102 protein-coding genes, 3 pseudogenes and 1 riboswitch are annotated in these 113,870 nt (G+C 44.9%); of the genes and pseudogenes, 56 read left to right on the top strand and 49 right to left on the bottom strand.

All coding sequences use genetic code 11. The annotated features are described in order from the left end of the window. From H6F63_RS19440 to H6F63_RS19420, 5 genes are all read left to right on the top strand, one after another. A partial coding sequence (locus H6F63_RS19440; RefSeq protein ID WP_206755842.1) for a leucine-rich repeat domain-containing protein occupies positions 1 to 1,468 on the top strand: 1,468 nt, incomplete at its 5' end. 561 nt (positions 1,469 to 2,029) lie between these two features. After that, a complete protein-coding gene (locus H6F63_RS19435) occupies positions 2,030 to 2,248 on the top strand; it encodes a hypothetical protein (protein WP_190639129.1) in 219 nt (72 codons plus the stop codon). Between the two features lie 214 nt (positions 2,249 to 2,462). Next, positions 2,463 to 3,461, top strand: coding sequence for a UDP-glucose 4-epimerase GalE (gene galE / locus H6F63_RS19430; protein WP_190639128.1), 999 nt, complete (start codon positions 2,463 to 2,465; stop codon positions 3,459 to 3,461). Then, positions 3,454 to 3,765: a hypothetical protein gene (locus H6F63_RS19425; RefSeq protein WP_190422387.1), complete on the top strand. Its 312-nt coding sequence runs from the start codon at positions 3,454 to 3,456 to the stop codon at positions 3,763 to 3,765. The genes galE and H6F63_RS19425 overlap by 8 nt, the downstream gene beginning before the upstream one ends. A gap of 90 nt (positions 3,766 to 3,855) precedes the next feature. After that, on the top strand, positions 3,856 to 4,296 hold the full coding sequence (locus H6F63_RS19420) for a hypothetical protein (RefSeq protein ID WP_190639127.1): 441 nt from the start codon (positions 3,856 to 3,858) through the stop codon (positions 4,294 to 4,296). Between the two features lie 457 nt (positions 4,297 to 4,753). On the opposite strand, the gene H6F63_RS19415 is transcribed toward H6F63_RS19420, so the two are convergent. Beyond that, a complete protein-coding gene (locus tag H6F63_RS19415) occupies positions 4,754 to 5,458 on the bottom strand; it encodes an actin-binding WH2 domain-containing protein (protein ID WP_190443886.1) in 705 nt (234 codons plus the stop codon). 110 nt (positions 5,459 to 5,568) lie between these two features. Next, positions 5,569 to 7,116, bottom strand: a complete 1,548-nt coding sequence (locus H6F63_RS19410; protein ID WP_190639126.1) for an FAD-dependent oxidoreductase — start codon at positions 7,114 to 7,116, stop codon at positions 5,569 to 5,571. Between the two features lie 173 nt (positions 7,117 to 7,289). Here H6F63_RS19410 and H6F63_RS31085 point away from each other — a divergent pair. Together H6F63_RS31085 and H6F63_RS19405 are read left to right on the top strand one after the other, a co-directional pair. Continuing rightward, positions 7,290 to 7,397: pseudogene (locus tag H6F63_RS31085) on the top strand (aspartyl protease); the annotation flags it as partial. Between the two features lie 109 nt (positions 7,398 to 7,506). Beyond that, positions 7,507 to 8,727: a damage-control phosphatase ARMT1 family protein gene (locus H6F63_RS19405; protein WP_190639125.1), complete on the top strand. Its 1,221-nt coding sequence runs from the start codon at positions 7,507 to 7,509 to the stop codon at positions 8,725 to 8,727. Positions 8,728 to 8,822: 95 nt separating this feature from the next. Here the strand turns inward: H6F63_RS19405 and bchD are convergent, their stop codons facing one another. Then, positions 8,823 to 10,877, bottom strand: a complete 2,055-nt coding sequence (gene bchD, locus H6F63_RS19400) for a magnesium chelatase ATPase subunit D (RefSeq protein ID WP_190639124.1) — start codon at positions 10,875 to 10,877, stop codon at positions 8,823 to 8,825. A 469-nt stretch (positions 10,878 to 11,346) separates the two neighbouring features. Between bchD and H6F63_RS19395 the strand changes: the two genes are divergently transcribed. The 7 genes from H6F63_RS19395 (at position 11,347) to H6F63_RS19365 (ending at position 18,472) form a co-directional block, all read left to right on the top strand. After that, on the top strand, positions 11,347 to 12,168 hold the full coding sequence (locus tag H6F63_RS19395) for an NYN domain-containing protein (RefSeq protein ID WP_199298152.1): 822 nt from the start codon (positions 11,347 to 11,349) through the stop codon (positions 12,166 to 12,168). Between the two features lie 191 nt (positions 12,169 to 12,359). Beyond that, entirely contained in the window at positions 12,360 to 13,046 is a 687-nt protein-coding gene (gene rnc / locus H6F63_RS19390) for a ribonuclease III (protein ID WP_242019933.1), read from the top strand. A 102-nt stretch (positions 13,047 to 13,148) separates the two neighbouring features. Beyond that, positions 13,149 to 14,255, top strand: coding sequence for a YihY/virulence factor BrkB family protein (locus H6F63_RS19385; RefSeq protein WP_190639122.1), 1,107 nt, complete (start codon positions 13,149 to 13,151; stop codon positions 14,253 to 14,255). A gap of 520 nt (positions 14,256 to 14,775) precedes the next feature. Next, on the top strand, positions 14,776 to 16,557 hold the full coding sequence (locus H6F63_RS19380; RefSeq protein ID WP_190639121.1) for an OmpA family protein: 1,782 nt from the start codon (positions 14,776 to 14,778) through the stop codon (positions 16,555 to 16,557). Between the two features lie 2 nt (positions 16,558 to 16,559). After that, positions 16,560 to 17,057: a Rab family GTPase gene (locus tag H6F63_RS19375; protein WP_190639120.1), complete on the top strand. Its 498-nt coding sequence runs from the start codon at positions 16,560 to 16,562 to the stop codon at positions 17,055 to 17,057. Beyond that, positions 17,058 to 17,339: a hypothetical protein gene (locus tag H6F63_RS19370; protein ID WP_190639119.1), complete on the top strand. Its 282-nt coding sequence runs from the start codon at positions 17,058 to 17,060 to the stop codon at positions 17,337 to 17,339. After that, a complete protein-coding gene (locus tag H6F63_RS19365) occupies positions 17,336 to 18,472 on the top strand; it encodes a sensor histidine kinase (protein WP_190639118.1) in 1,137 nt (378 codons plus the stop codon). The genes H6F63_RS19370 and H6F63_RS19365 overlap by 4 nt, the downstream gene beginning before the upstream one ends. A gap of 2 nt (positions 18,473 to 18,474) precedes the next feature. Here the strand turns inward: H6F63_RS19365 and H6F63_RS19360 are convergent, their stop codons facing one another. Both H6F63_RS19360 and H6F63_RS19355 read right to left on the bottom strand, forming a co-directional pair. Beyond that, positions 18,475 to 19,716, bottom strand: coding sequence for a sensor histidine kinase (locus H6F63_RS19360; protein WP_190639117.1), 1,242 nt, complete (start codon positions 19,714 to 19,716; stop codon positions 18,475 to 18,477). Between the two features lie 173 nt (positions 19,717 to 19,889). After that, on the bottom strand, positions 19,890 to 20,165 hold the full coding sequence (locus H6F63_RS19355; RefSeq protein ID WP_190639140.1) for a DUF1830 domain-containing protein: 276 nt from the start codon (positions 20,163 to 20,165) through the stop codon (positions 19,890 to 19,892). Positions 20,166 to 20,424: 259 nt separating this feature from the next. Then, positions 20,425 to 20,653, top strand: a riboswitch (cyclic di-AMP (ydaO/yuaA leader). Positions 20,654 to 20,754: 101 nt separating this feature from the next. Between H6F63_RS19355 and ntrB the strand changes: the two genes are divergently transcribed. The 5 genes from ntrB (at position 20,755) to H6F63_RS19330 (ending at position 26,635) form a co-directional block, all read left to right on the top strand. Beyond that, positions 20,755 to 21,603: a nitrate ABC transporter permease gene (ntrB, locus tag H6F63_RS19350; protein ID WP_190639116.1), complete on the top strand. Its 849-nt coding sequence runs from the start codon at positions 20,755 to 20,757 to the stop codon at positions 21,601 to 21,603. A 252-nt stretch (positions 21,604 to 21,855) separates the two neighbouring features. Continuing rightward, positions 21,856 to 23,310 (top strand): ABC transporter substrate-binding protein, encoded by a 1,455-nt coding sequence (locus tag H6F63_RS19345; RefSeq protein ID WP_190639115.1) that lies wholly within the window; start codon positions 21,856 to 21,858, stop codon positions 23,308 to 23,310. Between the two features lie 79 nt (positions 23,311 to 23,389). Next, positions 23,390 to 24,226 (top strand): nitrate ABC transporter ATP-binding protein, encoded by an 837-nt coding sequence (locus tag H6F63_RS19340; protein ID WP_190639114.1) that lies wholly within the window; start codon positions 23,390 to 23,392, stop codon positions 24,224 to 24,226. Positions 24,227 to 24,278: 52 nt separating this feature from the next. Next, positions 24,279 to 25,010, top strand: a complete 732-nt coding sequence (locus tag H6F63_RS19335; protein WP_190639113.1) for a universal stress protein — start codon at positions 24,279 to 24,281, stop codon at positions 25,008 to 25,010. A gap of 287 nt (positions 25,011 to 25,297) precedes the next feature. Continuing rightward, a complete protein-coding gene (locus tag H6F63_RS19330; RefSeq protein ID WP_190639112.1) occupies positions 25,298 to 26,635 on the top strand; it encodes an SLC13 family permease in 1,338 nt (445 codons plus the stop codon). Between the two features lie 82 nt (positions 26,636 to 26,717). Here H6F63_RS19330 and H6F63_RS19325 read toward each other — a convergent pair whose 3' ends face one another. From H6F63_RS19325 to H6F63_RS19315, 3 genes are read right to left on the bottom strand one after another with little or no spacing between them, the layout of a single operon-like run. Continuing rightward, on the bottom strand, positions 26,718 to 26,927 hold the full coding sequence (locus H6F63_RS19325; protein ID WP_190422339.1) for a chlorophyll a/b-binding protein: 210 nt from the start codon (positions 26,925 to 26,927) through the stop codon (positions 26,718 to 26,720). A 44-nt stretch (positions 26,928 to 26,971) separates the two neighbouring features. After that, entirely contained in the window at positions 26,972 to 27,169 is a 198-nt protein-coding gene (locus H6F63_RS19320) for a high light inducible protein (RefSeq protein ID WP_190422337.1), read from the bottom strand. 44 nt (positions 27,170 to 27,213) lie between these two features. Then, a complete protein-coding gene (locus H6F63_RS19315) occupies positions 27,214 to 27,414 on the bottom strand; it encodes a chlorophyll a/b-binding protein (protein WP_190422335.1) in 201 nt (66 codons plus the stop codon). 1,028 nt (positions 27,415 to 28,442) lie between these two features. Between H6F63_RS19315 and H6F63_RS19310 the strand changes: the two genes are divergently transcribed. The 3 genes from H6F63_RS19310 (at position 28,443) to H6F63_RS19300 (ending at position 34,928) form a co-directional block, all read left to right on the top strand. Beyond that, a complete protein-coding gene (locus tag H6F63_RS19310; protein WP_190639111.1) occupies positions 28,443 to 31,589 on the top strand; it encodes an MFS transporter in 3,147 nt (1,048 codons plus the stop codon). Positions 31,590 to 31,747: 158 nt separating this feature from the next. After that, the gene (locus tag H6F63_RS19305; protein ID WP_190639110.1) at positions 31,748 to 33,076 is read left to right on the top strand and encodes an arsenic transporter; all 1,329 of its coding nucleotides are present in this window, start codon (positions 31,748 to 31,750) and stop codon (positions 33,074 to 33,076) included. A gap of 193 nt (positions 33,077 to 33,269) precedes the next feature. After that, the gene (locus H6F63_RS19300) at positions 33,270 to 34,928 is read left to right on the top strand and encodes an ATP-binding protein (RefSeq protein ID WP_199298151.1); all 1,659 of its coding nucleotides are present in this window, start codon (positions 33,270 to 33,272) and stop codon (positions 34,926 to 34,928) included. A 68-nt stretch (positions 34,929 to 34,996) separates the two neighbouring features. Here H6F63_RS19300 and H6F63_RS19295 read toward each other — a convergent pair whose 3' ends face one another. Beyond that, the gene (locus H6F63_RS19295; RefSeq protein ID WP_190639109.1) at positions 34,997 to 35,362 is read right to left on the bottom strand and encodes a hypothetical protein; all 366 of its coding nucleotides are present in this window, start codon (positions 35,360 to 35,362) and stop codon (positions 34,997 to 34,999) included. A 128-nt stretch (positions 35,363 to 35,490) separates the two neighbouring features. Here H6F63_RS19295 and H6F63_RS19290 point away from each other — a divergent pair, with 128 nt between their 5' ends. The 3 genes from H6F63_RS19290 (at position 35,491) to H6F63_RS19280 (ending at position 40,151) form a co-directional block, all read left to right on the top strand. After that, on the top strand, positions 35,491 to 37,848 hold the full coding sequence (locus H6F63_RS19290) for a hypothetical protein (protein ID WP_190639108.1): 2,358 nt from the start codon (positions 35,491 to 35,493) through the stop codon (positions 37,846 to 37,848). A 92-nt stretch (positions 37,849 to 37,940) separates the two neighbouring features. Beyond that, positions 37,941 to 38,081: a hypothetical protein gene (locus H6F63_RS19285; protein ID WP_190639107.1), complete on the top strand. Its 141-nt coding sequence runs from the start codon at positions 37,941 to 37,943 to the stop codon at positions 38,079 to 38,081. 138 nt (positions 38,082 to 38,219) lie between these two features. Then, positions 38,220 to 40,151, top strand: coding sequence for a PAS domain S-box protein (locus tag H6F63_RS19280; RefSeq protein ID WP_190639106.1), 1,932 nt, complete (start codon positions 38,220 to 38,222; stop codon positions 40,149 to 40,151). Between the two features lie 51 nt (positions 40,152 to 40,202). Here H6F63_RS19280 and H6F63_RS19275 read toward each other — a convergent pair whose 3' ends face one another. The 8 genes and pseudogenes from H6F63_RS19275 to H6F63_RS19240 all read right to left on the bottom strand — a co-directional run bounded on the left by H6F63_RS19275 (position 40,203) and on the right by H6F63_RS19240 (position 47,476). Further along, positions 40,203 to 40,652 (bottom strand): hypothetical protein, encoded by a 450-nt coding sequence (locus H6F63_RS19275; protein WP_206755841.1) that lies wholly within the window; start codon positions 40,650 to 40,652, stop codon positions 40,203 to 40,205. Between the two features lie 18 nt (positions 40,653 to 40,670). Then, complete coding sequence (secF, locus tag H6F63_RS19270; RefSeq protein ID WP_190639105.1) at positions 40,671 to 41,648, bottom strand: protein translocase subunit SecF; 978 nt, start codon at positions 41,646 to 41,648, stop codon at positions 40,671 to 40,673. Further along, positions 41,645 to 43,072, bottom strand: a complete 1,428-nt coding sequence (gene secD, locus H6F63_RS19265) for a protein translocase subunit SecD (RefSeq protein WP_190639104.1) — start codon at positions 43,070 to 43,072, stop codon at positions 41,645 to 41,647. The genes secF and secD overlap by 4 nt, the downstream gene beginning before the upstream one ends. Positions 43,073 to 43,173: 101 nt before the next feature. After that, positions 43,174 to 44,157, bottom strand: coding sequence for an alpha-ketoacid dehydrogenase subunit beta (locus tag H6F63_RS19260; protein ID WP_190458132.1), 984 nt, complete (start codon positions 44,155 to 44,157; stop codon positions 43,174 to 43,176). A gap of 232 nt (positions 44,158 to 44,389) precedes the next feature. Further along, entirely contained in the window at positions 44,390 to 44,734 is a 345-nt protein-coding gene (locus H6F63_RS19255) for a DUF4870 domain-containing protein (protein WP_190639103.1), read from the bottom strand. A gap of 188 nt (positions 44,735 to 44,922) precedes the next feature. Further along, positions 44,923 to 45,973 (bottom strand): annotated as a pseudogene (locus tag H6F63_RS19245) (ATP-binding protein); the annotation flags it as partial. 21 nt (positions 45,974 to 45,994) lie between these two features. Beyond that, a pseudogene (locus tag H6F63_RS31080) lies at positions 45,995 to 46,177 on the bottom strand (hypothetical protein); the annotation flags it as partial. Positions 46,178 to 46,231: 54 nt separating this feature from the next. Further along, the gene (locus tag H6F63_RS19240; RefSeq protein ID WP_190639101.1) at positions 46,232 to 47,476 is read right to left on the bottom strand and encodes a PAS domain-containing protein; all 1,245 of its coding nucleotides are present in this window, start codon (positions 47,474 to 47,476) and stop codon (positions 46,232 to 46,234) included. Between the two features lie 405 nt (positions 47,477 to 47,881). Here H6F63_RS19240 and H6F63_RS19235 point away from each other — a divergent pair, with 405 nt between their 5' ends. From H6F63_RS19235 to H6F63_RS19195, 9 genes are all read left to right on the top strand, one after another. Further along, positions 47,882 to 49,531, top strand: a complete 1,650-nt coding sequence (locus H6F63_RS19235) for a peptide chain release factor 3 (RefSeq protein WP_190422314.1) — start codon at positions 47,882 to 47,884, stop codon at positions 49,529 to 49,531. A gap of 240 nt (positions 49,532 to 49,771) precedes the next feature. Continuing rightward, on the top strand, positions 49,772 to 52,453 hold the full coding sequence (locus H6F63_RS19230; protein ID WP_190639100.1) for a zinc metalloprotease HtpX: 2,682 nt from the start codon (positions 49,772 to 49,774) through the stop codon (positions 52,451 to 52,453). Positions 52,454 to 52,879: 426 nt separating this feature from the next. Then, a complete protein-coding gene (locus H6F63_RS19225; protein WP_190639136.1) occupies positions 52,880 to 54,487 on the top strand; it encodes a cyclic peptide export ABC transporter in 1,608 nt (535 codons plus the stop codon). Between the two features lie 267 nt (positions 54,488 to 54,754). Beyond that, entirely contained in the window at positions 54,755 to 54,964 is a 210-nt protein-coding gene (locus tag H6F63_RS19220) for a hypothetical protein (RefSeq protein WP_190639099.1), read from the top strand. Between the two features lie 16 nt (positions 54,965 to 54,980). Continuing rightward, positions 54,981 to 55,793, top strand: coding sequence for a lycopene cyclase domain-containing protein (locus tag H6F63_RS19215; protein WP_190639098.1), 813 nt, complete (start codon positions 54,981 to 54,983; stop codon positions 55,791 to 55,793). 47 nt (positions 55,794 to 55,840) lie between these two features. Then, positions 55,841 to 57,301: an RtcB family protein gene (locus H6F63_RS19210; RefSeq protein WP_190639097.1), complete on the top strand. Its 1,461-nt coding sequence runs from the start codon at positions 55,841 to 55,843 to the stop codon at positions 57,299 to 57,301. Between the two features lie 163 nt (positions 57,302 to 57,464). Continuing rightward, positions 57,465 to 58,349 (top strand): GTP-binding protein, encoded by an 885-nt coding sequence (locus H6F63_RS19205; protein ID WP_190639096.1) that lies wholly within the window; start codon positions 57,465 to 57,467, stop codon positions 58,347 to 58,349. A gap of 4 nt (positions 58,350 to 58,353) precedes the next feature. Further along, the gene (locus H6F63_RS19200; RefSeq protein WP_190639095.1) at positions 58,354 to 58,785 is read left to right on the top strand and encodes an archease; all 432 of its coding nucleotides are present in this window, start codon (positions 58,354 to 58,356) and stop codon (positions 58,783 to 58,785) included. 396 nt (positions 58,786 to 59,181) lie between these two features. After that, positions 59,182 to 60,900, top strand: coding sequence for a hypothetical protein (locus H6F63_RS19195; protein ID WP_199298150.1), 1,719 nt, complete (start codon positions 59,182 to 59,184; stop codon positions 60,898 to 60,900). 356 nt (positions 60,901 to 61,256) lie between these two features. Here H6F63_RS19195 and H6F63_RS19190 read toward each other — a convergent pair whose 3' ends face one another. Beyond that, positions 61,257 to 62,204, bottom strand: a complete 948-nt coding sequence (locus H6F63_RS19190; RefSeq protein WP_190639094.1) for a DUF4238 domain-containing protein — start codon at positions 62,202 to 62,204, stop codon at positions 61,257 to 61,259. A gap of 376 nt (positions 62,205 to 62,580) precedes the next feature. Here H6F63_RS19190 and H6F63_RS19185 point away from each other — a divergent pair, with 376 nt between their 5' ends. The 3 genes from H6F63_RS19185 (at position 62,581) to H6F63_RS19175 (ending at position 64,659) form a co-directional block, all read left to right on the top strand. Further along, entirely contained in the window at positions 62,581 to 63,291 is a 711-nt protein-coding gene (locus tag H6F63_RS19185) for a Uma2 family endonuclease (RefSeq protein ID WP_190639093.1), read from the top strand. A 771-nt stretch (positions 63,292 to 64,062) separates the two neighbouring features. Then, the gene (locus H6F63_RS19180) at positions 64,063 to 64,233 is read left to right on the top strand and encodes a hypothetical protein (RefSeq protein ID WP_190639092.1); all 171 of its coding nucleotides are present in this window, start codon (positions 64,063 to 64,065) and stop codon (positions 64,231 to 64,233) included. A 258-nt stretch (positions 64,234 to 64,491) separates the two neighbouring features. Next, positions 64,492 to 64,659, top strand: coding sequence for a hypothetical protein (locus H6F63_RS19175; RefSeq protein WP_190639091.1), 168 nt, complete (start codon positions 64,492 to 64,494; stop codon positions 64,657 to 64,659). On the opposite strand, the gene H6F63_RS19170 is transcribed toward H6F63_RS19175, so the two are convergent. The 7 genes from H6F63_RS19170 to H6F63_RS19140 form a co-directional block, all read right to left on the bottom strand. Beyond that, positions 64,631 to 65,599 carry a hypothetical protein gene (locus H6F63_RS19170; protein ID WP_190639090.1) on the bottom strand — a complete coding sequence of 323 codons (969 nt, stop codon included), beginning with the start codon at positions 65,597 to 65,599 and terminating at the stop codon, positions 64,631 to 64,633. The genes H6F63_RS19175 and H6F63_RS19170 overlap by 29 nt on opposite strands. 570 nt (positions 65,600 to 66,169) lie before the next feature. Then, entirely contained in the window at positions 66,170 to 66,736 is a 567-nt protein-coding gene (locus H6F63_RS19165) for a general stress protein (protein ID WP_199298149.1), read from the bottom strand. Between the two features lie 527 nt (positions 66,737 to 67,263). Further along, the gene (locus H6F63_RS19160; protein ID WP_190639089.1) at positions 67,264 to 67,758 is read right to left on the bottom strand and encodes a DUF2243 domain-containing protein; all 495 of its coding nucleotides are present in this window, start codon (positions 67,756 to 67,758) and stop codon (positions 67,264 to 67,266) included. Between the two features lie 631 nt (positions 67,759 to 68,389). Then, positions 68,390 to 69,385, bottom strand: a complete 996-nt coding sequence (locus H6F63_RS29490) for a PAS domain-containing protein (RefSeq protein WP_199298148.1) — start codon at positions 69,383 to 69,385, stop codon at positions 68,390 to 68,392. A 678-nt stretch (positions 69,386 to 70,063) separates the two neighbouring features. Then, positions 70,064 to 70,867, bottom strand: coding sequence for a phytanoyl-CoA dioxygenase family protein (locus tag H6F63_RS19150; RefSeq protein WP_190639088.1), 804 nt, complete (start codon positions 70,865 to 70,867; stop codon positions 70,064 to 70,066). 963 nt (positions 70,868 to 71,830) lie between these two features. Next, a complete protein-coding gene (locus tag H6F63_RS30145; RefSeq protein ID WP_190639087.1) occupies positions 71,831 to 72,652 on the bottom strand; it encodes a WGxxGxxG-CTERM domain-containing protein in 822 nt (273 codons plus the stop codon). A 455-nt stretch (positions 72,653 to 73,107) separates the two neighbouring features. Further along, positions 73,108 to 74,190: an iron-containing redox enzyme family protein gene (locus tag H6F63_RS19140; RefSeq protein ID WP_190639086.1), complete on the bottom strand. Its 1,083-nt coding sequence runs from the start codon at positions 74,188 to 74,190 to the stop codon at positions 73,108 to 73,110. Positions 74,191 to 74,440: 250 nt separating this feature from the next. Here H6F63_RS19140 and H6F63_RS19135 point away from each other — a divergent pair, with 250 nt between their 5' ends. After that, a complete protein-coding gene (locus tag H6F63_RS19135; RefSeq protein ID WP_190639085.1) occupies positions 74,441 to 75,028 on the top strand; it encodes a Uma2 family endonuclease in 588 nt (195 codons plus the stop codon). 137 nt (positions 75,029 to 75,165) lie between these two features. Further along, positions 75,166 to 75,522, top strand: coding sequence for a hypothetical protein (locus H6F63_RS19130; RefSeq protein ID WP_190639084.1), 357 nt, complete (start codon positions 75,166 to 75,168; stop codon positions 75,520 to 75,522). Here the strand turns inward: H6F63_RS19130 and purQ are convergent. Both purQ and purS read right to left on the bottom strand, forming a co-directional pair. Next, positions 75,486 to 76,160: a phosphoribosylformylglycinamidine synthase subunit PurQ gene (gene purQ, locus H6F63_RS19125; RefSeq protein WP_190639083.1), complete on the bottom strand. Its 675-nt coding sequence runs from the start codon at positions 76,158 to 76,160 to the stop codon at positions 75,486 to 75,488. The two genes, H6F63_RS19130 and purQ, sit on opposite strands and share 37 nt — an antisense overlap. An 80-nt stretch (positions 76,161 to 76,240) precedes the next feature. Then, on the bottom strand, positions 76,241 to 76,519 hold the full coding sequence (gene purS, locus H6F63_RS19120; protein ID WP_190421235.1) for a phosphoribosylformylglycinamidine synthase subunit PurS: 279 nt from the start codon (positions 76,517 to 76,519) through the stop codon (positions 76,241 to 76,243). Positions 76,520 to 76,676: 157 nt separating this feature from the next. On the opposite strand from purS, the gene H6F63_RS19115 reads away from it, so the two are divergent. Next, the gene (locus H6F63_RS19115; RefSeq protein WP_190443935.1) at positions 76,677 to 77,081 is read left to right on the top strand and encodes a Fur family transcriptional regulator; all 405 of its coding nucleotides are present in this window, start codon (positions 76,677 to 76,679) and stop codon (positions 77,079 to 77,081) included. Between the two features lie 50 nt (positions 77,082 to 77,131). Here the strand turns inward: H6F63_RS19115 and H6F63_RS19110 are convergent, their stop codons facing one another. Together H6F63_RS19110 and H6F63_RS19105 are read right to left on the bottom strand one after the other, a co-directional pair. After that, the gene (locus H6F63_RS19110; RefSeq protein WP_190639082.1) at positions 77,132 to 78,115 is read right to left on the bottom strand and encodes an SPFH domain-containing protein; all 984 of its coding nucleotides are present in this window, start codon (positions 78,113 to 78,115) and stop codon (positions 77,132 to 77,134) included. A 47-nt stretch (positions 78,116 to 78,162) separates the two neighbouring features. Beyond that, entirely contained in the window at positions 78,163 to 78,579 is a 417-nt protein-coding gene (locus H6F63_RS19105; RefSeq protein WP_190639132.1) for an NfeD family protein, read from the bottom strand. A 282-nt stretch (positions 78,580 to 78,861) separates the two neighbouring features. Here H6F63_RS19105 and H6F63_RS19100 point away from each other — a divergent pair, with 282 nt between their 5' ends. Together H6F63_RS19100 and H6F63_RS19095 are read left to right on the top strand one after the other, a co-directional pair. After that, a complete protein-coding gene (locus H6F63_RS19100; protein WP_190639081.1) occupies positions 78,862 to 80,931 on the top strand; it encodes a protein phosphatase 2C domain-containing protein in 2,070 nt (689 codons plus the stop codon). A 280-nt stretch (positions 80,932 to 81,211) separates the two neighbouring features. Further along, complete coding sequence (locus H6F63_RS19095) at positions 81,212 to 81,436, top strand: ferredoxin-thioredoxin reductase variable chain (RefSeq protein WP_190421300.1); 225 nt, start codon at positions 81,212 to 81,214, stop codon at positions 81,434 to 81,436. Positions 81,437 to 81,483: 47 nt separating this feature from the next. Here H6F63_RS19095 and H6F63_RS19090 read toward each other — a convergent pair whose 3' ends face one another. The 3 genes from H6F63_RS19090 to H6F63_RS19080 all read right to left on the bottom strand — a co-directional run bounded on the left by H6F63_RS19090 (position 81,484) and on the right by H6F63_RS19080 (position 83,724). Next, positions 81,484 to 81,708 (bottom strand): hypothetical protein, encoded by a 225-nt coding sequence (locus H6F63_RS19090; RefSeq protein WP_190639080.1) that lies wholly within the window; start codon positions 81,706 to 81,708, stop codon positions 81,484 to 81,486. A 63-nt stretch (positions 81,709 to 81,771) separates the two neighbouring features. After that, positions 81,772 to 82,563, bottom strand: a complete 792-nt coding sequence (locus H6F63_RS19085) for a YdcF family protein (protein ID WP_190639079.1) — start codon at positions 82,561 to 82,563, stop codon at positions 81,772 to 81,774. Positions 82,564 to 82,674: 111 nt separating this feature from the next. Then, positions 82,675 to 83,724 carry a saccharopine dehydrogenase NADP-binding domain-containing protein gene (locus tag H6F63_RS19080; RefSeq protein ID WP_190639078.1) on the bottom strand — a complete coding sequence of 350 codons (1,050 nt, stop codon included), beginning with the start codon at positions 83,722 to 83,724 and terminating at the stop codon, positions 82,675 to 82,677. Positions 83,725 to 83,838: 114 nt separating this feature from the next. On the opposite strand from H6F63_RS19080, the gene H6F63_RS19075 reads away from it, so the two are divergent. Next, positions 83,839 to 84,492, top strand: a complete 654-nt coding sequence (locus tag H6F63_RS19075; RefSeq protein WP_190639077.1) for an HAD-IA family hydrolase — start codon at positions 83,839 to 83,841, stop codon at positions 84,490 to 84,492. A 181-nt stretch (positions 84,493 to 84,673) separates the two neighbouring features. Here the strand turns inward: H6F63_RS19075 and H6F63_RS19070 are convergent, their stop codons facing one another. The 5 genes from H6F63_RS19070 to H6F63_RS19050 form a co-directional block, all read right to left on the bottom strand. Continuing rightward, complete coding sequence (locus tag H6F63_RS19070; protein ID WP_190639076.1) at positions 84,674 to 85,198, bottom strand: hypothetical protein; 525 nt, start codon at positions 85,196 to 85,198, stop codon at positions 84,674 to 84,676. A gap of 141 nt (positions 85,199 to 85,339) precedes the next feature. Next, the gene (locus H6F63_RS19065) at positions 85,340 to 89,518 is read right to left on the bottom strand and encodes a hypothetical protein (protein ID WP_190639075.1); all 4,179 of its coding nucleotides are present in this window, start codon (positions 89,516 to 89,518) and stop codon (positions 85,340 to 85,342) included. Positions 89,519 to 89,534: 16 nt separating this feature from the next. After that, on the bottom strand, positions 89,535 to 90,125 hold the full coding sequence (locus H6F63_RS19060) for a phage tail protein (RefSeq protein ID WP_190639074.1): 591 nt from the start codon (positions 90,123 to 90,125) through the stop codon (positions 89,535 to 89,537). A gap of 14 nt (positions 90,126 to 90,139) precedes the next feature. Then, a complete protein-coding gene (locus H6F63_RS19055; protein ID WP_190421257.1) occupies positions 90,140 to 90,334 on the bottom strand; it encodes a hypothetical protein in 195 nt (64 codons plus the stop codon). Positions 90,335 to 90,431: 97 nt separating this feature from the next. Continuing rightward, positions 90,432 to 92,789 (bottom strand): substrate-binding domain-containing protein, encoded by a 2,358-nt coding sequence (locus H6F63_RS19050; protein WP_199298147.1) that lies wholly within the window; start codon positions 92,787 to 92,789, stop codon positions 90,432 to 90,434. A 214-nt stretch (positions 92,790 to 93,003) separates the two neighbouring features. On the opposite strand from H6F63_RS19050, the gene H6F63_RS19045 reads away from it, so the two are divergent. Next, on the top strand, positions 93,004 to 93,213 hold the full coding sequence (locus H6F63_RS19045; protein WP_190421259.1) for a Nif11-like leader peptide family natural product precursor: 210 nt from the start codon (positions 93,004 to 93,006) through the stop codon (positions 93,211 to 93,213). Positions 93,214 to 93,497: 284 nt separating this feature from the next. Here H6F63_RS19045 and H6F63_RS19040 read toward each other — a convergent pair whose 3' ends face one another. The 4 genes from H6F63_RS19040 to H6F63_RS19025 form a co-directional block, all read right to left on the bottom strand. Beyond that, positions 93,498 to 95,483 carry an ATP-binding protein gene (locus tag H6F63_RS19040; protein WP_190639073.1) on the bottom strand — a complete coding sequence of 662 codons (1,986 nt, stop codon included), beginning with the start codon at positions 95,481 to 95,483 and terminating at the stop codon, positions 93,498 to 93,500. Continuing rightward, the gene (locus H6F63_RS19035) at positions 95,480 to 96,817 is read right to left on the bottom strand and encodes a DUF4255 domain-containing protein (protein ID WP_190639072.1); all 1,338 of its coding nucleotides are present in this window, start codon (positions 96,815 to 96,817) and stop codon (positions 95,480 to 95,482) included. Before H6F63_RS19035 ends, H6F63_RS19040 begins: the two co-directional genes overlap by 4 nt. A gap of 112 nt (positions 96,818 to 96,929) precedes the next feature. Beyond that, on the bottom strand, positions 96,930 to 97,604 hold the full coding sequence (locus H6F63_RS19030; protein ID WP_190639071.1) for a response regulator transcription factor: 675 nt from the start codon (positions 97,602 to 97,604) through the stop codon (positions 96,930 to 96,932). A 91-nt stretch (positions 97,605 to 97,695) separates the two neighbouring features. Beyond that, positions 97,696 to 98,841, bottom strand: coding sequence for a HAMP domain-containing sensor histidine kinase (locus H6F63_RS19025; RefSeq protein WP_190639070.1), 1,146 nt, complete (start codon positions 98,839 to 98,841; stop codon positions 97,696 to 97,698). A gap of 245 nt (positions 98,842 to 99,086) precedes the next feature. On the opposite strand from H6F63_RS19025, the gene H6F63_RS19020 reads away from it, so the two are divergent. The 8 genes from H6F63_RS19020 to H6F63_RS31075 all read left to right on the top strand — a co-directional run bounded on the left by H6F63_RS19020 (position 99,087) and on the right by H6F63_RS31075 (position 104,068). Next, complete coding sequence (locus tag H6F63_RS19020; RefSeq protein WP_190639069.1) at positions 99,087 to 99,644, top strand: DUF4255 domain-containing protein; 558 nt, start codon at positions 99,087 to 99,089, stop codon at positions 99,642 to 99,644. A gap of 45 nt (positions 99,645 to 99,689) precedes the next feature. Continuing rightward, positions 99,690 to 101,408: a phage tail sheath C-terminal domain-containing protein gene (locus H6F63_RS19015; RefSeq protein WP_190443951.1), complete on the top strand. Its 1,719-nt coding sequence runs from the start codon at positions 99,690 to 99,692 to the stop codon at positions 101,406 to 101,408. A gap of 83 nt (positions 101,409 to 101,491) precedes the next feature. After that, a complete protein-coding gene (locus H6F63_RS19010; RefSeq protein WP_190443952.1) occupies positions 101,492 to 101,962 on the top strand; it encodes a phage tail protein in 471 nt (156 codons plus the stop codon). 104 nt (positions 101,963 to 102,066) lie between these two features. Then, positions 102,067 to 102,567: a phage tail protein gene (locus tag H6F63_RS19005; RefSeq protein ID WP_190639068.1), complete on the top strand. Its 501-nt coding sequence runs from the start codon at positions 102,067 to 102,069 to the stop codon at positions 102,565 to 102,567. Positions 102,568 to 102,682: 115 nt separating this feature from the next. After that, positions 102,683 to 103,189: a phage tail protein gene (locus tag H6F63_RS19000; RefSeq protein ID WP_190443953.1), complete on the top strand. Its 507-nt coding sequence runs from the start codon at positions 102,683 to 102,685 to the stop codon at positions 103,187 to 103,189. Beyond that, positions 103,176 to 103,535 (top strand): hypothetical protein, encoded by a 360-nt coding sequence (locus tag H6F63_RS18995; RefSeq protein WP_190421281.1) that lies wholly within the window; start codon positions 103,176 to 103,178, stop codon positions 103,533 to 103,535. Before H6F63_RS19000 ends, H6F63_RS18995 begins: the two co-directional genes overlap by 14 nt. A 9-nt stretch (positions 103,536 to 103,544) precedes the next feature. Then, positions 103,545 to 103,925, top strand: a complete 381-nt coding sequence (locus H6F63_RS18990) for a phage tail assembly protein (protein ID WP_190421283.1) — start codon at positions 103,545 to 103,547, stop codon at positions 103,923 to 103,925. Further along, on the top strand, positions 103,919 to 104,068 hold the full coding sequence (locus H6F63_RS31075) for a DUF6760 family protein (RefSeq protein WP_347269536.1): 150 nt from the start codon (positions 103,919 to 103,921) through the stop codon (positions 104,066 to 104,068). The genes H6F63_RS18990 and H6F63_RS31075 overlap by 7 nt, the downstream gene beginning before the upstream one ends. On the opposite strand, the gene H6F63_RS18985 is transcribed toward H6F63_RS31075, so the two are convergent. Further along, positions 104,043 to 104,228 carry a hypothetical protein gene (locus tag H6F63_RS18985; protein ID WP_190639067.1) on the bottom strand — a complete coding sequence of 62 codons (186 nt, stop codon included), beginning with the start codon at positions 104,226 to 104,228 and terminating at the stop codon, positions 104,043 to 104,045. The two genes, H6F63_RS31075 and H6F63_RS18985, sit on opposite strands and share 26 nt — an antisense overlap. A 30-nt stretch (positions 104,229 to 104,258) precedes the next feature. Further along, the gene (locus H6F63_RS18980; RefSeq protein WP_190639066.1) at positions 104,259 to 105,056 is read right to left on the bottom strand and encodes a DUF928 domain-containing protein; all 798 of its coding nucleotides are present in this window, start codon (positions 105,054 to 105,056) and stop codon (positions 104,259 to 104,261) included. 508 nt (positions 105,057 to 105,564) lie between these two features. On the opposite strand from H6F63_RS18980, the gene H6F63_RS18975 reads away from it, so the two are divergent. The 3 genes from H6F63_RS18975 (at position 105,565) to H6F63_RS18965 (ending at position 109,101) form a co-directional block, all read left to right on the top strand. Further along, positions 105,565 to 107,883 (top strand): CHASE2 domain-containing protein, encoded by a 2,319-nt coding sequence (locus H6F63_RS18975; protein ID WP_190639065.1) that lies wholly within the window; start codon positions 105,565 to 105,567, stop codon positions 107,881 to 107,883. Between the two features lie 58 nt (positions 107,884 to 107,941). Further along, positions 107,942 to 108,271, top strand: coding sequence for an ArsR family transcriptional regulator (locus H6F63_RS18970; protein WP_190639064.1), 330 nt, complete (start codon positions 107,942 to 107,944; stop codon positions 108,269 to 108,271). Between the two features lie 68 nt (positions 108,272 to 108,339). Further along, a complete protein-coding gene (locus tag H6F63_RS18965) occupies positions 108,340 to 109,101 on the top strand; it encodes a MinD/ParA family protein (RefSeq protein WP_190639063.1) in 762 nt (253 codons plus the stop codon). Positions 109,102 to 109,131: 30 nt separating this feature from the next. Here H6F63_RS18965 and H6F63_RS18960 read toward each other — a convergent pair whose 3' ends face one another. The 6 genes from H6F63_RS18960 to dxr form a co-directional block, all read right to left on the bottom strand. Then, positions 109,132 to 109,350: a hypothetical protein gene (locus H6F63_RS18960; protein ID WP_190421293.1), complete on the bottom strand. Its 219-nt coding sequence runs from the start codon at positions 109,348 to 109,350 to the stop codon at positions 109,132 to 109,134. Between the two features lie 63 nt (positions 109,351 to 109,413). Next, positions 109,414 to 110,115: a tetratricopeptide repeat protein gene (locus tag H6F63_RS18955; RefSeq protein ID WP_190639062.1), complete on the bottom strand. Its 702-nt coding sequence runs from the start codon at positions 110,113 to 110,115 to the stop codon at positions 109,414 to 109,416. Positions 110,116 to 110,356: 241 nt separating this feature from the next. Next, on the bottom strand, positions 110,357 to 110,617 hold the full coding sequence (locus H6F63_RS18950; protein WP_190639061.1) for a hypothetical protein: 261 nt from the start codon (positions 110,615 to 110,617) through the stop codon (positions 110,357 to 110,359). 59 nt (positions 110,618 to 110,676) lie between these two features. Beyond that, positions 110,677 to 110,916: a hypothetical protein gene (locus H6F63_RS18945; protein ID WP_199298146.1), complete on the bottom strand. Its 240-nt coding sequence runs from the start codon at positions 110,914 to 110,916 to the stop codon at positions 110,677 to 110,679. A 78-nt stretch (positions 110,917 to 110,994) separates the two neighbouring features. Then, the gene (locus H6F63_RS18940; protein ID WP_190639060.1) at positions 110,995 to 111,969 is read right to left on the bottom strand and encodes an Rpn family recombination-promoting nuclease/putative transposase; all 975 of its coding nucleotides are present in this window, start codon (positions 111,967 to 111,969) and stop codon (positions 110,995 to 110,997) included. A gap of 76 nt (positions 111,970 to 112,045) precedes the next feature. Next, on the bottom strand, positions 112,046 to 113,239 hold the full coding sequence (gene dxr, locus H6F63_RS18935; protein WP_190639059.1) for a 1-deoxy-D-xylulose-5-phosphate reductoisomerase: 1,194 nt from the start codon (positions 113,237 to 113,239) through the stop codon (positions 112,046 to 112,048). A 232-nt stretch (positions 113,240 to 113,471) separates the two neighbouring features. Here dxr and H6F63_RS18930 point away from each other — a divergent pair, with 232 nt between their 5' ends. Continuing rightward, complete coding sequence (locus H6F63_RS18930; RefSeq protein WP_190639058.1) at positions 113,472 to 113,807, top strand: hypothetical protein; 336 nt, start codon at positions 113,472 to 113,474, stop codon at positions 113,805 to 113,807. The last annotated feature ends 63 nt before the right edge of the window (positions 113,808 to 113,870 follow it).

Raw genomic sequence — 113,870 nt, 5'->3', positions numbered from 1 at the left:
AGTAACTGGTTTAGCCTTTCTCTATCTTGTTCTCGTGGCAGGTTGTTGTTCATGGAAGCGATATTCTATCCTTTATGTCCCCTTTGTCAATACCCCTCTACCTGAATCCTTACGGTGTATGAATATCGAAAAGCATCTGAGACTAAACAAGAATTTGTCTAGGACTATACCAGGCATTCGGCCTCTGCGTACTCTAGCACTTTTCCTGTTCGTTTTATCTTTTTCTGCCGAAGCTATCGCCCTTCAGAAGACAACTACCCTTAGAACCTTTGCTGATTGGTGTTTAAATAAAGCCAATTTGAGCGAGGAGACAAAATACACTGTTGATGTGCTGTTGCAAGCGGCTAAAACTCAAGATTGTAATCAGGTTGACAAGTTTCTTTCGACTCTCACTCAGCTGGGTATCTACGACAAGCGAATAACCGACCTTAGACCTTTATCAACACTCACCAACCTGACTGGACTCTACCTCAGGGACAATCAAATAACTGATCTTAAACCCTTGTCATCGCTGACCAACCTGACTCGACTCGACCTCGGTAATAATCAAATAGCCGACCTTAAACCCTTGTCATCGCTGACCAACCTGACAGAACTATCCGTCAATAACAATCAAATAACTGATCTTAAACCCTTGTCATCGCTAACCAACCTGACAGGCCTTTACCTCTACAACAATCAAATAGCCGACCTTAAACCCTTGTCATCTCTGACCAACCTGACTGGACTCAACGTCAGTAACAATCAAATAGCCGACCTCAAGCCTTTGTCAACACTCACCAACCTGACTTTCCTCGCCGTCCACAACAATCAAATAGCCGACCTTAAACCCTTGTCATCACTCACAAGCCTGACTGAACTCAGGCTCAACAACAATCAAATAGCCGACCTTAAACCCTTGTCATCACTGACCAAGCTGGCTGCACTCGACCTCCATAACAATCAAATAGCTGACCTTAAACCCTTGTTATCACTAACCAACCTGAGTTCCCTCTTTCTTAACAGCAATCAAATAGCTGACTTTAATTCTTTGTCAACACTCACCAAGCTGACTTACCTCTCTCTCGGTAACAATCAAATGGCCGACCTTAAACCCTTGTCAACACTCACCAACCTGACTTTTCTTGCCGTCCATAAGAATCAAATAGCCGACCTCAAACCTTTGTCAGCACTTACCAAGCTGACTTACCTCTCTCTCGGTAACAATCAAATAGCCGACCTTAAACCCTTGTCAGCACTCACCCAGATGACCAGCCTCTCCATCCATAACAATCAAATAACCGACCTTAAACCCTTGTCAACACTCACCAAGCTGACTGACCTCTTTGCTTATAACAATCAAATAACCGACCTTAAACCCTTATCAAAACTCACTAACCTGGCTTACCTCTCTGTTTATAACAATCAAACACTCACTGATAAAACTTGCCCTGTCAAACCCGCATCTATCTGTAAATTCGTACCTTGATAAAGTGACTGAAACTCAGCTTTAATAAACTAAGACTTTCCCAACCTGCCCAACAATTGGGGATAGTATTGATAGCGTTGCAGCGGCTCCCAAGATTTGTTTGTCCCTAACTTTTAGGTAAGCTGACAGATGGGATAAGTTCCGGTGTTCTGGGTAATAACGTTAAAACAGTGCCTTAGAAAGAGCCGTTTGTGGGAATCTACCCTGGAAGCGATCGCTTTAATATTGCGGAAACTATCTGACGAGTCTCTTGAAGAAACAGAATGCAGGAGCAAGATTGATGAGAACTGGAAAGAAGGGTCTTTGGGTCATCTTTGCCCTAAAATTTCAGCGTTGGGCTGAAAAATTTCTCAAAAATATCTAGCTTGAGAACTATTAGTTTCCCAAACTAGGCCAATTGGATATATTACGAAACAAAACTTATTGATGCTCAGAGTATAGGTAGTGGTAAGGGTGGTAATTTCGATATTACTGCTGAGGGCTATTTTCGAGTTCCTAATGCTTTCATAGCTTTGAATTTTACCAACTTTAGCATTACTACTTCTGAAAGTGGTGGCGGTGGTGCAGTTACTAAGCATCAAGAGTGCGCCATCGCCGAATCCGAATCCGCTGACATGGCGATCGCCGAATCCTAGCAACAATTTCCAGTTAGATAAGGGAGCCGCAGACAGTCTCGCACAAGAAGAACGCCGGGTTTTACAATTGCCACGCTGCCAAAATCCTCCAGAATTTCTCCCTAAGCCAGCCAAACTCAATAATCAGAAGCAATTAACTCCATAGCTGATGGTAGGGAAACTCTGGTATTTTGTACAATTGTCAATAATAAGAGGCGATCGCCTCCGGGAGCATCCTTCCTTTGGTGTTGCAGGGAATACGTCCGGAGCTACTGCCAGGGAAGAAAACAACGGATAAAATTACTGAGAATGTGACTTGCTGCACACAGCTGGTTATTCTTTAAAAGCAAGCCATTCTAAATTGTGAGAAGGTATTGAACGTGTCGCAAGCCAAACAAACGATTTTAGTAACTGGTGGAGCTGGATATATCGGAACCCATGCCGTGCTAGCTCTGTTAAATGCAGGCTATGAGGTGGTAGTGCTGGATAACCTGGTGTACGGACATCGGGAACTGGTGGAAAATGTACTCAAGGTAGAGCTAGTGGTTGGAGATACAAGCGATCGCGCTCTCCTCGACAACCTGTTCGCCACTCGCAACATTGCCGCAGTCATGCACTTCGCCGCCTATATTGCCGTGGGAGAGTCTGTAACCAACCCAGCCATATACTACCGCAACAACGTCAACGGCACACTCACCCTGCTAGAAGCAATGGTGGCGGCAAACATCAACAAGTTTGTCTTTTCTTCAACTTGCGCCATCTACGGAATGCCGCAGGAAGTGCCGATGACCGAACATCATCCCCAAAATCCTCTCAGCCCCTATGCGACGAGTAAGTGGATGGTTGAGAAAATTCTCGCAGATTTTGATTTCGCCTACGGCTTAAAATCAGTCGCTTTTCGCTACTTCAATGCCAGCGGTGCTAACCCCGACGGGTTACTAGGTGAAGATCATAACCCGGAAACTCACCTGATCCCTCTCGTGTTACAGACAGCTTTAGGGAAACGGGAATCGATCTCAATTTTAGGCACCGATTACGATACACCCGATGGAACTTGTCTTCGAGACTACATCCACGTCAGCGATCTAGCAGATGCCCACGTTTTAGGCTTAAAGTATCTGCTGGAAGGGGGAAAAAGCGATGTGTTTAACTTAGGCAACGGCAACGGCTTCTCAGTCAGAGAAGTGATTAACACAGCCCAAACTGTAACTGGACGCGAGATCAAAGCGATAGAATGCGAGCGCCGTCCCGGAGACGCTCCTACTTTAGTTGGCAGCAGCGACAAAGCCAAAAGAATTCTCGGTTGGTGTCCTCAATACGCAGACTTGAGTAAAATCATTGCTGACGCTTGGCAATGGCATCAGCAGCGACATGGATAATTCTGGAGTAGAAGTCAGATTAAGGCGGTTAGAATCGATTGTTGAACAAATCGCGGAAGCGGTACTTGCCACAACCGAGACAATTGACCGTCTTACTGACCGGGTGGATGCTCTGACAATTCAAGTACAAGAACAAGGGCATCAAGTGCAACAACAGCACTATCAAATCTTTGCCTTGAGTGACGCAGTGCAAACTCTAGCAGAAACTCAGGATGATTCTCTAATGCGGCTAACGCAGCTTACAGTAGCTTTACAACGCCTTGTCGATGCAATCGTTGCATCCGAAGACCATACCGAACCATAAAATCGGTCAACTTCGTTACTGCGTCCCGATTGGCACTGGGGCAACGGGAAAAAAGTGGAAGTACCAATATACTCCAAATGGAGAGTTTTCATGCACTTTCTTCGCAGGTATGCTGTCATACTTCCTATAACTGCTGTCGTTAGTCTTTTGAGTGTTAGTTGTAGCGGCAACAAAATTACCCAGTGTCAAAAAATCTTCCAGATCACCAATGGGACGGTTAATGAAATAAAAACCGTCACCGATGGTGGTAGAAATAGCTCTTCGGAAGCTCTACTCAAAACAGCGGATATCTGGAACAAAGCGGCTCAAGGAATGGAAGCTGTCAAAGTCAACGACGAGCAGCTAAAAAAGTTTAAAGCTGATTTTACCAAGATGTATCGAGATAGTAGTAAATCCACCCGCGACTATGTTGCTGCTCTTAAAAAAAGAGATTTTACCGCAGTTGATGTCGGGTTTAAAAACTTGCAAAAATCCTATAATCCAGAAAAAGATTTGGTGAATAGGATTAACAACTACTGTTCTGGTAGCTGATAATAAACCGTCCCTTATCGCACCCGCTTCTGATACCCCAAGGTAAATATATAGCAATGTGAGCTTGATACGTGTCTCTAGAGACGAATCCCAGTCGGATGTTCTTGTACTTTAGGTAGCAAAGAGGGTTTCTCACCACTCAAAAACTGATAAATCTCTTGATCAGTTGATAAGTAGGTAGACATAATTAAACTAAACATCTGGTATAGGCTGGTTTGCTGAGGGGTCGCGTGTCCTCCCCTCAGCAATCTGCGAATATTCCCATTAGCATCTACAATAAATTAATTTCTCGTTCCCAGGCTCAGCCTGGAAGAATATAGCGTTTCTCAGTTGAGTGAAATATTGTATTACGGTTCTGACTTTCCCGCCACCTTAGTACGGACATGGCAATGCCATGTCCGTAGAAATGTATCGCACCTAACCCTTAAATTGCTATAAAACTACTAACTGTAAAAACTTAATAATTGAATCCCAGAATTTCTCCAATTGCTTTCACAATATCTAGATAAAAGTTTCCTTGCATTCCTCGAAATACTTCAAACTCTCCAGCAGAACCAAAAAATGGTCTAAGCGTCCAACCCAGTTGGCAGCCAACTAAGGCATAAAGTACCAACCAAAATTTCAAAATGTTTGTCCGGGTATCTTGCCCTTCTTTATCTGGTTCAGACATAGACTGCATACCTTGATACAGGAAAGCAATGCCAATAAATCCGGTAACGGCAAACATGAAAACATTTAATAATTTAAAAAATTGGTAGTTGTAGGCGGTAATCATAAAAAATAGCGTGACTGGTGCCAAACTAAATAAAAGAACGCTAATTACCGCTACACAGGTCATCAGTATGGCAAAATACTGTCCAATACTTTTGCTCGAACCGAAAATAATACTAAAAAAGTACAGTGTCGGCAAACAAAGTATCAGCGTCATCAAGTAAAGGCATGGGAGTTTCAAAGCTGAGGATAAGGCTTGTAAAACGCTATGGGATGAACCAATGATCGCGCCGTAGAAGGCAAAAAATATGGAGCTGCAAACGAGGAGGGAGATGATTTTGCTGGGAAGTCTTACGCCTTGGCGAATTTCTTCCATAAAACTGGAGCGATCGCGCAACAACTGCATTAACACACCAAAATATTGTGTTGCCTGGAATTTTCGCTGAATCATGTTCTTATCCCTTAAGCTCATAATTTTCCCTAGCCCTGTTATAACCGATAGACAAGAGGCGGCAACAATATATTCAACAGCAGCAAATAGGCTGATTCCGGTGATGACAACTATTTTCTGTAGTCGCTTCCGGAACCGTACTGCCAAGCTTGGCAGTAGCGATCGCAGTAATATCTGCCGAGGGGCGGCAACTTCTTCAGCAACGGTTCTAAGGCTGTTCCCAGCCGACCTAAGGCGGTATAGGCTCCCAGGTTAATGTAGTGAACCATCCAATCTAGCAGCATCACCAAGCCCACCTGGGGAATGATTTGAACCACTATTCCCGGCTTGGTGAATAAGGTTTTAATTAGCGTTTTGGTCAAGGCGGGAAACTGGACGACATCTTGCAAAAATGGGCGTAAAACGTCGTCCCCTAATTGTTCCATCGCCTGAAACACTCCCGAAAGCAGCTGATTTATTTGATTTGGATCGACTTTTTGATGGACACCTACGCCCATCGTTCGCTGAAACAGCCACGTTACGGCAATGTTTGGCTGATAAGGTTGCAAAAGTGCCAAAGCATTCTGCGAAAGTGCATCTGCTTGTAAAACTTCGTGAATGCCTTCTGTTAACCGTTTCAGGTGTCGCACCATCGCCCCAAACCCACCAAAGCTTACGGGAGATTGGTTTCCACTGCTATCTCCCACTGGCAAAATGCGATTCCAAGGCATTCTAATTGGGTTTTTGCGATAGGAGGGAAAGAAGCCAAACAGAACTCTTTCAAATTGCAGTTGGGAAAGTTCTACGCCTTGATATTGTGGCAACAAACGCAGGTATTCTTCAAAGAAAAATTCTAAACTGGGGCGGCTGTTGTCAGCATCCAGATAGGTAAATAAATACGTAGTTCTGCCGTCTCGTGCTGGAAAGGCTTCCCAAAAATACTGGCATTGGTTCTGAATTGGGGTGAAAGATGCGATCAGATCGCCTGTTTCATTCTGGGGATATCCTTTAGCGCAGCTACCTACAACTAAGCAAACACCATCCGGTTTTTCTCCTTGTCTTACTTGCTGGACAATGGGTGAAAAATTACCCATTGCATCTAGTAGTAAGCGCGTTCTTAAGCCACCAGCAGCCTCTACTATAACGCCATTTGGATGAACAACTGCTCCTGAGAATGGGGCGTTTTCAAAAAGTTTACCACCAGCAGTAAGAAATTTCGATTTGAGAGTGTCTAGGAGAAAAACGGGGTCAATGCCGATGTTTAAAACGTTGCGCACCCAAACTTCAGAACCACCCATGAAGCTGACGCGGGCGGGATTATATTGGGTAGCGATCGCTTTCTCTAATTCTGCCTCTGAAAGCAGACTCAATTCCAAAAATACTTCTAATTCTTGGCGCGAAATATTCCATTCTTGCTCTCTACCCCGCAATATTCCTCTTTCAATTAAGGCAACTCGCCAACCTAATTTTGCTAAGGCTGTACCAATTAAAATTCCCAAGGTGCCGCCGCAAATTACCACATCCCAGTCTACAGTTGTGAGAGGATCTTGGCTTTCTTTTACTACCATTGGAATTGGTAGTGTATCTTCTTTGATTGCTTGCCAGAAACTATCAGCTTTACGTAGTCCGTCCAGAGGATTTCCGGGTAGTTGAGATAATATTTGTTCTGTTAAGCTCATGGGTGTTTGTTTGCACAATATACTCCCATTCAATCGTACTCGGTAACAGTCTTTTAAGGAAACGAACCACTTTAGGCGCAGAGAAAGCAGAGGAAGAGAGGCGATCGCATCTTTTGAGAAGTGGACTGCTAGGCTAGATGCAAAGGTACTGGTATATTATTATGCAGTTAGCTTTGTTGGAAGTGATTCCACTGGAGGCTTTGGGAATTGAATTGGACTTACAAAATCAACAGTTAATCCTCTTGCTTATGAGTCCGACGGCAAGTTATTTAAGAATATAATTAGGACAAAATGGGAAAGCGATCGCATTCGGTATTTACCCGAACCGATCGCCGACGACAATTTGAGTAAAATGATTGGCGATAACTAACACTCGAACGCGATCGCATAATGCAAAAGCCATTTCAAGAGCCTAAACTACCGCTTCCACCACCACTAATGATGTCGGAGTCCGGCTCCTTTGCTCACTATACGCTTACCTCGCGGCTACCAGCGATCGCGCGGCGGGTAATTGCTGAAAATGACTTTACCCCAAAAATTGTCAATAATCTGGAAACGCTGATTCAGGAATTACCTGATGGGAGTGTGCGATCGCTTCAAGATGACAACTCACCAGATTTAACATCGTGGAATACATATTTAGAACCTTTTGTCGGGAAGCGATGGCTAGATATTTCCTGGTTTTTTGCGGAAGCATACTTTTTTCGTCGTATCCTTGAAGCAACGCATTACTTCTTACCAGGCTCTTCCCAGAGTATAGATCCGTATGCAGTGCAAAAATATAGAGGTTTGGAAACTGCGAATGATTCTATAAAAGCAATCAGCGCTAAAATTAACAATAGTGAAAAAGACACAACAAGTTTAATCGCACTGCTCTATTTTGTACTGTGGGGAAATCGAGCCGATCTCAGTCTTTGGCCTGTGGATGCGGTTGATTCTAACTATAATAGTCTGGAAAATCACCCCGAACAAACACACGTTTTAGTAAATGATACATCAGTAATCTCGGATAAAATTGCTAAATTTGATAAAGTACGGATTGACTTTATCGTGGACAATGCTGGTTTGGAACTTGTCAGCGATTTGTGCTTAGCAGACTATCTGTTAGATACAAATGCTGCACAGATTGTTTACCTGCACCTCAAGCCTTACCCTACTTTTGTTTCTGATGCGACAATTAAAGATGTCCGTAGCACTCTAAAAATTCTCGCTACTGATGAGAATAGGGAAGTGCGACACTTAAGCTTTCGCCTGCAAGATTACATCAATTCTAATCGTTTATGTCTTGTGGACGATTTATTTTGGACATCCCCTTTAGTCTTCTGGGAAATGCCAGAATCATTGCAAAAAGACTTAGCGCAATCAAGTTTAATTTTCGTCAAAGGAGATGCTAACTACCGCCGCTGTTTAGGCGATCGCCAATGGGATTTTACCACCTCTTTTGCAGATATCACCTGTTACTTCCCCGCCTCCTTTGCTGCTTTACGCACTCTGAAATCAGAAATAGTGGCGGGGCTACAACCAAGTCAATTAGAATCAGTATCGCGTCAAGATCCGCAGTGGTTGACAAATGGGCAGTGGGGGGTTATTCAGATTGGGAATTGGGGATAGGGAATATTAAATCCTGTTAATTATCCACAATTTCCCGGAACCCCATCCCGAACGCCTCCCCACTCTTCGTGGAGAGGGGCTAGGGGATGAGGTTTTTACCGCGATTTCATATCTGCGATCGCGCCCCTCGTAACTCCAGCGATCGCCGCATCCGTCGCCTTGGGTAAATGATAATATTTCCCTCCCGCCGACTTAGCTAATTCCTTGGCGAAACCAGTGGAAATAAATTTATTTTCCGTGTCAATTACTAACAGTTGAATCCTCAAACCTCGAATTCGGGCAGCAATTTCCAAAAGTTCCCCTTTAATATCTGGCTTTTCGCCAGCTTCAAGTGGTTCGCCCAAAGAACGAGCTAAAGGAATATTCCCGCGCCCATCGGTAATCGCTACAATTACCACCTGACCAATATCCCCAGACATCTGAGCATTCATCCCGACTCGCACCGCCTGAGTCAAACCATGCGCCAGAGGCGAACCGCCGCCGCAAGGCATTCTCTCCAAACGCCGCTTTGCAGAAGCGATAGAACGAGTCGGCGGTAACAGCACTTCTGCCTGTTCTCCCCGGAAAGGAATCAGCGACACTTGGTCGCGATTCTGATAAGCTTCCGTCAGCAGGCGCATCACCGCACCCTTAGCTGACTGCATCCGGTTCAGCGCCATTGAACCAGAAGCATCAACGACAAAAACCACCAAGGCTCCCGCTTTGCGTACCAAGCGTTTCGAGCGAATATCTGCTTGTTCGACAAATACCTGTTTTTGGAGAACTGGGGACTGGGGATTGCTCCGGCTCCTTTCCCGTCTTGCCTTTTGGTATGGTGCAGCTGCTCTGAGGGTGGCATCAACAGCAATTCGGCGCACCTTTCCTTTGGGCAACATCGGCTTAACGTAGCGCCCTCGATCTTCTGAGATGATCAAACTGCGACTTCCCGACTTACCGCGACGTTGCGCCATCTGAGCAAAGTAAAGCACAGTGGGGTCGAGAATTACACCTTCAGGATCGAAGACGAATTCTTCGGGAACACTCGCCTCTTCCTCTTGTGGTTCTTCGGGTTCTTCTTTCTCTTCCTCCTGCTCCTCCTGCTCTTGCTGAGATTCATCTTGGGGTGGTGGTGGCGGCGGTGGCGGTGGCGGCGTTTCCTCTGGAGGTGTCTGCACAACTGTCGCACGCGGCACAATTACCAATTCCACAGCACGACGCAAGTCATCAGCGATAACATTTGTGCGCCCTTCCAATGCAGCAGCAGCTTTGGCAACTCGCACGGCGAATAATTCGGCTCGATGTCCCTGTACGCCGCCGCGAATTGCTTCATCAACTAGATAAGCGATTTGTTCGCGGGTGATGCGAACATCTTTGAGCCATTCTCGCGCTAAGACAATCTGAGTTTTCAGGTTGTCGATGTCTTCGCGATACATTTGCAAGAATTCTTGAGGAGATTTGGCGTATTCGAGAGCTTGTTCTACCGCCTCCACTCGTTCATCTAAGCCTAGTACACTATCCGCCGAAAGCGCGATCGCAATTCTATCGAGCAAATGTTCTCGCAGGGGCCCTTCTTCCGGGTTGTAGGTGGCAATAAATAAAGACTTACAAGGATGCTGAAAACTAATCCCCTCTCGCTCAATCAAGTTACGACCCTCAGATATTACTGAGAGTAGTTGATTGCTAATTTGGTCATCTAGCAGATTAATCTCATCAACATACAAAACGCCCCGGTTTGCTGCCGCCAGCAACCCAGGCTGAAACACTGTTTCCCCCTGTTTCACCGACTTTTCCACATCCACCGAACCTAAAAGTCTGTCTTCTGTGATTCCTAGAGGAATTTGCACAAACGGGGCTGGAATTATCTCAGTTGTTACCTCTCCGTCCACAGTTAGGGAGGGGTTCTTACTGGCAATTTCTGCCAAAAGTGTGTCATCCCACTCGCTGGGCTGATTCGGATCGCAGTTACTAATGGAACCTTTGACAACTTCAATTGGAGGTAAGAGCGAGTGTAAGGCGCGTGCCATAACCGATTTAGCCGTCCCGCGACGACCAGCGATCGCTACCCCTCCCAGTCCGGGATCAATCGCTGCCAACAGCAGCGCCATTTTTATTGCTTCTTGCCCCACAACAGCAGCGAGGGGGAAGGCGGGGATAGCTACAGATGCAGGCATAGTTTTAAAGCGATGCAAGTCCAATTTTTCAGCATAGCGCAAAGTTTGCCGCCTTCAACTAAGCCCTCCGCTTAAAATCAACCCAATTACCCTTGACAACCAATTTTGCCAATGTTAAATTTTACGCAGACAGTACAAAAATCTCGCATTAAAAAGCGCGAAGTTTTGAATGCTGTCTCAGCTACAGAATTTTTTAGTTTCCTACTGAGCGTCTAGTCAATCAATTGGCTGAACATTCAGCCTGATGTTAGGTCAACTCACCGACAAGCATTGGGAAGGATGGCTAAAAATATCGCTAAATGTCCGGTCAACTGGTTGACTGCACGCTTAGTAGGAAACTAAAAAATTCTGTAGCTGAGACTACAAACTCAAAACTTCCCTGGCAAAAAAGTTGATTTAGGCTATTAATTTAGTCGGGGATTGTTATTATCTTTTTTAAATCCCTTGTGCAGCTTTTTGCTAAAGCTAAATGCACGATTTTTTGATGTCCATTAACTTAGTAGTTGGACGTATCAAAATGACAAGCATTATTGTACCTTCCCAAACAAAAACAAACAATCAAGAACCGTTAGTTTCGATTTATTGGGATTCTCAAAACGTCCCCTTCACAGAAAAAAATGCAAAGTTACTGGTAAGTTTTGCCAATTTTCAAGGACGTTTGATAAGTGTAAAGGTTTACTACAATTCAAAGTGCATAAACATGGCTTATGCTAAAGAAAATCTAGAAAAATTTGGTTTTGTTGGTGTTGATGTTCCTTGTCCTTTAAAAAACAGTGCTGATAATCAATTGATGGCTGACTATCTTGAAGATATTCACGGCAACCAACCTCCCGATGTGGCTATTCTTGTATCAGGAGATGGGGATTTCAAAAAGTTGGTTTTGAATCAGAAAAAATTGGGTAAAAAGGCGATAGTTGTCGCTCGAAGAGGCAATGTGAAGCTAGTCCTAAAAAGTGTTGCTGATAAATTTTACTTTTTAGACGAGTTACCTAACTTAGTTAGTGTTAAACCTTTAAGTAAGGAAGATAGAGTTTTGCCTTATATCAACTACGATGATGCTGTTGACTGCCTTATTGAAGCTATCAAAACTGCGCTCAGCAAAGGTAAGCGTACAACATATTCCATCATTGCCAGCCTGATGAGTCACAGTCAGCGTTTTCCCGACTATAAAGGGGGTTCCACTATTTGTAAACCTGACGGTACGAAATTTACACGCTTCAAGAAATTTGTTGCTGCTGTTGAAAAAGAGGGGAAAATCAAATTGCAAAATGAGGAAATGTTGTTAGTATAGTTAAGCCGATTGCTGAAAGCTAGATAATCAAGCGATCGCCACCTTATCAAAAACCCGGTTTCCCTCCAAACCGGGTTTATACAGACAACCGCTAGCGGGCGGTTTTTTCGTGTTTACCTAGTTAATAGCCATCAATTACTGGTACTGATTTTTCCATGCAATTAATTTACCCAAAAACCGGAGAAATTAAAATGAAATTGCCAACATTTCGAGATGAAAAACTCTTACTCCATGCGCTAACTCACCGTTCTTATGCTAATGAAAACCCTGGAGAGTGCGAAAACAACGAACGTCTAGAATTTTTGGGTGACGCTTTACTAACTTTTTTAAGTGGCGAATATCTCTATCGTCGTCACCCACAAATGAGAGAAGACCAAATGACTCGTAGGCGTTCCGCGCTGGTAGATGAAAAGCAGCTAGCAAAGTTCGCTACCGAGATTGATTTACACTTCAGAATGCGGTTAGGTGAAGGTGCCATTCGTGAGAAAGGTTACTATAATCCAAATTTACTCAGCAGCACCTTTGAAGCCGTTGTCGGGGCTTATTATCTGGATAACAATTTTGATGTTGAGAAAGTCCGTGGTTTTGTAGAACCGCTGTTTGATTCCGTTCCGGAGGATATTGTAGCGTCTCTCTCCAATGTGGACTCGAAAAATCGGTTTCAGCAATGGGTACAAGCAAACCCTGAGCTTGGCTCAACGCCACCTAAGTATGTCACACAACAAGCAGGCGGAACACCCCACGCCCCAGAGTTTATCGCCACAGTGTTTGTGGGCGATAAAGCCTATGGGGAAGGTAAAGGTCGCAGCAAAAAAGATGCTGAGAAAGCTGCTGCTGAAGATGCACTCTTCAAACTGAAAAAACGAGGGCTGATCTAAGCTGGAATTTTGGAGAAAGTCTAACTTTCGGGTCTTTTGACTTCTAGGTAAAGCATTGCAAACTCAAAGAAGAGTGGTAACGCAGGCTAGAAGTTAAAAGTTATGAAGCCAAAAGATATAGTAGGACTGCTTAAAGAAACGTTTACTGAATGGCAAGAAGATAAAGCGTCGAGGCTGGCGGCAGCTTTAGCATACTACACCGTTTTCTCACTTGCGCCACTGGTAATTATAGCGATCGCGATCGCGGCTTTGGTATTTGGGCAAGAAGCTGCCCAAGGTGGAATAGAAGAGCAACTTCGAGGTTTACTCGGTAGCCAGGGTGCCGAAGCTGTCGAAGAAATGATCGCAAATTCTCGCAAGGCAGAGCAAGGCACAATTGCTACCCTGATTAGCGTTGGTCTCCTCATGTTCGGTGCTTCCGGCGTTTTTGGTCAACTGCAAGATTCACTCAACACCATCTGGGAAGTTGCGCCCAAGCCTGGACGCGGCATCATAGGCTTTATCAAAGACCGATTTTTGTCCTTCTCGATGGTACTGGGAATTGGCTTTTTGCTCTTGGTTTCGCTGATCTTGAGTGCTGGGTTGTCAGCAGTAGGCAATTATTTCGGTCATTTGATGCCCGGTTTGCCATTCCTGCAAGTTTTAAACTTTCTCCTTTCCTTCGGTGTCGTAACGGTGCTGTTCGCGTTTATTTTTAGAATTTTGCCAGATGCGAAAATCGCCTGGGGTGACGTTTGGATCGGTGCCGCGATCACCTCGTTGCTGTTTACCATTGGTAAGTATTTACTAGGGCTGTATCTAGGCAATGGCAGCGTCGGGTCAACTTACGGCGCAGCTGGCTCCTTTGTAGTGCTGCTGCTGTGGGTGAATTATTCCGCCCAGATTCTATTTTTCGGTGCCGAATTTACCCAAGTCTACGCCAACAAGTATGGCTCCCGAATTCTCCCTGCTAAAAATGCCGTACCCCTTACCGAAGAAGCAAGGGCCCAGCAGGGGATACCCCGGACTCAGGACATAAAAAAGGCAGCAGGTGAGCAAGAACAGGGAAGCGATCGCATATCCAGCTCCTCTACTGGCACAATAGAACGAACGGATCGCTCAAAATCCAGACACCCAATGGTTAACATCCTCGCCTTAATCATGGGTGTCACCCAAGGCTTTGCCCACTTGGTGGGAGGCAAACGGAGGCGGAACAACCGACCCAAATAAGGGCATCTGTAGCCTTTTACATCTAGTTCTCAGACAAGCATTAATGGCGATCGCCATTAATGCTTTATATAACTTTTTGTAAACTTAGTAATTCCTAAGAGTTAATAAATTTCAACCACAAAATCGTATTAATACCATTTACCTTTACACTGGCAATATTGGAGTTTTTGTCAATAGCTGCTTATAAACTTCCACAATTTAAACTCATTGCAATCTTGTGAAGTCAAACCAGCTACCGAAAAAAGATTTTTTAGATTTCCGGTATAAGTAGCGCTAAGATTGGCAACTTCGATAAAGTTAGAGGCCTTATTTTCCGCAACCAGATGGCGGAAACCGAAAAAAGTGTTAACCCCTTGCAGGAGCATCTGGATAAAAAATGCCCCAAATTGCCAGATTGCACATACAACACTTCAATCTTGGGTTATTTTAGGCTTAAAATCTCAGTAAATAGCTGAATGGCTCCCACCCCCTCACCTGACGTAGCCAATTAATCTCAATAGTGAAACGGGGGATTTGAATAATGACTGACTCTTACACCCAAAATGACTCCAGCGAGACTCCAAACAATAATAATTCTGCATCGCATGAGGAGCTTGCTCAACTCCGCAGTCTGCTCCTTGGTCTTGATAAAAGCGAACTTGACAAACTGTATGACCGATTAAACAACCCCAACATTCAACCAGAGGATTTAAGCAAAATGCTTCCGGAAGCAATTATCCTGCGCTCAATGCAAGATAAGCAGCTATCCGAAGCAATAGTTCCCACCATAGAAGAAGCCATTCAAACCTCTGTTAGAAAAGACCTCACTGTTCTTGCAGATGCCATTTTCCCTGTAATCGGGCCAGCTAGCCGCAAGGCTATTGCGACAACGCTTGAAGCAACCATCCAATCGCTTAATCAAAGCATTGAACACAGCCTATCCCCACAAGGCTTTAAATGGAGATTGGAAGCTTTACAAACAGGCAAATCCTTCGCCGAAGTTGTGCTTCTCCGCACGCTTCTCTATCGAGTTGAACAAGTCTTTCTCATCCACAAAAAAACTGGATTATTGCTGCAACACGTAGTAGCTAATTCGGTAGAGGCTCAGGATGCAGACTTAATTTCAGCGATGTTGACAGCTATCCGAGATTTTGTCCAAGACTCCTTCAGCGTGCAAACAGGGGAGTCGCTGGATACGTTGCAATTTGGAGAACTGACCATTTGGATTGAACAGGGGCCGCAGGCGATATTAGCTGGTATTATCCGGGGAAACGCTCCCAAAGAATTAAAGTTTGTTTTCCAAGAAGCGATAGAAAAAATTCACCGCCAGCAAAGAAAGGAACTTTATGCTTTCGACGGGGAAACTTCTCCTTTTCAAGCCAGCCAACCTTATCTTGAAGACTGTCTTCAGACTCATTATCAACTAAAAAAAGAAAAAACTTCTCCTTTTTTATTGATATTTTGGGGAGTTATCCTGTTAGCTTTGGGAAGCTGGGGCTTTATTTCCTTCCGAGAAAACAGACGTTGGGAAACTTATCTAGAAAAACTGAATGACCAGCCGGGAATCACTGTGAGTAGTTCCGAGAAGCATTGGGGTAAATATTATATTTCCGGGCTTCGCGATCCGTTGGCAGCAGATCCAACAGCCTTGATGAAACAAGCAAATGTCAACCCCAAGGCAGTTATCAGCAAGTGGAAGCCTTACCTATCCCTTGATTCACAATTTGTAGTCGCCAGAGCCAAACGATTGCTCAAACCTCCTGAAACTGTCTCTCTGAAAGTTGACGAAAATGGCATTCTTTATGCTAAAGGCTTCGCTTCTCGTCAATGGATTGGAGAAACCCGAAAAATGGTGCAGTTTATTCCCGGAATTACTAAATACCAGGAAGAGAATCTGGTTGATACAGAATCAGCAAAACTGCTCTCTGCAAAGGCAGAGATTGAAAAACAAGTGATACTTTTTGGAGAAGGAACTACACAACTTATACCTGGGGAGGAGCAGAAAATACAGAACTTGATTCAAGCAATTAAAAGTATTACAAATACCGCAGGAGTTTTGGATAAGGCTGTCAGCATTGAAATTTTAGGACACTCGAACGCGGGCGGTTCGGAACAGAGAAACATAATAATCAGCTCTGGGCGCGCAAATGCGATCGCATCTATTTTGATCTCACGAGGGATCGAAAACATTAATCTGAAAAATATAGGCGTTAGTTCAAGTCAACCTTTACCCAACAGTTCTACAGATCCGAATCAAGCATTGAACCGCCGCGTTTCTTTCAAAGTAATTATAACCGATGTCCCCAACCGAGGGATTAACTAACCATGATCCAGAAAAAAGTTTGCATGGTGGGTGCCTTCGCTACAGGAAAAACCAGCCTTGTCGCCCGTTTTGTCCACAGCATTTACTCAGACATTTACCAAACTACCGTAGGCGTGAAGATTGATAAAAAATTAGTAAAAGTCGGACAACAGGAAATAAATTTCATTCTCTGGGATCTCTATGGAGAAGACGAATTTCAAAAGGTGCGAATGTCTTATTTGCGCGGCTCATCCGGTTATCTTGTAGTAGTAGATGGAACCCGTCGCACTACCCTTGATAAAGCCTTTAACCTCCAAAAAAGGGTAGAAGATACTATCGGGCCAGTTCCTTTTATTCTTGTCCTCAACAAATGGGATTTAAAAGACGAATGGGATATTGACAATACCTCAATGGATGAACTAGCAGAAAGGAACTGGACAGTAATTAAAGGAAGCGCAAAAACAGGTTTAGGTGTAGAAGAAGCTTTTCTGACTCTTGGACAACAAATCATGGAGAGATAAATGCTTGACCTTCCGTATCCGATACTTGATTACTTTTATAAGCTGACAATACGAAATTGTTCTCTTGCTTATCTTTTTGTGGAAAAGAATGGTTGGTTGTCTAATTGGGGAGGGAACTTGGCCGCAAGGCTGGAAAGTCAAGCGCGTCCGAGGGAGATTCTTATCAATGAAAATACTTTTCAAAAGATTGATAGGTTACAACAAAAATTTTCAGAAACCACCCTGTCGTTGACAGGAATAGTTGAACCAATAAAAATATATTCTTGCTTAGTAAAATCATGAATAAATCTATAACGGATGAACTTTTTGCACTTCTGGATACTGTAGTTCTAGAACATCTGAATGGATGTTATTTTAAAGTTGTTGGCAATGTACCAAAATGGTTCATCCAATTTTACCCCAATGTCACTTCGGAAGAGAATAAAATAAATCTACAGACAAAGTTTCCTTTTCTGGAAAACTTTCTCATCGACGCTGAGGATTTTTGGCATGATAATATCGCCCAACGTCTGAAGTCGGGATTGTGGAGTGAAATTGATATGTCCGGGCAGGAATGCCATCTTGAGGCTTCAGCAGTCCGTTTGGAAAATAAGAAAATACTATTAATTGAGTTACTAAGTGTTGCTTATGAAGAAAAACAGTCTCTTATACAAAAGGCTAGGCAAAATAGTTTAACTTATCACTATTTGCTCAAAGAAACTCAGAAAAAAGAAATTTTACTTCACTGCATTTTGCACGATGTGGCGGGGCAATTAACGGGAATAAATTGCTGTTTTGCACTGCTGGCTATGGAAAATTTGACAGCTAAAGGAAGAGATCGCCTGGAAATTGGGAAAAGGCAATCTATCAAGCAAGAGATGCTAATTCAGGAGATATTGAAGGCATTTTCTGCTGAGGTAAAATCCCTTGAGGATTTTACTGTCGATTCTGCCCAAGCTCCAGATGCGGTGAGGTGTGCAAGGGAGGTTGTAGAGGCTTTGTTGCCGACTTTTTCACTAAACCAAAGAATATTGCAATTGGAGCCAAATATTGATCTGGCTCAAGATTGGAAGGTAGTCGGTGAAAACTCGCGTTTGGAGAGGGTGCTTTTTAATTTGGTGGAAAATGCTTTTCGTCACAGTCCGTTGGGTTCTACTGTGACGGTTGACGTAAACCAGGACGGCGAATTTATTCTGTTTACTGTGGACGATGAAGGGCCTGGGGTGCCGGAGGATATTTCTAAAAATCTATTTCAAAAATTTTCCCAAGGACGAGAGAAATCTGGCAAGGCTGGATTAGGGCTATATTTTTGCCGCATTACGGTTGAACGCTGGGGTGGTAGCATTGGTTATTCAACTCGTCCTAAAGGTGGTTCGTGTTTTTGGTTTCGCCTCCCTAGAGCAGTTTTGCAGGCTCAGGCTGGGAATCAGAATTGATTTTAGATTTGGACTTCTAAGGGAAAAATAACGGTGAAGGTGGAGCCAATACCGATTTCGGAAACAAGTTCCATTTTGCCTTGCAATAGTTTGACTAAGCGAGAGACTATTGCCAGTCCCAGTCCTGTACTGTGAGGGTGGTAAGATTGCTGGCTGGAACCAGCTTGAAAGTAGGGTTCAAAGATGCGGATTTGGTCTTCTGGTTCTATGCCAATTCCGGTGTCCGCGATCGCTATCGCCCATTCCTCTGGCGATACTGTTTGACAGGTTAATTTGATACTTCCCGCCTCGGTGTAACGAATCGCATTCGAGAGTAGATTTGTGATAATCTGCTGCAATCGCAAGGGATCTGTGAAAACCTGATCGGGAGCGGGTGTTGGCCGTAGCCCTTCTCGGAGAGTAGTGGAGCTATCGGCGGTAGCCAAATCGCACTCTACGATCAGCTGTAGCTGTTTTGAGTTTGCCAAAGGCTGTACCATCTCGATAACGCTGTTAATTAAAGAGCGCACATTCGTGGATGATGGCTGCAATTTCATCTTCCCGGCTTCATAGCGGGAAATTTCTAAAGTATCGTTGATCAGACGAAGTAACTGTCGCCCGCCCCATAACACTTTATCAATGTGTTCCAAATTGCGAAGGTTGTCGTTCACCTGATCTTTATTTCTTTGTTGGCGCAAAAACAGCTCTGAGTAGCCAATAATTGAGGTCAAAGGGGTTTTCAGTTCGTGGGCTAGATGAGAGAGGCTTTCCTGATTAGCTCTCACTAAGCGAGTCAGTTCCTGATTGTTAAGTTGTAACTGACTTTGCAGCTGCTGTAATTCTCCTAAGCGCTGCTCCATGTAACTTTTAAAACATTGCGCGATCGCTTCATCCACTACAGCATCAATTAAACGAACCGCTCGCATTACGTCTATCGAAGAGGCCTGCTTCAGATCCTCCTCTAAAGTAGAAAATGTCACCTGCCGCAGTAGACGATACTCCCGCGCAATTTCTATTGGTTCAAAGCCTTGTCCTGCTCGGAGAACGCCATGCTCCAAACTCGCCTCTACTAAAGTATTAATATCACTTTCCTCATATTTTGCCAGCACGGTTGCCATCGCCCTGAGAACATCGGGAAGATGATTCTGTATAGCCGTGCGGGATAGATCGTCGGCACTTTGAATCTGTCTATCACTGCGAACAGCTTCAATCCATTTATCTGTAATTGTTTGAGATTTATCGATGAGTAGTTGACTAAAATCCATTATGGCTTAGGCGCTCTTGAGTCTTTAAGCGTAGCACTTCCTAAATTTACCTTACCTTAAGGAGTACAAGAGTTGAATAAGCCCAATCTTTTTGAGTGCCTACCTAGCCATTGAAAACCTAGCTTTATGCCTCTAATTCATAATCAATTTTAGAGTTAGTTAACTGACTGTTTTCACTCCAAACCACTGCTCTTTTCATAAACGCGCAGGAAGTCGCATCTGATTTTATCAACTAATTTTGTACTTCCTTTCATGCCTTTCTCAATTTCAAGTTGAGCATCTGGCATGGCATCAAAAAATAAACGCTCTCCCGGAAAAACTATTTTTTCAAAATTAAACTTTTCAATATTAGTAAGGCGTGCAATTTGAATTTGGCTAGTAGAGTTGGTATAGAAGCAAAGAATTTGCTCACAGGATTCAGAAGCCAGAGGGGAAAGTGTTTCAAGCATAGTTGCCACCTTATAACTCCTATAATGTTTAGTTATCTCTACTATTTTTAACATAATGTATTTGGACTTCGCCACACTATCTGCCTAAAGAAAGGTGATAGGTTAAGCATCAATGTATAGATGTATTCAAAATTACAAAACTTGAGAATAAATGACAGTCAACTTTTAAGTACAAATACGGAGGGAATAAATATAAAAAATTATATGCCGTGAGTAAGATAGACGAATCATCAGAGGAGTGTTAGACTCGACAAAGGTTTGAGTAAGTCAGCCTAATCCAGTGTTTCGCAGCCTATAAGTCGGCGTGGAAGCTGGAGCGGAGGAACCAAATTTTGGGGCATATCTGGAACAAGGTGATAGGTGAAAGGCGCAAGGTGGAATAAAAAAGATTATTCATCCTTACTCTTTGATTCTTCATCCAACGTCTAGAAGGGCATCTCTCAGCCCTAGCCCGTCAGCTAACTTCGTAGGCATTGAGAGGAGACTGGTAAAGTCAGCATTTTTCGGAATGTTCTGAACTTGTCAGTGTCCCCGGCTGGTACTGCTCTGGTTTCGTGTACCAAAAAGAGTGACTCTGAGGAGCTTCATAATGATATTGCAGCTGAATCTGTCTGCGATCGCTGTTGCTGGGCAGGTAGCCTGGAAACGAGCGAAACCTGTGATAGTCCGGGATGTAGTTATACTGCCTGCCCTTGGTTTTTTGGGGTTGATATTACTGTGGTGGATGGTAGCCTTGTGGCGAAGCGATTTGATGCCCACCCCAGCGGAGGCTTTAGTTGCCAATTTGGACTTTATTCTCAACCCGTTCTATGAACGCGGCCCCGGAGATTTAGGAATTGGATGGTTATTACTAGCCAGTTTGCGACGGGTATTAATTGGTTTTGGACTGGGTGCGCTGGTTGCAATTCCCATTGGTTTTCTGATCGGGATGTCTAAACCAGCGATGATGGCACTCAATCCCATAATTCAAATTTTGAAACCCGTATCGCCGCTAGCTTGGCTACCTATCGCCTTAGCCATCTTCAACTTGGCAGATCCCTCAGCAATTTTTGTTATCTTCATCACCTCTTTGTGGCCTACGATTATCAACACCGCACTGGGCGTTTCTAGTGTTTCCAAAGATTATCTAGATGTAGCGCGAGTGCTGGAAATGCCACGCTGGCGACGGATAACTAAGATTATTTGGCCTGCAAGTTTGCCATACATTTTTACTGGTTTGCGGATTAGCTTAGGTATTGCTTGGCTGGTGATTGTTGCTGTAGAAATGCTCACTGGCGGAATTGGAATCGGCTTCTTTGTTTGGGATGAATGGAGTCGCTTAAACCTCAGTTCCGTGTTTCTGGCAGTGCTGGTAATTGGCTTAACTGGGTTACTTTTAGACTACGCAGTTGGTCAACTTCAGGCTTTAGTGACTCACCGCCGTCCTAGAGCTTCTTAGAAACACCCGGCAAATAGAAACTCGCAGCTACACAAACAAGACTCGCCGAAACTTGCTGTTTCAGAATACTTAATATTTACCTAGTCTCGCATTCTGCGGACTTAACTTGCATTACTGCAAATTATCTTCGCTAAGGCTAAGGTTTGCTTTCTACAGGAATTGTTGTTAAATACTCAATTCCTGTGGTGACTAATAGGTAACTGTTAAACCCAGTGGCGTTTGGTTGAGTTAAAGCATTAAAAAACCAAAACTATGAGTTACACCCCAGATTGGACGCGACGAAAATTTCTTGAGGGGATGGGTGCCACAGCAGCAGGGATGGCATTATCTTCATGTACAATTAGCGGCGATCGCTCTGCCAAAGGACTCACCGAAGAAGCTAGGGCAATCGAACAGGTAGTAAAACCTGGCGATTTAGAAAAATCTGACATTACCGTTGGCTACGTTCCGGTTAATGATTGTGCGCCCTTTGCGATCGCATGGAAAAAAGGATTTTTCCGCAAATACGGCCTTAACGTCAAACTCGTCCGCGAAGCTAGCTGGGCAACCTCCCGCGACGGATTAATATTCGGCCGCACCGATGCCGCGCCTGTTGTCTCCGGAGCCGTAACTAATGCCAGAATCGGAGCCGAAGGCGCACGCCACGCTCCCATGTGTGCCGCTATGGTAATTCACCGTCACGGTAACGCCATGACGATGAACAAAGCTATGTGGAATTTTGGGTTGCGTCCCTGGCATGAGTACCAACAACAGTATGGCGATCGCGCTTTAGAAGAATTTGGCAAACAATTTAGAGCCTTCTTTGACAGCCAACCACCAGAACAGAGAGTTTGGGCTGTTGTACTCAGTTCATCCATTTACGAATACTTCGTCCGCTATTTATCTGCCGCCGCCGGAGTCGATCCCCTCAAGGAATTTCGCGTCATCATCGTTCCCCCGCCGCAGATGGTTAGTAACGTGCGGATTGGTGCAATGCAAGCCTACATGGTTGCAGAACCTTGGAATACACGAGCCATTTACGAAAAAGCAACTACTGGCGAACAGGGAATCGGCTTTACCTTCGCTCAAGGTAAAGAAGTTTGGCTCGGACACCCAGACCGACTTTTGGGAGTGATGGAAGATTTCATCAACAAGAATCCCAAAACCTATAATTCGCTAGTCAAGGCAATGATTGAAGCCTGCCAGTATTGCAGCAACCCTCAAAACCATCAAGAAGTTGCCACACTACTTACCGAGCGCTCGTTTACGGGTGCAAAACCTAAAAAAGGCCCAGTGGATAAGTTCACTCGCCCTGCGATTATTGGTGAATACAACTACGGCGGCTTTGATGGCAAAGACCGCACTATAAAAGCCACTGACAACACAATTTTCTTCGATATTCCTAATGGCATTCCCAAACAGCCAGGAGAACATTCAACGTTTCTCTGGCGCTCTAGAAGCATTTGGTTGATGACGCAAGCAGCTCGTTGGGGACAAATTAAGGAATTTCCTAAAAATGCCGAAGAACTGGCAAGCAAAGGCTGGCGAACCGACCTCTATCGCAATATTGCCGCAGAAATGGGAATTGAGTGTCCCAAAGATGATTACAAAGTAGAATCACCTGATGTATTCATCGACAACAAAGGCTTTGATCCCAGCAATCCAGTGGGCTATCTCAACAGTTTTGAAATTCGGGCGAACCGTCCTACTCGTTTCTTTATGTCTTAATTAATAGCCATTAGGTAATTAGGTAGACAATTAAAACGCAATTACAAATTACCAATCAACTAAGATTCAGGAGGCTTTCATGACTCAATTTACTTCTTACTCAACAGGTACCAATGAAACCTTACCAGGTACTGGGTTTCTGGAGATTGAAAATATCGTCAAGTCCTACCCAACTGCCGATGGAGGTGAGTTTGTAGTTTTGGACGGTGTAAATCTCAGCATAAAGGAAGACGAATATATTTCTGTGATTGGTCACTCTGGCTGCGGCAAATCAACGCTACTCAAGATGGTAGCTGGTTTAGAAAAAGCCACTTCCGGCTCAGTGCGGCTGGAGGGCAAAGAGATTCGTAAACCCGGAGCTGAGAGAATGATGGTATTTCAACATTACTCTCTGTTACCGTGGTTAACAGTCAAAGAAAACATCCGTTTGGCTGTGGATGAAGTGCTGAAAAAAGCAACCCGTGCTGAAAAAATCAGCATTGTTAATGAACACCTAGCAATGGTAAATTTGAATACCGCCGCCGACAAATATCCCGATGAAATTTCCGGCGGGATGAAACAGCGGGTAGGCATTGCACGAGCCTTAGCAATTCGCCCTAAAATGCTGTTAATGGATGAACCTTTTGGGGCATTAGATGCGCTGACGAGAGGTAAATTGCAGCGACAGGTACTCGATATTTGGGAGAAACAACGGCAAGCGGTAATGATGATTACCCATGATGTGGATGAAGCGTTGTATATGTCAGATCGGATTGTGCTGATGACGAATGGCCCTCACGCCAAGATTGGGGAAATTTTGGAAGTGCCTTTTCCTCATCCACGCGATCGCCAACAAATCCGCGAATCTAAGGAATACTACGAGCTACGCAACCATGCTCTAAATTTCCTAGATCGCTACTTCACCCAAGACGAGTAAATTCCACCCACCTCTTATCCATCATTTGTTTCATTTGCATGAGGTAAAAGCTGTGAATATTAAGCCAATGTTGGTACGCCTTGAAAGCGCAATTGGTAGAAATGATTTAATGGAACAAATGATGTTGCTGCCTGGGCCAGCTTCATCATCTTCTGTTAACACTGATAAAAAATCAGTCAACTTAATCGTTGGCTACAATAGATCCCCCAGCAGTCAAACCGCTCTGGATGTAGCTCTGTGGATTGCTCATCAAACTCGTTTAGTCACCAAGAAGCAAGTCACAGTTCAAGTTGTCTATGTTGTAGATGACAATTCGAGCAATAATCATCCAAATTTCTTCAACTTTAAGCCTGCAAGTAACCCATCAATTGAATACAGTCCATTAAAGTTTTCCAAAGCATCCGCATTCAAGTCTGCCACACCTGTCTTTACTCAACCAACACATCAGCCAGTAGCAGCAAGCCCACGGGTGACATCGGTAGATCCTTCCTATTTCAGAGCAATGTTCTATCAGGATCAATTCCAGCAAGCAAACCGAGTCTTATCACAAGCAAGAAGTCTTGCTGAAGAATGGAGCAGTTCTTTCAAGGCTCATCTCCGATTTGGTTGCCTTGCGGCCGAACTAAAGAAAGCTGTTGAATCTGAAGCGGCGGCGGCATTGCTGCTAGGCTGTAATTCTGTCAATCATCCGCTTGTCCAACAACTAGGTGATGATTTCCCTTGTCCGGTATTGGGTATTCCTACTATGCTAAATTTGCAGGAGGATTTTAACCAAGACCAGTAGCCATAGTTGTTGTGAAAGCTGGATACTACTTATACCGAGTTGTCCTCAAACACATTACTGTTAGCTCTCTTAGGTTAGGCAATAGGGAAACCCAACCTGCTATCAATGAATGCAACTTGGGATCAATGCAATTGAGGAGGGTGGGCAATCAAAATCCATTTACACGGATCTTGATTGCCTACCCTCCTTAATCATTCTTTGAATGTGCGACACTACAATTATTATTTACTAACTAATTTTTCCAGTAAGATGCAAGCAGTAATAAAATCTAGCCCTTGAGGTATTGTGTGGAAAACTGGCAAGGCATTATTGCTACCGTAACATTTATAAGTGTCATTGTATTAATCATGACCGAATGGCTGCACCTAACAATTGCTGCCTTTCTGGGAGCATTGCTACTGGTGTTGACCAACGTCATGACTTTGACAGAAGCTATTGACTACATCAGTAAAAGTCATGGAACGCTGGGCTTATTCTTTGGAGTCATGGTACTGGTGCGCGCATTTGAGCCAACCAAGATATTTGACTACTTAGCAACTCAAATGGTGCTGCTAGCTAAAGGGGAAGGGAAACGCCTATTACTAGGTATTGTAGGCATTACTACCCCAATTTGTGCAGTTTTACCCAATGCTACAACAGTAATGTTGTTGGCACCTTTAATTCCCCCAATGGCAGAAGAAGTAGGGGTAGATTTTGTTCCCTTACTAATTCTAATGGTATTTGTTGCCAACAGTGCTGGGCTATTAACGCTAGTTGGAGATCCAGCCACATTTATTGTGGGTGATGCAGTCAATATCAGCTTTACAGATTACTTAACTCGCCTCAGTTTAGGTGGATTAATTTCTGTTTTGACAGTTTGCATCATGTTACCTTTCTTATTCCCCAAAACTTGGCGCAAAAAGTTGGACGATTTGGAGCATCTGCCACACCCTAAAATTAATCATCCGCGAGTTTTGGCAGTAGGTGCCTTAATCGTAGCTTTCGTGCTGATATTTTTTGTGGTAGGAGAAACGCTACCAATTCCTCTGTCACCTGCCACAGTTGCTTTATTAGGAGCAGCTTTAGCAATGCTCCTTTCTCACCATAGCAAGATTGATACAGTCAACAACATATTGCGGGATGTTGACTGGAGTACCTTGCTATTTTTTATGTGTACTTTTGTACTAATTGGGGGTTTAGAAAAAACCGGAGTTATTAACGGATTATCAGGAGTATTAGCAACAATATTAGGACGCAATATTTTCTTAGGTTCCCTACTTTTGCTATTTTTAGTAGGTATATTATCGAGCGTTGTCCCTAATATCCCGCTAGTGGTAGCAATGGTGCCGTTACTCAAACAGTATGTGGTTAACGTCGGCTTCGTAGGATCAGAAGTGCTAGAACCGGGCTTTCAAGGGCAGTTTCCACCGGAAGTTCTACCCTTATTTTATGCCATGATGTTTGGTGCAACTTTAGGAGGAAATGGCACTTTAGTTGGAGCATCTTCCAACATCGTAGCGGCGGGAATCTCTGAGTTACACGGGCGGCGAATTTCGTTTAAAACTTTTCTGCGTTACGGCATCCCAGTAATGACAGTACAACTTATTGCCGCTGCTTTGTATGTGATAGTGCGATTTTTACTGTAGACGATGCAAATTTAGTATATTAGCCAGTAAAAATAAAAAGGCAAAAATGATTCTTTATTTTTGCCTTTTTATTTTTACCTTTTTAGTGCGTGTATGAAACCAGGTGCAGCACGTCGCGGAGTACGCTGTAGCCAGCCAGATCCCAAAGTAAGTAGGCAAGAAAACCGATCATAGCTAAGCGTCCATTCCACAGTTCGGCTTGGGGATTCCAGCCAAAGAGGAAAGCATTACGATCTTTACCATTGAATTCGGTAGCAACAGGTGGAGTTGTAGTTGTAGGGCGAGATTGCATTATTTTTGACTCCTGAATAAAGTGTGTAGTGAAGGATTTAATTGTTATTTAATGATTGGCAGTACATCACGAAGGAAGCTAACGCCAGCAATATCCCACACTAGGTAGGCAATAAAACCAATGGCAGCTAAGCGTCCGTTCCATAGTTCTGCTTGGGGATTCCAACCAAAAATAAAAGCGTTACGGTCAACGTTGTTGTAAGCTTTAGCAACAGGAGGTAAATCAAGGGTGTTTTTTTCCATTGTTTTTGCTCCTAAAGGTGGATCAAAATGCAAACTTGAGAAATTTAGTATCCAACCAGGTTCAGCACGTCGCGAAGCACGCTATAACCAGCTAAATCCCACAGTAGGTAAGCAAGAAAACCGATCATTGCTAAGCGTCCGTTCCACAGTTCGGCTTGGGGATTCCAGCCAAAGATAAAGGCGTTACGGTCAATACCATTAAATGCTTTGGAAGTTGTAGGTAAATCAGTAGGGCGAGTTTCCATTGTTTACAGTCCTTAATAAATCTTTGTACTTTTATACTAAGCATCCTCACTGGATAGGCTCTCTGCCTGTAGTAGCAACCTGCACACCTTTCTAAGGGAGGATTTTGAGGTATTTTGGGAAAGGTAAGCCTATCGAAAGAGGGCAAGAAAGAGTCAGGGCGACAAAATTGTTCTTCTCGGCTAAGATAGGACGATTTTGAGGTATTTTGGGAAAGGTAAGCCTATCGAAAGAGGGCAAGAAAGAGTCAGGGCGACAAAATTGTTTTCTTGGCTAAGATAGGACGCTTTTGTTGCTAACGGCGGCTGGGAATATCGTTTGTGTAGAGATTTGATGGACTACCAACCAATTCCTCTAACCAAGCAAAAAAGGGGGCTAATGTGTAGCATTACTAATAAAAATAGGTATAAATTGAATCAGGTGTTAATACCTATAAAATTTAGCTTATCGATAATAATTTCCCAGTTGTAAAAACTTGAATTAGCTATAAATTACTTCTGGGTGTTTTAAGTAAACAAATTAAATAGAGAAAGCTAGGCTTTCGTTAGATATTATTGTTTTACTACTTAAATTGAACTGTCAGTCGCGATCGCATCCTCTCCCTCTAGCTGCTCAAAAGAGCAGCTATCCTCCTGTAACCTAGGCCCCTCATCCTACCAAAGGCATATATTTCAGACCTCAGGAGGATGCTGTAACCTGCCGTAGTCGGCGATTCTGACGTACATAGGCGATTTTTGCCACAAATGCCACAAATACAGAGTTCCTGCTTAAGTAGGTGAGTACAAAGAAGCCAAAAACACAAAAAACCCGTTTTTTTGAAAAAAGCGGGTTATGTCGTGGTCATTAGACTCTTAAATTGACCAGCATAACTTGACCAAGACTCAAGAATGAGTGAAAAAGTGGCAGAAAAAAAGTAGGTTAAGGGTGCCAAAAACGCAGATTTTCATGGCTGATAGTCGAGGCAGTTCATAATGACTACTTACTTAATTTATAATTTGCGCTGGCTTTAAGGTTCTGGGAAGGAAAAACCATGTTTGAAACTACGTCAGGAATAATGGAACTGGACAAAGCGCTATTTTGGGTAGGGCAACTTACGCCAGTCGATCCAGCAGTGAACACGCCAGAACGAGCGGCACTTGTATTTTCAGGGCCAGAGTTTTTTGTGGCGCTGGTTGCTGGGGTGGTGCTAGCGTTTGCATTGCAATTACTGTTAACAAATCTCTCTGTCGCCGCCGGGATTTCTTACTTAGGTCATCAATCAGATTCAAGTTCTAATGATGATAATGAATCTGGCAGCTTGGGCGGGACAATTCGCAAAATAGGGACAGCAGTCGGAATTTGGACGCTGGTGACTGTCACCATTGCGTTAGCGATCGCGTGTTTCCTGGCTGTGAAACTCACCCTGGTTAGCAGTAGCGGTTTAGGTGCCATTATCGGTTTGGTAATTTGGGCGACCTACTTCTGCCTGCTATTTTGGGTAAGTTCAACGACAGTGGGATCGTTAGTTGGTTCAGTCGTTAATACTGCAACCAGCGGCTTCCAAGCAATTGTCGGCACAGCAACCGCAGCCATAGGCGCACAAGCGGTCAACAATCAAGTTGTATCAACAGCAGAGGCGGCAGCAGCAGCAGTGCGGCGAGAACTGGGATCGGGGATAGATCCTTCCAGCATCCGCGAGACGCTGGAGGATTATTTAGGCGGTTTGCGTCCGCCAGAACTCGATATGCAAAAGATTCGGGGTGAATTTGAAAGATTGCTGAGTGACCCGCAACTAAAAGCGATCGCTAACACTGATAATCTCCGCAACATCGACCGCCAAACATTTGTAAATTTGGTGAGCGATCGCACAGACCTCTCAAAACGCGACCTTAACCGCATCGTAGACCAACTCGAAGGCGTGTGGCGGCAAGCCGTGGGATCGCGAGAGCAACAACCAGATCGGATGGGCGAACTGCTCAACTATCTGAAGTCTGCACAACCCGGTCAAGTGAAGTCTGATGATATCAACGCCAAACTCGACCAGCTGATTGCAGAGATGCGCGACTCTAAGAAATCCGATCAAAAATCAGCTGACGAAGCAGCTCCTGGCCCAATTCAGCTAACCGTTCAGCAGGGTTTAACTAGCCTCATGGGATTGGCAATGGGGCGCACGGATCTCTCAGATTTAGATGTGCAAACCATCTTAAGTTCACTCTCCAAAGCTAAAAACAAAGTAACCGAGCAAACTGACAAACTAGCGACACAAGCAGGAGTTAAACCAGAACTCCCCTACAGCACCATTCGAGCCGATGTAGAAAACTACCTGCTCAACACCTACTCCTGGCAGATCACCCGGCCAGGACTCAACCGGGAATTCAAAGAAGTCATCTACGATCCCCAAGCCGATCCGGGAACAATTCGCCGCGAATTAGAGCAACTAGACAGAGGGTATTTTGCCAACCTGCTGCAACAGCGGGGCGTATTTACCCAAGACAAAATCAACGACATTGCCGATCAATTAGAAGGTATCCGCCAAGAAGTTTTGGTGACAGTGCGGGCAGCTGAGGAAGAAGAAAAGACGCAGGATATGCGCCGCAGAGTGGAAGAATATATCCAAACGGCTCCCACAACTGAACTGACGGCACCAGGCATCAATGACAATTTCAAACGGGTGCTGGAAGATTCAGATGCCGACCACGAGACACTTGAGCGTCGCCTTGCTTTGTACGATCGCTATGCCTTGATGCAATTGCTCCGGGGACGTACAGACATCACCGAGGAACAAGCCGATCAAATCAGTGCCAATCTGGAACAATCACGCGATCGCGTCCTAATTGAATCCCAAGCCCTGCAAGACCGGGTAAAATCCGAGACCGAGGCGCTGTGGGTGAATTTAGAGTCTTATCTGCGGAACACAGGTAAAGACGAACTCAATCCCGAAGGCATCCAGCGGGATCTAAAAACTCTCCTTTCCGACCCGCAAGCCGGACTATCGGCGCTCCAGGCAAGGGGTTCTCGCTTTGACCGCGATACCTTAGTCCAGCTACTGAGTCAGCGGCAAGACTTGAGCGAAGATCAGGTAAATCAAATTATCGATCAGGTGCAAAATTCTTGGAGCAACGTTGTCCACGCACCACAAATGGTCATGGATAAAGCCAAACAGCAGGTAGACAAAACCAGCACTGCTCTAACAGATTACCTGCGAAACACAGGTAAGGATGAACTGAATCCCGAAGGCATCCAGCGGGATTTGACCAGATTGCTTTCTGACCCCAAACAAGGCGCGACCGCACTGCGGCAACGCCTCTCTCAAGTAGACCGCGATACCCTGGTGAAGCTACTGAGTCAGCGGCAAGACCTGAGTGAGGAGCAAGTAAACCAGGTAATCGATCAGGTGCAGGGTACGATCAAAAACATCGTCAAAGCGCCCCGTCGGTTCGCCACCCGGACTCAGACACAAATTCAAGATTTCCAAAGCACCCTGGAAGACTACCTGCGGAATACTGGCAAAGACGAACTCAACCCAGAAGCAATTAAGCGCGATTTGCAGTTGTTGCTGCACGATCCGCGCACTGGAGTTGAGAGTATAACAGATCGCTTGTCGCACATCGACCGCGATACGATGATCTCCCTAGTGTCGCAACGGCAAGATATCTCTGAGGAAGAAGCTACCCGAATTGTGGATCAAGTCCTCTCGGTACGCGATCAATTTGTTGAGCAAATTCGCAGCATTCAGCGGCGAATTCAAGACACGGTTGACGGCATTTTTGCCCAGATTCGCAACTACCTCAACTCGTTGGATCGCCCGGAACTCAACTATGACAGCATCAAGAAAGATGTTCGCCAGTTGTTTGACGATCCGCAAGCTGGGTTTGATTCGCTTAAAGATCGCCTCTCCCATTTCGATCGCAACACTCTGGTTGCGATTATGTCTTCCCGTGAGGATATCTCCGAGGCAGATGCGAACCGACTTGTCGATCAAATTGAAGGCGCACGCAACAGCGTACTGCAACGAGTGGATCGCCTCCAACAGCAAGCCCAACGCCGCTTAGACGAAGTGAAGTATCAAGCGCAGCGACAAGCGGAAGAAACCCGCAAAGCTGCTGCCTCTGCTGCTTGGTGGCTGTTTGGAACTGCGGCAGTTTCCGGTATTGTTAGCGCGATCGCTGGCGCTTTAGCTGTCGCCGGAACCCGTTAAAAGTAGAGACCTTCTATACTTCCCAGGCTCCCGTCTGGGAATGAGATGAACTAAATTTATTTCAGCCTCTCTTAGAGAGGCTTTTTTTTGTATTAATTACACCTTTAGGCAGATTTAGTATTATGCCAAAAGCGAAGTAAGTATATGCACAAATAGCCATGAGCTTGACAGCATCTTCTGTTTGGGCGATCGCTATCTTTATCCTCACCCTTACCCTCGTCATCTGGCAGCCGCGAGGTTTGGGAATCGGCTTTAGCGCCGGGGGAGGAGCATTGCTGGCACTTGCCACAGGTGTTGTCACCTTGCAGAACGTCCCCCAAGTCTGGCAAATTGTCTGGAACGCCACCTTCACCTTGGTGGCCCTGATCGTCATTTCCTTAATTCTCGATGAAGCTGGATTTTTCCTTTGGCTGGCACTTCATATTGCCCGGTGGGGCAGGGGTAGAGGCAATTTACTTTTTGCCCTGATTGTCTTATTGGGAGCAGCTGTTACAGCAGTATTTAGCAACGATGGCACCGCCTTAATTTGGACACCAACTGTGATGGAAATGCTGCTAGCACTGGGCTTTGGTAGTCAAGCTATCCTTGCCTTTGTCATGGCTTGCGGCTTCATTGCCGACGCCACCAGTCTGCCCCTATCCGTGAGCAACCTGGTTAATATCATCTCCGCCGACTATTTCCAGATTTCCTTTTTGCGCTACGCCTTGGTGATGGTGCCAGTGAATGTTGTCGCAGTTGTCAGCAGTTTAAGCGTCCTCTGGTTCTACTTCCAGCGAAACATCCCTAGTAGTTATAGTGCCACTCTGCCAAACCCGTCTACTGCCATACGCGATCGCCTAATATTTCGTTGGAGTTTCCCCATTTTAGGCTTGCTACTAGACGGATACTTCCTAACCGAACCCTTAAACATACCAGTTTCCTTAGTCGCTGGGTTGGGCGCATTTGTCATGCTAGCTTTAGCGGGGCGATGGTTCCAACCCTCAGTCCGCCCAGTCATTAACCTCCGCCAAGTTTTGCGAGTTGCCCCTTGGCAAGTAGTTCTCTTCAGCTTGGGAATGTATCTAGTCGTCTTCGGGTTGCGGAATGCTGGCTTAACAACTTTCCTCAGCTTGAGTTTAGAAAATCTATCTCAGTGGGGAATCACCCTTACCACAATAGGTACAGGCTTTTTAGCCACCCTGCTGTCCTGCGTAATGAACAATTTGCCCAGTGTGTTAATTAATGCTTTGGCAATTAAAGATATCAGTAGTTCTTCCCCGGAGCTCCGCGAGGCAATGATATATGCAAATATCATAGGCTGCGACTTGGGGGCAAAGATAACGCCCATCGGCAGCCTGTCTACTCTGCTATGGCTGCACATTCTAGATCGTAAAGGACTCTTCATCAGCTGGGGTGAGTATATTCCCGTTGCCTTCATCCTGACATTGCCAGTGCTATTTGTAACACTCTTAACTTTGGCAATCTGGCTACCCTGGCTAGTTGCCTAATTATCCCAGAGATAGAGGCTTAGTTCATGAACGCTTCGTAAAGTTTAAGCAAGTTTAAGTAAATTTACTTTGTTGATCTTAATCACAAAATCCGGAACGTCAGATCGCAAGACTGTATTGATCAGTGTCAACACGCAGTTTTTGAAAAAGCTGAATACTACCATAGCGATTCAGTAAATTTAGAGAGGTGCTTATGGTACTGATGCCTAAAACTTTTCCAGAAAACACTTCTAACTGGCGCATCTACTCAGAAGAAGCGCGTGGCTGCCAAAAGCAAGCAACGCCGTTGTCATGGACTAATAAAGCATCAGAAACCCTAGTAGCCTGCCAAGCAACTCAGGAGTTTGAACAACGCCCACTAGAAGCGTCCCTCCAAGCATCGCCTCTAAATTTGGATTCCACACTAGAGGAGTTAACTCTCCACGACGCTTGCATCGATTTGGAATGTACCGCGGAGGAAGTAAGTAAGCTTTTTGAAGCTAACCCGTTGCTTCCAGGCATCATTATTGCCGACGGGGGTAATTTCGTAGGGATGATTTCGCGGCGGCAGTTTTTTGAGTGCATGAGCCGTCCCTACAGTTTAGAGTTATTTTCCAAACGTCCTGTACTGGCGCTATACAGCTTTGCCCAAAGCAAAACATTAGTATGCGATCGCAACGCCTCAATTGTAGAAACAGTGCAGCAGTCATTAGAGCGATCGCCTGAATCAATATGCGAACCGATTGTAGTGCAACTATCAGGAGCCTACAAACTCTTAGACGTGCATCAGTTACTATACGCCCACTCGCAAATTCATCAGTTAGCAACAGAAGCCCTGCGGCTATCAGAAGCGCAATCTAGACAACAAGCAACCAAACTAGAACAAACTCTGCACGAACTCCAGCGCACCCAAACCCAACTAATTCAGACAGAAAAAATGTCTAGTCTGGGGCAAATTGTTGCAGGTGTCGCCCACGAAGTTAATAACTCCGTCAACTACATACACGGTAATTTAGCTCATGCCAGCGATTACGCCTACGACTTGCTGCACCTAGTGCATCTCTATGCCAAGCATTATCCCGAACCTGTGCCAGAAATTCAGGAAGAAATGGAGGCAATTGACCTTGATTTTCTGATGTTAGACTTGCCGAAACTCCTATCATCAATGCAACTGGGATCAGAACGCATTTGTGATATTGTTCTTAGCTTGCGAAACTTCTCCCGACTCGACGAAGCCGAAGGTAAGGCAGTCGATATTCACGAAGGCATTGACAGCACACTACTATTTTTGCAAAACCGACTCAAAGGGCAAGGGCAACGTCCCGACATTGTTGTGCATAAAGAGTATGGCGACCTTCCCTTAGTAGCTTGTAATGCTGGAGAACTCAATCAAGCATTTATGAATATTCTCTGCAATGCCATTGAAGCTGTGGAAATGAGGACTGAATCTGTGGGATTGGGGACAAGGGACAAGGGACAAGGGACTGGGGACAAGGAACTGGGTAAGAGTCCTTCCAATTCCCAATCCCCAATCCCTAATCCCCAATCCCTAATCCCCAATCCCCAATCCCCAATCCCACAGATTCAGATTCGCACTGAAGTAGGAGACAACAATCAAGTATTAATTCGCATTACAGACAACGGCGTTGGGATGACATCAGAAGTGCAGCAACGTCTATTTGACCCCTTCTTTACAACGAAACCTGTAGGCAAAGGTAGTGGTTTAGGGTTATCAATTAGTTATCAGATTGTAGTAGAAAAGCACTGCGGTAAATTGACCTGTGTTTCCGAACCAGGGATTGGTACAGAGTTTTTAATTGAGATTCCCATTCAGCAGTCCAATTGTGAATCTACTCTGTCTCGGTGCGCGTAAAAATACCGAACGAATAGAATTCGCGGCTATACAAACAAAGCCCGCCTGCGCGGGCTTCAAGATTAGTATTAAGCTTTCTTGCGAATAGAGGGAAGCGCCTCTTCGTAAAACCACTTCATAAACTGAAGTGCAGTTCGTTTATTGGCAGAATTATTCATCAGATAATCAATTCCATTCTGGTTGACTGTCTGGACTTCTTCTGGTATTAAAAGTCCCTGTAGATGTCTGCCTACATAGACACGCACTAAATCCCTGAACTCTAGTGGCACTTTAATCCAAGCAGTCTTACTGAGACGAAGTGCTAAACACAAGTCTTCAGCAACCAACTTTAAATCCTCTGCCGTTCCCGCATACCGCAAGGAATGACCTTGAAATTTTAATTCCATGCAGTCAACATTTAAAACTTCTATGGCGGGTGTGACTTGAATATTCATAGTTTGCTTGAAATCCTCGATAGTTGCATTAGTCAACTCATGCAATCATTCTGATTCCAATCTAAAAATTTGTCGGTACTATAAATTAAGGAGATTGATAGTCCGATTTAGTCCAAAAAAGTAAGGTTATGCCAAAGAATCAATTTTATACTCACTGCTTGATGAACGCCGAAGAAGCATTGGAAGTAGCATTAGAAGTTGCAAATAAAGCCATTTTTTCCAAAAAAGGAAGAAAATTGGCAGATATCGAAGTGCTTATCCTTCGAGGATCTTGGCAAGGTCAAAATTATGATGATATTGCTGAAACCCACGACTATACTTCTCAACACATAAAAAATGAAGGTTCTGAGTTATGGAAGCTATTGTCAGAAGTATTAGGGGAAAAGGTTAGAAAAACGAATTTTCGGACAGCGCTGGAGAGATGGCGATCACAACACTCAGCAGAAGTCCCACAACCCCCACAGCCAGATGAAGGGAAAAAGAATGCTGATTTTGTGGGGCGTGAGGAAGCGATCGCGCACCTCAACACCCTTGTCGGTAGTCAGAATGCAAAAACTATTGGCATTTATGGCAAAGGCGGCGTAGGCAAAACAACCCTGGCTCACCAATACTTCGAGACTCAAAGACTAGAGTATCTGGAACTCCAGGTAGGAATGGATGCCCAGTGTATAACTTCTGTAGAACGCTGGATTAAGTTTCAACTAAGAGAATACTTCAAGGTAGAGAAGCTAGAGGATAATTTTGATATGCTACTAGAGCAACTTAGATGCAAGCTCCAGAATCAAAAAATTGGAGTACTAATTGATAATATTGAAACTGCTTTAGATGAAAACGGCAAGTTGGATAAACCCCATCGTGATTATGTAGAACTACTTAGTAGAGTCTTAATTCATCCAACGGTAAAGTCTATCACATTGATTACGAGCCGCACTCGTTTGAATGAGGCTAAATTAACCTTAATTAAGCCTTACCCATTGCCAGGGCTAGACGAGGAAGCATGGCAAGAGTTTTTCAGCGGATTTGAGATTAATACTCATTCTTCAGCTTTGAGTTCCATCCACAAAGCCTACGGGGGAAACGCCCTAGCTATGAAAGTTCTCCATAATCTGATCCAATCAGATTATGACGGTGATTTAGAAGCTTATTGGCAAGATAATCAAGAATTTTTGTTAAAGGGAGAGATAAAAGATTTAATTGCTAGTCAGTTCGATCGTCTGCTAGAGTTCGATATTAAAGCCTATAAATTACTTTGTCGCTTAGGATTATATCCCTATCAAAACATTCCTCAAATTCCCTACATTGGACTTTCTTGTTTACTTTGGGATCTGTCCAAAGAAGAACAAAGACAGGCCATTGAATCCTTGCAACTTAGCTGTTTAGTCGAATCTAAAAAAGAAAAACGAGAGGATATCCCTAAATCTTCGGAAAATGAGTTATTTTTACATTTTCCAAAAAACCAAGGATGGATGCTAGGTTTTGAAAACCTGCAATCTCAAGGGAAGTTGGTAGCGTTTCAACCAGCAGGATACTGGCTCCATCCAGTGATACAGGCGGAAGCGATAGCGAGATTAAAATCGAGTGAAGAATCGATTGACAAGATCATGACATTAATTAAGCAACAGATTGATGTCATGGTAGCTGATGATAAAAAACTGCAGAATTTCCTAACATGGGTATACCAAAAACAGCAAGCTCTTTTCTCCAAACTTCCCTATAAACCAGCACTTATTCGAGCCTTATACCTTGCCCTTGCCCTTAAAATTTCCTGGTATTTGAGCGTTGAAATTGACAAGAAAATTTCGGAGGCAGCCACAGCTGCTTATAGCATGGACATTATATTAGCTATTGATTATGATATCACTTTTGACCTTGCAAGTGCGCTTGGATACATCCTTACCTTTCTCCTTCCTCTTGACCCTACCTCCCCGTTCAGTGAATTGAAGACTACCGAGCTTGACAATATTGACTTTGCATTAGAGATTTTGTCCGGTATTGACCGTAGCCTCGATCCTAAACTAGACATTAAACCTGAGCTGCGTCGTTCTCTGCAAGATATCAAAAATCAACTACCAGACGAAGTTGACTTTATATGGATGGTTCGTCAATTAATTAGTATAGATAAGCCTGAGCTAATTACAAGCGAACCTAACCTTAAATTAGTTTCACTGAAAAAACTCAAAAAACACCATTTACCTAAGGTACGTGAAGGTATAGAAAAACTTGAGACATGGTTTCAAGCAAAGGGTGAAGCTTGGCTTCAGCAACTCTCAGATGTGATGTCAAGCATTCCACGTAAAAATATCAGCGATAGTTGGCAGTTCAGCCCTCAACAGAAGCAAAAGCTAAGGCAATACTATGATGCTAATCGGTTACTGGTGGATTGCCTGAATAGTAGCGGTGATGTAAGTGACAAAACGCGCTCGCATATTGAAGACACTCTATTATTACCCATCGCTGAGATTGAGAAACGCACACCCAGAGATTGAGCGCGATCGCGTCCTAGCCTCCCGACTTGCGCGGACGAGATTGTTCGCCCTGGACTAAACGCACCCCGCGCAGACTGCGCCAATCGTGGCGAATGAAACCCCTTGTCAAAGCTTGTTCTCTGGTGTTAGATATGCGATCGCGATTTTCCTTTGAGATGAAAATCCCAATCCTCTCTAACCGGGCAGCAGGGATTTTACAGCAAAATCCGAATACTTTATATAATTTTCATTAATAATTGTCAAGGCATCCATAAAAAACTATATTATGTGTAAACTCCACATAAAGATGTCAATTTAGTAAAGACCTAAGTCTCAGTAGAAATCAGGGGAAGCATGGAGGAGTGCATTTAAGGAAAATAGGTAGGTGAAAAATGACAATGCAGGCGGCAAAACCCCGAATCAGCGATAGCAGAGGATTAGAATTCAAGAAAAATCGTTTTTTTACGCTCTCTCTGGATATGTTTTTCGTAGCCGGTTTCGACGGCTACTTCAAGCAACTTAACCCAATGTGCGAAAAAACACTGGGATTCACAACCGATCAGCTTTCGGCTAAACAGTGGATCGAATTTATCCATCCCAAAGACCGTCAAGCTACCATCGCTCAGTTGCAGGAAATTTCCAGTAGCACAGAAACCATTTCCTTTGAGAATCGCTTTCGCTGCAAGGATGGCTCCTACAAGTGGCTTTTGTGGAACGCCGCCGTCTGCCATGAAGAACAACTGATTTACGCCACCGCCCGTGATATTACTGAGCGCAAACAATCAGACGAGGCGCTGCGGGAAAGTGAGGAGCGTTTCTGCTTGTTAGTCAAGAATGTCAAAGACTATGCCATTTATATGCTGGATACCAGCGGCAAGATTATCAGCTGGAACAAAGGTGCAGAAGGCATTAACGGCTATCAAGCTAGTGAAATCATCGGTCAGCATTTCTCCAGCTTTTTCCCCAGCGAAGATATCCAAAAAGGCAAGCCAGAGGAAGTCCTGAAGAAAGCGGCAATGGAAGGCCGGGTTGAATGCGAAACATTGCGCTTACGCAAAGACGGTTCGCAGTTTTGGGCAAATGTCGTAGTGACAGCCTTGCGAGGCGAAGACGGATGGCTGCGCGGCTTTGCCACCGTGACGCGCGATATCACTGAGCGCAAACTTGCACAAGTTGCACTGGAAAAAGCTAACGACGATTTAGAAAGACGAGTCGAAGAACGCACCACTGAGCTAAAAGCAGCCAACGAGCTTCTTTTAAAAGAAGTTGTCGAGCGCAAAGCCGCTGAGGAAGCTAGAGGGCAATCAGAAGCACAATTGAGAGAAAAAGCGGCCAAGCTAAAACAAGCCTTGAGCGAATTAAAACAAACTCAGGCCCAGCTGATTCACAGTGCAAAAATGTCCAGTTTAGGGCAGTTGGTGGCAGGTGTCGCCCACGAAATAAACAACCCCGTCAGCTTCATCCACGGAAACCTGGAATACGCCAGTCACTACATTGAAAGCTTGATGGAGTTGTTGCAGCTGTATGGAAAGCATTATCCCAAACCAGCTGCGGAAATCGAAGATTTCCTCGAAGAATTCGACCTAGATTTTGTGATGGCAGATATGCCCAAACTCCTGTCGTCAATGAAGTTGGGGGCGGATCGTATCCGTCAAATTGTCTTATCATTGCGCTCCTTCTCGCGCCACGACCAAGCGGAGAAGAAGTCTGTCAATATTCACGAAGGCATTGACAGCACTTTGAAATTGATGCAAGACCGCTTAAAGGCTACTCCAGGGCAGAAAGCGATCGCCATCATTAAAGAGTATGGCGACCTGCCACCCGTAGACTGTTATGCTGGTCAGCTCAATCAGGTATTGATGAATATCCTTAGTAATGCCATTGATGCTTTGGAACTGGGGAATCGGGAATCGGGAATCGAGACTGGGGACTGGAGACTAAGAACTGCCCAAGGGAAACAAGAACATGGAGGACATAAGGAATTTTCTACTTCCCAATCCCCAATCCCCAGCCCCCAGTCCCCAGCCCCAGAGATTCGGATTTGCACCGAGGTTGTAGATTCAGATCATGTCCTCATCCGGATTATTGACAACGGTTGCGGGATGACCGAGGAAGTACGTCGAAAGCTATTTGACCCTTTCTTCACCACAAAATCAGTGGGCGCAGGTACAGGACTCGGCTTATCTATTAGCTACCAAATTGTTGTAGAAAAGCACGGCGGTCAATTAACCTGCGTTTCCGAACCTGGGAAGGGTGCAGAATTTTTGATTAAAATTCCGATTCACCAATACCGTTCTCAACCAATTCTGTCTCGGTGCGCGTGAAAAGAAATCAAAAGTCCTCATTCCCAGTCAGAGGCTGGGAACGAGAGAATTTTATTCACAAACCCACTTCCAAAGTGGGTGTGTTTTCCCCTGTTGGCGAATTTGACAGACCTGTTGCTCTAAGCGTTGTTGTTCCCGATGAGGCATTCCCAACAAAATGTTACGACTTTGCCAGACTAAAACGGATACGGTCATGCCAACACAGAAGGCGAGTCCCAGTGTCGGCAGGGGATTATAAAAAAGACCATATCGCAATGCCGCCCAAGTAAAGTGTTCCCATATCAGAGAAATTGGGTAACGCAAGCCCCACAAGCTTAAGGGGCCAACAGTAATCCAGAGTAACCCGGCAACTAACCATCTGCCGTAGACAGTAAGCTGGTGTAACCTTTGCACTTGTTGCCCAAAGCTAGGGTCATCCGAGGGATGAAGGATAAAGGATGAGGAATGAATTGGTTGCTCATCTGGCTTGTGGTCTGATTGATCGCCGCTTGGCTGATTCATTCTTTTGCCTCACCCAATTCAGATTTCATCGGAAGTTCTTGGTTCAGTGGCAGGAATGCCCTTGGATTGACCTGTGCGCTCTCGCCACCATGCCAATAGGGTACTGGCAACGAAGATACTGGAATAAGCACCAGCAACGAATCCAATAATCAAGGCTAAGGCAAAGTTTTTCAGGGTATCGCCGCCAAACAAGAAGAGAGCAAACAAGGTCAGCAGGGTAGTTAAGGTGGTGTTGATTGACCGCGTTAGGGTTTGATTAACTGCATCATCAACAATCTGATTAATATGCAGCTCTGGATTGAGTTTGACAACTTCCCGAATTCGGTCATAAATCACTACGGTATCGTTGACGGAGAAACCGATGATGGTTAACAGCGCCACAACAAATAAGCTATCAACTTCAGTGCCTAGAACCAAACCAAAAATGGCGAAACTACCCACGGTAATCAAAACATCGTGAAACAGGGCTGCAAAGGCGAAGAAGGCATAGTCTAGCTGGAACCGAAACGTTAGGTATATAGTGATGCCAGCGAAGGATAGGATGAGTGCCAGGAGTCCAGAGGCAAAAAGTTGTCGTCCGAGGGTAGGGCCAACAGTGTCTATCTGAGTTTTTTGGGGGTCGAAGGCTCGGAGTTCGCTTAAGGCATTTTGCAGCTTGGTGCGTTGTTCAACATCCAGTGCTTTGCTGCGAATTGATAAACCATACTGGGTTTCACCGCCAACGTTTTTGGTTAAAACTTGGATGCTGCTGTCTGCCAAACCTTGAGCAGCTAAAACTTCCCGAACTGCGGGAATGTCGATGGGTTGGTTACAGTTGTCCGGCTTAGAACAGTCGAGTTCAAATTGTAACCGCGTGCCGCCGACAAAATCCAGACTGGGACGTAAGGGCGCACCTATTTGCGTCCAGTTGATTGCCATCGCAATGATGCCCGCGAGCATGAAGACGGCGGAAATTGTCCACCAGAGCGATCGCCTTTTGATTACACTTATTTTCATTGTCCTGCCCCTGCCTGAGATTTTCCAAATGCCTGCAACTTTGGAGCATACAGTTCCGGTTTGCGTAATTGTGGAAATCCTATCGCTGTCATTAGTAGGGTACGACTACAGGTAATCGCTGTAAACATACTCACCAAAACTCCAATAGCCAGAGTGAAGGCAAAACCCTTCACCAAACCTGAACCCAGCCAAAACAAGGCTCCACACGCAATCAAGGTGGTCACGTTACTGTCTAAAATGCTGGAAAACGCCCGGTAAAAACCAGACTCCACAGAGCGATATAAACTCTTTCCGGCTCTTAATTCTTCCCGCGTCCGCTCAAAAATCAGGACGTTGGCATCAACTGCCATCCCGATACTGAGAATAAACCCAGCAATTCCCGGTAGGGTTAAAGTGACACCTAATAAAACAAAGGTAGCTAATGTCAACAGCGAGTAGATAATCAAAGCGATATCAGCAATTACGCCTAGTAGCCGATAATAGACACCGATAAAAATCAGTACCAAAGTCAGGCCCCCGACACCAGCGTAGATACTGCTTTGGATACTATCTCGTCCCAGCGTTGCTCCTACTGTGCGGTTTTCGATTATTTCTACTGGGAAGGGTAGGGAACCGCCTCGCAACTGAAGGGCTAGTTCGTTAGCGGTTTCTAGAGTAAAATCGCCGGAAATTTCGGCATTTCCGCCTGTAATTCCAGTTTGGGCATATTTTGGATCAACACCGGGAGCGCTAATCAGCTTATTATCCAGAAAGATGCCCAGCCTGCCGCCATTTTTGGCTACATCTTTGGTTAATTGTGCAAATTTTTCGGCTCCGTCAGGATCAAACCTGATACCTACAGCCCAAATGTCACCATTTGGTGTGGGTTGAGGAAGGGCATTTTTCAGGTTTTTGCCTGACAGCCCGGTGGGTTCAAATGCTTCTCGTTCGAGTTCAGCGATTTGTTGTTGCTTTTGTGCGATCGCTTCTTTATTTTGGGCGATCGCTGTCGCATCTCCTTTCGCCTGCAACTGCTGTTGTTTTAGCAGTAATTCCTGCAACTCGGTTTCTCTGACACCCAATTGCGTTCCTACTACCAGGTTCTGGCGGCGAAAATCCAGCACCGCTGTACCACCTAGTACCCGTTCCGCCTGTTGCGGGTCGCTCACCCCCGGCAACTGTACCAAAATTTGGTCTTGTCCGACAGTTTGCACCACGGGTTCCGACACCCCAAGACCGTTAATTCTGCCTTCTACTATCTTCAAAACCGCGTCTAAATCTTCGCGCTTGATTTCCTTGACCTCTTTTGTGGGTTTCACTTGAATTGTCAATTGTGACCCACCCTGGAGGTCTAATCCCAGCCGAATAGGTATTCTGGTAAGCACGGTGATGGAAGCAATCACCAAAACCAGGATTAGGGCTAATAAGGAACGCTGTCTCTGCATACCACGACTTGCTCAAACAAATGCTATGATAATCCCTTTTGGGCGAATCCAGCAGTTTTGATGGTTATAGTAGGACAGGCGAGACACCTGTCCTAGACAAATTAAACTTGTAAGGCCATCATCTTCTGCACAGCTTCTACAATTTGCTCTGGTTGCACAATTGTCAGCCGTTCCAGATTGCCGTTGTAAGGTGTCGGGATATCCTGGGAAGAAAGTCGCAGCACTGGTGCATCTAGCTCATCGAATAAGCGATCGCTAATTGATGCTGTCAATTCCGCAGCAATTCCACCTGTTTTCATACATTCCTCAACGATGATTACCCGGTGGGTTTTCCGCACGGAAGCACCAATGGTATCAAAGTCTAAAGGCTTGAGGGAAATCAGGTCAATCACCTCTGGATCGAAACCTTCCTTTTCCAAGTTTTTCACAGCTTGCATGACGTGGTGACGCATCCGCGAATAGGTAAGAATTGTCACATCTTTACCTTGTCGCACCACTTCTGCCTTATCCAAAGGCAACACATAGTCTTCCTCTGGCAAATCTTCTTTCAAGTTGTACAGGAGGACGTGTTCAAAGAATAAAACTGGGTTATCGTCGCGGATAGCAGCTTTTAGCAGCCCTTTGGCGTTGTAAGGTGTGGAACAAGCGACAATCTTTAGACCGGGTACTGCCTGAAAATAAGCTTCTAATCGCTGGGAGTGTTCTGCACCCAGCTGACGACCGACACCACCGGGGCCGCGAATCACCATCGGGATTTTGAAGTTACCGCCGGAGGTATAGCGTAGCATTCCGGCGTTGTTAGAGATTTGGTTGAAGGCGAGGAGCAAAAAGCCCATGTTCATGCCTTCAATAATCGGTCTTAGTCCGGTCATAGCGGCACCAACTGCCATCCCTGTGAAGCTGTTTTCAGCAATAGGGGTGTCTAGTACGCGCAGGTCGCCATATTTTTTGTATAAGTCTTTGGTAACTTTGTAGGAGCCGCCGTAGTGACCAACGTCTTCACCGAGAACGAATACAGCTGAATCGCGTGCCATTTCTTCGTCTATGGCTTCGCGGAGGGCGTTGAAGAATAAAGTTTCTGCCATTTCTAGGGTAAGGAGGAGTAAGATTTAGGTTCAGACTAGGATTTTACCGTTTTGGGGCAGTGAATTTTGCAAGCGATCGCACATCACAAGCATTTGCAATCAGGATGCACCAAGCGACCCAGTATCTAAGACATAAAACCCGTTTTCAAGAGAAAACGGGTTTTATATTTGTGTTTTATGTGTCTACTTAACTATAGCCACGAAAGATTTAGCGATCGCAACAGCCTAAAGACTACAGTAAGCGAAAAATAAAGGGATAGCGGTAAGCTTGGTCAGTATTGCTCAAACTATGGGTAATTGCAAAAATTGTTAGTCCCCAGTGGAGAAGAAACCCTAAAGGCACTAGGATAAAGCCCAGTAAACCAAGGGTTAGAAAAACTAACGCTCCAATAATCCCCCCATACAACCATACATTGAAGTGGAAGTTGATGGCTTCCTTCGCATTTTCTTTCACAACTGGGTCTTCGGATACGAACCAAATCGCAATCGGTAGCCCGATAGACACAACTGCGGTGCTAAAAAAAATTGAGCCATGAGCCAGTGCCGATAGCAACTTCCGCTTGTCTGTGTCGTACATCCTTCCCCCTAATGCAGATAATTCTTTTCTGTTGCCTTGAATGTAACACGCGATCGCCGGGGGTGAGCCGCACTCTTAAAGCGGCTTCCCGTACCTGAAAAAGGCTCTCCTGCGAAAGTAAATAAGCACAAATAAATTTTGCTTATTTTTTCGCTAATTACTGATTAGCAATTACCAATTCCCACTTTTTGCTGAATCGGAATCCGGATGACGAATTCGGCCCCTTGAGTTGGTGCGGAAACGCACTGCAAGATACCGCCATGCTTTTTCACAATTTGATAGCTGATTGACAACCCCAAACCAGTTCCCTTACCAACGGGTTTAGTGGTAAAAAATGGGTCAAACAGCCTACGCCGCACCTCTTGGGTCATGCCACAACCACTATCAGCAATCCGAACCACTACCCAATCGTTTCCCTGAACTTCGGTGCTAATCCGAATCTCTGGGATTGGGGATTGGGGATTGGGGATTGGGGATTGGGAATTGGAAGGACTCTTACTTAGTCCCAAATTCCCAGCCCCTTGTGCTTTGTCCCCAGTCCCCAGATCCCCAGTCCCCAGCCTTCATATCCAGAGCATCAATGGCATTAGTGAGGATATTCAAAAATACCTGATTCAGCTGCCCTGCATAACACTTGACTGGCGGCAGCTTCCCATACTCTTTAATTATTTTAATTTCGGCGTGTCTTGCTCCTTTTTCCCAAGCTAGTGCCTGAGAATGCAGGCGGTTCTTCACAATTAGTAGCGTGTTGTCAATACCTTCGTGGATATTGATAGCCTTTACCTCCGCCTCATCTAGCCGCGAGAAGTTCCGCAAAGATAAGACAATCTCGCGGATGCGGGTTGCTCCATTCTTCATTGATGACAGAATTTTGGGAAAATCTTGTGCGAGAAAATCCAAATCGAGTTCCTCACTCAAAGTCTGAATTTCAGCAGATGGTTGAGGATAATGTTGCTGGTAAAGGCGTACCAAAGAAACCAATTCTTGGGCATACTCGCTGACGTGAGTAAGATTGCCGTAGATAAAGCTGATTGGGTTGTTAATTTCGTGAGCCACACCCGCCACCAACTGTCCCAAACTGGACATTTTTTCGCTTTGAATCAGTTGTTCTTTTGTGCGTTGGAGTTCTTGGAGAGTATGTTCCAACTGTTGGTTTTTTTCTCTCAACTCTGTTTCTGATTGTCGCAGGGCGTTTTCTGCTCGTTTGCGATCGCTAATATCAGCTACGATGGCACCAATAGCCATCGGTTTACCATCCTCTCCGGGTATGGCAAATTGAGAAGCCACCCAATGACACATTACCCCTGGTTGATCCGCTTTTTCACTACACCCTTCAACGTTGAGAACCGATTCCCCGGTTGTCAGTATCCGGCGATAAATCGGTTCAATTACTGATACAACATGGGGAATTTCACCAATAGGTCTTCCGATAAATTTTTCCACATTCAAGCCACAGATTGTTTCTGCCAACGCTTCGTTGACTTGCAAATACCGCAGTTAGTCATCTAAAATACACAGTCCTACAGGTGCCGCTGTGATAAATGAATTTAACAATTGCTCGCGCATTGCTAATTCTTTTTCTAGTATCTTGCGCTCGGTAATATCTCGCGCCACAATGATAACCGAGTCTTCCTGAATTGGCGAAATGCTATTAGCAAACCAATATTCATTGTTTCCAATTATCATGCTGTATTCTGTATTCACCGTCTGCCGTTGTTCTAAGGCGCGGCGGATATTGCACAAAAAGGCATCAGCTTCTGCTTTCGGAAAAACTTCGTGTAAGGTTTTGCCTAGTAATTCTGCCGGAGGTTTGTACGATAGTGAGGGATTTGTGGGAGCAATTTTTAGATAGCTACCTTTAGCGTCCATAACTATAATTACATCAGACATTGCTGCAAACAATGCTCTCAGCTCAGCGACTGTAGCTTGCAACTCTTCTTCTGCTAGTTTGCGAGCAGTAATATCTTCGTATGTACCAAGAATTCCGATTACATTACCTTCATCGTTATGTAGCGGGACTTTGTTTGTATCTACCCAAGTCTGTGTACCATCAGCTTGAAGTTGGGTTTCGATGATGTGATACTCAGGTGTATCTGTTGTCATTACACGCGCATCGCACTGGCGGAAAAAGTCAGATTCCTCGCGCTTCCAAGCCAATTCGTAGTCTGTAAGCCCAACAATATCTTCTGGATTGTCTAAGCCAGCTGCGAGGGCAAAGTTACGATTACAACCCTGGTAAACTGAGTTTCTATCCTTCCAGAACATGAACTGGGGGATGTTGTTCATTGCCAGTTGGAGCTTTTCCTCGACAAGATAGCGCTTCTCAATTTCCGTTTCCAGTTTGCGATTGGCTTCTTCTAGCTGGGCGGGACTGGGCAAGGCTAAAATTTTCGGAACCAACGACATCAGCACAATTCCGGTAGCAACGGACACTAGAGCCGTTAGTGCTTTCATCAACCCCGAAATCCAATATATCGGGTGCCACAGCGTCCATATGTCCAAAAGATGCCCTGTACCACAAGCAACAATAAAGGTGCCAAATAAGATGAAAATCCAGTCGAAGGGCAAATCGCCTCGCTTGCGGACAATTTTTACCAGTAACAAGGGAATTGAATAATAAGCTAGGGCAATCAAAGAATCTAACAGGATATTTAGTCCCACTAGCCCTGGTTTCCAGAGGTAGCAGTGTCCGTGAGGAATAAATTGATTTGAAGTAAAAATATTTTGTAAAATTTCTAACATAAAAATTTCTTATTTTTGGCGCTTTTACCCAGATAATAAGAACCCGTATCGAGCCAATGTTTGGGGCTGCATGGGTAATTCATTTTTTTGTAGAGGGTGGATAGGGTCTCTTCAGAAGAATTGCCCAATATCGACCGTAGCCCTAGTTATAACTGCTGACGGCTAAAGATCCTAAAGTGCAGTAATAGGATTCATTTTAATTTTGCTCATTAAAGCGGGGCTGTTAATCCGAAAATACACGGAAAGTAGCGATCGCAATATCCCTGAGAACGTTAAAAATACAGGCAGTTTAGGTGGTTAATGGCACCTACATGATATAGTAAATATATAAAGGGAAACTTTAAGCTTTATAATTATTAGCTTTGATAATTATTATTTTTGCAAAGCCACGAACAAATTATCAGAATGGTAACTGATTCACATCTCCAAGAAACGACGATCAAAGCCGAATTACAACAAGCAGTTGAGCGGCGGCGCAACTTTGCGATTATTTCTCACCCCGACGCGGGTAAAACGACGCTGACTGAAAAGCTTTTGCTGTACGGAGGCGCAATTCACGAGGCGGGAGCAGTCAAGGCGCGACGGGCGCAAAAAAAGGCAACATCTGACTGGATGGAAATGGAGCAACAGCGGGGAATTTCGATTACCTCGACGGTGTTGCAGTTTGAGTATGAAAATTGTCAGATTAACTTGCTGGACACTCCCGGACACCAAGACTTCAGTGAAGATACTTATCGCACTTTGGCAGCAGCAGATAATGCGGTGATGCTGATTGATGCGGCGAAGGGTTTGGAACCGCAGACACGGAAACTGTTTGAAGTATGTCGGATGCGAAATCTCCCGACTTTTACTTTTGTAAACAAACTTGATAGACCAGGACGCGAACCGTTGGATCTGCTGGATGAAATCGAGCGGGAGTTGGGGTTGGAGACATATGCGGTAAACTGGCCGATTGGGATGGGCGATCGCTTCAAAGGTGTCTACGACCGACGAGAGAAAAAAATTCACCTGTTCGAGCGCAGCGAACACGGCAAGCGCGAAGCCATTGATACCGTTGTAGAATTAGGCGATCCTCGGATTGAAGAACTTTTAGAGCCAGAGCTTTACTACCAACTCAAAGACGATTTAGAACTCATAGAAGGCGTGGGGTCAGAACTTGACTTAGATTTGGTTCACGCTGGCAAAATGACACCCGTATTCTTTGGTAGCGCCATGACCAACTTTGGTGTGGAGCCGTTTTTAAACGCCTTTCTGGATTATGCTTTGAAACCGGGTTCGCGCAACTCCACCAACGGCGAAATTCCCCCGACTTATCCAGAATTTTCTGGCTTTGTCTTCAAACTCCAGGCGAATATGGACCCGAAGCATCGCGATCGCATTGCCTTTGTGCGCGTCTGTACTGGTAAGTTTGAAAAAGATATGACGGTAAATCATGCCCGTACTGGCAAAGCTGTTCGTCTGTCTCGTCCCCAAAAACTATTTGCCCAAGACAGAGAATCAATTGAAGAAGCCTATCCCGGCGATGTGATTGGTTTGAACAATCCCGGCGTATTTGCGATTGGTGACACAATTTATACGGGTCAAAAGCTGGAATATGAAGGGATTCCCTGCTTCTCGCCGGAAATCTTCGCTTATCTGAAAAATCCCAACCCTTCTAAGTTCAAACAATTCCACAAAGGCGTTTCCGAATTGCGGGAAGAGGGCGCTGTACAAATCATGTACTCGGCCGATGATGCCAAACGCGACCCAATTCTGGCAGCAGTGGGACAACTGCAATTTGAAGTGGTGCAGTTCCGGATGCAGAATGAGTACGGCGTTGAGACTTTGTTGGAATTGTTACCTTATAGTGTGGCGCGTTGGGTTGATGGTGGTTGGGAAGCGTTGCAAAAAGTTGGGCGATTGTTCAACACTGTCACGGTGAAGGACAGTTGGGGTCGTCCGGTGCTGTTATTCCGAAATGAATGGAATTGTCAGCAGGTGCAAGCAGATCACCCAGAGCTGAAGTTGAATGTCGCAGCGCCTGTAGTTGCGGGACAACAACCAGTGGAGTTGTAAGGTAAGGATAATTTGTGCGGTAGGGGCATGGCAATGCCCCTACAAAATGTCGCAATTTTCTAAGGGTTGTATGAAACCACCCTGTCTCCCTGCAAGTCCAGAGGGAGAAAATAAATGATACAAATGTAGCCAAGATGCTACGGATATAGGAAAGATTTTGGGCGAGGCAAAATCCCAAATTTTGATAATTGAGAGCGGAAGTATGGGTATCTTGGAAGGACGCCGAGTGAAAGAATTTTTATGGCTTCTCTACCTGACCCATCTCTGGACGATGGCCTAACAGCCCTGAAACAGGGAAATTACCAAGATGCGATCGCTCACCTTGAAGGTGTCTGCGAAGTTGATCTCAGTTCAAAGTCAGTCGTCCGCGCTCAGATGGGGCTGGTGGTTGCTTACGAACGCACTGGCAAAATTGAGAAAGCGCGATCGCTTTGTGTCACCCTCAGTCAAAGCAAATATCCCAAAGTTAAAAGCTGGGCGGAGCCTATCAAAGCTAAGTTGGATCAACGTTATCCTGAACCGCCCCCAAAATCTGAACCTTCACCGGAAACGGTAGATGTGACTGGGTTTGCCCCTCTCAACGAAATAACGCCAGCGCTAGAACCACCATCAGCGTCTGAACCTTCACCGGAAACGGCAGATGTCACTGGCTTTGCCCCTCTCAACGAAACAACGCCAGCGCTAGAACCACCACCAGTGTCCGATGTCACGGGGTTTGTCCCTCTCAACGAAACCCCATCCCCACAAACCCGCACGGGGAGGGGTTCTAATATTGCTGATGTCCCTTTACAAACAACTGCAACAGCGACACCAACGGACACATCCCAACCTGATAAAAAAGACGTAAGTGCGCCTGTACAAAAGGCAGTAAAGAGGAATACACAAGCAGAGTCTCCCCGATCTCCTTCCCGGCCAGATGGGAACGAGAATAAACCACTCTTAGCGGCGGCAATTTCTGAGACACCTTTAACTGATAACACCAGTAAAGATGCGGATGAATTGCCTGTTGAACAGACGCGATCGCCTGCGTCTTTACAATGGAAGCAAGCTGGACGCGCCCAAGGATGGAAGGCTATGAAAGCAGTACAACAAGAGCGTTTGTGGTTGCTTCAGGCTGGAGCTGCGATCGCTTTATTTTGGGCGATTTCGCTTTTACTTCAGTTCGTGATGACGGCGACGAACAACTTCTTGCTCAATATTCCCTTTTTGCAACCTATCCAAGCTTTTTACGAACAACCAACCGGGGTTGTAGTAATAGTTTTACTGGTGCTTGGGTGTCTGTCGCCTTGGATACTGGATCTTATACTCAAGAACTTTTATGGCATCCAACCCCTGTCTCTTTCTACGCTGTCTAAATTCAGCCCAGAGGCAGCTAAAATGCTACCGCGCTATTGCGGACAAAAGCGCTTAAAGTTGCCAACTTTAAAGATATTACCTAGTAGCGCTCCAGTTGCACTGACTTATGGAAATTTACCCCAAACTGCCCGCATCGTAGTTAGTCAAGGGTTATTAGATCAACTGGCAGAGGAGGAAATTGCCGCCATTTATGCAGGCGAATTGGGGCATATTGTCCAAAATAGGTTGGTAGGAATTGCGATCGCATTTGGGATGTTTCTAATCGGCGGCTTTTTCTACTTGTTAGGAAACCCCGATTGGGCGTTTAATTGTTGGTGGATTGCCTTAGCGTGTTTGCCGTTGGGAGCGAATTTGGGAGTAATTTCCCTCGTCGTCTTAGTCGCACAACTTGCTTACATAGTTTATTGGCAAGTAGCGCGTTGGGGGGACAGAACTCAAAGCCTTGTACTAAAAATACCTGCGGCGGTTATTTCGGCTTTGAGTTACGGCTTATTTTGGCTAACTCGCGCTTTAGCTTTGTGGTTGTCCCGATCGCGATTTAATTATAGCGATCGCGTAGCGACAGATATCACTGGCAACCCCAATGGACTTACCCGTGCTTTACTTAAAATTGCCATTGGCATTGCCGCTGATGTCCAACAAAATCAATCAACTAGCTGGCTTTTAGAAAGCTTCGACTTACTGATGCCAGTGGGACACCGACAGGCGATCGCTTTAGGTAGTGTCACGCCTCTTACTAGCTTTGAATCAGTTCTGCAATGGGATTGTCTCAACCCGTCTCGTCAGTGGATGACGATTAATAATTCTCATCCTTTAATAGGCGATCGCTTGTACTTAATATCCCTCTACGCCCGTCACTGGAAGCTAGAAACAGAACTAAACTTCACTCAAATACCCTCACTCAAAACTCCAAAAACGAAGCTAAGAACTCCAAACTCCAAACTCCTCTTACAAGGTGCGCCCTTTTTTGGCATCTTGTTCGGTTTAGCCTTGGGATGTTTATTTTGGCTGCTGGGTTGGATTGGTAGTTTCTTCGGAATCCGACAACTCGTCTGGATGCTGGACGATTACTGGACTATTCTTATTGGTTGCTTACCGATAGGTTTTGGCCTTGGCACCATTTTGCGGATTAATGCCTTTTTCCCGGATATCAAACCAGGCAACTTGCAAGATCCCAACCTGCCAAAACTCTACGCCAGTACCGCCACTCTCCCTGTGGATAGTAACCCAGTACGTATGCAAGGAAAACTCTTAGGGCGGCGAGGTATGAGCAATTGGCTGGGACAGGATTTAATCTTGCAAACCGACACGGGTTTAATCAAATTACACCATTGCTCCCAGCTAGGCCCAATTGGCAATCTTTTACCCTCATCTCGTCCCGGCGACCTGGTAAACCTTCCTGTCACTGCCATCGGCTGGTTTCGTCGGGGGGCGACTCCCTGGATCGATTTGGAAACTCTGCGATCGCAAAGCGGTATAACCACTCGCTCCTACCATCCTATCTGGTCAACGATTTTGGCTTGTGCATCTGCGGCTTGGGGAATTTACATTATTTGGCGCGGCTAGTAAATATCTCAGGTTTTTGTGCATCTAAATTTCTATAAATCTACACTTGGGGAGAGTCGTCGGTTGTCTGCGATCAAGTAAAACAGACGACAACGATTGACAAAAAACAATTAATTGGTACTAATTTGTAACGAAAAATTGCGATTTTCCTAGTAAGTATGTTACATTTATTTACATAGGAAAGTCATTATGCTAGACGCAGCTTCGCTTTTGGAACGATCGCAAGGGCCGCTTTTCCGTCTTGGCATCAGGTTTTCCTCCTCCCAACACAGCAAGCTTGACCAGCCCACGCGAGTGGCTGGTTTTTTTTTGCAGATTGGTTGTGTGTATGCTGTGTATGAGGATGGAATCCAAAATTTTAGTCACGTAGGGACATGGCATTGCCATGTCCCTAGAGATGTATCGCACCCAACAAGTCAGACAAAAATGAATCTAATCGGGTTTCTTCTGCGTGCGTCTTGGGTTACAGTAGCGATCGCAGCCTTTACAGGTTCCATCAGTGGAGCTTGTAGTGCTTTCCTCATCGCCTCGATCAACAACGCCCTCAGCAGCAACAACACATCCACAAATCAACTACTCTGGGGTTTTGTGGGATTAGCAATCGTCACCCTTGTAACTAGCTTAATCTCCGGATTTTTGCTGGTCAGTTTATCGCAAGAAGCGGTTTATAAACTACGGCTGCACTTGAGCGGTTTAATTTTATCATGCCCCTTGCGTCACCTAGAAGAACTAGGAGCGAACCGGATTTTAGCAACATTAACAGAAGATATACAAGCAATCTCTATTGCAGTGTTCAACATTCCTTTCCTTTGCATTGACATTGCCATAATTTTCGGTTGTTTAGTTTATTTAGGCTCGCTTTCCTGGGTAGTATTGCTAATAACGGTAGTATTTTTAGTTGTCGCCATTGGTAGCGTTCAATTTCTATTATCTAAAGCCGATCGTCTTCTAAAACTTGCTCGTGACGAACAGGATCGGCTATTCAAGCACTTTCGCGCCATCACAGATGGAATTAAAGAACTCAAACTAAACGTTCGTCGCCGCGAAGCCTTCCTCACCGAAGAACTCCAAGTCACTGCTGCATTGTCACGAGATTACAGAGTCACCAGTTTAAGGATTTTAGCGATCGCTTCTAGTTTTGGCGACCTTCTCTTTTTCATCCTTCTTGGCTTATTAGTATTTGGTCTTCCCCAACTTACAACAATCAACACATCCGTTCTATCCGGATATGTCCTCACCCTTACCTTTATAATGCGGCCGATTCAGAGCATCTTACAAATACTGCCCGGACTCAGCCAAGCCAGTGTTGCTTTACAAAAAATTGATACTTTAGGCTTATCTTTAGCCAGCCGTTCCGAAAATATCCCCAAATTTCAACCTGACCCACAGCCATTTTTCAAAAGTGTAGAACTCATCCAAATCAGTCATACTTATCGTAGAGAACAGGAAGAAAGTAATTTTACCCTTGGCCCAATTAGCCTAACTTTTCATCCAGGCGAACTGGTTTTTATTGTTGGCGGTAATGGTAGTGGTAAGTCCACCCTTGCTAAAATTATTGCTGGTTTATACATTCCCGAATCCGGGGAAATTCATCTGAATGGAGAACAAATTACTGATAATAATAGAGAATCTTATCGTCAGCTATTCGCCACAGTCTTTTCAGATTTTTATTTATTTGAGCGCATTTTAGGGATTAATATTAATAACCTCGATAGCCAAGCCCAAGAGTATTTAAGACAACTTCAGTTAGAGCATAAAGTCCAGATAAAAAATGGCGTACTTTCCACCACAGACCTTTCCCAAGGACAGCGTAAGCGTCTTGCTCTCCTCACCGCTTACTTGGAAGACCGTCCGATTTACCTATTCGATGAATGGGCATCAGATCAAGACCCTTTCTTTAGGGAAATCTTCTACAAACAACTTTTACCAGAACTTAAAAATAAAGGTAAAAGTATACTGGTAATTAGCCACGACGATCGCTATTTTCATCTAGCAGATAAAACGATAAAACTAGACTACGGAAAATTAGCGTAGGTTAAGTACCGAAACCCAATTACCAAAAGCATCAAATACGATAAATTGCCTCTGTAACAACTCCTAACTCTTCCATATAAAAATGCTTTTAAATCTCTTGCCTGAAAATTTCTGTATTTATAATAACAACTTAACTTCACGCAAGGCTAACTCCTCTGGCATAAATACCCTCCACGCTAAGGTAGTTCTTAAGAACGAGGTAGCCCAAGAGCAGTTTCTCGAAGATAGATAGCAGAAGAGTTATGTAGGACGCAAATAGAACCGCCAATGGAACCGACACACGGCAATACAAATACAGCACGGGATCTGGTAAAACCGGAAAACAAGAACTCTGATCCAATTACTCAGGTACAACGGGATAGTGTAATCACCTCTGAAGACTTGCCCCCAAAGCCATTTCGTATCAGCATTACCCTAATTACGCTGCTGCTTCTTTTGCTTTTTGCTGGCTTTTACTTCGGCATCATTAACGTCTAGAACATAACCAGCAACAATGACCTATTTGGCGTTTCACCTTGTCTTTATCCTGCCACCGATCCTCCTACTGGCATGGCTTCAACGGCAGCCACTAGCTGGTATGGGAGGAGTTAGGGCTTGGTTGGGGCTACCGCTAATTGCACTGGTTGCAACAATCTACACCACCCCGTGGGACAACTACCTGGTTTGGCGCGATGTGTGGAACTACGGCGCGGGTCGCGTAATGGGTACGATTGGCTACGTACCTGTTGAAGAATATTTGTTCTTCATACTTCAGCCACTCCTGACGGGTCTTTGGTTCTATTGGGTGTTTCCTCTCACAACTGAGCCAGCACAGCAGGAGGTTTCTCCTTGGCTGCGAGCATCTGGCTTTGTTTTTTGGATAGTTCTCAGCATTGCGGGAGCTTTCATGTTGCAGTCGGATAAGACTGTGTACATGGGGCTAATTTTAGCTTGGGCAGGCCCCATACTGGCGCTACAGTGGGCAGTTGGAGCAAAGCAACTCTGGGCGAGAAAAGACGCTTGGTTGATTGGCACTTTGATCCCGACAGTTTACCTGTGGATAGCCGACCGCATTGCCATCGGACAGGGCATTTGGAGCATTTCGGAGATTTATAGCACTGGATTTAAGCCGTTTGGGTTGCCGATTGAGGAAGCGACGTTCTTTTTAGTCACTAACCTGCTAGTGGTGCAAGGACTTTTACTGTTTCTATTGGTGGGGAATATGCGATCGCTCCTACCACTCATCTCTTTCCCCGCTCTAAATAATGGGCAGCCAGAACTTCCAAAAGCTCTTGCTCAGGTAGAGCCTGGAAACGATACGGTTTGAGACGGTCGCTTCTATTTTTCACATCACCTTTTAGGAGTAAAACCGAGATGCCTATTAAGGAATTTTTAGAACAAATTTCTGACACAGTATGGGAAATTCCGGTTTCCTACAAGGATGGGATGCGCGTTCCCGCCCGGATTTATGGGACAGAGAAGATAATTTCCGAATTAGATGAAGCGGTTTACGACCAAGTTACGAATGTCGCGACGCTGCCAGGGATAACAAAATATGCTTTGTGTATGCCCGACGGACACTTTGGCTATGGTTTTCCCATTGGTGGCGTGGCGGCGATGGATGTGGAAAAGGGGGGCGTGATTTCCCCTGGCGGTATCGGTTTTGATATCAATTGTGGAATGCGCTTGATGGTTACAAACCTGACCTACCATGAAGTCAAACCTTATATCAAGAAGCTGGTAGATAAGCTCTACGAAAGGGTTCCGGCTGGAGTGGGAAGCAGTGGCTTTGTAAAATTATCGCGGAATGACTTTCGCAAAGTGGTCGAACAAGGCGCTCAGTGGTGCGTTAATAATGGCTATGGTTGGGAAGAAGATTTAGAACTCATTGAAGAAAACGGCTGCATTAAAGGTGCTGATTCTGCAAAGATTAGTGATAAGGCAATTGACCGGGGTTTCAATCAAATTGGAACTCTAGGATCTGGCAATCATTATTTAGAAATTCAAGTTGCTCGAAAGCAAGATATTTTCGATCCAGAGTTAGCCAAGACGATGGGAATTACCATGCCGGATCAGGTGGTGGTGATGTTCCACTGTGGTAGTCGTGGGTTTGGTCATCAGGTGGCAACTGACTATCTGCAAAGATTTTTAAAGGTAATGGATAGCAAGTATGGAATTAAAATACTTGATCGAGAATTAGCTTGTGCGCCCTTTGATTCTCCGGAAGGACAAGCCTATTTCGCTGCGATGAAATGTGGCATCAATATGTCTTATGCCAATCGTCAGGTGATTCTGCATCGCATTCGCGAAGTATTTTCGGAAATCTTTGAACGTTCGGCGGAAGACTTGGGGATGCACATGGTTTATGATGTCGCCCATAATACCGCCAAGCTAGAGAGTCATGTTGTGGATGGGAAAAAGCGATCGCTCCTCGTCCATCGTAAAGGTGCAACTCGCGCTTTCGCACCGGGAATGGCAGATATTCCGGAACGCTACAAGAACATTGGTCAGCCAGTTATTATTGGCGGCAGTATGGAAACCGGATCTTATTTATTAGTCGGCGTACCCACTGGCGACCAAACTTTCTTCAGCACTGCACACGGAAGCGGACGCACAATGAGTCGTACCAAGGCGCGAAAAGCTTGGAAGGGAGAAACACTCTTGAAAGATATGCAGAAGAAGGGTATTTATGTCCGCAGTACCTCAATGTCTGGACTAGCAGAAGAAGCGGGTGCGGCTTACAAAGACATTGATGATGTGATTGAAGCGGCGGAGTTAGCGGGGATTAGTAAAAAGGTGGTGCGGTTGACACCGATTGGAAATATCAAAGGATGAAGTAAATTTAACATTTGCGCGATCGCCTGATGCACAGAGACACAACAGCACTCTTGTATTCCGGCTAGTCTGCGACGTAGGGGGAGCCTTTAGCCGGAAGTAAATGTATTCTCGCTGGAATTTCTTCAATCATCGCAGTGCAGTTCCATCAAAGGGATAGTTTATGCAGGTACGCACGCCACTTACAGTCATTACGGGGCCACTCGGAAGCGGAAAAACAACTCTGCTTCGTCACATTCTCGACTCCTTTCCTAAAAAGATTGCCATTTTGATGAATGAATTTGGCGAAATTGGTATCGATACTAAAATCATTCAAGGCAAAAATGTCCAAATGGCGGATCTGGGTGGTGGTTGCGTCTGCTGTTCGCTGCTAGGAGAGTTTGAAGCTGCTGTTAATGAAATCATTGATAGCGTTGACCCCGATAATATTGTGGTGGAGACAACTGGAGTTGCAGAACCAGATGCGCTGGTTTTCGATATTCAAGAAAGCTTAACCAAGGTGCGACTGGATGGGGTTGTCACGGTTATCGATGCAGATGCAATGGTGAAATATCCGTCGGTAGGACATACCAGTAGGATACAAATTGAAGCAGCAGACACCCTCCTTCTGAACAAAGTTGATTTGGTTTCTGAAAGCGAGTTAAAGGCGATAGAAGATAAATTGCGCTCCTTCAACGAAGTCGCCTCAATTTTGCATACTAAGCGATGCCAAGTAGACCCAGATTTGCTATTTGGGATTGGTCGAGAGCGAGTTCAACCGCAACCTCATCACGTTCACCAACTTGAATTTGAATCATTTAGCACGACAAGTCCTGCCACTTTCGATCGGCAATGTTTTGGAGAATTTGCCGACTCACTTGGGACAGATGTTTACCGGGCGAAAGGTTTTGTACGATTTCCTGAAGGAAACTATCTATTTAATTTCGTGGCTGGACGTTGGGATCTGGAGCCATTTGAACAAGAGGGAACGGAGCTAGTTTTTATCGGCAAACAGGTAAGCGATCGCAAGGAAGAAATTATTAGTCAGTTAAAGTCGTGTGAGCAATAGTCCTATGCCTTACGAGTTTCTTGAAGATGTTGCCACTGCTGATATTGCTTTTCACGCCTGGGGAAAGGATTTAGAGGAGCTTTTCATCGCGGCGGGTGATGCAACCATGAACGTGATGATTGATAATCTGGATGCGATCGCGCTAACCGAGACGCGCACCTTCAGCTTAGAAAACGATGAATTGGATATGTTGCTGTTTAATTTCCTGCAAGAATTCATCTACTACAAAGACAGCGAGTTGCTACTGCTGAGAGCGCAACAGGTTGAGATATCCGAGAAAGATAGAGTGCATCAGCTAAGTGCGATTACGAAGGGAGAAAAGCTAGATAGCGATCGCCATCAGCAGCGAGTAGATGTCAAGGCGGTTACTTTACACCAGTTCCAATTAGAAAAAACCGATGACGGTTGGACAGCAATGGTAATCCTTGATATTTAGCGCGTGTCTGCAAAAAGGCTTTGCAAATTGTAAATGCCGATGCGGATATTTTAAGATTGCAGCGAAGATAGCAGTTCTCTATCGAGTGGAACATAGGTTGTTTGTAGGGGCGCATGAATTGCCCCTACTCTGTAGTTTTTCAAAGAATGACTAATTATCCTTTAAGTCAGTGACATTCGATTTAAATACTCTGACAGGGAAAAATATTACACAAGTTAAGTCTCTCTAGCCTACGGCACGCTACGCTAACGCCGACTCACCAAAAACCCAAGTTTGGAAACCTGCGAAGGCAGATTTCGTCTTTCGTCTGTATATCCATAACTTACAGGATACCTTTATCCTTCCAATCGCAGTGGGTATTTATAAACATCCTTTCAAGAGGAGATTTTTCCCATAATGCACAATTTGATAGAACCGCTGGGTAACTGGAATCCCCAACTGTTGCGGGAACTCAAAGGGCGTCTTAAACCTCGCAACATTCTGTTGGCAAGTGTTATCTCTGTGCTGGGTCAAATTGGAATATTCATGTATTTTCAAACCCAGCTGCCGAATTCTGTTAACCGAATTGCGGATATCTACAATAAATATTGCACGGGCAAGCCCCTCCCTAATAGTAAGGAACCGCTATGTCTGCCGGATGGATTGGGCAATTTGATTATCAACTCGCAATTATGGTCACTAGACCGATTTATATCCCTGAGCATTATTGGCATCTTAATCCTGTTACTAGCAGGAACCTATTTGCTAATTAGTGATTTGGCTACTGAACAACGTCGCGGCACCCTGAATTTTACTCGCCTCAGCCCTCACTCTACTGCGGGTATTTTGACGGGAAAACTGCTGGGGGTTCCAATTTTGATTTATCTGGTAGCCGTCGTTGCAGTTCCTTTCCATTTGTGGGCTGGACTTGCCGCCAAAATTGCTTTGGGACAAATTTTGAGTTTCTATGGGGTTCTCGTTGGTAGCTGTATTTTCTTTTACAGTGCTGCGTTGCTATATGGCATTGTCAGTTCTTGGCTAGGCGGTTTTCAAGGTTGGTTAGGCAGTGGTACGGTTCTGGCTTTACTAATGCTAACTAAGGGAATAAGTACGACCAGTTACTATAATTCAACGACTTGGCTGAAGCTGCTTAACCCTTTTTGTCTAATCCCACATTTGTCTGCCAGTTCTTTTAATGAATCGTTTGCCACAGGGTTAGAAGGGTTTAAGTGGTTTAGCTTACCATTGGGCGACAGTGTTTTAACTGCCGTCGGTTTTGTGCTGTTGAATTACAGCATTTTGACTTGGTTTATTTGGCAGGCTTGGCAGCGTTGCTTTCGTGAACCCAATGCCACTATGTTAAGCAAGCAGCAAAGTTATTTGTTAACTGCTTGCTTTACAGTTTTGACTCTAGGATGTGCCAATTACAACTCCATAGAAAATCGTAGCGTTTACGCTACGCCGCTGTCAGAAAACCTCTTGTCGCTATCCTTGTTGAATCTGTTGCTATACCTCTGTTTAATTGCTGCTGTGACGCCTCATCGCCAAACTCTACAGGATTGGCTACGCGCTCAACCCAAGAGGGGTTCTAATAGCAAGAGATTCGCTGATAGCTCGTTGGTAAAGGATTTAATTTGGGGTGAAAAAAGTCCGGCAGTAGTAGCGATCGCTGTGAATGTAGTGATTGTGATCATCCCCTTGGCTTTGTTTATTTTACTGTCCCCTGCACAATCAGCTACTGGTATAGGTGCTGCTATGAAAGTAAATGAGAGCAGAACTGGGGCGTTGTTCGGTCTTACTCTGGAGGCTGGCTTAATGGTAATTTACGCAAGCCTAGCCCAACTGCTGTTATTCATGCGAACTCAGCAACGGGCGTTCTGGGCAGCAGGTACGTTGGGGGCAACAATTTTATTGCCCCCAACTATTTTTGTATTACTGGGAATTGGCAATTTCGCTCCATTGGCGATGCTGTCGCTGTCTATTGTCTTTCCCTTCGCTTTCTTACTAAACCAGGAGAACGCTTTTCTGCTAATTACGTGTCTGGGACTAATACTGGTATTACTGAACCTGCAACTGACACGCCAGTTGCGACAAGCAGGCAAGCAAATTAAAGGCTCTAGCTACGTCACCTCGTAGTGAGAAACGCGCGATTGTTGTTGATGGCGATCGCGATCGCCATCAACAGCCAGTAGATGTCAAAGCGGTTACTTTACACCAGTTTTAACTGGAAAAACAGATGACGGCTGGACGGCAATGGTGATTCTTGATATTTAGAGCGTGTCTGCGAATTCGAGAATTGAGAGCGATCGCGCAGCAGCAATTTATGAGCGCGATCGCACTACTAGAACTAACTAATTAACAGTTTTAGAGTGGTCATTACCAACAACTACTGCTAAAGTGCTATCGAATAAGTGGTGACAACAACGGATTTAGTTAACTCTATTTTTGAGATTTTAAACTAACATCTATATACCCCTTTTTCTCACTAACCTTCAGCACCAGCTAAAGTCATTAGTGGATGAGTAGACTTGCCTGGTACATTGAGTTAGCTGTAGTTTGTTGTAAGTTCTTACTGATTTTTCTGACAGTTTTAAACATTTTTTATCATGGCTTTTCAATTCTTTCCAAAAACTTGATTCAAATAAAATCAGTATGAGCTGGGGACTAATTGGGTAAGTAATTTGAACACCAATAGATGTCAGACCGCTACCGAAGTTTTGATGTTCATTTATAACAACTGGATTATCAGATGTACATAGAGGAATAGCAGTAGTATTAACACCAATTATCCATATATGATCTGCCAAAGCTTTAGTAATCTCTTCGTTATTACCTCCATTAAGTTTGTTAAACATATAAATTAGATGTTGCTTTTGTGAATGTGTTGGTGGCTCATTTGCAAGAAATTCTTCAATACCTATAGAATTGTCAGGCTCACCTGGAAGAGGTTCAACATACTCATCTGCCAGGGGCTTGTAATCAGGGCGAACTTTTTGAAGCTTATTCAGCAGGGTGTCTACATCTTCAAACATTCTTTTCAGAATATTTCTGAAATTTCTTGTTCTTATAATTTGGAGCATCAAAAAATAGGAAAGCTTTTCCTTAGTTTCTTTATTCAAAAAAAATGTGGGGTTAATATTTTCTGGGTTTTGATTATTGTATCCAGTTATAATCTTCCCTAATGTTTTGCAAAGATCAACTTCAATAGCTGAGAAATGATTTTCAATTAACTGTGATTCTCCCTTGCCTCTAATCTCTGCGGGAAGCATCTCTTCAGGGAAATCGTTAAAATACCTTGCACTGGCAACATTTTTCACATTTGTTCCTTCAAATGACAAAGATTTTTTTAAAATTTTATCAAATACAAAAATTTTGCTGCGAGTAGTAAAATTTTTTAAATAACACTGAGGAACATAATGCTGGTTCGTTACCTTGGACATCGTTTCATGCTTGGTTGCGAAGGAACTTAGGCTAGTATAGCTCCTTTTACCTTTTACCTCTTATACTGCTTTACTTTCAACAATAATGATGTTTGCTTTGTTTCAGTCGAAATAGAGGCGGCTGCATCGTAGTGATTCAATAGAGAAGTAATCGCCCTCAATCACCCTAAAATCAAAGCAGTGATTTTCTGCTTTGGAGATTTGAGAAGCGCTCGCCCATTACGATTACTGAGAAGTTTGAGATGAAGAGGGGCGATCTCCTACCAAACTTGTTCGCCAAAGCTTTAAGATGTAGTGCGCGATCGCTGCTAATTAGAATAATTCCACTACCTCGCTTAGTTAAGATACAAGCAGTAAGTTACTAGAGGGACTTGTTATGGTACAGTACAACCCGTTGCAGTATCTTGCCAGTGCTGAAGAACTACCAGACTCTGACGATACCCCTGTAGATAACGAACTGCAAATTCTCATCCCCACCCTGCTACGAGCAATCTTAGCTCTGCTGTGGGCAGACCGCAGGGACTGGTTTTTCGGGGTCAACATGGGAGTTTACTATCAACCCCAATTAGCGGCAATTGTACCGGATAGCTTTCTGAGTTTAGGAGTAGAGCGATTTAAGCCGAGTGGTAAACTCCGACTAAGCTACGTACTTTGGCAAGAAAACAATATTGTCCCGCAGTGGGTATTAGAAGTTGTCTCTAAAACTCCAGGCGGCGAGTACGACGAAAAGATGACCAAGTATGCTCAACTCGGTGTGCTGTACTATGTCATCTACAACCCCGACTATTACAGGCGCGACCAGCACGACTCGTTTGAAGTGTATCGTCTAGAGAATGGTGTCTACGTGCGCCAGATGGGAAACCCTGTGTGGATGCCCGAAATCGAGCTAGGGATTGGCTGCGAGGTTGGTACTCATGAAGGATACATGAGGGAATGGCTCTATTGGTATGACCAGAATGGCAATCGACTTATTCCACCAGAGGAAATAATTAGGCAGGAGCGTCAAATAGCACAGCAAGAGCGTCAACGGGCAGAGCGTTTGGCAGAGCGACTGCGGCAGGTGGGAGTTGACCCCGATACTCTGTAGAAATGCAATAAGCCTGACGGCATGCTTTGCTAACGCACCGTAGTAATTCATCAGTGCGATCGCGTCTGGGTCTATTCCAGTTCAAGTCGAGGGAAGAGCTTTCGCAACGCTTACGCCCTTTTCTCAATTTCAGCTTCGGTGGTGGAAGCGATCACTCTAAATTTCCTCATCCCTCTCGCTATTACCTGTCTACTGAACCCTTACCAAGGGTTTCCCAAAATACATCATTCTTTATACAGAGAAATTGATACCAAAAAATTTCTCAGATGTTTAGACAATATTCATTCACTATTTTAAGGCTAAATAGTTTATCCCCCCTACCCCCTCCTGTCTTTAACAATATGATGTGCTGTAGTCTTAAAAATTAAAATTCGGGGGGATTGGTTTTTTGGCGGACACTTAGTGAAAAAATGCTTCAGATATTTAATCAATACTAATTCACCATTTTAAGGCTCAATACGTTATCCCCCCACCCCCTTTTACTCTTCACAGGATGATGCGCGGTAGACAAAGGAGTCGGGAGTTAGGGGGGATTATTTATTACGAACAAATTAGTGAAATAGGATAATTTGTACCGCCTTAGAAAGAAGATCATAAGATTTATTTCTAATAGTCTAGTTAAAAGACAATTGTTGGGAACGAGCTTATGCAGATTTCATTATAGAGGCATTAAGTGGACAAGGCATCGTTCATCTTTGGGGCGATCTCATCAGCAATCTTTGGTAATTGTTCTAATCAATCAAAATCATTGGAATCTAAATTCGGAGCATTATGACAACTGAAGAACCAAAAAATACCAACCAAACTGACGCTGTGCAGCACGACAGCGAAACACCTCTTCCTAAGAAACCCTCTGTTCTATTTATCCTCAGCACTTCAATAGGACTGATCACCATTCTCACTGTGGTTATAAGTGCTTATCGCGGAGTTGCTGGTCTCTAGTTCTACTCAATAGAAGTTCTAAACGCTGGCATTTTTTTAAGGCAGTGTCAGCGTTTAGCGCTGATTTATTGCAATTGTCGTTTAAATGCACTACGGTTTAACCCCTCCCCTGTAGAGACGCGATATATCGCGTCTGGAACGTTTATCTTCCCTGCAAAGGAAGTTTGCTCTTAGGTGAGGTTTTGAAATCGAAATAGGCGATCGCTTACCCCTGAGTCACCAACATCTTCATCCCTTGTTTTGGGCTGAGTGTTAACAATGGTTGCAACACAACTGGACAATCTGGTTGTAGTGTTGAATGAAATTTTTGCGCGATCGCTTCCACTTGTTCTTGCTAAAGGTATCTCGATTTTGGATGATTTTAGATTGGAAATTGAGAAATCTCCCTTCCAATCCCCTACTCCTCCATTGCTTCAATTGCTCTAAGTGGTTGAGGTTCTACGTTCCTCGCACCATATAGCTCAACGAATCTTCTCATAAGCCACATTGTTTCTCGATCTGAAAGCCGACTTAAGTTAACTAAACGGTATATATTTCTTTCTGCTAGTTTACGCAAGTAGGGTAAATCTTCAAATAGCGTCAAACAAGCGGCAAAATGCAAGATGATTTGCAACAACGGTTTGGGCCATTCCAGATTACTGTAGATGTCTATAAACAACTTATGCTCGTTCTCATTCAGAGGAATAGCACTAAACATTACAGTTATATGTTTGTTGTTGTAGACCGGAATTATCAGCTCTACAGTATAGGGAGTATGCAATATTAATCCCGCTTCAACTATCGGCTGCCTCCAAATCCTCAGAGCATTGGCTGGAGAATCTAAAATTGTTTGAAACTTAACCATTCCACCCAGTTCTGTTGGCTGAGTCTGGCTAACATTAATGACTTTTAAGTTATTCAGGCTGAAATTGTGAATCGTCTCCAGATGTTTTAGGTTCAACAAATGATAGATTTGACAGAGATAGGGAACAGGTAAAATATATTCCTGGCTGATCATATGTTGATCTTGCAATTCAACCATTCTGGATTGAACTGTAGATATATATACTTCATCCAGATAAGGATTTGAATCTTTCCGGTATCTTTCGACCGTGCTAACACCACCGCTATTAAATGTTTGCTCTGGTTTCAAACATAGCCAACTTCCAAAGAAGAAAAAGGCGGTCAATAATTGGAAAATTTCTATAGGAGAGATATATCCATCAGCCAATGAAGCAAAGCTTCTATCGGTGATTCCAAATAGCCAAGATGGAATCCCAAACGCCCAAATATTATTTTTGAGCTTAGTCATCAAAAGAGAAAGTTCTAAAGATTGAATGTTCTGTATGGTTTCAGAACCTTTAGTGGGCAAAATACCGCTAGTCATAGCAATTCAAAAGAATTATTTTTAAAGCTTCTCAGCACAAACCATCCCCGAAAGGGTAGACCGGATAGATGCGTAAGCGTTACTTGACTTTTACCAATTTTTCTTTGTGATGCTATACACCATATTTTCCCTACTCTCCTTAAAAAAGGAGACTTCAAAGAAGCGCAAGTGTAGCGCAAATCTAGCCAATTGGTATTAGTAGGCTCGCTTTGGATATTTAATGGTGAAATTTAAACCCTGATAAAACATCTAGATAAGAGCAGTTGCTGTTTTATCGCAGATATTTCAGAAAGGTATTCCTTCTGAGAGCATATTTGTGCCTACATATAAAGTAACACGTAATATTTTTTAACACCCTCTATCCCAGGTTAAGGCTGACTTTATACCAAAATAATGAAGCGGGATAAAGTCAATATGTATTAAGATAGAGAAAGTAGGGTTTAAATATCACTTGTATCGGTCAGGAATTGGGGATTGGTGAAGAGGAAAATCCCAGCTTCCCGTAATAAAGAGGGCGAACCTTCCGGCCCGCCCTACAAAAATCATCCTTTGTTTGTGCTGTCCTGAGTATTAAACGTGTGCGGGATTAAAAATGCCCCAATCTTTAATACCCTTATTGCTTAAGATTGCTTCAGCGCGATGAATCTCCTCATCTGAGCCATCTACTATAAGCAAATACTTGCCTAGATGGAGGCGATCGCTATAACCTCTAGCTTGTTCTTCGGGAATGCCTAAATCGGTCATCGCCTTAACCAAATTATTACTAGCTAATGCTCCCAATCCAGTCCCCGCCACGCCAGTAAGTAGCGCCACGCCAAGGGAACCGGCTGCTAAGACTGGGCCTACACCGGGAATTGCTAGACTTGTCAACCCAATTAATACAGTACCCCAAGTAGCGCCTGTGACAGCATCAGCCACTACTCCTGTTGCAGATCCTACGTCTTGACTACCAACGCGATCGCTCATCTCGGCACCGCTAAGCTGATCGTTGTGGTCTGCATCTCTAGCAATGACAGAAACTTTGTCCATTGGGAAGTCTGAAGCTTTTAATTCATTAATTCCCTGTTGGGCTTCTTCACGGTTAGAAAATACTCCAATACCATGTATGCGATCGCTTACTTCCATATCTTCCTCCACCTATAAATGCAGAATTACTTTGATATTTTTGTGGTTCTAGTCACGCTTTTTTCCACAGAAACGTTGACTCCACAGCCGTACCTTAAACTTACCTTTACCGGGGTTGTTCTATCTTCCCACCGGAGATACAGCTTACTGTTAATTTAGTCTGTTAAATACAATACAAAAACATTTCTGAAGTAGCAATAGTTGCTCTTCCGCAAGGAAGATGGGAAACCACAAGCAATGTACCTCACTAGGGTAGGGATATATTTGCCAGCATTAGGATACATCCGACAAGTGGGTGCGATCCCTTCCTACCCTGCTTATTGTATTGCTAGGAAAGCATGAGAGCCAATATATCCAGCACTACCACTTATCTATAATATCTATCTTAAGACACGTTATATTACCTTTTATTTGTTCGCTGTCTTTAAATTTTAATTTGAGAGCCTATGGTTATTTTTTTAAAGTTGTAAATTGGCTCCAATTGTTGCCTAAATTCAATACCATTTGAATACAAAATTCAAAACACAAAATCTACAATTTTAGCTTTTGATTTCAGTAGGTGCGATTTCCCGTCCTCCATCTCGCCATAGAATCCCGCCGACTACAACAAGAAGCGCACCTAGGATGAGAAATCCGATATCCCAGGCAAGTTCATTAGGCCCAGATTTTACATGATGAATGCGGAGAATGTGGTGGTCAATTATCCCTTCAATTACGTTGAAAGCACCTGCACCAACAAGCAAAGCTCCCCCAAAAGTCTTTGATTTCCCCACAAAATCGCCACGTAAACCCGCACGCCACAGCAACAAAAGTCCAGCTATAGTCATGGCGTATGTGCTGGCATTGAAAAGACCATCCCAGAAGGTATTTACTTCAAAATTGCCGATGTTCGTAGTAGGCTGAATGCTTGTCAGCATATGGTGCCATTGAAGGATTTGATGCAGCATAATGCCATCAAAAAATCCTGCGAAGCCCATGCCAAGAAGAATACCAGCAATAATTAGTAGTCTGTGTTGGTTTTGTTTAGTTTCCATATTTATTAGTCAATTAACAAATTCAGGCTAATATCGACAAAATCTGGGGTCTAGGTAGGCTTACTACATCCTCAGCAGTCACAAAAGTATGCCCAGCAATGAGACAGCGTAACCCATTGGTAACGAAGTTGTACTCATCCCAAAGACCGAAGAATCGATAGTGCGGATTATCAGTGATGAGAGATGCACCTTTAAAATCCGCTCCTCTGTAACTAATAGAGTTTACTTAAAAATAGTTTTAAGTTTATTTTTTTAACTTCTTCGTGTGTAAAAGATTGGCTGTCTTTATAAACTTTCATATGTGCAACAGCAAAAAATGTTGAAATGAATAAAATCAAAATTCATTTTTGTTTTCGCAATTTTAATTAATAAAGACATGATAATTAACAATTTAATAGTCTAATTATAGAAAAGTTTTATGTGGTTTGAGAAACCCAACAAAAACTTATGCGTCTTGGGTGAGGTTCCTCTACTCAACCCAGCTTCTACATTGCTTGCAATCAGTGCAGGAGTATGTCAGCAATTACCATTTATCCACAAGTGAATGTTCGCAAAGCAATTTCGAGCGCGATCGCGTTATCGGCATACTTGAAAAAAAATCACTTTTGTTTGGAAACCCCACCCTCACCGTTTACGGTGAGGGTGGGGTTTCCAAACAATTTGCATCATTGGAATGCTCTAGAGGAATGTAGCGTTGGCGGGAGAGAAAATGCTTAATTTCTCCTCGTTCGTTGTGGATCGGGGCGCAATTCAACTGCACCTTATATTCCTTACCATCCTTGCTGTAGTTTATTGTCTCACCCTGAAATGGTTGTCCCTGCGACAAGTTCCGACGCAATTTCTCTAAGACTGAGCGATCTGTTTTAGAGCCTTGCAGGATACGTGGTGTTTTGCCAATAATCTCTTCGGCAGTATAGCCCGTCATTTTAGTAAAAGTTGGGTTAACAAAGAGAATTCTTGGGCCCGGTTCATCAAGTTCGGCTGATGTGATAACGATGCACTCTTCGATCTGTTGCACAGCTTCTTTGAGTAACCGCAGTTCGTCTCCTTCTTCCTCAACGAGAGTGATGTCCCGCAGAAGCCAGCGTAGAGCGATCGCTTTGCCTCCCCAGTTGCGGATAGTAGCTACCGTCAGGGATACATCCATAGACTGCTCCCTATCGCGCGATCGCAAATGCACTTTCCACTCCTCAAGCCGATCCACTTGGGAGAGCCGATTTAGTTCCCAACGAAACGCTCGACGCTCTTGTTCAACTACAAACAGAACCAGCGGCTTACCCACCAAGAACCGCTGCGGGACGTTGAGCATCGTCGCCGCAGCGCCGTTTGCCTCCTGAATGACACCTGCCATATCAGTCACCAGGCAGGGATCTGGGATAAATTCCAATAAGTCTTGGTAGCGCTGGCGTTCCGCTTGGGCTACCTGGTGAGCCGCAGCAAGCTTCTGATTTAATAAACTTAACTGCTCCTGAGCTACTTGAAGTTTTTCCAAAGCAGCATACAGCTCCTCGAAAGATTCTAATACTAGGTCTTGTTGCTGTAAAATCGATTTACGAGCGTACTCGTTCAAAGTAGCTGCGCGCCAGTGTGCAACCTTTATCTCCTGAAAAAATTCATCGAAATTCATATCATTTCTGGCTCCATCTTTGTTTATCAATATGTTTATCTAGGTCTAGGTGCGGATTTTTATAACAAACATATAAGCACTGGTTGCTATCCCTCCGCTCTTTTCTTCAGTAATGGTGACAGAAAACCGTAGATTTAAAGATTAGGTGGACGAGCCAGAACCAACCTCTGTAGATAGGATCATCGGCTTTTTGTATCTACGCTAAACAATTCACCATAGCACTACAGTTGCGGCTACAAAGCTTTTGTAAAACAATTTGCCTAGTTTTTAGTTCTATATCTATTAAGTATTCTTAATGCCCTCTTAGCGCTGCTCAAGCATTATCTGAAAGCAATTTACTACAGATTAGCGCTGTTGTTTTATCTATTCGTCCGCCTAAAGGCACGATCCAGATTTAATTTTATCTGTAAATATCTATACAAAAGCCTTTGGTGAAGCGCTTTAGGGGCTTGGAGGCAATACTGCTGGGATAAGGCTTGCTCCCCCTTAGCCGCTTAGAAATTGTTTAAGTCCCGCTAAGGCTAAAAAAGAAACTTTGGGATGGAATGCGATCGCCATCCCAAACATCAGAAAAATTCTCCTAAAACCAATTACCCTGTCTCATCTGCAAATATTCAACAAAATGCAGCTGGGCAAACAGGGTAATTTAGGTGTCGGTTTTAATCCAATTAGATATTTTTAGTAAGCGTAAGACTGATAAACCTCAGTTTTAGGTTTTTCATCGACGGATTCGACAATCGGATTAAAACGTAACAAATGGCGGGCGCGTTCCGAGAGGGTATCGTAAGTAGCACGCGGGACATGAATACACACCTCCGGACGATATAGCCAGCGACGACTATAGCCAATTACCACCATCGGGCGTGGTGTTTCCGTATAGTTAGGAGTACCCCGGTGTAGACCCCGCACATCGCGGATCATCACATCACCCAGCCGCATCGTGATGGGTTCCAACTTTATTTCACCCGACTCTATGCGGCGCAGTCCTTCCTCCTTTGAGATCATGTGCGTACCGCGCACAATCTCCATTGGGCCGTTTTCCAGGGTTATATCTACGAGTGGAAAGTTGACTGCAAGCTGGAAAGGTGGTGTTTCTTCACCAGTTTCCGGGAAAAGTGGCGGCGCATCTCTATGCACATCTTGATATTCAGATCCCAGTAAGGGCGTGTCCGTCGCCAGCTGACACATGACTGCATCTTTGCCTACCAATAGCTCAACAATTGCCAAAATATCGTCATCTTCGTAGATACTGGGGTCAGCAAAGGGAGCTGTGAAGGGAAGGGTGACATAGTAGCGGGATGTGCCGCGATTACGCAGCTTACCTTCGCGGGCGATGTGATCCGAGAGCATTGGCGCGAAAGCCTCACGCCAGGAATTGAGTGTTGCTGGAGAGAAGTAATTGGGCAACACGCAATAGCCATCGTTCAGAACTGATTGGGCGAACGATTGGATTTGTTGGTTGTTATAACGCTTTGTCATCATATTTTGATTTTAAACATTCATATAGCGGCTTGGTATTTGTCTAGACTCCAGTTGTAACAACCATTAATAAATACTTCTACCCCTTCAAGCCACTAGGTTTGGCGTTGAAATGAAACTTCATAAACCCAATATTTTGTAGCGCAGTTTTAACTTGTGGCTGGATTTCAGTTAGAGGCTTTTGTGTATAAATGATTACACGCACTCTTAACGTTGAAGCAATTCTTCAGGTAGACGGTGGTGAAAACAATAGCAGTTATCTTTTTTATTAAGGACAACAGATCAGAACCTGTGGTTAACGCTCCTGGGAGCTTCTACAAGGGTTTGGAAAATAAGGCATTAACTCCTAAGTCTCCGCTAGACTCATGAGCCATAAGGTACAAACTAATGCGATAAGGTCGGCTATGCGGTAAGCGTAAAGTCTACAGCATAGAAGCTCCTTCAGTAACAACTGGGAAGAGAGCTTACGCAAAATGGCGCAAATACACTTTGCTAGGCTCGCTCCTAGTGTGGGAAGCGTTCCGGGTTGTAGTAGAGGTTTACGCGATCGCGTATGTCACGATTACGCAGCTTCTCGCTATTCTAAAAATCCTTAACACTGCCTTTGGCTTCCACCCAGAAACTCCCAGGTTTTTTTCTTACACCCATCTAAAAAATATTAGGCTATAGCAGCCCTAAACGATTCGTGAATGCGAGATCCCCGACTTCTCAAAGAAGTCGGGGATCTCGATATATATTCATTACTCTTAAATTTAAGATATTTTACTGAAAAATAAGCTTTATTGCTTTGAATACTAAAACAAACTTGCGATCACAGCAATTCCCCAGAACACACTTTTAAGAGGTGTGTTCTGGGAATTGTCTATCTTAGACGTTGTCAAGGCTGTTGAACTTAAGCGTTTTAATATCAACAGCCAGAATTCGCCACCATAACTTTACTGCCATCCGCACTCGCAGCAGTTTGGATTAGCGTTGACGCACAGGTTCTGGGGACTTGCGGAACAAGTTGGCTAAACCGATTAAACCGAGCAAACCTAGCCAGCCCCAGGAATTGCTATCGCGTGTTTCAGAACGAACTCCAGAGTAAGGGGTTGTCCCAGTCGTATCACTGGGAGTTGTCGTCGTGGCATCAGGAGTCGTGGTTGTCCCAGTCGTGGCATCAGGAGCCGTGGTTGTCCCAGTCGTACCACCAGGAGTTGTCGTAGCACCGTAAGGAGCCGTGGTTGTCCCAGAAGTTGAACCACCTGCACCTGTCGTTCCTGTCGTTCCTGTTGTTCCTGTCGTTCCTGTTGTTCCAGTAGTGCTATCTGCACCTGTTGTTCCTGTCGTTCCTGTTGTTCCAGTAGTGCTATCTGCACCTGTTGTTCCTGTAGTGCTACCTGCACCAGTCGTTCCTGTCGTTCCTGTTGTTCCAGTAGTTCCAGTAGTGCTACCTGCACCACCAGTCCCAGTTGTCCCTGTCGTTCCAGTCGTGCTATCTGCACCTGTTATTCCAGTAGTGCTACCTGCACCACCAGTCCCTGTTGTTCCAGTAGTCCCTGTTGTTCCAGTAGTGCTACCTGCACCACCAGTCCCTGTTGTTCCAGTAGTTCCAGTAGTGCTACTTGCACCACCAGTCCCTGTTGTTCCAGTAGTTCCAGTAGTGCTACTTGCACCACCAGTCCCGGAACCCGAACCACCCGCACCACCGCCAGTCTGGGCAGAAGTAGGCAAAGCTAAGGGTAAAGTGGCTACAGTGAGGGCAAAAGTACCAGCAAACAAGATTCTGGACAAATGAGAAGGCTTCATAGTAATGTTTTCTCTTAATTTTCTAGACAGCTGTGGTTTTGGATGTTGCCAACAAGGTCTCGGCAACTTAATTGGCGGTTGAATTGAAAACAGTCATAGGTTTTGCGATCGCGCAGCACCGATTCAGGAAAATTCTTGTTTTGGTTAGGGTTGGAATTGCCAGAGGTATTTGCTATTTTTCTCAAAACTTATCGTATGTAAAGCAGATTAACTGCTATTTTTTGCTACAACTCCTACCGGAAGATAGACATAGTTCTACTTAAAGAATTGACCTAATATTAAGCTAAGCTGTGCTTTTGAATACAGTAATTACTGTAGGCAGCCTGATTGACTGACAAAACTCCTAAAACCCTTGAAAAATCGTAGTAGCGCGGCAAGCTTAATTTGCTGGGGTTATTTCATTGGGGATACTTTGAAAGTACCCCCTACACAAGGAGAGAAAATTAGAAATCCAATTACCTTTCGGCTTCGCGGACAGATCGCACGACGGCGGAACCTGCGCGATCGCCCATCAGCTTTTCTTGGTCATACCCTAGCACCAGCTGCCACGCTTCACCTGGGTATTGCTCCGCTAGAGGCAACGCTACATCATCTAACATCCACTGTCCGTGGCGTTCGTCTTCCTTAATGTGCAGTTCCCAATAACCCATCGCCGCGGCTGATAGTTGCAACCGTTGCGCTGCGGCTAAATAGTTTCTGTACCATGAAGGGCCAGCCACTTCAAAATAGGTCAGTCCACCGCAGTAGCGCAAGAAGTAGATTTTGCGCTCCGTCACGAGGAAGTTATGATTATCGCAAGCCAGCACTTCCCAAGGTACTAAATCAAAGTATGCCTCTGGCTCGGTGTTCATCCCAAACTCGTTAAGCATCTGGGCAAAAAATGTAGAATGCTTGCGAGTATAACGACCGTTACCGTACTCTTCTAGCAGCACTTTGGTGAGCGTACACTGCACCTCATTTGCCGCACCACCCAGGATACGAGACAAACGGCTGCCTTCAACTAAGCCATCAAAGGAACCAATTGCCAGCAGGTGACGATAACCTGCCTCACTCATCTGTTCCCGCAGATAGCGACTATCATCTGACAAAGATGGATCGAGATCGGCAGCTACACGATCAATTAGCGCTTGCTTGGGATCAAGTTTTTGCAGTGCAGCTACGTCAATTTGGGCTATTTCCCAGTTTTGCCAAGCTTCCTCAATTTGGTCGCGCACTAATTGCAAGTAGATAGACCGCTCATTAGTGTAGTGTCGCAGATCGTCGTACCAAAACAGTTTGAGGCGATTAATGCGATAAAGTATACGCTGTAAAAAGCGGTGTGCGGCATCATCTCCCAGTGCGTCTTCGTATGCACTTTTCAGCGCCGCTGCCATTGCCGTTTCAAATTCAGTAGAGATCGCTGGTTGTGCTTGTATTTTCTTGTCTAAATCTTCCATTTCGAGCAGATTTATAAATTGCTGCTCGGCTCGATCGTAATTTGTGGATTTTAATTGAGCTGTTGGCGTAATTTTCGCCTCAGAGTTAGTAAGCGAATTCATAATAATGGGTCTATTCCTTTGTTACTCTTACAATCCGCAGATAACGTTTATTTGGTTCTGATATTTACATTTATTAATAATAGAATTTATAAATTTTATTCCTACCTTCCTAAAGATGGAACCTTTTTGTCAGTCTGTAGATGGAAATAAAGAAAACTATTAAGTGCTATCAAAACCAGATGATGCGTCAGGTTATAGCTCACAACTAGACTAGAAAGTGTATACCAGAGGAAGATGTTCGGATAAGTTTATGCAAACGGCTGCGATCGCATTGCCTTCAACTCTCGAATTAAAAATCGATTTGACTGATGAGCAGTTTTGGAAGCTGTGTCAGAACAACCGCGATTATAGATTTGAGCGCACAGCCGCGGGAGAATTAATTATTATGCCACCTACAGGTAGCGAAACTGGCAACCATAACTTTGATATTGCCGTAGAGTTAGGAATCTGGAACAAACGGACTAATCTAGGCAAAGGCTTTGACTCTTCAAGTGGCTTCAAACTACCTAATGGCGCAAATCGTTCCCCCGATGCGTCTTGGATTCGTCGCGATCGCTGGGACGCTTTAACCGCCGAAGAACAACAGGGATTTGCTCCCATCTGTCCCGATTTTGTGATTGAGTTGCGATCGAAGAGTGATTCTCTAAAAGAATTGCAAGAGAAAATGCAAGAATACATGGAAAATGGCGCTAGATTGGGTTGGTTGATAGACCGAAAAAACCAGCGAGTGGAAATCTATCGTCAAGGTCAGGATGTGGAAATTCTAGAAAATCCGGCAACTTTATCAGGGGAAGATGTTTTACCTGGGTTTGTATTAGATTTAAAACAAATTATGTAGTTTTATTTAGACGTGCTAATACTCTTTTTTAAGAAAGCGATCACCTGTCTATGTGAATAAATGTTATCAACAGCAGAGAGTGTGATTCTCTAAAAAGAAAAGTCTTGTAAAATTTTGCAATTCGATACAATGAACTAATGCTCGACTTAAATACCTTATCCGAATTCTCGCGCACCCACTGTATCGCCATTTGTGCGTTTCTGGTTCCAGCCAACTTGGTTGCTACCACGCTGACAGTGGTTGCCGCTGCACGCCGTCGTCCGCAAGTTCAAGTATGGCGGAGTGCGATCGCGGCAATTTTCTTTGCTTTAGTGATGGTGTTCCACGTCTGGACTTGGTTCCAGATAGGCGTGGTGATGGCTCCTACCTACATCCTGCTGTGGCTGGGAAGCACTTGTCTTGTCGCCAGCCTAGCAGCGATCGCCTACAATCACCACACCACTCGCTCAAGCCGCAACTACGCCACTGCACCAACTGCTGCTAACAATCCTTGAAACAGTTTTATGCCATCAGTGCCGCCCAGCATAGCGTCTGAGGCGCGTTCTGGGTGCGGCATCATTCCCAGTACATTTCCCTTAATATTGCAAATCCCTGCAATATTATTTACAGAACCGTTGGGATTGTCTCCTTCATAGCGGAAGACGACTTGATTGTTATCTTCCAACTTTGCCAGAGTATCGGCATCGGCGTAATATTGACCTTCGCCGTGGGCAATTGGTAATGTGATAACTTGCCCAGATTTGTATTCTTGCGTCCAAGAGAGATTAGTGCGCTCGACTTTGACAGGAGAGCGATCGCAAATAAAATGCAAATCCCGATTTCGTACCAAAGCCCCAGGTAACAATCCCGCCTCAGTTAGCACCTGAAAACCGTTGCAAATACCCAAAACAAACTTACCCTGTGAGGCGTGTTCGATTGTTGCTTTCATTACTGGGGAGAAACGAGCGATCGCGCCGCAACGCAGATAATCCCCGTAGCTGAAACCACCCGGAATCACCACCACATCTAAATCGGAAATATCAGTTTCTTCATGCCAAACCATTCGCGTCGGCTGAGAAAGCAAATCACGAGTCACATAGGCGACATCGCGATCGCAATTTGAACCCGGAAAAACCACAACCCCAAATTTCATTTTTTTTCCTTCTCCCAAAAACCCTCCTTCCTCTTAACCCCTCCCCGTTGACGGGGAGGGGTTGGGGTGGGGTGAAAAACCTAAATCACGCCTGTCTGCGCTTCCACCTCAATTAATTCAAACCGATAATTTTCAATTACCGGATTCGCCAACAACTGATCGCACATCCGATCCAATTGCTGACGCGCCTCATCCTCCTCAGATGCCGTTACCATCAGCTCAATGTACTTCCCGATTCGCACCTGCTCGACATTTTCATATCCCAAATGCTGCAAACTCGACTGTACCGCCGTGCCAGCTGGATCGAGAACTGAAGGTCGGAGCGTCACGTAAATTTTAGCCTGATATTTCAGATTCACAGACGATTCCCCAATTTTTCACTTCCAATGTCACAGATGTACTATTTTAAAGCTGGACGGGTGCAAGATGGGTGATCTTCGATGATCTAACGTGGAAATAGAGACTGTTATCCGTTAAAACCTGAAAAGATTAAGAATATCTAAACCAGATGAGACCATGAAAGCCCAACGCACCCGCAGTCAGGATCGGATTCTGAACCTGCTCAAGACAATGAACCGAGCTGTCTCAGCTCAGGATATCTATGTAGAACTTCGCAATCGCGATCAGAGTATGGGTTTAGCAACAGTTTATCGCTCTTTGGAAGCTTTGAAACTAGAAGGCGTAGTGCAGGTGCGGACGTTGGCTAGTGGCGAATCGCTCTACAGCAGTGTCCAGCAAGACAAGCATCACCTGACTTGTTTGCAGTGTGGAGACTCAATTCCCATCAACGAATGCCCAGTTCATAATCTGGAGACGCAGTTGCAACAGTCGCACTCCTTTAAGATTTTTTACCACACGCTGGAGTTTTTTGGACTATGCGATCGCTGCTCTATCGCTCCTGTTGCTAGTGAAAACAGCTAACTGAAGAATAGCTAATGGCTAATTGTTCATCGCCATTAGCCATTAACTAATTAAGCGTCTTCGTCTAAATCTAAAAATTGCGGCTGATTAGATTCTCCTACAATCGAGCGAAGTCCCTCCAAAGTACCAGGAATGCTGCGGGGATCCATAAACATAACCTTGCTGCTGTCACTCTTGCCAATCGTCACCCCCATTTCGATATAATTTTGGGCTACTAAGAATTGCAGAGCTTCTTGGGCATTGGCATCAGTTTTGAGGATTTTTGAAATCACTTGCATCGCCTCAGCTGTAGCCTGAGCTTTAAGAACTTGCTGTTGGCGTTCGGCTTGAGCTTTGAGAATGATTGTTTTTTGTTGACCCTCCGCCTCCAGAATGGCAGATTTTTGACGAGCTTCGGCATCTAAAACTTGTGCCTCAGCCCTACCTCTAGCAGAGTTAACTGCTGATTCTCGTTCGCCTTCAGATGTCAAAATTGCCGCCCGTTTGCGACGTTCTGCCGACATTTGTAATTCCATCGATTCCTGTACCGCCTTAGAAGGAACAATATCTCGCAGTTCTACCCGCGTGACTTTGACTCCCCAAGGATCGGTAGATTCGTCCAATTCTTTTAGCAAAATTTCATTAATTTGAGTACGGGCTGTAAAGGTTTCATCTAGTTCTAATTTACCCATTTCTGAGCGAATTTGAGTTAATACTAAATTCACCATTGCTGACTGGAGATTTTCCACTTTATAGTAAGCTTTCTCTAAATCCAAAATTCGCCAGTAAACTACAGCATCAGCAGTGATAGAAACGTTGTCGCGGGTAATACATTGCTGGGGAGGAATGTCTAAAACTCTTTCCCGAATGGTTGCTTGATAAGCTACCCTTTCATAAACTGGAATAACGAAATTTAGGCCGGGCTTGAGTTTCTTGCCGTTATATTTACCCAAAGTTTCCACTAAAGCTTCGTTTCCTTGGGTCACAATTTTGACACCAGAGAGGGCAGAACCACCCAGGACTAAAGCTATCAATAAACTAAAAAATGATTCCATTTTAAACCTCGTTCGCTGTAACTCGTCAAGCGATTAGAATATTAGGACTATGACTTCAACAGATTTGCTGGCAGCACAATCAGAGTTGTGCCTTCGCGTCCCACAATGTAAACTTTTTGATTGGGAGCGATCGCTAGTTTCTCATCCCCACACCTTGCTCGCCAAGAACTACCTTCGTATAGAACCCTACCCGTCTCTCCTGGCAAAATCTCTGAAACGGTTTGAGCTTCGGTCGCATTTTCAATAGACGATACCCGACGCTTCGGCATCAAACGATGGCTGAGGTAGACGAAAGCAGTGGAAAGCACCAGCCAAAGCGCCACCTGGAAAGCCCCCTTCAGTGGTAGCACCATAGTAACCAGCGCCACCACAAAAGCACTCATGCCCATCATAAAGGCGGTAAAAGCCGTTGGTACAAACAGTTCTACCAAGCAAAGCATTGCCCCTACTATTAACCAAAACATAGTCAGGTTCAATCCAAAGAAGCTTCCCAGCAACCCCATAAGTGGAGAGGTATTTATTTGCCTTACCAGTAACCAGATCGTCATAAAACTCAATCCCTTCTTGATAGCAGGCGTGAGTGTAGTTATTGAGGTACAATCCACTATTCCACTCTAGCCAGTTAGGATTGGAAGACATCGTGACTTTATTATTTACTACAACACTTCATCTATGTTTCCGAGGAAAAAACTCAATTTTTCTTATTGACAGTATGATTTAAGATTTTTGTATAAAAACTTTAATTTATGAACAGTTCCCAGTTTCAACGCGAACCGAAGGACATTCTCTCAGGACATCGCTATCTTTGGGCAGCTAACCCAGCCGCAGCAACGATCCCAGCTGGCGAGTTAGTACAAGGCAGATATCAGGTTGTTGCACCTCAAATTTGGCGGGATACCCTTCCCGAACAGCCGCCTCACGCCGAACATCTGCCAAACAGCGTTTACCCTTACCTGCGTTTGTATCCCCAGCGCCTCCACGTTCCGGAGGCTTATGGATACGCTGTGCTAGAAACTTCGACAGCAGCAGTCGAAATTCTCTTACTGGATGCGCCAATAGATGCGACTGGCCAGCTTGTCCCTTCTTTGGTGGAAGCTTTGCCACAAGCACCAGCAGTGCGTCAGATTTATTGGCTTTGGCAAATGTTGGAACTTTGGAAACCTTTAGCAGATAATGGTGTACTTTATAGCCTTTTAGTGGAAGACAATCTCCGGGTAGACGGGTGGCGGGTGCGCCTATTGGAACTTTACGCCGATCCAGTCGAAGACACGAGTATAGGATTTTCCCCAACACATAACGGTAATGGTGCATCAGACAAGTCCGATGTTGTTACCCAAGCGTTTGTGGAACTGCCACTGGAAGAAAGCGCAACTTTTGTTCCAAGTCTCTATCACCTGGGTTCGTTATGGGCTAAATGGTGTAGATTGATACACGTATCGGTGGCGACGCAGGTTTTAGAGATATGCGAACAGATGCAAGCCGGGAATACTTCCGAGAAGGCGATCGCCCAAAAGCTGAATCAGCTATTACTGGAACAAGCCGCCCTTTTGCCCTTGCGCTTGCGGGTTGCTGGAGCAACAGATACTGGCCCTCAGCGCGACCACAACGAAGATACTTGCTATCCCACAGTACAGGATTCAAAAGCAGACTACACTTCTCTGAATGACCCACTGCTTCCCCACTTGAGCATCGTTTGCGATGGAATTGGCGGTCACGAAGGGGGAGAAGTTGCCAGCCTTCTAGCAGTACAATCCCTGAAGTTGCAAGTGCGGGCGCTTCTGGCGGAGGTGGCAGAACAGACGGAAATCGTGCAGCCTGAACTCCTGAAGGAGCAGCTGGCAGCAAGTATCAGAGTGGTGAATAACCTGATTTCCTCGCGAAATGACGAACAAGGGCGAGAGTCCCGGCGGCGCATGGGAACGACGCTAGTTATGGCGCTTCAGTTGCCACAAAAGGTTAGTCCCAACCCGCAAACCCTATTAGACAATGCCCACGAACTCTACATCGCCAATGTTGGGGATAGCCGCGCCTACTGGATTACTCCCCATTCCTGTCAGCAGCTGACTGTAGACGATGATGTTGCTTCCAGGGAGGTGCGTTTGGGGCGCAGTTTCTACCGCGAGGCATTGGAGCGCCCCGATTCTGGCGCACTTACACAGGCGTTGGGTACGCGGGATGCTGAGTTTTTGCGTCCCAACGTGCAACGGTTCATTGTGGAAGAAGACGGCTTGCTGCTGCTGTGTTCTGATGGCCTAAGCGATAACAACTGGGTTGAGCAATCTTGGGCGGATTTTGTGGAGCCTATTATGCAAAGCAAGATTCCCCTAGAGGCGGCGGTTCAGTCATGGATTGAGTTGGCTAATCAAAAGAATGGTCACGATAATACGTCTGTGGTAATTACTTACTGCCGCGTTTCGCCAGAGTATCCGGTGTTACTCAACCTTGGGGAGATAGGCAGTAAAGCTCTAATGCCAACAGTCAACCTGCAACCTGAGATTGTCGAAGGAGCAGTTTACGCTGAGGCTGTGCCTTCTCAAGAAGTTCCGGTTCCGGCAAAGCCACGACAGCGCCGCCATAAAACTTTAGCTTTATGGTTGGGGTTATTGCTGCTGTTGATTGGAGGCAGTATTGCTGGGTTGTACGCTTGGCGGAAATATGATGAACGGGGGTTCAATCAGATGCGCGATCGCATTTTTCCACCCTCAGCCCAGCCTCTACCCTCGCCAGATGCTGCCTCCCCATCACCGCTACCACCACCATCACCACAGGATGCTCCCTCCCCAATCCCGTCAGTTCCGCCACCACCAGGTAGCTAGGGACTGGGGGCTGGGGGCTGGGTACTGGGTACTGGCTGAAGAATCTTCCAGGGTTCCCAATCCCCAATCCCCAATCCCCAATCCCTAATCCCCAATCCCTAATCCCCTAAGTACCTTCCTGTGCAAAAATATAAAATTGTTCAAAATAGCACTTTGCTGGACGCTGGGTAGAGAGAAGCCGCTGGATAGGCAATGCTCCCAGTTCAATGTTGTGGAAGCGGGAATCCCCGCTTACAGACTGCACCAGTTTGGCTCAGATACCCAGCCGGAGATTGTAAGAATGAAAGTTGGCGATCGCGTTCGCGTCATCAAATCTGTAATTGTTTATCACCATCCTGAAAACAGGGGTAAACCTTTTGATGTCAAGGATCGGGAAGGTGAAGTTATCGGGTTTGCAAATGAATTACACGGCAAACCCATAAGCGCTAACCTTCCCGTTGTAATCCAGTTTGAGAAAAAATTTAGAGGTCATTTCCGCGAAGATGAAATAGAAATCATCGAGTAGGCTAATGGCTAATGGCTAATTGTTGAGTGCTATTAGCCATTAGCCATTTACCTCTTACGGCGATTAAACCAGCCGAATATGTTGATGTCACCCCGCATTTTCTGCAACTCTTTGCGGTTGCTTTCTGCCGTCATGTAATACCATTCGGAGTAAGATTTTAACTCTTCCCGGTATTGCACTTCTCGGTAAAAATCGTGAGTCGCCCGGTATGTGGCAAAGACTTCAGCAGCTGGTTGAGTCCCAATGATAATTCGTAGTATCTTTTGTGACATGATGATTAGGGGCTATTTATTTTGGATTTTGAATTCAATCTAAAATCTAAAATCCAAAATTTATTAAAGCCAGCCTCTCAGGCGATAGATTACTATTCCAATGTATTCTTTTAAAGCTCTAGTTGACCGTTGTAACCTTTCTGCGTCTGGTAGAACATTCAGCACCGTGGATTGGATGCTGCTGTTGGGTTCGCGTAATTGGGCTTGTGTTACCAAAAAGTCAGTAGGTGCAGCGATCGCTTCTATGCCCTGACGTTTGAAAATCAGCAGCGATCGCGGCATATGAAATGCGGAAGTAACTAATAATACCCGGCCAATCCCTCGTGATCGCAGGATTTGCCGCACATTCACTGCATTTTCGTAGGTGTTGAGCGAAGTGGGGTCTTGGAGAATAGCATCTTTTGGGACACCCAATGTTTCCAATATTACCGCCATATCCCCTGACTCCGACGCTCCAGATCGTCGCCAGTCAATACGTCCGCCACTGGCAATTACCAGAGGCGCTTTGCCTTTGCGATATAACTCGGCACCATAAAGGACGCGATCGCCTTCTTCGCTCAAATCGACACCGGAACGGGGTGGCGAAGCTGGCTTAGTAGCGCCTCCCAAGATGACGATGGCTTCTGCCGATGGGAGTTCTGCGGCTGGGAGATTTTGCCATTCCAGGCTTCGCATCAAAGCGTTACTCACCCAGCCATTACTCCCTACCAGTAGAGCAATCAGAGCCAAAGAAATCGGTATAGGAGTCCAGCGCGATCGCTTCCACCACAATACAAGTGCCACAACCATCAGCACGCAGGCAAACCCCAAAGGGTAGAAAAATAGCGGTAGCAGTTTCGAGAGAAATAAAAACATAAAAGGTTAAATAGCAGCAACAAACAGAGGGGATTCAGTGCATAAAATTGGCAGCCCTCGTCAGAGAGAAGTATAAGAGGTCTAGAGAGGAATGGAAAATTAGCCATTAGCCTAGTTGATATCTTCTCTCACCACTCCCTCAATTTCTAGAATCAAATCGGCACCATAAACTTTGGAGGGTGTTTGAAAACCGACACTCACCTGTCCGGCAAGCACCTTGGTTACAATTGCCAAAGCCGTCATTGAAGTGAGAGTATAACCTTCCGGGCATTGTAGCCGCGATCGCTTGCTCGAGCCAGAATCTGACACCTCTCCCCACAGCGTAGTTACACCTTCCTTTCTCTGTGCATCTGTTGGCCCTGGCGCTTGAGATTGAATTAGACGTTTCTGTAAATTCTGTACTATAGGCAACCCCAGCAACCAGCCCAGATATCGACTTGCCACCATAGCCCGATAAGCGGATTCTGAGACAGCCGTATAAACCTCAATGTTGGGAATCCCTGTGCTGTAAAAGGCTGTCGATACGTCTCCCCAAGGAATTGTCGTGGTTAAAACTGCGCCTTGTCCAAAATCAATCATCCGAGTTTTCCAGGCAGCAGGAACCGGAGTAAGAACCCCACCACGCCGCACCAAACCGCCTTTATCCTGTGCCTCCACCATCGTCGTTGCAGTTCCTCGCGACATATTACCTGCCGTGAAACCAAGGGCGAGATGTGTTGCTGAGGGCATCTGTGCTTTGAGGTAAGATGCTAGACAATCAGAGGGGACGACATCAAAGCCTACGCCAGGAAGCAGCATCACTCCTGCGGCCTTGGCTTCAGCATCTTTGGCAGCGGCTGCCTCAAAAACTGCGACTTCCCCGGTAATATCCAAGTAGTGAGTTTTCGTCCGCAAGCACCCTTCAACCATTGGCTGTGAGGTTTTGGAGAAGGGGCCAGCACAGTGCAGTACGGCTGCTACATCCCCTAAAGCCGCATCCACGGCAACCGAATTGTCTAAACTAAAGGCGCGGTGTTCTAAACCAAGGGATGTCGCTAGCGGCTCCAATTTATCCACATTGCGTCCAGCCAGGATAGGGCGTAACCCTCGCTGCACCGCTAATTTGGCGATGAGGGTTCCGGTATAGCCGTTAGCACCGTATAACAAAAAGTTTGATGACATTGGTAAAGGTGTAGATACACGCCAGACACAACACATCCCGCTTTGCGATCGCTGTATTTGTGCTGCTTCTTAAATCGGGATATTCTTCTATTGTGCCGTCTTGCTGGGAAAACTATGCTTGAAGCGATTTTATTTGACTTGGACGGGACTCTCGTAAACACTGACCCAATCCATTACAAGGCTTGGCAGGAAATATTGAGAAATTACGGTTTAGAAATTGACGAAACTTTCTACAAAACCCGAATTAGCGGACGACTTAACCCAGTTATTATTCAAGATATCTTGCCGCAGCTGTCGATAGCAGAAGGCGAACAACTAGCTGAAGATAAAGAAGCTTATTTCCGGGAATTGGCACCAGAACTAAAGCCGCTGGATGGACTTTTGGATATGCTGGTATGGACGGAGGAATTGAAGTTGCAACGAGCTATTGTTACAAATGCTCCGCGTAAGAATGCCGAATTCATGCTCAAAGTTTTGGGCTTGACAGATGTTTTCGCTAAAGTTGTTTTAGCTGAAGAAGCAACAGCAGGCAAGCCTGACCCTGCTCCTTATCAACTAGCTCTGAATCATTTTGGCATGAGTGCCGAACAAGCGATCGCATTTGAAGACTCTCCCTCTGGCATTCGTTCATCTGTAGGTGCAGGAATTACTACAATTGGTATTGCCTCCACCCACGACCCCAAGATTCTCGACGCATCTGGGGCATTATTCACTGTTGCTGATTTCACATCTTCCCAGTTGTGGACGTGGCTGGTTTCTCCCTCTTGACCTCCTCCCCACCTTGCCTACTATGAGGCGACCGCCTCATAATCTATCCCAATGGGGAAGCAAAGACTTTAGCCGCAGCGTGCTTAGTGTCGGCATCAAGGGCTAAAATTCAACGAATTCACTATCTACTTAAATCGGGCCGCCATCTAAAGAATAGCTAGAGTTTTCACCTTAAAGACTACTAATTATTGCTGCGGTTTTCCCGAGTATCCCCGGTGCGGTTCACACTAGAAGAAGCCTCCGGATTTCCTGGGGGTATAAGTGTATCAACCTCGTGGAGTGTCAAGTTAGCCGAAGCACGCACAGGCGTACCATCAGGCAGAAACATGGTCAGTTCGTAGGACAGTTGTTGCACAAAGCAACGCAAGTATTCCTGAGCGCCCCAAGTAAACAGATAGACTGGTGGAACCTCTTGACCATCGGGAAACTCAACAGCTTTTTTCAATTTGTTGATGTACCAGAGAACGCTTGTGCCTTCTTCGTAGGTATCAAACAGGATATCTGAGATGGTGAGCTTGTAAGGATCAATACTTTGAAAGCTGACTTTGGGTAGTCCCTTCCCAGTCCGCGCTCCTTGAGAGGCATTAATTTGAACGCTTCGATTGAAGGATAGTTTGGTGGGATTGAACATAAATTCGATGGTATCCACACCCTGCGCTGGAATCTTGGGAATAAGTTTGGCTTTGACTAGGCGAGTAGTGGACATAATATTCTCCTAAGTAATGCTACTGGCATTTTTTTAGCGGTGCGACATTCAAATTTTTGAAACTGCCTATGGCTTTCCTAATTCAATTATTATTAAAGGCAAAGTTAATCCGATTTTTGCAATATCCAAAATGGTATAACTTTACCAAGGCAGGCGACCGGAGTAGTTGTTACCTCTACGCTCTCGTTCTATCTCCAACCGTTGCTTTATAAAACTGTAAATTTCACGGGCCAAAATCTCCAGGTTATCAACTCCTTCGTCTTCTGAGAAATCTTCGTCTGACTGATGCGCCTCTACTTTGCTACCACCAGATGATTCCATCAACTGTCTAAGAGCTTCCATCCCGGATGCTGATGTGCGCCCGGAGGTATTGGAATATGCTTGGATAACACCGTTCGTCCTATCGGTATGTGGGGAATCAGCTGTTGAGTACGAGTTTCTGGAATCTGACGAGGAAATAATCGGCTCTTGCCAACCCCTCTCCTCTAAGAGGGGTTGTACAATCATTGAGTTGCCTGAGTCTGGTGTAGTCTCGCCTATTAAGTCGGCGATGCTAGACCATGATGTTGGCATAGTTTTAGCGATCGCAGAATCTTTTGCTAAGGGGATTGAGGATTGGTTGGATTCTGGTAAATCTCCCGCCTGTTGCGATCGCAATTTTTCTTCTTCTAAGGAGGGAGAAAGGCTTCTTTGAATTGTCGGCTTTACTTCCGAGTCCCCAAATTCTTGTCCCTTATCCCCTTCCTCTGGCATTTTCTGGATACGGCTAGGTAACTTTGAAGGCGAGAGCAAGGATTCTTCAACGTTAAGAGTTGTCTGTTCTGGAAATTTGGAAACGAGCAAATTGGATTGAGTTAATGGGCTGAGGATGGATAGATTTGTCAAAACTGTAGGCAATTGAGGGATTTCCTCAATCTGCTGGCGAGGCTCTGTTTCCCCTAAAGGTTGGATAATATTGGCTTGTGTATTGGGCGTACTTTCTGACACTTGTTTGTTATCGGTGGCAGAAGATATGGGTGCAGCTTCTTCCACCTTGTCAGCCAAATCTTCCCTAGCTGTCGGCACCTGGGATTGTGCAGATAACTGGTTATCTAACAGAGGTTGTACAACGCCCATTTCTGTATTCGTTGTAATTTTTGACACCTGTTTGTTAGAAGTGTCAGAGGATATGGGAGCGATCGCTTCCTCTACCCGAAGATCCAAATATTCATGCAGTTGAGTCGATATCGGTGAAATAGAAGAAGGTGCATTAATTTCTGGAACCGCTTCTTCTGTTGCCTTCCAGGGTTCCTGTTCCGATAGAAGTTGTACAAGCGGAACCTCTGGTGTCGTGACGGAAGATGCCAGAGAAGGGGCTGTGATGTCTGATTGGGTAAGCGTTTTTTCAGAAGCGATCACGGGCATTTCTAGTGACTCTACCTTCCGGCTTACAGAAAACGGTATCGGTTCCCTAACGTTTGGTAACACTGCTACCTCAATCATTTGTTCTACGGCTGGCTGTGGTGGTAAGGGTGCTGCGTCTGGTGTAGTTTTCTGCTCAATTCCTTCGGTTGTAGCTGGTGTTTGAGTTTCTAATTGCGCTTGTACTTGAATTGACTTTGTTGTCGTAACTTGCGGCGTTTCCTCTGACATTGTGACAGAAGCTAAAGCTCCAAATTCTGACTGAGCCTCATTTACTTTAGAAACTACTTGTGGTGAAGTTCCCGGCCCAATTCCTTCAGTTTTTGTAGTTAGTATTTTACTTTCTAATCGTGGTTGTACCGTTGTGTCTCCAATCGTAACTTCCGGCGTTGTTACGGGGGCGAATGCTTCTTTCTCTTGAGTTGCTTCCGAAGCTACTTGAAGGGCAATTTCTGACTCAATTACTCCAGTTTTTGTAGTTGGTGTTTCTTTAAACGCTTGTACTTGAGCTGCGTCTGTAATCGTAACTTCCGGCGTTGTTGCTGGTGCAAATTCTACTTTTTGCTGAGTTACTTCATCAGCTACTTCTGGTGCAGCTATTGACTCAATTTCTTCTGTATTCTCAACTAATCTTTTACTTTCTAATCGCGGTTGTACCGTTGCGTCTGCAATCGTAATTTCCGGCGTTGTTGCTGGTGCGAAATCTTCCTTCTGTTGAGTTGTTAGATAATTTACCTGTGGTGCAGTTCCTGACTCAATTCCTTCTGTATTCTCAACTGATATTTTACTTTCTAATCTCGGTTGTACCGTTGCGTTTGTAATCGTAACTTCCGGCGTTGTTGCTGGTGCAAATTCTTCTTTCTCTTGAGTTACTTCCTCATCTACTTGTGGTGAAGTTACTGTTCCTGACTCAATTTCTTCTGTATTCTCAGCCGATATTGGACGTTCTATTGCGTCTGCGGACGTAACTTGTGGCGTTATCCGTGGTGCGAAATCTTCCTTCTCTTGAGTTACTTCACCAGCTACTTGTGGTGCAGCTACTGACTCAATTCCTTCAGTTTTTATAGTTGGTCTTTCTGTTTCTTTAAACGTTTGTACTTGGGTTGCGTCTGTAATCGTAACTTGTGGCGTTATCCGTGGTGCGAAATCTTCCTTCTCTTGAGTTACTTCACCAGCTACTTGTGGTGCAGCTACTGACTCAATTCCTTCAGTTTTTATAGTTGGTCTTTCTGTTTCTTTAAACGTTTGTACTTGGGTTGCGTCTGTAATCGTAACTTGCGGCGTTATCGCTGGTGCGAAATCTTCCTTCTCTTGAGTTACTTCATCAGCTACTTGTGGTGCAGCTACTGACTCAATTTTTTCTGTGTTGTCAGTTGATATTTGACTTTCTAATCGCGGTTGTATTTGCCTTGCGGCTGTAATTGTATCTTCCGGCGTTATCCTTGGTGCGAATTTTACTCTTTCTTGAGTTACTTCCTCAGCTACTTGTGGAGAAGTTACTGTTAATGACTCAAGTCCTTCCGTTTTAATTTTAATAAATTGTGTTTGTTTTTCTAATCGCGGTTGTATTTGAGTTAAGTCTGTAATCGTAACTTGCGGCGTTTTTGAAAGCGTGGTAGAAGAAGGTAGAGTTGCGAACTTTTCTTCCTCTTGAGTTGTTTTTTCTATTACTTGTAGTGCAGTCCCTGTCTCAATTGCTTCAGGGTTGTCAGGTTCTGTTTTACTTTCTTTAAACGCTTGTACAATTGTTGCATCTGTAAGCGTAACTTCCGGACTTATGGCTGGTGCGAATGCTTCTTTCTCTTGAGTTATTGCAGAATTTACTTGTGGTGCAGTGATTGACTGAATTACTTCAGGGTTCTGAGTTGATATTTTACTTTCTAATCGCGGTTGTATTTGAGCTACGTGTGTAGCGGTAACTTGTGGTGTTTCCTCTGACTTCGGGGCAGAAGCTAAAGCTGCAAATTCTGACTGAGAATCTGTAATTTCTTCTGCTGCTTTTGGTGTCGCTAAGGTTTCTTGTCGTGTAATCCCCGACTCAATTGCTCCGGTTGTATTTGGTATTTTACTTTCTAATCGCGGTTGTATTTGAGTTGCTTCGGTAGTCGTAATTTGCGGCACTATCGCTGGATCTAATTCTTGTTTCTCTTCAACTATAGAAGCTAATTGTGGTGCAGTTATTGACTGACTTACTTCAGAGTTGTCAGTTGATATTTTACTTTCTAATCGCGGTTGTATTTGAGTTGCTTCGGTAGTCGTAATTTGCGGCACTATCGCTGGATCTAATTCTTGTTTCTCTTCAGCTATAGAAGCTAATTGTGGTGCAGTTATTGACTGACTTACTTCAGGGCTGTCAGTTGATATTCTACTTTCTAATCGTGGTTGTATTTGAGTTATTTCGGTAATCGTAGCTGGCGGCGTTTCCGAAAGCGGGGTAGTAGAAGACAAAAGGGCGGAATTGTCTTCCTTACCTTGATTAATCTTATAAGTTACTTGCGGTGTAGTTACAGGCTTAATTACTTCTGCCCTCGAAGCTGGTTTTTCGGTTTCCAATCGAGGTTGTATTAGCGTGGATTCTTTTAGCTGCGCGACGACTGGTGGTGCTGCTGCTGACGTAATGCCATCAGAGGCTGCAACCGATTTACTCAACTGTGAGGCTTGGGATTCGGCGAAAAAGGGTGAATTGTCGAATGGATTGTCCGGCGGCACTTCATCCGGCATTTCGCGGGAAAAAAATACCGAAGGATCAAATGCTGTAATTGCCCTTGCTCCCAGCGGATAGAGAAATTTCCGGCTAATGAAATTTTGTCCTAATGGATTAGCTGGAAGCAAGGGATTTTTGAAACCAAGGGGTTCCTGGGATGTTGTTTCTCCATTGGGAAGATTGTTATGGGGGTGGGTGTCTTGAATTTCCGCCATATATTTGTGCTAATTACTAGGCGAAGTATCCCAATTTATCGCGTCCGCCAGAAATCGAGGAGCCGCCAGCACGGGAGTTATCAACTTGCAAACTTTCGTATGCTAGAGTCAACTCTTCAATAGCCACTGTGCCAGAATCGGCGTTTAATGCTGGTGCTTTCCAAGAAACCGGAACGGCACCGATTAGCGTCCAACACTGCATCGTTTCTCCTGCCTGGTTAAAAACTAGAATATTGACGTTGCGGCGTTCTTTTTTCGGCAAATTATTACCTTTATTGCGTCCAACATCGCTCAATATTTTACTAATCCAATTCCAGAAGGTTAAATCATTGGTGATGCCACGTTTGAGCGTCACATCAGAAAATTCTGCCTGACCCAGAATAATTCTCTGTTGGTCGTTGACACCACCTTCTAAGCGTTTTTGAGCTTTTATAGTGACACCCAAGCCTTGGCACTCTGTGAAACACGCAGTAATGTTACTCTGAATTTCTACATAAAAGCGATTTGCTGTAACGTAGTTCAGTTCGCGAGTGCTTGTGCCATTTTTATTCTGTCCGTTATTCTGATTTGACACAGATGGCTGTGATTGTGGCAATGGAAGTGCCATCAAAATTATCCTCCTTAGTTTCTACTGCGTTCTCGTTGACGGCGCAAATCTTCAATCATCAGTTTGTATACTTGGTCGCTAAGCTGTCGCAGCAGTAGAGGATCTTGCAGAACTTTAGCTGCTGTCTTTGAAAGCGCACTTCGGGAGTGTTGTATGCTCTGATTAGCTACAGCATCCTTCTGCGCCTCTGGAGAACGATAATTTACCATAACCAAAACCCAGACCTTACTGCTATTTTATGCCTCTACCTTAGTGCCGATCAGTAGCGGAAAGTCGAATTTGAGCTAAATTAAGAATTTTTAATTTTTAGTTTGGTGGTAGCGGTTGCAAAGGCACCAGCCCTGCTTTACTCAGCAGACGTTGTGCTTCGCGGGTTCTCAATAGCTCAGCAAACTTTTGACCGACCGGGGGACGACTGTTATCTCCAGAATAAACTACAGCAATGGGATATCCCAAGGGATAGCTTCTATTTCTGAAAACTTCGACGTTAGGGCGATAACTTCCTTTATCATCGCACAAGTCTGTTGTGGGATTTACGGGATTACCGTTGTCTTGAATTAAAGCCTGTACAGCCGTCTTATCTCCATCTATTAAAGCCAGAGGATAAGCTGAACATTGGCCGAAAACTTTGCTGAGCGTACCAAAAGCAATTCCCCCAACTTCATCATCCTCGAAATCTCGAATCACCTGTCGCAGAGTCTCAAAAGTGGACATCTGTTTAATTTCTTGCGTGTACGGATCTTTAAACAAAGGTGGTGGCTGCTCGCCTTTTTGAATTAATTTTCTAAATAAAGCAATTTCTTGGTCATTTTTGAGGACTCTTTGCTCAAAGATTCGTACTGCCTCAGTTTCTTTGGGAATATAAAGTTTTACTGGTATATCGGGGCCGCCTAGCTGTTTCCAGTTTGTAATTTCGCCTGTGTAGAGTTTACGCAATTGCTCAAAAGTAATCTGCCCCTTTAAAGCCTGGGGAAGGCTCTTATCCCTTTTGGCATAGCTGAAGGCAACAAACACTACCAAACCATCATAGGCAACTTCTTTCGATTTCAGCTCTGGTGCCAATTCATTAACCAGACCGGAGATGGCAAAGTTTGCTTTTCCGGACATTACTTGTGCTATTGCTGCTTCTCCTGAAGGCTCTGGTTGATAATTTAGCTGTAATTTTGGCTGACGTTCTAGGAGCTTTTCTTCTAAATTTTTATCCTGGGATATTATGTTTGCGTGTCGCAGTATATAGCTCCAGGTTCCCGCTTCTTCCGCTGTGTAATTAAATTTCCCCCCAGGAATAGCAGAGATGTCCTTGATGCAGCAAGTTAGAAAGTCGTTATCGGCAAGATTCCCCGCTTGGGATTTGGGGATTAGCGCCCAAACCAGTATTCCTAATAAACTCAATCCTAGGATACCAAACAGCCAGTAGGGAGGGCGACGTAACTTGGTATGGTCGTCTTCTGGCGAGGCTGTTTCTACAACTAAAATATCAATATGTTGATCTGGGGGCAATTTCAATAGAGCGAGTCGCGCTTCTTCGGCACTTTCAAAACTCACATCTAGCCCGATAAGACGAAGGATAAACTTCTTCAGGTGAGGCTCTACGGGAGGCCATTGTCGCTCATCTCTGGGGTCAATAAGCTGATGGGAAGGGTCAAGCGATCGCCCTACCAAGAGGTAAAACCCTACATATCCCAATGCTACTAAATCTTGGGCAGGCGTGGGAATGATGATTTCGGTGTTTGGCGGGTCAAACAAGCGTTCCCAGAGAGCCAAATCGCATAGATGTATAAAAAATTTCTCTTTGTCTGCTACGTATAGCAAACTATCAAGGCTGATATTGCCATGAGCCATTCCCTGCTGGACTTGGCCAGAAGGCAGGCTGAACTTTTGACCGTGGAGAGATTCCAGGGTTTGCAACACTTGGTTGAGAACTAGGCGCACTTGCCAACTGGTCATCGCACCACTGGCGGCGAGGTAAGCGCTGAGGGTTGGGTATGTATCTAAATTGCCGTTGGTAATGAGGTAGCAGCGTTCCTCAAGTCCGTCAGCAATGGCATCCCAAGGCTGACGCAGGCGCAAATCCTGAACTCTTCCATCTGCTAGACTCAAACCTGCTACTAGCTCAAAGGTTTGCTTGCGCTGGCGAGTTTCTTCCTGGTTGAAGGAACGGTTAGGGAGCAGGTATTCTTTAATGACAATGGGCTGCTGATCGGAAAGTTGGGTTCCCTGGTACAGACGACCCATACCGCGCTTTCCGACTAAAGTATCTACTCGATATTTGCCGCGCCGTCCCCGAATTTCACTTTTTTCCGGTAAGGTAGCTGGAAAACCGCACTCTAAACAATACTTAGCTGTTGGCTCTTGCTGGAGGGTCTGTTGAGGCAAGTTACAGGCTAAGGGATCGCTATACTTGCAACGATAGTATCTGTAGTGAGATTCAGTTGAGTAGTGGGATTCAAATGAGTGGACTTGCGCTGTAAATTGCGGCGGTGCGTCAACAAGGGCGGTTTGTTCTTCTGGGGTTGGCGGATCTAGTTCGGTTTTGATTTCATCAACTATTGGTGCCAGCCATTGGTATCGGCTTAACCAATTGTATTGGGTAAGCCTGATTGGAGGTGCATTTCTGCTCAGATACTCTCTTAGTAAGATTTTGGGAATGTTTGTCAGCGCCACCGAAAACTCTCCGAATAATAAATAGGTGGACTATGGGATTTTAAATTTTGGGTGAAAGGATTTTAAATTTGTTATTAGTAATAGTTTTTCTCCTCTCTAATCCCCAGAACAGGAGTCCCGCCTGTGAATCTCCGATTTTGCCGAAGCTGTTGCTCAAAATATCTCCCCAATTTGTTAAAGTAACATTGATTTAGCGCGATGGAAATATGGATTTATGGCAAAAGAAGAAGTTACAAAACTTTTCAAAGCTGTTCAAGCTGACCCGGCTTTAAAGGAGAAGCTTAACTCTGCACCTAATTTGGAAGCATTTGTCAAGATGGCTGAAGAATCTGGCTATAGCTTCACCGTGGAAGAATGGAATGCGGTTACTGGCTTTGTTGTAGAAGAATTGGAGGGTGAATTATCAGAAATTCCTGGTTTATAAATTTTCAAAGGACGTATACAGTTATTAGCGATCGCTTTCTTTAAAGATTATATTTTTATTTAAGCGATCGCTTCTTTCTTTCACTAGCTTATGCCTTTAAAGAAGGAATATGGGGTTTTTAGCTGAATCTCTCATATTTAGCGAGATCAATAATTTTTCTAGTGTTACATATTGTTTTGAGGTAGTAGTAAACACCCTAATAAAATTTAACGTTCTACATCTTTCTAAAAGATGAAATTTGAAATATCTGTCATCTTTAAGAAGTATGCGATCGCATCCTCTCCTCACACCCAGCCTTTCACTTCCGTATCCGTCAGAGGTCTTTCTAGCTTCACATATTCGCTCTTGGCAGCTTGCAAAACGTGTTTCATACCCACAGGCTCCCCGGCATCAGCTGCGATAAAAGCTGCATTCAAAGCAATATTGCGGATGTTCCCGCCAGCGACATTTAACTGTGCCAACTTACGTGCCTCTAGCCCCTGCGTTGGTGTCTTGTTGGGAAAGATGCGTTGCCATATTTCCGCTCTCTGATTAGCATCAGGGAAGGAAAATTGGACGATAAAACGAATCCGGCGCAGAAAAGCTTGATCCAGCGAACCTTTCAGATTGGTGGTGAGAATTGCCAAACCTCGGTATGATTCCATGCGCTGTAACAGGTAGCTAACTTCAATATTGGCATGACGGTCGTGGCTGTCTTTCACCTCAGAACGCTTGCCGAATAAAGCATCAGCTTCATCGAATAGCAGAATTGCCCCACCAGCTTCAGCAGCGTCAAATACGCGCCGCAAGTTCTTCTCTGTCTCGCCGATGTATTTGCTGATGACGGAACTCAAGTCAATACGGTAAAGGTCTAGCCGCAATTCTCCAGCTATTACCTCTGCTGCCATTGTTTTACCTGTACCGCTAGCACCAGCAAATAAAGCGCTGATGCCTAAGCCGCGTCCGCCTTTCCCGGCAAATCCCCAACTTTCGTAAACCCTGGCGCGTTGGCGGACGTGGGCGGCAATATCGCGCAGAACTTGGCGTTGTGTCTCTGGCAATACCAGCTCATCCCAACTGGCTCCTGGGATAATCGGTTGAGCCAGGTCATTGAGACGCGATCGCGCTTGAATGCGGCAGGTATCCCATAATTGATTGTGGATTGGGGAATCTTCTGCTTCTGCCTGAGTTGCAAGCTTTCCTTTTGCTTCTGCACAAGCAGCGTAAATTGTAGTGGCGCTGAGGGTGAAATGGGAAACTAAGGTTTCGACGTGTCCGTTTAAGCTAATGGCTGCATCGCCCAAGGCAGTTTGCCAAATTGCCCGCTGTTCGCTGGGGCTTGCTTTGGGAACTTCAATGGCGATTAGGGGACGCTGGCGTTGTTTGCGGCGATCGCGACTGATAATTACCAATGGAGAACGGATGCGCTCTACCATAGTTGCGATCGCGTTTTCTCGCAGTCCCTCCCCTGCATCGGTGTCGTCCCATTCCAGTAACAGCACACTATTACTCAAAACAGCTTCCCGTTCCCACAGTCGCATTAGGTTATTAAGTTCGTTGATGCCAGTGGGAACAGTGCTGGCAAAGATGGCGTTCAGATTCATTTCTAAAAGTTCGCAGGCTTTCAAAGCGATCGCTTGCATACTGGCAACGTCATCTCCACACAAACAGATAATCGGTAAAACCGCTTCCTGTGATGCCTCAACCCACGTCTGAGCCAGCCTTTGAGCTAGTTGATGGTGCGACGGCACTAAAATATTAACAGCGGCGACAGGCTCCACAATACCCATCAGTCGCTCATCTAGATGCTGTACGCCAGCGATATAGTGCAGTATCTGCTCGTCAATTCGCAGGGGTGCAGTGGTGAGTGCATTCCCCGATCCAACGTCAATCAGTCGCCACCGACGTAAAGGAGCGTTAGGCGTTAAAGCACTCCATTCCGGGTTTGGTAAAATTGTCAGAGCCAAACTAAAAGTAGGATACACCCGCTCTTGGACACCTTGAGCGATCGCGCACAAGCTAGCCCAACTAGCATCAAGTTCCATCCCAACGCACAACAGCAGCACATCCCGCTCAAAATTCGACAGCCCAAAAGTTGTGCAAAGCTTCTCCAATGCTCCATGAGGCGAAAGCCCATTTCCAGGCGAAAAATATTCTTCATCCTGTTCCTTATCCGGCTTCCCTTGCGCCAGCCGCGCTTGACGTTGTAACGCTTGACGCACCGGAGCCAGTGCTGCCATCAAGTAGTGCTGGTTAGCTTGCTGCAAGTTGCTAGTAGCCGTGACATTCATGAAATTATTACCTTCGGACTAATATACTGCTGAAATGTTGGGCTGTCCTTGTCCATATCTACACTCAGCAGACTTTCTGCCCCATCTACGTGCAAACGCACCAGATACTCCCCAGGCTTCACATCTCGCACCGGAACAGTCACCAGGTTAGTATCATTTCGACGTGGCAAGGCATCGAAAAGATAAGCCACAGGATTAATTGACCGTTCATTGAGTGCCATAACCACCCGCTGCTTGTTGCCAATGGTGACATTGACTTGCACTATCACATCAGCTGAGTGCAACTCATCTCTACTTTCTTGTATATTTGAGACGCTAACCTCTTTTACGGTTGGACGCAGCACAAAAGGTGCAACATTTGACTCCACACCGCGTTGGAGACTTCGCTGTAAGCTTAATGTTGGTGTCGAGTTGCCTCTAGAAGTTGCTGCTGACTCAACTCCCATCGATACTGCTTCTGTCCCGGTTGAGATACGGTGAATCACCTGCAAACTTTGTACACCTGCCTGTAGGGAAGAAGCAGGGAACGAGGAGAGGGACAAGACAATCTGGTTATCCTGAACCTCTGAGGGTGTCACCTCCACCTCACCCAAGCGCACTTGAGTAATACTACTCTTCAAATGCTTACCCCAAATCACCAATGTGCTGTCTGCCGAGATCGGCTGAAACCTTCCAGCTTGGGACACAACCCGATCTATCACTGGCTGATTTGGGAACGGCATCACACCGCTAAAGTTGTAGTCGCGTACTGGTAGCGCTTTTTGGGCTGACTCTTCCCCTTCGATTATCACTACAGTAGCGCGATAGGCGACTGACAAGGTGTAGGGAGTTTGAAAGAATACCGACCAAACTTTGGATAAATCTTCTAAAGATAGATCCATCGGCACAAAGTCAATTTCTTCTACCTGTTCAGAGAGGTTAGAGTCAGCCAAGTAGGTAAAGTTAGAATCGGCGATTGTGTCCCAAATCATCTCCTGTGTCAAAGTCGATTGATCCTTGAGGGTACGGACTACGCTGCCTAAAAGTCGTTGCGGTTCTAACTCAACTTCATTGCCATAGAAACTGATCATGTAATGCAAATCTAAGGCATTGTGCGATCGCTTTGCCATTTCTCCTTTACGGTTGCGATTCCGCACATCAGCGTTGTTCCGCCACACGGAATTAAGCGTCACTTGATAAAGATACAGATTCACTCCCGTTTCTGGCGTGCCACTCCCCAAGTTACTAGGTCGTACCATTGTCACTCTTGCGCCATCTACGTCTACTTGTACTACAGCCTGCAAAGTTCTTTGCAAGGCAGCGGTGACAGTAGCGATCGCTAAGTAATTGCTCATAAAATAGCTTTTAGCAGTCAGCGGTAAGCTTTTAGGATAGCTTGGTTTATTTTTTTCAAAGTTCAGCCAAGACTAAGATTTTAGTTTCTAAACGGATGGTTAATCTCTTGCCTTAAGCACTAACTAATCCAAGTTTTAAGGCTTTCACAATTGCTTGTGTGCGACTCGTGACACTTAATTTTTCAAATATAGCTGTCAGGTGAGCTTTGACTGTAGCAACTGTGATGTAAAGATGTCGGGCAATTTCTTCATTTGAATATCCTTCAACTAACCAGTGTAAAACTTCTTGCTCTCGTTCAGTTAGGTGGATAGCTTTACCTGCGCTCAACGATCGCCCTGCATAAAAGTTAAACAAACGGAAAAAGCAGGTTGCAACTTCTGGCGATAAATACACTTCTTCTTTCATTACTGTGGTAATTGCTTCACACAGTTGGGTAGCTACGCGATCTTTAAACACATAGCCGCAAGCACCTGCTTGCATTGCTCGAAATACCCATTCGTCTTCCCGATGTCCTGAGAGAACCAGCACTTTCCCTTTATAGGACATTTCTCTGAGACTCAGCAAGGCAGTAATTCCATCTCCTGGTGGCAATTCCATATCCAGCAAAATCATCGCTGGTTTTTGTTCTACAGTTAATTTTAATGCTTGCTCTACACTAGCAGCTTCGCCAACAACATCGAATTTTAAAGAGTCGTTAGTACCTAAGAATCCTAGTAAAGTTCTTAACCCTTGACGAAAGCGTGGTTCATCATCCACTAACAAAATAGAAATTGGCTGGTTATTCATGGCTCATTAGTTATCGATAAGATAAGAGTTGGAACTTTTTAATCCAACTTTCAACCCTTTACGGGCAACAAAGAACTGACAAAATTTGTTTTTAATTATTTCGAGGTAAAATAAACGAAAATTGTGCGCCGCCGACTGAGAGATTTTCTACCCAAATGCTCCCTTTATGGTCGAGGATGATTTTTTTAGCGATCGCTAGCCCCAAACCCGTACCACCCGGACGCTTAGAGTAGAACGGTGTGAATACTTGTTTCAGGTCTTCTTGGGAAAGTCCGCTCCCGCGATCGCTAACTTCAACTATCACTTCCATTGCAAAAACTTGCCAGTTGCAAGTAACTACCCCTCCTTCCGGACTAAAATGAATTGCATTACTTAACAAGTTGTCAAAAACCTGCTTCATCTGCCACCGATCCACCGCCACAATCACAGGTTTATCCGGATAGCAGATATCTACTTGTTTTTCCTCTAACCACGGTCGCAAACCCTGAATGCTGTCAGATAAAATTTCCCGCAGGTCATAAGGCGCTACGCGCAATTTTGCCTGCTGTCCACAGTAAACCAAATCTGTTAAATTAGCACTCAAATCATCCACAGTTTCCCGAATAATCGTAGCCTGTTCTTGCAAGCCTCCAGATTGCAACCCCCGGCATAAATTTTCCGAATAAAGACTAATCAGTGCTAAAGGATTTCGCAGTTGATGTTCTGCACGGCGTAACACTTGCTCAAGTAACTGAATCTCAGCTTTTTGACGAGAACACTCTCGAAACATAGTCAAGTAGTGACTAAGTAGTTGAGCTTGTTGCTCTATACACTCCTGCTGATGAACAGATAGAGAATATTCGCTCCATAGCATTAAATACTCAGGTCTAGAGCTATGCTGACTAAGAGCGCAAACATAAGCATTGTAGGGACATGGTACCGTATCCCGACGCGGGGTAAATACACGCGCGATCGCATCTGGCAACCAATCTTCCCACCACACCACAGAAAGCGGATGGGGAAAGCCTGCGTAAATACTACCCTGCTCCTGTGTATAATGAGCAACAAATTGGCGCATCCCCGTATCGGAATCCTCGTAGACAATCCAAGCTGCCACAATCGGCACTTGCACCGCTAACTGTTCAATATGCAGCTTGCAAATACTTCTAACATCGGCAGACGACGGTGTACCCAGTGAACCGATTGTGGAGGTAGGTGGACGTACCTCGCGAACCAACTTTTGTATACCAACCTTCATCTGTAACTCCCCGATGTACACGATAAATCAGCAGTGTGGAATAGGGTGCAGCACCTAATAGGGCATTCAGCCTGCGGAACTTGTCATCATCCCTGAGAAGTAAATGACCCATATAGCTTAGTCCCAGAGTTCCGTAAATACGCCTATTTACACACAATTTTTAAAGTTTCGACCAAAGTCTAATAAACACTCTAGAGGTGTCTACCTAATCTAGACCTATACAGCCTAAGCATCTATCTAGTCTTATGATCCCTGCTACTGCCCAGACTTTGGCAGAAATCCTGGCTGGCGGGACTTCTCTGCTCAATACAGAGCAAATAGATTTCAACCACCCTGGTATGCGGCAGGATATAAGGCCAGCGCTGAACCTGTACTGCTACAACATCGGGGAAAACGGTCAGGTAGGCCGCAGGCTTAACCCGGAAACAACGCATACAGGCGCTCTTAAGCGTTCCCCCTTATGGTTTGATATCTCGTTCCTGGTGAGTGCCTGGGACTGTACCGCCTTGGGAGAACAACGTCTACTCTCAGAAGCATTAACAATGCTATTGCCTCATCGCCCGATAGCAGAAGAGTTGCTGGTTCCAGCACTACGCGGTCATGGCAACTTGTCAATGATCGTTTCTGCCATTGGCTTTATTGAAGCAGCAGCTTTATGGAGTGCGCTGGGTGTTCCATTACGTCCAGCCTTATATGTGACAGTGACGGTTCCCTTCACCTTACAAGGGCCGAACACACCTAAAGAAGTAGTAAAGAAGCGAGAAAAAATTATGAGTTTTGAATTCAAAACTCATAACTCATAACTCCTCGCGCCCATTATCCACCACCCAAAAAAGGAAGACTACGCCATGCCGATGGATTATTTTGCTCCTGGTGTCTACGTCGAAGAAGTAGACCGTGGTAGTCGCCCGATTGAAGGCGTAAGCATGAGTGTTGCTGGGTTTGTTGGCTTTACCGAGGATGTACGCGGTGATGCCGAACTGTTCAAACCCATGATGATCACCAATTGGAGCCAATTCCTAGAGTATTTTGGCAAACAAGGCTCCGATGGTTACACAGATTTCAACGCCTACCTCCCCTTTGCCGTCAATGGCTGGTTTATGAACGGGGGTGGACGCTGTTGGGTGACTAGCATTGGTACCAAACTCCCCGGTTCAGAACCACCCGCACCGGAGGAAACAGCCACCAAGCTTAGAACCTCTGGAAATCGTCCCTCTTTGATGTTTGCTATTAAGCCATCCGAAGGCGAAGAGGATGACAGCTCAGCTCTTGCCTTATCCGGTGGACGAGTCAATGTTTCCATCCTCCCCGATGAACCGAAAGCCCCTGAAGACCCAGAGGCAGAACCCCCACTCAACACGGGGGAATATTTTAAAGTCATTATTAGTCGCGGTGGCGAGAAACTCGAAGAGTATACCCACCTGACAATGAACCCGGATGTCGAGGCGCAAGTCGGTACCTATGTCGTCACTGCAATCAATGAAGGTATCGGCGACCAGCAGGCATCTCAATTTTTGTCCGTAACCGATATGTCCACCAGCGGACAACCCCTGTCTCGGCGGCCTGTCAACGGCACCTATGAAGTCAGCCCTCCACCCGTCATTTCTAGCCGCGAGCGGTTTCCACGGGATGTGAATGGGGCGCGTGATGACCGCACGGGTGTACAAGGGATTTTTGAAATTGACGAAGTTTCCATGATTGCTTGTCCAGATTTAATGCTGGCGTACCAACGCGGTCTGCTGGATTTGGATCAGGTTCACGGCATCATGGAAATGATGGTTAGTATGTGCGAAAACAACGCACCCAGCCCCAACTACCGCATGGTAGTTCTCGACCCGCCACCTTGCAAGGGAGGCGGCGAGCCTGTACCCCCTGAGCAACAAAAGCCTCAGCACGTAGCTCAGTGGTTAAATAACTTTAATCGTCGTTCTATGTTCGGCGCGTTGTACTATCCCTGGATTAAAGTGGCGAACCCACGCAATGCCGGACGACCGATTTTGGTTCCCCCCTGCGGTCACATGATGGGGATTTGGTGCCGCACCGATGAGACTCGTGGCGTTTTCAAAGCACCCGCCAACGAAGTTCCTCGCGGTGTCCTGGGTTTAGCCTACGAAACTAACTTCCGCGAACAGGAACTGTTGAACCCTGTGGGGATCAACTGTATCCGCAACTTCGCCAACTACAACCGAGGTTTCCAAGTTTGGGGCGCACGCACTCTGGTAGAACCCGCTAATGTGCAGTGGCGCTATATCAGCGTCCGCCGTCTGATTAGCTACATCGAGCGCTCGATTGAAATCGGTACCCAGTGGGTTGTTTTCGAGCCTAACGATCAAGATTTGTGGGCGCGAGTTACCCGGACAGTTAGCAATTTCCTGGAACGGCTGTGGCGTGCAGGGGCGTTGTTCGGTGGTTCGCCTGGTGAATCTTTCTATGTCAAGTGCGATGCCAGTATCAACACCCACGAGACAATAATGCTGGGTCGTCTGTATGTCGAAATTGGTGTCTGTCCAGTCCGACCAGCGGAATTTGTGATCTTCCGCATCAGTCAGTGGTCTCCTAACCAGTAGGTTAGAGTCGTTAGTTTAGATATCAGCGCTAGGGCTGATATCTAAACTAAATATTGAAAAAATTTGTAAGGAGGTCTTGCACAATGGCTATTATTACAGTTGAGAATTTTGAATTAGAAATCAAGGGAGTAGGTGACGGCCTACAGTTTAAAAGTGTTGACCTGCCAGCTTATAAGACTGACGTTCAACATGGTGATGCCATAATGTCTGGTGCCAAGGGATCTGTACGACAGACTCTTACTAAGAAAAGGGAAGCAGCGGTTCAAATCACTTTAGTAACCCTAGCTAGTGGAGATGCAAAAAGCACTAGCTCGCTGATGCGAAAGTGGCTGTTACAGTGTATGCCAAAAGCAGAGGATGGTGGCGGCTTTCCTACGAGTGCCAGGATGGCAGAAGGCGTAATTAAATCCTATAACTCAGCCGGAGAAATGGTAGATTCGTGGAAGATGAGCGGAGTTTGGATTTGTAAATATCAAATCGGGAAACTCAGTGCAGACGGCGGGTTGCTTGAAGAAACCTTTACGCTACAGGTTGACCAATTCGATCCAGCTTGATCTATCTAAGTCTAGGTGTTTGAGACAATACTCTTAATTTTGTTCGCTTTAAGAAGCGATCGCAATCATTTCTTTGTACTTTGTAATTGATTGGAAGGTTATTTATGGCTGATGCCGTTGAGTTACTATCTAGTGATAACTACGATGTAGCAATTGGTGATATCAAAGACATCATTATCAAAGAAGTAAGTGGGATATCAGTAGATATGTCCCCAAAGGGTGCTGATAATGCCATCGGTTCTGGCCCAAAGGGAAAATCGCTGGTTCTCAGTGTTCCGAGTCAACCAAAGTATGGCGAGATAACGCTTGTTTTGGTGCCAGGGGCGCATCAGGGAGGAAATGACGATAAGCTGTGGGAGTGGTACAAGGATTGCGCCTCGAAAGCTAACCTTGGGGAAGCTGCAAAAGCGCGAACTTTACGGAAAGAAATGACAATTAATGTCTATTACTCAGGTTCAGAGGGGAAGGTGGGGTTAACGTACAGTTTTGTAGGGGTGCTTCCCAATAGTTTTGATGTTCCTAAGCGGGACGCAGGGAGTAGCGAACTGGAAACTTGGACGCTTAAGCTTAACTACGAGCGGATGAAGTTTACTGTATCGGCGTAGAAGGAATATACTCAATGCAAAACTGCTCTGGTGAGGTGAGATGCGATCGCGCTCCATTTCACCAGTCAGTGATTTATATAATAGAAAGTGAATTGGTTGTAAGGCGGTATCAACTGTGACAGACTTTCCTGAAATTCTCACAACTTGCCGATTTTACCTGGAACTGAAACTCGATGGAAGCAATGATGCGATAGACGGCTACTTTATGGATTGTAGCGGCTTTAAGTCTACGCAACAGGTGATAGAAATCTCCGAGGTGACACCTCAGAAGTGGGGCAAAGATGGAGAATCTCAGGGTCGAGTTGTCCGGACAAAAATTCCTGGTAATGTTAGTTACAGCAATATTACCTTGCGCCGGGGTCTGACTTGTTCGATGACGTTGTGGAACTGGATTCAGGCTGTGCAGGATGGAAATTGGGGTAAACAACAGCGCGATGGATCTTTAGTAATCTATAATCAGGCAGCCCAAGAGCAGTTTAGATTTGAGTTTAAACGAGCATGGCCTACTAGCTATAAAATTGCAGATGTTAATGCTGTTGGGGGCGATATGGAGATTGAAGAGATAGAAGTGACTGTTGAAGAGTTAAAACGGATTAATGTAGTAACGAATGATTCAAACTGAGTTTGAATTTACTTTACCAAAGGGGTATCTCGATAGCGATGGCAACATTCACCGCAAAGGTGTAATGCGTTTGTCGAGAGCAATGGATGAAATTGTCCCCTTGCGCGACCCTCGCGTTAAATCAAATCCTGCTTACGCTACAGTAATTATTTTGGCTCGCGTGATCGTTCGATTGGGAGCCTTAGAGGAGGTTACGCCTTCAGTTGTTGAAGGTTTTTTCGCTTGTGATTTGAATTATCTCCAGAAGTTTTATCGTCAGATTAATGAACTAGAGCAGGAAAATGCTGAGTCGAAAGTGGTGACAAACCCGTTACCGAATCCTGCACTGACTCCTGATTTTGAGTAACCCGACGAGATGGACAGCGATCGCATACTCTATACTGAATTTGAATTTATCCTTCCTAGAGGATTGGTGGATGCAAGCGGGGGCGTTCATCGCCAAGGCGTGATGCGTCTAGCAACTGCAAAAGATGAAATGTTTGTCCAAAAAGACCGGGGGGTGCAGGATAATCCCGCTTATGCAGTTTTGGTGATGCTCTCGCGAACTATTACTCGTTTAGGCGAACTATCAAAGGTAACTCCTGAATTGTTGGAGAATCTTTTTTCTCTTGATTTGGCGTACCTGCGGGAGTTTTACAATCGCATCAACCAACAAGGTGATGTTTACATTCCGGTTCAGTGTCCTACGTGCAATAGTCAATTTCAGGTGGAGCTTTCTCTAGCGGGGGAATCTTAGGCTACCCCTCTGATGCGCTGCGCGAGGAGGTAGCCTTAATTGCTTTTCACTTCCACTGGTCTTTAGAAGACATCCTCAACTTGGAACATAATGACCGCCGGAGTTGGGTGACGGAAATTAGTAAGATTCAGCATCAGGAATGATGTCATGTCCGGTAAGCCCAAAATAAAAGAAGCCCACCCCACCATCGTTTGGGGCTTTAACTTCCCCGTTGGCTTGCTCTCTAGCAGGGTGGTTTGATTTATTAAAAGAAAATTCTGTAACGTTGATTTTGGTTTGCTGTAGGGGCTTTTTGATTGCCATGCCCCTACAAAATTGACAACGTTTCAATGACTAGGGCGTGGAACTTGTGCTGGTTTCTAACTTAATTAAAGGTTCCTTGGCAACTGTGCCAAGATTAACGGCTTTTAATAAGTCTTCCCAATCTGTTACTAAGCTGGAATCGTTAGGAGAAGCGTTACGTAAATTAGCTAGAGATGCGATTGTGTCGAGCCAAAGTCCAGCCTCAGCGTACAAAACTGGGCGATCGCGTTCTGTTGCTTTCTCTAAATCCTTAACTAAGGTGGCACTTGGTTCCATTCGTTGCACCCACCCTTCTACAAAAATATCTGCTGCCCTATCCTCAGCGTCACAAATAACTGAAAACGACCAACGATATTTTTTACCAACTTCCAGCTGTGGAGAATCAGCGTCTGAGGGAAGGCTGATGCTAACAATACCAGCAGTGCTAGGAATGGGAATTTTTGTTTTGTATAGTGCCTCCTGCTGCTTTTCCTCGTCATGCAGCGTAAACTCGGCTTGTTCGGCGCTACTAGAAGGAATAGCAACAAATAAGGTCGGACGCTCTGCTACAGTCAATCCCACATTAGTATCTGGCAATAATGCCATTACAGACTTTCCTTGATTGCTACAGTTTGAGCTACCACGGGATGCTCCCGGTTCTCTAGTACGGGGTGCGCCGACTTTTGGCAATCTAAATCTCAGGCGACCTGAGCGCACACGGTTGGGGGTTGTTTGCCGTATCGGTGTTTGTGGCGATTCTGCTGTGGCTGGAATGCTGGCGTACAGCGTTAGTCCCACAGACAAGGCTAAGGAAAGTGTCGTGAAATGTACAGAAGACTTGTTCAACATATATTTTTTTCAAGTTGTAGCACTTTAACCCAGCAAGCAGCACCTCTTCAAAGCATACGCTTTGCAGTCTGTAGCGACAAGCTTAACCAGGACATTGTAATTTGTAAACAGAGACTCTTTTATCTTCAACAATGTTTCTCTACTTTCCTGGGAAATAAGATAGAAAATTTAAAGATGCGATCGCTCTTGTCTGGTTTTTAAGTTGATTTTTTTACTTTTAGCCTATTGGGAATATTTCAATGCTATAACTGCTATAAATTATCTCTCATGTCAGCCTTTTTTCTTCTGCTTCATTGAAAATTTAATTGACTTATCCATTTATTTGTCCAAAACTTCATTAAGTTTTGTAAGGTTGGAGAAATAAAATTTAAGAGCGACGCAGAAGCTCATCAATCAGCTTTGCCAAATACATTGGGACAGAAAAAATCTTAATTTTGAGTTTAGCTGTAAAGGCGACAGATTGAGCGACAATTGACACTCTAGCCCCTAGAGAGGAGGTGGCAATTATATGATTTCTCGGCTCAACTCAAAAATTCGCTCCCTGTTATCAAACACCAACGTCGGCACAACAGCATTAAACTTTGGCGGACAGGTAGTTCTCACCAGCATTGTAATTACAGGCTTGGTAGTAGGAGCAAGAGCGCTGGGAATGCTCCAGGGACAGGAGCTTGGTGCTTTTGATCAGCTAATTCGTCTGCGTCCTGATGAAGGGCCAGATAAGCGCGTGTTGCTGGTGGAAATCACCGAGGGAGACATCCAAGCGGAGAAGGGATGGCCTTTGTCTGATGAGACAATTGCTAGAGTTTTGCAGAAACTAGACGAGTATGAACCGCGAGCCATCGGTATAGATATTATTCGGGATGTTCCCGTCAAAGAGGGAAATGCAGACTTATTGAAGGTGTTGAAGGGAAGCGATCGCATTATAACTATCTGCCAACTGAGTGACGGTAAACAAGCAGGATTTCCGCCGCCACCAAGCATCCCACCAGAGCAAGTTGGATTTGCTGATTTCGTCAAAGAGCCTGATGGATGGGTGCGCCGCAGTCTCTTAGTTGCAAGTCCCCCAGCCCCGAAAGTTCCCCTAGAGAATGCCCACCTATGCAGCGATCCCGAAGAGCAACTGACATCTTTGGATATGTCCCTAGCACTAATTTACCTGCAAGCTGAGGGAATTGAAGCGGAACCTACACCCGATGGAAACCTGAAAATCGCCTCAACCGTATTCAAAAGCCCCGACAAAAATGCTGGCGGATATCGGAACGCCGATATGGAGGGTTTGCAGATGCTAATTAATTATCGCTCTGCAAATGAGCCAGCCAACAAAGTAACGCTCACAGATGTACTCAAGGGTAAAGTCGATCCGGCTTTAGTAAAAGATAAAGTTGTGCTGGTTGGCTACACAGCAACCAGCGTAAATGACGACTTTAACACGCCTTACAGTGCTAGTCAGGAAGGCACCCAGAAAATGCCCGGAGTGACCATTCACGCTCAAGTTGTCAGTCAAATCCTCAGCGCAGTGCTGGATAAACGACCCCTATTTTGGTACTGGAATGAGTGGGGCGAACTTTTCTGGATTTGGGGTTGGTCGCTGGCGGGAGGGATTCTAGCATGGCGCATTCGCCGTCCTTGGCTGCTTGGTATTGCTGGAGGCGTAGCAATAGTCGTTTTGTATGGAACTTGCTACGTTTTATTTCTCCAAGCTGGGTGGATACCGCTAATACCGCCAGCATTGGCACTGGTGGCGACAGCTGGCGGTGTTTTGATCGTAGAAAGAGGCTACGCCAAGGCAATCTATAAAAGTGTCAAGGGTTTCTTGAAAATCGATATTGAGATTGATGAAGAAAAGAAAGAGCGCCAGGTAGCTGAAATTACAGAAACTGACTATTTTCAGGAGTTGCAGCAAAAGGGAAAAAATCTCAGAAGTCGAGGCGGTACCTCATCTAAGGCAAAAGCTACGCCTGCATCCCAAGCCATTGAAACAACTGAAAAAAACGACGGCTACTTGCAGCAGTTGCAGCAACAGGGAAAAAATTTGCGTCCTCGGCACAGCGATGTCGAGATTGAATCAAATCCACACTCATCAGAAGCGACAGTTTCACCCCAAGTTGTAATAATTGATGAAACCAACGACTACTTGCAGCAGTTGCAGCAAAAGGCGGAAAATCGGCACAGGGATGTCGAAATTGAATCAAATACACAGACATCAGAAGTGACAGTTTCCGCCTCTGTACCTGTAATAACTGAAGAAACCGACGACTACTTGCAGCAGTTGCAGCAAAAGGCGAAAAATCGGAAAAATCGGCGCAGCGATGTCGAAATTGAATCAAATACACAGATATCAGAAGCCGCAGTTTCCGCCTCTGTACCTGTAATAACTGAAGAAATTGACTACTTTGAGCAGTTGCAGCAAAAGGCGAATCTGAAAAATGGGGATGCAGACGGACGTGAAGCGGCAACCGAGATCGAAGAAGATACACAGATAAGCCAAGACGCCCAAACCCCTGAAGAAGACTACTTCCAGCAGTTGCAGCAACGAGTGCAACTGAAGAATTTGGACGCTAACGCACAAACTGAAGGCGTAACTGAGATCGAAGAGGATTCACAGGTAAGCCAAGACGCCCAAACCGCTGAAGAAGACTACTTCCAGCAGTTGCAGCAACGAGTGCGACTGAAGAATTTGGACGCTAACGGACAAACTGAAGGCGTAGCTGAGGTCGAAGAGGATTCACAGGTAAGCCAAGAAGTTAACTCATCTGAAGAAGACTATTTCCAGCAGTTGCAGCAAAGGGCGAACAAGCGACAGAAGACAGAGGATGAATCTAAGTGATGGGGATAGGAGCGATCGCTTTCAACATCAATTGGCTTAAAGTCAAGGGAGGAACACTATGACTAAGGAAACGACATCTGGGGAACAAGAGACAGATATTGGTCTGAGTATGGTCGATGTGATGAGTTTACCCGACCAAGAGCAGAAACTCGTCAATTGGATCATGCGTCACAAAAGCGTATCCTTAGCGGAAGTGGTGGCTCATACTGGCGCGGGTGAAGATATTGCCCGCACACAGCTAGACACCCTGATAGCACAAGGATTTGTGCAAGAAGTGGAACAGGGAAGCGATCGCTTCTACCGACCTCGCCTTGCCTCTAAACGGCGTAGCAAGTTGTCTACAGATATCTGGCAAAGTTTAGAAGAGAAGGCACCAGGGGAAGAGTGATGATTTAGGAGTTTGTAGAGACGCGATGATAAATCGCGTCTTGAGTTATGAGTTAATTGAGGTAAATCATGTCAAAAATCGTGTCCATCCACTCATTTCGGGGTGGCACCGGAAAATCGAACTCGACTGCTAACCTGGCTGCGATAGTTGCTCGCTTTGGGCATCGCGTTGGCATTGTTGATACGGATATCCAATCCCCCGGAATTCATGTGCTTTTCGGTTTCGATGAGGATAAGATAAAACACTCTCTCAATGACTATTTGTGGGGGCGCTGTTTAATTGAAGAAGCTGCTTATGATGTCACCTCGGTTTTGAAAAAAACGGGTAATAAAAACAGCAGCATTTACCTGATTCCTTCCAGCATTAAAGCTGGAGATATTACCAGAGTGCTGCGCGAGGGATTCGATTTTGGTCTGCTAAATGATGGGTTTCAAGAAGTAATCGACGCTCTAGATTTAGACTACTTATTCATTGATACCCATCCAGGGCTTAATGAAGAAACTCTGCTTTCTATCACTATCTCTGATATTTTGGTTTTGATTTTGCGTCCAGATCGCCAAGATTTTCAGGGTACTGCCGTGACAGTGGAAGTTGCGCGAAAGTTGCAGGTTCCTAAGATGTTGCTTATGGTGAATAAGGCCCTACCTATTTTGGATTTTGATGCTTTGAAGCAACAAGTCGAGAAGACATATAACGCACCGGTAGCAGGTATTTTGCCGCTTTCGGAAGAGATGATCCAAATGGCAAGTAGCGATTTGTTCTGCTTGCGTTTTCCAGATCATCCGTTAAGCAAGGTGATGGAAAATGTTGCCAAAATGATTATCGCTTGATGGCTAATAGCTAATTCCAATTAGCTATTATTACTTGCCTGTAACTAACTGCCAAAGAGTTTGAGGAAGTTGGGTCACTTGTTGCCAAAGGTCTTGAGGGCCAATGCCAAAGAATAGTTGCAAAATAAGAACAATTGCCGCAACAAGAATGGCAGTGCTAATACTTGCCTTCACAACTTTAACCAGTAGGGTGAAGATTAGCCAGGAAACTATAATTGCGGCGATGAAAATGATTAAGTCTACTGGCATAGCGAATCAAAAGTATTTATTGCTGAAGAGAAAATTTTTGGAGAAGATCGCACCAAATCGAGATCAAACTGTTTGGCGTTCGGCTACTGATTGTTGCAAATCTTTAATTTTATCGAGTGCATCTTGATATAACCTTTGATTATCTTGTTGTTTGCCGAGGTCGGCGGCTTTCTGAAAATCTGCGATCACGTCCTGTGGGTTTCCTAATTGAGCTTTGGCAGTCGCCCGGTTATAGTATGCTAGGGCATCATTGGGATTAATTTGTAGTACCTGGTTATAATCAGCGATCGCTCCCTGTTTATCTCCAAGGGCGGCGCGAATATTTCCCCGGTTGCCATAAGCCTCGGCAAACTCAGGATTAAGACGAATTGCTTGGTCGAAGTCTGTGATCGCTTCTTGATAGTTTCTCGCTCTGATGCGAGAGATTCCTCGGTTGTAGTAGGCTGTATCATCCTTGGGATTGACACGAATCGCTTGGTTATAATCTGCGATCGCTCCTTGTATATCTCCCATGTCATCGCGAGCATTGCCTCGATTTACATAAGCTCCCGCAAAGTTGGGATCGAGACGAATTGCCCGATCGTAATCTTGTATTGCTCCCTGGTAGTCTCCGTTGTGGTACTTTTCTAATCCTTCTTTGTTGAAGTCCTCAGCGCTTCTTTCTTGCGTGAGCGTTTGCGGTGGTTGAGCATAGACCGAAGGAGACAGTCCACCGATGGAAGTAATGATTCCCAAGATAGCGATCGCTCTATGAATGTGATTCATAATTTTTGCTGACAGAAATAAAAGTATCAACTTATATATACAAGATGTTAGGTAATTTTTCCGCAGGTTTTACCTTTTCTAATAACTTTACTTCATGCCAAAACTTCCTATATTGCCTGTTGATGATGAATGCGATCGCATTACGGCTGCTCTTGAAGCGTGGCACTCTATATTTTTTTTTAGAAATCTCTCTTGCTTATTGCTCTTAGTAAATCGCTATCTAACAACTTAAAGCGTGAAGTTATGATTGTTCAGGTTCAGACCTAATACTACTAATAAATCCCTGAAAATCTGACAGCGACGCAATAGTTATGGCTTGTCTATGGAGCGTCTTTAACACAGACAAATCATTAAGCTCATTAATCACCTCAACCATAGATTGAGGAACCACTTCAAAACGAGTTTTTAAAACTTCGATAACATTCTCTCGCGCACTTTCCAATCGCCCTTGTAGTTCCCCCCTTGCCATTGCTCTCCGCTCAATACTGGTAATATATGGCATTTGCTGCTCCTCCGGATAACCTTTTATTTCTCCGTCAAGATTATCTTCAAATTCTTCTATTAATCGGATCGCTCATTTGATAAACTTTTGATAAATTCCTGAAATTCTGACAGAGAAGCAATAGTTGCAGCTTGCCGGAGGAGACTCTTGATCAGTGACAAATCATCAATCTCATTAATCACCTCTACGATAGATTGAGGAACCACTTCAAAACGAGTCTCCAAAAGTTCTATAATAAACTCTCGCGCAGTTTCCAATCGCCCTTGTAGTTCCCCCCCTTGCCATTGCTCTCCGCTCAATACTGGTAATATATGGCATTTGCTGCTCCTCCTGATAACCTTTTATTTCTCCGTCAAGATTATCTTCAAATTCTTCTATTAATCGGATCGCTCATTTGATAAACTTTTGATAAATTCCTGAAATTCTGTCAGAGAAGCAATAGTTATCCCTTGCCGAAGCAGACTCTTCAGCACAGACAAATCATTAAGCTCATTAATCACCTCAACCATAGATTGAGGAACCACTTTAAAACGAGTTTCTAAAACTTCGATAACAGCCTCTCGAGCAGTTTCCAGTCGCCCTTGTAGTTCCCCCCTTGCCATTGCTCTCCGCTCAATACTGGTAATATATGGCATTTGCTGCTCCTCCTGATAACGGCTTATTTCTTCGTCAAACCTATCCTCTAAGTCCTCTGGTAATTGCATTACCCAGTCAATGAAGCGAAATAACTCTAGTATATCTTGGCGTTCATAGCCGCGTTTATACAACCCTCTGACCAGCCTCAATTTCCACTGTAACCGACTAAATTTATCGCGGCGCGTTGCTTTCGCTTTCAAATGCGCCATGACTACTACAGAAAATGGGTTGCTACTCTGCTCTAGTTCGCTCCACCGTGCGTCATAATCTAAGAGTTTCACTATCGGAAACTCTAAACTTGCTCGACAACCAAAGATGGTGTAACTATAACTATTGGGCCGCCAATTCTGTTCGTCATCTGCCAATACTGCGAGACTTGCTACTTGTCTCTCATACCTGTCAAAAATGCGGTAGTTGTAGGTGTACATACGCTTGGCAAAACTTGACTGAGATTTGCTTTGGACTTCGATATGAACTAATACCCAAGCTTCCTCGCCGTTTTGCAGCCATACTTTTATCAGTTTATCGACTCGCCGCATCCCAATCTCAGCATCCCGCACAATTTGCTGTAGTTCGTTGTCAAGAGATTCATAATTTCTCGACCAGTTAATTTCAGCATGAGCTTGTGGAAAAAAGAATGCCATGAAGTCTTGAAAATAGGTTTCGATAACTTCTTTCCAAGGACTATCGTATTCATCGGGTTGATTGTTGTCCATGCGATCGCGTCCACAGCTATAGTCTATTTATTCTAGCGATCGCTGTAGTTTTGGCTATATCAATGATGAATTTATCTTAGCTAAGGAAGAGAAGGCGATCGCGTCCAATCTTATCTCTGGCCGCTAAAACTTCCTGCCTTGCCCATTCGTCGGCTGCTACAATGTCATCAAGAGAAGGATTGGATCGATTGTCGGATTGATGGCGATCGCATACATATTCAATACAACGTGGAATATCCAAAAATTCAATTTTTTCTTCCAAAAATAGCGCCACCGCCTGTTCATTTGCCGCATTCAAAACAGCAGGCATTGAACCACCAGCTCTTCCCGCTGTATAGGCAAGTTGCATACAGGGATACTTTTGATGATCTGGTTCTTTGAAGGTTAAATTTCCAGCTTTTACTAAATCTAACTGTTGCCAATCTGTATGAATTCGTTCCGGCCATGACAACGCATAAAGCAGCGGCAACCGCATATCAGGCCAACCCAACTGAGCTAAAACTGAAGTATCTTGCAACTCAATTAATGAGTGAATAATACTTTGGGGATGGATGACAATATCGATATGGTCGTAATCCATGCCAAATAGGAAATGAGCCTCAATTACTTCCAGCCCTTTATTCATCAACGTGGCGGAGTCTATAGTAATTTTTTTACCCATTGACCAATTAGGATGCTTCAGAGCATCTGCAACTTTAACTGTTGCTAATTTTTCTACAGGCAAATCGCGGAAAGCACCTCCTGAAGCCGTGAGCAAAATTCGCCGCAAGCCGCCCATCTTTACCCCTTGAAGGCACTGAAAGATGGCAGAATGTTCTGAGTCAGCTGGCAGCAACTTAACGCCATATTTCTCCACCAAAGGCAGCACAACTGGCCCCCCAGCAATTAGAGTTTCTTTATTCGCCAGAGCAATGTCTTTTCCAGCTTCAATTGCGGCGATGGTTGGCAATAGACCTGCACAGCCGACAATACCAGTGACTACGATTTGGGCATCGCTGTAACGGGCAACTTCAATCACCCCGGCTTGGCCCGCAAGTAGGACGGGTTGGGGGTCGAGGTCTTTTATCGCCTCTTTCAATTCTGACAATTTCTCTTCTTCGCAGATGGCTGCTATGCTTGGGCGAAACTGTCGTATTTGTGCAGCAAGCATTTCTACGTTGCGTCCAGCTGCTAACCCTACAATCCGAAACTGGTCAGGGTACTGAGCCACGATATCTAGCGTCTGAGTTCCAATTGATCCGGTAGAGCCAAGGAGAGCGATCGCTTTCATATTTATTTAATAATTCGCTGTACTTTACACTATACGATTGTTTGGGCTGTCTTAGTCGTTGGTCATTAAAACGTTGCCGGATTGAAAAGTTAAAACCTTGTCAGGTTCTAACTTTTCAACCTAACAACAATAATTTATACTCAACTTTTAACCTCAACGGACAATTGACAAAAGATGATAATTATGTTTTTCGGCTTTAAGAGTAGTTGAAATTAATTTAACGGAGATATTGATGAAAGAAAATAAAATTGAACATTACACACTTAAGGAAATCCACGAGCAGTCAGCCGTGGTGCAAGCTTGCTTAGATGCTTTTACTAATCAGTCAATACCAGCATTAGGTGAACACATCATAAATTTAGGGTTTTCCTCTAATTTTTACCTTGATATAAACCAAATTCAAATTATTGCTTGTGGTAGTAGTTTGTATGCCAGCTTAGTAGGTAAATATTTGTTTGAACAAGTGGCAAAAGTTCCCACTATAGTACATGATGCTGCGAAATTTCGAGATGCACCACGGGAGCATCCCGGTTTTGTAAAACTACTATCAAGAGAGGATAATAGGTAGAGCGTCAACAGAAGTGTGAACTGCATTCGTAGGAGGAGCGGCTATGACCCCTGAACAAAAGGA

Origin of the sequence: Trichocoleus sp. FACHB-40 (assembly GCF_014695915.1) — a bacterium.
In the GTDB taxonomy this organism is placed as follows: Bacteria; Cyanobacteriota; Cyanobacteriia; order Cyanobacteriales; family FACHB-T130; genus Funiculus; species Funiculus sociatus.
Note: the sequence above shows the minus strand (reverse complement) of the source record. Positions and strands in the feature narration are given on the sequence as shown.

Coding starts and splice junctions, on each gene's coding strand:
- H6F63_RS19085 (WP_190639079.1), bottom strand. CDS start 82,563: ATGTTTTTATTTCTCTCGAAACTGCTACCGCTATTTTTCTACCCTTTG.
- H6F63_RS19360 (WP_190639117.1), bottom strand. CDS start 19,716: ATGGATTTTAGTCAACTACTCATCGATAAATCTCAAACAATTACAGAT.
- H6F63_RS19180 (WP_190639092.1), top strand. CDS start 64,063: ATGACAACTGAAGAACCAAAAAATACCAACCAAACTGACGCTGTGCAG.
- H6F63_RS19100 (WP_190639081.1), top strand. CDS start 78,862: ATGAACAGTTCCCAGTTTCAACGCGAACCGAAGGACATTCTCTCAGGA.
- H6F63_RS19425 (WP_190422387.1), top strand. CDS start 3,454: ATGGATAATTCTGGAGTAGAAGTCAGATTAAGGCGGTTAGAATCGATT.
- H6F63_RS19285 (WP_190639107.1), top strand. CDS start 37,941: ATGAAACCCCTTGTCAAAGCTTGTTCTCTGGTGTTAGATATGCGATCG.
- H6F63_RS19315 (WP_190422335.1), bottom strand. CDS start 27,414: ATGGAAACTCGCCCTACTGATTTACCTACAACTTCCAAAGCATTTAAT.
- H6F63_RS19095 (WP_190421300.1), top strand. CDS start 81,212: ATGAAAGTTGGCGATCGCGTTCGCGTCATCAAATCTGTAATTGTTTAT.
- H6F63_RS18955 (WP_190639062.1), bottom strand. CDS start 110,115: ATGAATCACATTCATAGAGCGATCGCTATCTTGGGAATCATTACTTCC.
- H6F63_RS19380 (WP_190639121.1), top strand. CDS start 14,776: ATGACTGACTCTTACACCCAAAATGACTCCAGCGAGACTCCAAACAAT.
- H6F63_RS19005 (WP_190639068.1), top strand. CDS start 102,067: ATGGCTGATGCCGTTGAGTTACTATCTAGTGATAACTACGATGTAGCA.
- H6F63_RS19215 (WP_190639098.1), top strand. CDS start 54,981: ATGACCTATTTGGCGTTTCACCTTGTCTTTATCCTGCCACCGATCCTC.
- H6F63_RS19320 (WP_190422337.1), bottom strand. CDS start 27,169: ATGGAAAAAAACACCCTTGATTTACCTCCTGTTGCTAAAGCTTACAAC.
- H6F63_RS19405 (WP_190639125.1), top strand. CDS start 7,507: ATGCAAAAGCCATTTCAAGAGCCTAAACTACCGCTTCCACCACCACTA.
- H6F63_RS19200 (WP_190639095.1), top strand. CDS start 58,354: ATGCCTTACGAGTTTCTTGAAGATGTTGCCACTGCTGATATTGCTTTT.
- H6F63_RS19280 (WP_190639106.1), top strand. CDS start 38,220: ATGACAATGCAGGCGGCAAAACCCCGAATCAGCGATAGCAGAGGATTA.
- H6F63_RS19325 (WP_190422339.1), bottom strand. CDS start 26,927: ATGCAATCTCGCCCTACAACTACAACTCCACCTGTTGCTACCGAATTC.
- H6F63_RS19070 (WP_190639076.1), bottom strand. CDS start 85,198: ATGTCCACTACTCGCCTAGTCAAAGCCAAACTTATTCCCAAGATTCCA.
- H6F63_RS19065 (WP_190639075.1), bottom strand. CDS start 89,518: ATGGCGGAAATTCAAGACACCCACCCCCATAACAATCTTCCCAATGGA.
- H6F63_RS19385 (WP_190639122.1), top strand. CDS start 13,149: ATGAAGCCAAAAGATATAGTAGGACTGCTTAAAGAAACGTTTACTGAA.
- H6F63_RS19310 (WP_190639111.1), top strand. CDS start 28,443: ATGTTTGAAACTACGTCAGGAATAATGGAACTGGACAAAGCGCTATTT.
- H6F63_RS19370 (WP_190639119.1), top strand. CDS start 17,058: ATGCTTGACCTTCCGTATCCGATACTTGATTACTTTTATAAGCTGACA.
- H6F63_RS18995 (WP_190421281.1), top strand. CDS start 103,176: ATGATTCAAACTGAGTTTGAATTTACTTTACCAAAGGGGTATCTCGAT.
- H6F63_RS19090 (WP_190639080.1), bottom strand. CDS start 81,708: ATGTCACAAAAGATACTACGAATTATCATTGGGACTCAACCAGCTGCT.
- H6F63_RS19420 (WP_190639127.1), top strand. CDS start 3,856: ATGCACTTTCTTCGCAGGTATGCTGTCATACTTCCTATAACTGCTGTC.
- H6F63_RS19340 (WP_190639114.1), top strand. CDS start 23,390: ATGACTCAATTTACTTCTTACTCAACAGGTACCAATGAAACCTTACCA.
- H6F63_RS19355 (WP_190639140.1), bottom strand. CDS start 20,165: ATGCTTGAAACACTTTCCCCTCTGGCTTCTGAATCCTGTGAGCAAATT.
- H6F63_RS19415 (WP_190443886.1), bottom strand. CDS start 5,458: ATGATTCAGCGAAAATTCCAGGCAACACAATATTTTGGTGTGTTAATG.
- H6F63_RS19020 (WP_190639069.1), top strand. CDS start 99,087: ATGATCCCTGCTACTGCCCAGACTTTGGCAGAAATCCTGGCTGGCGGG.
- H6F63_RS19210 (WP_190639097.1), top strand. CDS start 55,841: ATGCCTATTAAGGAATTTTTAGAACAAATTTCTGACACAGTATGGGAA.
- H6F63_RS19300 (WP_199298151.1), top strand. CDS start 33,270: ATGGTACTGATGCCTAAAACTTTTCCAGAAAACACTTCTAACTGGCGC.
- H6F63_RS19060 (WP_190639074.1), bottom strand. CDS start 90,125: ATGGCACTTCCATTGCCACAATCACAGCCATCTGTGTCAAATCAGAAT.
- H6F63_RS19260 (WP_190458132.1), bottom strand. CDS start 44,157: ATGGCAGAAACTTTATTCTTCAACGCCCTCCGCGAAGCCATAGACGAA.
- purQ (WP_190639083.1), bottom strand. CDS start 76,160: ATGAAATTTGGGGTTGTGGTTTTTCCGGGTTCAAATTGCGATCGCGAT.
- H6F63_RS19230 (WP_190639100.1), top strand. CDS start 49,772: ATGGCTTCTCTACCTGACCCATCTCTGGACGATGGCCTAACAGCCCTG.
- H6F63_RS19160 (WP_190639089.1), bottom strand. CDS start 67,758: ATGGAAACTAAACAAAACCAACACAGACTACTAATTATTGCTGGTATT.
- H6F63_RS19345 (WP_190639115.1), top strand. CDS start 21,856: ATGAGTTACACCCCAGATTGGACGCGACGAAAATTTCTTGAGGGGATG.
- secF (WP_190639105.1), bottom strand. CDS start 41,648: ATGAAAATAAGTGTAATCAAAAGGCGATCGCTCTGGTGGACAATTTCC.
- H6F63_RS19130 (WP_190639084.1), top strand. CDS start 75,166: ATGCTCGACTTAAATACCTTATCCGAATTCTCGCGCACCCACTGTATC.
- H6F63_RS19375 (WP_190639120.1), top strand. CDS start 16,560: ATGATCCAGAAAAAAGTTTGCATGGTGGGTGCCTTCGCTACAGGAAAA.
- H6F63_RS18940 (WP_190639060.1), bottom strand. CDS start 111,969: ATGGACAACAATCAACCCGATGAATACGATAGTCCTTGGAAAGAAGTT.
- H6F63_RS18990 (WP_190421283.1), top strand. CDS start 103,545: ATGGACAGCGATCGCATACTCTATACTGAATTTGAATTTATCCTTCCT.
- H6F63_RS19190 (WP_190639094.1), bottom strand. CDS start 62,204: ATGTCCAAGGTAACGAACCAGCATTATGTTCCTCAGTGTTATTTAAAA.
- H6F63_RS19295 (WP_190639109.1), bottom strand. CDS start 35,362: ATGAATATTCAAGTCACACCCGCCATAGAAGTTTTAAATGTTGACTGC.
- H6F63_RS19115 (WP_190443935.1), top strand. CDS start 76,677: ATGAAAGCCCAACGCACCCGCAGTCAGGATCGGATTCTGAACCTGCTC.
- H6F63_RS19185 (WP_190639093.1), top strand. CDS start 62,581: ATGGTACAGTACAACCCGTTGCAGTATCTTGCCAGTGCTGAAGAACTA.
- H6F63_RS19170 (WP_190639090.1), bottom strand. CDS start 65,599: ATGACTAGCGGTATTTTGCCCACTAAAGGTTCTGAAACCATACAGAAC.
- H6F63_RS19140 (WP_190639086.1), bottom strand. CDS start 74,190: ATGAATTCGCTTACTAACTCTGAGGCGAAAATTACGCCAACAGCTCAA.
- H6F63_RS19275 (WP_206755841.1), bottom strand. CDS start 40,652: ATGAATCAGCCAAGCGGCGATCAATCAGACCACAAGCCAGATGAGCAA.
- H6F63_RS19175 (WP_190639091.1), top strand. CDS start 64,492: ATGGTTGCAACACAACTGGACAATCTGGTTGTAGTGTTGAATGAAATT.
- H6F63_RS19205 (WP_190639096.1), top strand. CDS start 57,465: ATGCAGGTACGCACGCCACTTACAGTCATTACGGGGCCACTCGGAAGC.
- H6F63_RS19110 (WP_190639082.1), bottom strand. CDS start 78,115: ATGGAATCATTTTTTAGTTTATTGATAGCTTTAGTCCTGGGTGGTTCT.
- H6F63_RS29490 (WP_199298148.1), bottom strand. CDS start 69,385: ATGAATTTCGATGAATTTTTTCAGGAGATAAAGGTTGCACACTGGCGC.
- H6F63_RS19255 (WP_190639103.1), bottom strand. CDS start 44,734: ATGTACGACACAGACAAGCGGAAGTTGCTATCGGCACTGGCTCATGGC.
- H6F63_RS18975 (WP_190639065.1), top strand. CDS start 105,565: ATGATTTCTCGGCTCAACTCAAAAATTCGCTCCCTGTTATCAAACACC.
- H6F63_RS19305 (WP_190639110.1), top strand. CDS start 31,748: ATGAGCTTGACAGCATCTTCTGTTTGGGCGATCGCTATCTTTATCCTC.
- H6F63_RS19240 (WP_190639101.1), bottom strand. CDS start 47,476: ATGTTAGAAATTTTACAAAATATTTTTACTTCAAATCAATTTATTCCT.
- H6F63_RS18960 (WP_190421293.1), bottom strand. CDS start 109,350: ATGCCAGTAGACTTAATCATTTTCATCGCCGCAATTATAGTTTCCTGG.
- H6F63_RS19040 (WP_190639073.1), bottom strand. CDS start 95,483: ATGAATGTCACGGCTACTAGCAACTTGCAGCAAGCTAACCAGCACTAC.
- H6F63_RS18930 (WP_190639058.1), top strand. CDS start 113,472: ATGAAAGAAAATAAAATTGAACATTACACACTTAAGGAAATCCACGAG.
- H6F63_RS18965 (WP_190639063.1), top strand. CDS start 108,340: ATGTCAAAAATCGTGTCCATCCACTCATTTCGGGGTGGCACCGGAAAA.
- H6F63_RS19365 (WP_190639118.1), top strand. CDS start 17,336: ATGAATAAATCTATAACGGATGAACTTTTTGCACTTCTGGATACTGTA.
- H6F63_RS19010 (WP_190443952.1), top strand. CDS start 101,492: ATGGCTATTATTACAGTTGAGAATTTTGAATTAGAAATCAAGGGAGTA.
- H6F63_RS19055 (WP_190421257.1), bottom strand. CDS start 90,334: ATGGTAAATTATCGTTCTCCAGAGGCGCAGAAGGATGCTGTAGCTAAT.
- H6F63_RS19395 (WP_199298152.1), top strand. CDS start 11,347: ATGCACGATTTTTTGATGTCCATTAACTTAGTAGTTGGACGTATCAAA.
- H6F63_RS19290 (WP_190639108.1), top strand. CDS start 35,491: ATGCCAAAGAATCAATTTTATACTCACTGCTTGATGAACGCCGAAGAA.
- H6F63_RS19045 (WP_190421259.1), top strand. CDS start 93,004: ATGGCAAAAGAAGAAGTTACAAAACTTTTCAAAGCTGTTCAAGCTGAC.
- rnc (WP_242019933.1), top strand. CDS start 12,360: ATGAAATTGCCAACATTTCGAGATGAAAAACTCTTACTCCATGCGCTA.
- H6F63_RS18985 (WP_190639067.1), bottom strand. CDS start 104,228: ATGGCAATCAAAAAGCCCCTACAGCAAACCAAAATCAACGTTACAGAA.
- H6F63_RS19035 (WP_190639072.1), bottom strand. CDS start 96,817: ATGAGCAATTACTTAGCGATCGCTACTGTCACCGCTGCCTTGCAAAGA.
- dxr (WP_190639059.1), bottom strand. CDS start 113,239: ATGAAAGCGATCGCTCTCCTTGGCTCTACCGGATCAATTGGAACTCAG.
- H6F63_RS19235 (WP_190422314.1), top strand. CDS start 47,882: ATGGTAACTGATTCACATCTCCAAGAAACGACGATCAAAGCCGAATTA.
- H6F63_RS18970 (WP_190639064.1), top strand. CDS start 107,942: ATGACTAAGGAAACGACATCTGGGGAACAAGAGACAGATATTGGTCTG.
- H6F63_RS19220 (WP_190639099.1), top strand. CDS start 54,755: ATGGAACCGACACACGGCAATACAAATACAGCACGGGATCTGGTAAAA.
- H6F63_RS19135 (WP_190639085.1), top strand. CDS start 74,441: ATGCAAACGGCTGCGATCGCATTGCCTTCAACTCTCGAATTAAAAATC.
- H6F63_RS19225 (WP_190639136.1), top strand. CDS start 52,880: ATGAATCTAATCGGGTTTCTTCTGCGTGCGTCTTGGGTTACAGTAGCG.
- H6F63_RS19105 (WP_190639132.1), bottom strand. CDS start 78,579: ATGTTTTGGTTAATAGTAGGGGCAATGCTTTGCTTGGTAGAACTGTTT.
- H6F63_RS19015 (WP_190443951.1), top strand. CDS start 99,690: ATGCCGATGGATTATTTTGCTCCTGGTGTCTACGTCGAAGAAGTAGAC.
- H6F63_RS19025 (WP_190639070.1), bottom strand. CDS start 98,841: ATGAAGGTTGGTATACAAAAGTTGGTTCGCGAGGTACGTCCACCTACC.
- H6F63_RS19195 (WP_199298150.1), top strand. CDS start 59,182: ATGCACAATTTGATAGAACCGCTGGGTAACTGGAATCCCCAACTGTTG.
- H6F63_RS30145 (WP_190639087.1), bottom strand. CDS start 72,652: ATGAAGCCTTCTCATTTGTCCAGAATCTTGTTTGCTGGTACTTTTGCC.
- H6F63_RS19410 (WP_190639126.1), bottom strand. CDS start 7,116: ATGAGCTTAACAGAACAAATATTATCTCAACTACCCGGAAATCCTCTG.
- H6F63_RS19075 (WP_190639077.1), top strand. CDS start 83,839: ATGCTTGAAGCGATTTTATTTGACTTGGACGGGACTCTCGTAAACACT.
- secD (WP_190639104.1), bottom strand. CDS start 43,072: ATGCAGAGACAGCGTTCCTTATTAGCCCTAATCCTGGTTTTGGTGATT.
- H6F63_RS18950 (WP_190639061.1), bottom strand. CDS start 110,617: ATGCCATATATTACCAGTATTGAGCGGAGAGCAATGGCAAGGGGGGAA.
- H6F63_RS19030 (WP_190639071.1), bottom strand. CDS start 97,604: ATGAATAACCAGCCAATTTCTATTTTGTTAGTGGATGATGAACCACGC.
- H6F63_RS19150 (WP_190639088.1), bottom strand. CDS start 70,867: ATGATGACAAAGCGTTATAACAACCAACAAATCCAATCGTTCGCCCAA.
- H6F63_RS19080 (WP_190639078.1), bottom strand. CDS start 83,724: ATGTCATCAAACTTTTTGTTATACGGTGCTAACGGCTATACCGGAACC.
- ntrB (WP_190639116.1), top strand. CDS start 20,755: ATGATATTGCAGCTGAATCTGTCTGCGATCGCTGTTGCTGGGCAGGTA.
- bchD (WP_190639124.1), bottom strand. CDS start 10,877: ATGCCTGCATCTGTAGCTATCCCCGCCTTCCCCCTCGCTGCTGTTGTG.
- H6F63_RS18980 (WP_190639066.1), bottom strand. CDS start 105,056: ATGTTGAACAAGTCTTCTGTACATTTCACGACACTTTCCTTAGCCTTG.